Below are 114025 nucleotides of genomic sequence, written 5' to 3' on the forward strand. Positions count from 1 at the left end.
GTTGCGAAAGCCACTTTCGCAACCTTCAACGTTGCGAAAGTGGCTTTCGCAACCCCCCGGCCAAGCCCAGCACCCAGCAGCACCCCGGTACCGAGTGGGTCTGGTCTCGTGAGTGGTAAGGACGGTTAGAACCGTCCTTACCACTCACGAGGCGCCGGGTCAGTCCGTGACGGCCAGGACGTCGATCTCCACCAGCAGCCCGGCGGGCAGGCCGACGTACACGGTCGTGCGGGCGGGGTGCGGCGCCTCGCCGATCAGCTTGTTGTAGACCTCGTTGAACGCGCCGAAGTGGTCGACGTCGGTCAGGTACACGCGCACCATCATCGCGTCGGCCAGGCTCGAACCGGCGGCCTCGAGCACCGCTTCGATGTTCTTGAAGGTCTGCTCGGTCTGCTCACCGACGGTCTCGCCGACGATGGCGCCGGTGGCCGGGTCGAAGGCGACCTGGCCGGCCACCTGCAGGATGTTGCCCTTGCGGACCGCCTGCGAGAACGCGGCCACCGGCTTCGGCGCGTTCTCCGTGCTGATCGCGGTCTTGCTCATTCCAACTTCCCCTTTCGGTTCCCCGTCCATCCACTGTGGACGGAAGCTTCTTCGGCGGCGGCGAGTAGCTCCGGCACGAGCGCCATCAGGCCGTCGTAGTCCAGCAGTACCTTCGGCACCGACACCGACGCGGCGGCGAGCACCACGCCGCCCGGGCCGCGAACGGGCGCGGCGACGCAGTGGATGAAGTCCTCGTGCTCGGCGTTGTCCACCGCGTAGCCGCGGTCGGCGACGAGCGCGAGTTCCTTCTGGTAGGCCTCGGGCGTGGTGATCGTGTTCGGCGTCCGGACGAAGAAGTCGATCCGCGAGACCACGTCCGTCTGCTTCTCCGGCGTCATCGCCGCGACGAGCACCTTGCCGACGGCGGTGCAGTGCAGGGGCGCGCGTTTCCCGATGCGGGAGTACATCCGCACCGAGTGCCTGCCCTCGAACTTGTCGATGTAGACGACCTCTCCGTCCTCATAGGACGCGAGGTGCACGGTGTGCCCGGTGCGCGCGTTGAGCCCGGCGAGCGCGGATTGCGCGGTGCGGCGGACGTCGCGGTCCTCCAGCGCCTGTTGCGCGAGGTCGAAGAGCGCGCTGCCCAGCCGGTAGTACCGCTGTCCCTCCCTGCGCACGAAGTGGTGCGCCTCCAGGGTGCGCAGCAGCCGCAGCACGGTCGACTTGTGCACGCCGATCTCCTCGGCGAGCTGGTCCAGCGTCTTCGGCTCGCGGGCGAGCCCGCTCAGCAGTGTGAGCGCCCTGTCCAGGCTCTGGCTCATCCGCCCACCATTCCCTTGTCCGTCAGCTTGGCTGCCGCCCATGCTGCCTCATCCGCCCCGAGGAGCGTTTCGACGACGGACGCGGGCAGCGGCTGCCCCACGTCGTCGTGGGTCAGCAGCGTGGCCGCGGCCTGCAGATGGCCGCGCCGCAGCCGGGTCGCGGGGTCGTCACCGCGCAGGGTCGCGGCGAGGAATCCGGCCGCGAACGCGTCACCCGCGCCGACCGGCTCCACGACGTCGACCTGGAGCGCGGGGGAAAACAGCGGTGCTTCGTCACCTTCGATCAACGTGACCCCGCGTGCCCCGTGCTTGACGACCAGCGTCTTCGGTCCGGGCACGGCGGCGCGCAGCCGCGCCGGGTCGCCGGTCCCCCACACCCGCTCGGCCTCGTCCTCACCCGCGAGCACGATGTCGGCGCGGGCGGCCAGCCCGGCCAGGACCGACGGGTCGCGCCCGGCCCACAGCGCGGGCCGGAAGTTCACGTCGAACGACACGAGCGTGTCGCCACGCGGCCGCTCCATCAGCGCCCGCACCAGGTCGAGACACCCGTCCGACAGCGCGGGAGTGATCCCCGAAAGGTGGATGACGCGCACCCCGTCGAGTTCGAGTTTCCCCAGGAGCCCGGCGTCCATTCCGGACGCGGCGGAGCCCTTGCGGTAGTAGCGCACGGGGCTCCCGTCCGCTCCGCTCTCCTTGATGTAGAGCCCGGTCGGGCGCGTCGGGTCGACCACGACCGCGCTGACGTCCACCCCCGCCGCGCCGATCTCACGCGCCAGCGCGCGGCCGAACGGATCGTCGCCGACGGCGCTCACCCAGGCACTGGTGAAACCCAGCGCGGGGAGATGGCAGGCGACGTTCGATTCGGCCCCGCCGATGCTTCGCACCCACTTGCGTACCTCGTCGGGCGGCCCGGATTCGGCCGGCACGAACAAGGCCATCGACTCCCCGATGCACAAAACGTGGGGCGCGCTTGTCACCTTCGCGTCTCCTAGTCGTCACGCCGTTGACCTCCAGCGGACCGGATGCTACACCTATCCCACGCAATATGCGCAACGTCCGTTGCAACATACGCAACCGAGGTGAACCTCATGTTCGAAGCCGGCACCATCGATTCCGCCGCGGTCGCGGCCGTCCGGGAGGAGCACGTCGACTGGCGCTTCCGCTCGGTCGCGCCCTCGCTGTCCGGCCTCACGATCGGCGAGGCCGCCGCCCGCGGCGCGAAGCTGTTCGACGACGGCTTCCTCGGGCCGTTCGTCGTTCTCGACGAAGAGGCCGTCGAACACAACCTCCGCACGATGGCGGCCTGGTGCGCCGAACGCGGGGTCGCGCTGGCCCCGCACGGCAAGACGACGATGGCGCCGCAGCTGTTCGAGCGGCAGCTGCGGCACGGCTCGTGGGGCATCACCTGCGCGAACGCCGGCCACCTGCGGATCTACCGCGCGTTCGGCGTTTCCCGGATCCTGCTGGCGAACCAGCTGCTCGACCCGTCGGGCTTGAAGTGGCTCGCCGCCGAGCTGGACGCCGACGACGACTTCGAGTTCGTCTGCTGGGTCGACTCGGTCCGCGGTGTCGAGCTGATGACCGAAGCCCTGCGTGGCGCCCGCCGCAAGGTGGACGTCCTGGTCGAACTCGGCGCCGAGGGCGGCCGCACCGGTGTCCGCGACACGGAGACCGCGCTCGCCGTCGCCGAGGCCGCGCATGCGAGCCCGGCCCTGCGGCTGCGCGGATCCGGCGGTTACGAAGGCGCGCTTTCCCACCACACCGACGAGAAGTCGCTCCAGTTGATCAGTTCCTATGTGGACGGTCTGCGGGAACTCGTCTTCGCCTTCCACGCCAAGGGCCTGCTCGACGACGCCAGCCAGATCATCGTCACCGGCGGCGGCAGCGCGTACTTCGACCGCGTCGCCGACGAGCTCACCAAGGACTGGGGCGGCCTGGACGTCCTGCCGATCCTGCGCAGCGGCGCCTACGTGACCCACGACGACGGCTTCTACCGGGTGATCTCGCCGCTGGGCGAACACCCGCGCATCGGTGGCGTCGCCTCGTTCCGTTCGGCGCTGCGCGCCTGGGCCCAGGTGACGTCGAAGCCGACGGACGAACTCGCGCTGCTCACCATCGGCAAACGGGACGCTTCGTTCGACGAGGGCATGCCCGAGCCGCGCCTGATCCGCAAGGGCGACGGACCGCCGTCCGCGCTCGAAGGTCATTCCATCCAGAAGATGAACGACCAGCACGCCTTTCTCACGCTGCCCGCGTCGTCGCCGGTCGAGGTCGGCGACTGGGTCGCCCTCGGCCTGTCGCATCCGTGCACCGTTTTCGACAAATGGCCCCTGATCCCGGTCGTCGGCCCCGACGGCGAGACCGTGCTCGATTTCGTCCGCACCCATTTCTGATCCGTCCTCCACCGCCGCAGAGGAAGAATCACCATGGACATCGTCGTCCGTTCCGCACTGGTCGCCGACGGCACCGGGGATCCGCTCACCAGGCACGACGTGGGCATCTCCGACGGCCGGATCGCCAGTGTCGCCGAACCCGGCTCGCTCGCGGGCCGCCGCACCATCGACGCCGAAGGACTCGTGCTCGCGCCCGGGTTCATCGACATGCATTCGCATTCCGACCTCCAGTTGCTCGCCAATCCGGATCACCTCGCGAAGCTCTCCCAGGGCGTCACGACCGAGGTGCTCGGGCAGGACGGGCTCTCCTACGCGCCGGTGAACGACGAGGTCCTCGCGGCACTGCGCCAGCAGCTCGCCGGGTGGAACGACGATCCGGCGGGCTTCGACTGGAACTGGCGTTCCGTCGGCGAGTACCTCGACCGGCTCGACGCGGGGGTCGCGGTCAACGCGGCCTACCTCGTGCCGCAGGGCACCGTCCGCATGCTCACCGTCGGGTGGGAGGACCGGCCCGCGACCGAAGCCGAGATGAACGCGATGAAGGAGCTCATCGCGACCGGGCTGGCCGAGGGCGCGATGGGTATGTCGTCAGGGCTCACCTACACGCCGGGCATGTACGCGACCACCGAAGAACTCGTCGAGCTGTGCCAGGTGGTCGGCGAGCGCGGTGGCTTCTACAGCCCGCACCATCGCAGCTACGGCAAGGGCGCGCTGGAGGCGTTCGGCGAGATGGTCGACGTCTCCCGCCGCTCGGGCTGCCCGCTGCATCTCGCGCACGCCACGATGAACTTCTCGGTGAACAAGGGCAAGGCGCCGGATCTGCTGGAGCTGCTCGACCGGGCGCTCGACGACGGCTGCGACATCACGCTGGACACCTACCCGTACCTCCCTGGCGCCACTTACCTTTCCGCGCTGCTGCCGAGCTGGGCGACCGAAGGCGGGCTGGACGCCACGCTCGCCCGGTTGTCCGATGTGGACACCCGCGAGCGGATCCGCGCCGAGATCGAGGAGACCGGCTCCGACGGCGCCCACGGGGTGCCGATCGACTGGGAGGCCATCGAGATCAACGGAGTCCGCCGGGACGAGAACGCCCACCTCGTCGGGCATTCCGTCGCCGCTTCGGCGCAGCGAGCCGCGAAGCCGGCCGCGGAGCTGTACTTCGACGTCCTGCTCTCGGAAAAACTCGGCACGTCCTGCCTGATGCACGTCGGGCACGAGGAGAACGTCCAGGCGATCATGCGGCACCGCACGCACACCGGCGGCAGCGACGGGCTGCTCGTCGGCGCGCGGCCACATCCCCGCGCCTGGGGCACCTTCCCGCGCTACCTCGCACGCTACGTCCGCGAACTCGGTGTCCTCGGCCTCGCCGAATGCGTCGCCCACCTCACCGGCCGCGCGGCGCACCGCCTGCGGCTCACCGACCGGGGTCTCGTCCGCGCCGGATACGCGGCCGACCTCGTTCTGTTCGACCCGGAAACCGTCGCCGACACCGCAACGTTCGACGAACCGCGGCAGCAGGCCGCCGGTATCCCCTATGTCTTCGTCAACGGTGTCGCCGCCATCGACGATGGTCAACCGACCGGCGCCCTCGCCGGCCATTCACTGCGGAACCCCGGGAGTGCCCGATGATCGACTGGCTCCAACACACGACGGGAGGGCTCCTGACCCTCGCCGCCGTCTCGATCGCGGTGTTGTTGTTCCTCATCATCAAAGTCAAACTCGAGCCCTTCATCGCGCTGATCGTGGTCGGCCTGCTGACCGCGCTGGCCGCGGGCCTGCCGGTGGTCCAGATCGTCGGCTCCGCGCAGAAGGCGTCGGATTCCCTGCTGGAGAAGGGTTTCGGCGGGATCCTCGGCCATATCGCCGCGATCATCGGGCTCGGCACCATCCTCGGGTCCATTTTGGAGCGTTCGGGCGGGGCGAAGGTGCTCACCGGCGCGCTGCTGCGGGCCATCGGTGAGAAGCGGGCCCCGCTGGCGATGGGTCTCGCGGGCTTCGTCTTCGGCATCCCGGTCTTCTTCGACATCGGCATCTTCGTGCTGGCGCCGCTGGTCTACGTCGCCGCCAAACAGGGCGGACGTTCGCTCGTGCTGTACGCATTGCCGTTGCTCGCCGGGCTTTCGATCACGCACGCTTTCCTCCCGCCGCACCCCGGCCCGGTGGCCGCGGCCGGGCTGCTGCACGTGGAACTCGGCTGGATCATCCTGATGGGCCTGGTGTGCGGCATCCCCGCGTTCCTCGTCGGCGGCGTGCTGTATTCGACGTGGATCGGCAAGCGCGTCGACGTTGAGGTCCCCGCGGAATTCCTGGTCGCCGAGGAGGAAGGCGAAAAGGAGACGAACCCGCCGTCGCTGGGGCTCGTACTGGCGATCATCGCCGTTCCGCTCGTGCTGATCCTCGCCGGGACGTTCGGCAGCATCTGGCTTCCCAAGGCCTCCGCGGCCGCCGGTGTCGCCGCGTTCATCGGTACGCCGGCCGTCGCGCTGACGGTCTCGGTGCTGCTCGCGTCCTGGCTGCTGGGACTGCGCCGCGGCTTGACGGGCAAGGATCTGAGCGAGCTTTCGGCGAAGTCGCTGCGCCCGGTCGCGATGATCCTCCTGGTGGTCGGCGCGGGCGCGTTCTTCGGCGCCGTGCTGTCCGCCACCGGGATCGGCAAGGCCGTCGCGGGATCGCTCGACAACGCCGGTCTCCCGGTCATTCTCGCCGCTTACGTCATCAGTTGCGGGATGCGCATCGCACAGGGTTCGGCGACGGTCGCGATCGTGACCACGAGCGGCATCGTCGCACCGACGGTCGCGACACTGGGCTATTCGCAGATGCAGCTCGCCCTGCTGGTCGTCGCGATTTCTGCGGGCTCGATCATCGCCTCCCACGTCAACGACGGCGGTTTCTGGATCATCTCGCGGTACTTCAACATGACCGTGCCGGAGACCCTCAAAACCTGGACCGTGTTGGAAACCGTCCTTTCCGTTTCCGGTTTCGGCGTGGCAGCATTGCTCATGGCAGTGGTTTAAACCACCCGACGACTGGGAGAGATCACGATGACCGGACTGGATCGACGCACCTTCCTCGGCGCCGTCGGAGCGGCTGGACTCACCACCGTTCTCGGTTCCCACCTCGCGAACGCCTCCGAACAATCCTGCGGACCGAAGGGAACCGGGGCCATTTACGTCAGCAGCTACACCAGTTCCGGGCACGGACTCGATGTCGCTCACCGGGACGCGACCACCGGCGCGGTGGTCGTCGACCGGACGATCCCGGGAGTCAGCAACGCTTCCTGGTTCGACCTCAGCGCCGACCGCAAAACGCTCTACGTGACCAATGAGGACGAGAACGGCCAGATCTCCTCGTTCAGCCTCGCCGACCCGGCGAAACCCAAGCTGCTCAACAAGAAGTCGGCCAAGGGACAGCACCCGACCCATCTGAGCGTCCACTCGAGCCAGAAGTACGTGCTGGCCGCGAACTACAGCAGCGGCAGCGTCGTCGTCCTCCCGATCCTCGCGGGCGGGAAGCTCGGCGACGTCGTCGATCTGGCCCAGCACAAGGGTGCCGAGCGTCAGGCGCACGCGCACCAGGTCGTCAACGATCCGACCGGCAAGTGGGTCCTCGCGGTCGACCTCGGCGCGGATTCGGTCTACGTCTACAAACTCGACACCTCGACCGGGAAGCTCAGGCTGAACCAGCAGCTGAAGCTCCCGTCGGGTGCCGGGCCGCGGCACCTGGCGTTCCACCCGAACGGCAAGTACGCGTACATCCTCGGCGAGCTGCGTGCCGAGGTGACCGTCGCGGCGTGGAATCCGGCGACCGGGAAACTCACCGCCGGACAGGTCGTCCCGGCCGTTCCCGCTGGCACCCCCGGCGAGCAGTACCCGGGCGAGATCACCACGTCCAAGGACGGGAAGTTCGTCTACGCCTCCGTCCGCGGCTCCGACACGATCGCGTCGTTCGGCGTCAGCGAGGACGGAAAGTCCTTGAAGCTGCTGAACAACGCGCCCGTCGGCGGGGTGTACCCGCGTCACTTCACGCTCGACCCGACCGAACGCTGGTTCTACGTCTCGAGCGACAAGTCCGGCACGCTCAGCTGGCTGCCGCGCGATCCCGGTACCGGTCTTCCGGGGGCCGTCGCCGGAAAACTGGCGCTCCCCCAGGTCAATTCCGTCTTTTTCGCCTAAGGAGAAAACCCATGAGAACTCGCGTCCTCATCGCGGGCCTCGCGGCCGTCGGCCTCGTGGCCGGCTGCGCGCCGGCCCAGAACACCCCAGCCGCGAGCGGCGGTGACGAGAAGACCGGAACGATCCGGGTCTGGCTCTTCGACGAGGCCAACCGCGCGCCCAAGGAGGCGGCGGTCAAGGAGGCGATCACCGAGTTCAAGGCGGCGCACTCGGGTGTCGAGGTCGACGTCCAGTGGATTCCGGTGGAGGGCCGCGCGGACAAGTTCTCCGGCGCCTTCAACGATCCGGCGAGCGCGCCGGACGTCGCCGAGTTCGGCAACACCGACGTCTCCAGCTACGCCGCCACCGGCGCGCTGGCCGACCTGACCGGCGATCTCTCGTCGTGGAAGGAAGGGGCCGACATCCTGCCCGCGGTACTGGAGACCGCGAAGTCCGGTGGCAAGACCTACGGGCTTCCCTGGTTCACCGGGGTCCGCGCGTTGTACTACCGGACGGACATCTTCGCCGAACTCGGCCTCAAGCCGCCGACGACGCTGGCGGAGCTGACCGAGACCGCGAAGACGATCCGCGCCAAGAAGCCGGAGTTGTACGGCATCTCCGTCGGCGGCAAGTACACCTACGCGATGCTGCCGTTCCTGTGGGCGCACGGCGGCGAGATCGCCAAGCAGGACGGCGGCAAGTGGAAGTCCACTGTGGACTCCGAGCAGGCCAAGGCGGGCGTCGCGGCGTACGCGAACCTGATGAAGGCGGACATCTGCCCGCCCGAGCAGTGCGCCAACCTCACCGGCACGCAGAGCATCACGGCGTTCGCCGGCGGCAAGGCCGGGATGTCCATCGGTGGTGACTTCAACCGCAAGGCCGTCGAGGCGGGCCAGGTGAAGGGCAAGTACGCGATCATCCCGATCCCGGGTACCGAGGCGGGCAAGATCGCCCCGGCGTTCGCGGGCGGCAACCTGCTGGGCGTGTTCAACGCGACCAAGCGCAAGAGCCTCGCGGTCGAATTCACCCAGCTCCTCGGTGGCGCGAAGTACCAGGAGAAGATGTACGTCGCCATGGGCAACCTGCCGACCCTCGGCAGCGTCCAGCAGAAGGTCGCCGCGAGCGACCCGTCGGTCAAGCCGTTCGTCGACACGCTCACCGCGGGCACGAAGTTCGTCCCCGCCACCGCGGCGTGGTCGAAGATCGACGCGCAGAACGTCCTGCCCACCGCGATCCAGCAGATCGCGACCGGCGGCAAGGACCCCGCGGCCGCGCTGACCGCCGCGGCCGCCGAGATGAACAAGGCGTTCGGCTAACCCGGACCCCGCCCCACCACCACCCTCAACGGACAGACTGCGTCTGACTGAGAGAATTATGACTCAGGAAATCCCCCGCACCACGGCTCCGGCCGTCCCGGCACGGCGGTCGCCCCGCCGTCGCCGGGACGGGCGCGCGGCCCTGCTCTACCTGGCGCCCGGCGGCATCCTGCTGCTGGCGATGCTGGTGTACCCGATCTACCAGCTCGTCCTGATCTCGTTCTACGACTACGGCCAGCCGCAGGCGGTCGGCAACGCCCCGTTGGTGTTCCTCGGCTTCGGCAACTACGTCGAGCTGCTGGAGAACCTGCAGTTCTGGGAGGTGCTGGCCAAGACCCTCGGCTTCACCGCGGTCTGCGTCGTCGGCAGCCTGGCGCTCGGGACGGGGCTCGCCGTGCTGGCGACCCGGGTCCGCGCGTGGGCGCGGGTCCCGCTGTTCCTGGCGGCGCTGGCCGCGTGGGCGACGCCGGCGATGGCGGGCTCGTACGTCTGGCTGTTCCTGTTCGACGCGGACTTCGGCCTGGTCAACGAGGTGCTCTCGGGCATCGGCTTCACCGGGATGGCGAACCACTCCTGGACCTTCGACACCTACAGCACGTTCGGGCTGGTGGCGGCCGAGGTCATCTGGTGCTCGTTCCCGTTCGTCATGGTGACGATGTACGCGGGGCTCAAGGGCGTACCGGAGGAGGTCGTCGAGGCCGCGTATCTCGACGGCGCGTCGACCTGGCGCACCACGTGGTCGATCACGCTGCCGATGGTGCGGCCGCTGCTGACCATCGCCACCATTCAGTCGATCATCTGGGATTTCAAGATCTTCACCCAGATCTACGTGATGACCAACGGCGGCGGCGTGGCCGGGCGCAACCTCGTGCTCAACGTCTTCGCCTATCAACAGGCCTTCGCCGGACAGGAATACGGTCTCGGCGCGGCGCTCGGAGTCGTGATGACCTTGCTGCTGCTGTCCATCACCGGGCTGTACGTCCGGTCGCAACGCCGGAGCGCGGGATGGGTGTGACGACGGCGCCGAAGAACCGCCGGGTGAAGCGCCCTGGCAGGCTGATCGCCGAGATCATCTGCGTGCTGATCGCGGGCATGGTCGCCTTCCCGGTGTATTGGATGGTGCTGTCGGCCTTCAAACCCACCGGGCAGATCCAGGCGGAGAACCCCCGCCCGTGGACGCTCACGCCGACGCTCGAACACTTCGAACGGGTGCTGAGCGGCGAAGGTTTCGCGATGTTCTTCCTGAACAGCGTGATCGTGGCCGTCGTGGTGGTGGCGTTGTCGCTGCTGCTCTCGTTCCTTTCGGCGGTCGCGCTGACGCGGTTCAACTTCAAGGGCCGGACCGTGCTGCTGGTAATGGTGCTGGTCGCGCAGATGGTGCCGGTCGAGGCGCTGACCATTCCGCTGTTCTTCCTGATGCGCTCGGTCGGCGACGTCGCGCCGGCGTTCGGCACCAACCACCTCGGCTCGCTGATCCTGGTGCACCTGGCGTTCAGCCTGCCGTTCGCGATCTGGATGCTTCGCGGATTCGTCGCCGCGGTGCCGCAGGAGCTGGAAGAGGCGTCGAAGATCGACGGGGCGAGCCGCATGCGGTTCACCTGGCAGATCCTCTTCCCACTGGTGGCGCCCGGTCTGGTGGCGATCAGCGTGCTGGCGTTCATCCACGCCTGGAACGACTTCCTGTTCGCGAAGACGTTCATCATCTCCAACACCGAGAACCAGACGCTCCCGCTGGCGATCCTGGTGTTCTTCAAACCGGAGGACACCGACTGGGGCGCGGTGATGGCGGGTTCGACGCTGATGACCATCCCGGTGCTGGTGTTCTTCATTCTCGTGCAACGACGACTCGTGTCCGTCATGGGCGGCGCGGTGAAGGGCTGACATGCCTGGCTTCGAAACCTTGCTCCCCCGTCCCGTCTCGGTGGAACCGTTGCCGGGACATTGCCCAGTACCATCCGAAGTGGACGTGCGCCGCGACGATCTCCTGCCCGCCGAGGGTTACCGGCTGGAGATCGATCCGTCCGGCGTGACACTGCACGCGGCCGACGCGGCAGGCGAGTTCTACGGCCGTCAGACGCTCCGGCAGCTGATCTGGCCGGACGCGTTCCGGGCCGCACCGATCCACAGTGGACAGCAGACCATTCCGTGCGGCGTGATCACCGACCACCCCCGGTTCGGCTGGCGCGGCTGTTTACTGGACGTGGCAAGGCACTTCCGGACCAAGGCCGAGGTGTTGCGGTTCATCGACCTGATCGCCGCACACAAGCTCAACGTGCTCAACCTGCACTTGACCGACGATCAGGGCTGGCGGATCGAGATCCCCGAGTTCCCCAGGCTGACCGAGGTCGGTGCCTGGCGGAAGTCGTCCATGGTCGGGCGGCACGACGGTCCGGAGCGCGACGGGCGGCCGCACGGCGGCTTCTACACGGCCGACGACCTCCGCGAGATCGTCGCGTACGCCGCCGCGCGTTCGGTGACGGTGGTCCCGGAGGTCGACATCCCCGGCCACGCGCGGGCTGCGATCACCGCGTACCCCGAGCTCGGCCCGGAGACCGACGAGCCGTGGGAGGTGTGGACGAGCTGGGGTATCAGCACGTCCTTGCTGAACACCGAGAAGTCCACAGTGGACTTCTTCAAACGCGTCTTCGACCACGTGCTGGAGATCTTCCCGTCCGAGGTCATCGCGCTCGGCGGTGACGAAGTCCCCGGTGCGACCGAGGAGCACGGCCGGTTCGTCCGTGAGATCGCGCAGCACCTGGTCGATCGGGGGCGTCGTCCGCTCGGCTGGGACGAAGTGCTCGAAGCGGGCGACCTGCCGCCGATGGTCATCGGCTCGTGGCAGAGCGAAGCGGCCGGCGCCCGCGCGGCGGCCGCCGGGCACGACGTCGTCATGTGCCCCGAGGAGCACGTGTACCTGGACCACCGGCAGTCCGACCACCCGGACGAACCGATCCCCGTCGGGTACCTGAGCACCCTGGAGGACTTTTACGGCTACGAGCCGGTGCCCGCCGATTTCCCCGAGGGGAAGTCGATCCTCGGCGCGCAGGCGCAGGTGTGGTCGGAGCATCTCGACACCGTGCGTCGCGTGGATTACGTCGCCTTCCCGCGTCTGTGCGCCTTCGCGGAGGTGGCGTGGAGCGATCCGGGCGGGCGGGATTACGCGGAGTTCCTGCCACGATTGCGGGACCATCACCTGCCGCGGCTGGACGCGCTGGGCGTCGAGTATCGGCCGCTCGACGGGCCGCATCCCTGGCAGACGCGGCCGGGCGTCCCGGGGCGGCCTCGGCAACGGTGAACGGTCCGTGACGGCCCCCTTCCTTGCGCTCGGCGCCGGGAAGGGGGCCATCATGGGGTGATGAGTGATCAGTGGGTCGACGCCTCCCAGCTGCCTGAAGAACTCGTAGCGCTCATCGACACCCTCCGCCCCGGCGAGAACGTGCTCATCACCCGGAACGGCGAGACCATCGCGACGATTTCCGGCGCTGTCCGCGAAGAACCGGCGCGTTCGGCGGACTCCGACGACATCACGGTGGTGGCCACCGCCATGAAACTCTCCGCGTCGGCGCGGGACTTGTTGTCCGAGCGGCTCGGCCCCGGCTACCTAGTGCTGGACCTGCGTTCGGCTCCCCCGAGCGTCGACGTCCTGCTGGTCCCGCCGGGCAGCCCGCAGTTGATCGGCAATTTCCGGGCGCTGTACCCGAAGGCCCGGATCGTGATCACGGAGATCGAGGACGCCGAGCTCGGCGTCAAGTACGAGGGCCCGGTTCGCCGTCTCCTCGACGCCGGCGCCGAGGCCTATCTCCCGTCGAGCACGATCCCACGGCTGGCGGAGCAGCTGGACCGGACCATGACACAGCTGAACCAGCTCACCGGTGACTCGTCGGTCCCCCTGACCATCGAAGCGGGCCTCGCACGCGAGTGATCAGCGAGAGCCGAAGTCGCCGACGTTCAACCAGCCGACGTGCTCGTCCCAGCTGTCCCAAAAGATCAGCTTCTCGGCGGCCCGGTAGTGATGCCGGTATCCCATCAGCTCGCCGCAATCGAAGCTCTCCTCGACGAGATCGGGCGTGCCGAACACGTCGAGAAACTCGTCACGGGAACGCAGGTACCCGAAGTGGGCGAGAAGGCCGCGCTCGCCGCCGTACATCGCGAAACCGACGACCGTCCCGCCGACGATCCGGTGGCTGAACTTGCCGGAAAAGTGAACGATTCCCTCGGTTTCGAGGACGCTCTCGACCACTTCTTCACGCGAGAGGGGCTCACCGTTCGCGCCGAAGTACTCCGTTTCCCGGCCGCTTCCGGCGATCACGCGGTGGACGATCGGCGAGAGCGTGACCTCGATGACGCTGTCGCGGGCGACGGTATCGACGGCTTTCGATCCGCAGCGGGCACCCGCGAGGCTCAGGCCGCGCGAGCCGGCATCCCGCCGGGTGAGCACGTCCAGATCGTCGAGTATCTCGATCACCCGATGAAGCGTAGTACCGGTGGCCAGGCGACCTCGACGAACCGCGGCCGGTAGATCCGCGCGTCCTCGAAGTTGTCGCCGTGGTCCAGACTGTTCACGTTGTACGACACCGTGAGCTTCCCGGGACGGCTCAACTGCGGATGCGCTGTCGCGTCGTAGACGATCCGCCGGTCGTTGGCTTCGGGGGCCCGGTGGAGAACGACGGGATCGCCGAACGGGCCGGTCGGCGAGTTCGCGGTGTAGGCGAGCATCACGGGGCTGAAGCCGGGACCGGTGTCCATGGTGATCAGCACGTACTCGCCCCCGACGCGGGTCACCGAAAACGCCGTCCCGACCCCGGGCAGCATCCGGGCCGAGTCCTCCTCGCGGGACGACCAACCGGCGCCGGTCCAGAACTGCCAAGGTCCGCGAAGGCCCCTGGCGGGCACCCTGGCGAGGCTCAGATGGCCTTGTCCGGCGCCGTAGATGTAGGTGTACCCGCCGTCTTCGAGCAGTTCCGATCCCCATGCGACCTTGTCGCTCACCGGGATCACCAGTAGCTCGGACGGCGTCAGCGCGGGCAGCCGGAAGGTGGCCAGCGACGTGCCGGTGTTCCGGAAGTCGAGACCGCCGGGCCCTGTCGTCTCGTACCGGTTGTAGAGCACTCGCAGGACGTCGCCCTGGACGACCCCGTCACCGACCCAGTAGTGCTCGCCGGAACCCGCGAGCCCGATCAGCGCCTCCGGCTCGTCCGGGGTGCCGCCGTGCAGCGTCTCGCCCAGCGTGCCGTCGGGCCGCTGGACGACCAGGGTGTTGCGGGCGATCGGGCTGTCCCGGGGGCGGCTGTGGTCGGGATTCACCGTGCCGAGGAACGTGTCCGAGAACAGCCACGCGGTGCGGCCGTCGGGCAGCGGGACCGACACCGTGCGATCCCCGCCGGTCCAGTGGCCGCCCTGATCGCCGTAGTCGTTCCAGAGCTCGTTCAGCCCGGCGACGGGCGCCTCCGGCGGCGGCGCGGACGCGATCCCGCTGCTCGCCACCACGGCGCTGAACAACAGCGCGGCCGGTACGAGAATCCTCGACGCCCGGCGCATCGGATCATGCTAAAGGCGACGGGGACTTTGTACGACCCTTGTGCGCCAGGTGATTACCGTCCACGGGATCGCCAGGGCCGCGGCCGGGCCGGCACCGAATGGGGCAAGTCTCGTGAGTGTTTAGGACGGTTAGAACCGTCCTAAACACTCACGAGACCAGATCCGCTCGGTACCGGGGTTCTGCTGGGTGCTGGGCATGGCCGGCGGGTTACGAAAGCCACTTTCGCAACGTTGAAGGTTGCGAAAGTGGCTTTCGCAACGTCGACCGCGGCCGGGCCCTGCACCGTCCCGGTGAGCATGTCGCGAAAGCCACTTTCGAGACCTCTGCTGTCCCGAAAGTGGCTTCCGCGACACCGGCTCCAGACCCACAGACCCTGACGAACCGGGCCCGGCATCAGGGCGACCGGAGCCAGCAGATACCTGAGACACCCTCGGCCAGAACCGTCCTTACCACTCACGAGAGACCAAAAGCGTCAGTTGTAGATGCGCTGCATGGCGCCCGCCGCGAGGAGCCCGTTGGCCCACAGCGAGTTCACCCGCGAGATCTCCTGGGCGTTCGGCTTCGCGTTGGTGCAGGACGGGCCGGGGCCGCCGCCGGACATCAGTTCGGAGCACGGACCCTGGTAGTTGTCCGGCAGGCCGAGCGCGTGGCCGGTCTCGTGCGCGGCGATCCGAGTCTGGTCGTACTCCCGCGCCTGCGTGTAGTCGATGAAGATGGTGCCGCGGCCGTGGCCGTCGGTCTCGGCGTACGAACCCGAAGGGTCGTTGCCTTCGGTGTAGCGCAGGGTGGCGCCCGACGAGCTCTCCTGCAGCTTCACGTTGGACACCGAGTTGTTCCAATTGGCCACGCCCGCCTGGATGGCGGCGCGGAAGCTCGGCGCGCCCGAGGCGTCGTAGTAGACCGTGGTCGCCGCCACGGTCTGCTGAGCAGGCTGGACCGCCGCCGTGGCCTGGCCCGCGGTGACCGGGACGGCCAGCAGCGCCAAGCTCACCGACGCGGAGACGAAGAACTTCCTTGCCATGAACCCACTCCTTGTGAGGACGACGGAATGGTTCGTGAATTTAGAAGTCCCGGCCGAGGTCTGGCACCAACTTTCGTCGCTTCCGCCAGCTGGTGATTTACCAACACTTTCGCCCTATTGACATGCACACGTTCGCATACGACCATGTCGCGCTCAAGGCCGTAGCACCAGCTTTCCCGACGTCGCCCGCGCCTCGAGTTCCGCGAGCGCCTTCGGCCCGTCCGCGAGGTCGTACACCGTCGGCGTCCCTGGCACGCAGACCCCGGCCGCGATCAGGGCACGCAGTTCGTCCATCAGCTCCGCGAAGATCTCGGGCGCGTGCTCGATCAGGACGCCGAGATGCAGTCCGATCACGTGGATCTGCTGCCGGAAGTTCAAGTCCCGGTTGGTGATCGAGACCTCTCCCCCGGCGACGCCGTAGACCACGACCCGTCCGGTGACCCGCTTGGCCGCGGCGAGACCGGCGGCGAAAGCCGCCCCGCCCACCGATTCGAGCACGAGGTCCACTTCCCCCGCCCCCTCGCCGTAACCGATCACGCGGTCAGCGCCCAGCGCCCGCACCGAGTCGTGCTTGCCGGGCGAGGCGGCGCCGATGACGGTCGCCCCGTAGTGCTTGGCCAACCGGACCGCGGCCTGGCCGACCCCGCCTGCCGCCGCGTGCACCAGCACGGTCTCACCGGCGGCGAGCCTGCCCAGCGGTTTGAGCGCGGCGAGCGCCGTGACCCAGTTCAGGATCAGCCCGATCGCCCGCTCGTCCGGCCAGCCCTCGGGCACCGGGACCGCGCCGGAGGCGGACAGCACCATGTACTCGGCGAAAGCCCCGCCGCCGGTCCCGACGACGTGGTCGCCGACCGCGGGCGCGGTCACCCCTTCCCCCAGGGCCACGACCTCGCCTGCCGCCTCGAACCCGGCGACGTACGGAGCTTCCGGGCCGCCTTCGTACGTGCCCCGCGTCTGCATGACGTCGGCGAAGTTGACCCCCGCCGCGGTGACCTTCACCAGAATTTCGCCTGGTCCCGCCACCGGAACGGGTGCGTCGGCGACCAAGTGGAGATCTTCAGGACCGTTCGCGGAGTCCTGTCGCAGCGCGCGCATCGAAGTCATGTCCGCACGCTAAAACCCTCACGTTTGCGTGAGGGTCAAGTCCCGGAGGTACGCGTCGAGGGCGTCGCGGTTGCGGGTCATGAGCGCGATCCGGCGATCGAGCACCTCCCGCTGCCGCGCGACCTCGCCGATCATGTACTCGCACGGCACCTTCGGCCGGACCTGGTCCGGCCCGTCGAGGTACGGCAGGACTTCGCGGATCAGCCGCACCGGCAGCCCGGCGTCCAGCATCCCGCGGATCTGCAGGACCGCCTCGACCGAGCCTTCGCAGAAGTCGCGGTACCCATTGCCTTCGCGGCCCGGGCTGATCAAGCCCTCTTCCTCGTAATAGCGCAGCGCGCGGACGCTGACCCCGGTCCTCCGCGCGAGTTCGCCGATCTTCACGATCCCAAGGTAGCCCGCGGGCCGCGGTATAGGTCGTTATACGGTTTTCGGTTTGTACCAGACCTCGGGGCGGCCGACCTGGCCGTAGCGGGGCTCGCGCTGAGCGAGGCCGTTGTCGGCGAGGTATTCGAGGTAGCGGCGTGCGGTGACGCGGGAGGCGCCGATCGCGGTCGCGGCCGCCCCGGCGGACAGGCCGTCGGCGGCCGAGGCGAGGACCTCGGTGATCGCCTCCAGGGTCTGCGCGCTCATCCCCTTGGGCAGGACCTGCCGCTCGGTGGTGCGCAGGGTGCCGAGCGCGCGGTCGATCTCGGCCTGGCCGGTGACTTCGCCCGAAGCGCCGTGGAACTCGGCGTAGCGCTCGAGTTTCTCCCGCAGGGAGGCGAAAGTGAACGGTTTCAGCAGGTACTGCACCACGCCGACCGACACGGCGGCCTTCACGAGCGCCAGATCCCGCGCCGAGGTCACCGCGATGACGTCGATCGGGAGCCCGGCCGCGCGCAGCGACCGGCACACGGCGAGGCCGTGCGTGTCCGGGAGATAGAAGTCCAGCAGTACCAGGTCGACCGGTTCGCGTTCACAGAATCGCAGGGCGTCGCCGCCGGAATGGACGACGCCGGCCACGGTGAAGCCGGGCATCCGCTCGACGTACACCCGATGCGCGTCGGCGGCCACCGGTTCGTCCTCGACGACCAGCACCTTGATCATCGCGCGGACTCCTTCGGCGGCAAACACACGGTGAACACCGCGCCCTCGGCGCGGCCGACGTCGATCGTCCCACTGTGCCGCCGCACCGCCTGACCCACCAGTGCCAGGCCGAGTCCGTGCCCATCCTCGGGCTTGGTGGACCAGCCGCGCCGGAACACCTCTTCGACGTCCTCGACGCCAGGTCCGGTGTCGGCGACCCGCAGCAGCAACCCGTCGGCGTCCGCGCGGACGGTGACCTCGACGCCGGGCCGCCCGCCGTCGCCGGCGTTCCCCGCCGCCGCGTCGATGCCGTTGTCGATCAGGTTGCCGAGGATGGTGACCAGGTCCCGCGGCGGGACGCCGGTGTCCGCGTCCTCCATGACGGTGTCCGGCGTGATCGTGAACTCGACGCCGCGTTCGCTCGCCTCCGCCGCCTTGCCGAGCAGCAGCGCCGCGAGCACCGGTTCGGCGACCGCGCCGACCACGCGGTCGGTGAGTTCCTGCGCCAGCGCGAGTTCTTCGGTCGCGAACTCGACGGCCTGTTCGGGGCGACCGATCTCGACCAGCGAAACGACGGTGTGGAGCCGGTTCGCCGCCTCGTGCGCCTGCGACCGCAGCGCTTCGGCCAGGCCGCGCACGGTGGTCAGTTCCCCGGTCAGCGCCTGGAGTTCCGTGTGGTCGCGCAGGATCACCACGGTGCCCATCGCCTTCCCGCCCGAGCGCACCGGCGACGTGCTGACGACGAGCACCCTGGCTTCCGTGAGATGGAGCTCGTCGGTGCGCTCCTCCCCCGAGGTGAACGCTTCGACGAGATCCTCTGGGATGTCCAATGCGGACAGTTCGCGGCCCACCGGATCATCGGTGACCTCCAGCAGCGCACGGGCTCCGTCGTTGCACAGCACCACCCGGCCGTCACCGCCGACGAGCAGCAGCCCCTCGCGCACGGAATGCAGGACGGCCTCGTGGTACTCGAACAGGTTGCTCAGTTCTTCGGGCGCGATCCCCCTGGTCTGCCGCCGGAGCCGGGCGCTGACGAGATAGCTGCCGATCCCGCCGACCACCAGCACCGCGACCGCGACCCCGATCAGCGGCCACAGGCGTTCCCTCAGTTCGGCGTCGATCGCTTCCACGGTGATACCGACAGACACCAGCGCGACGACCTGTCCGGCGGCACCGTGCACCGGGACCACGACTCGTTCGGACGGCCCGAGTGAGCCCGCGTAGGTCTCGAGCACCCTGCCACCGCGTTGCGCTTCGCCGATGTTGCCGATGAACGGCTGCCCGATCAGATCCGGATTCGGATGCGTGTAGCGGATCCCGTTCCTGTCCATGATGGTCACGAAATCCACTTCCGTGTCCGCGCGGACACGCTGCGCGAACGGCTGCAGCGTGTCCGTGGGCTCCGATGTGGACAGTGCGGCCAGCACCCCTGGCGCGTCCGCCACCGCCTCGGCCACCGCGATCACCTTGTCCTCCGCCCGGTCTTCGGTGGCCCGGACGGAATCGAGGTAGGCGAAGGTCACCCCCGCCGCGACGAGGACGACGAGCACCACGAGCTGGAGAACCAGCAGCTGGCGGGCGAGACTGCCGCGCCTGGTCCGGATCCGCGTCGTCGAGGGCACCCGCTCATACCAGCACACCGGTCCCGGGGCCGCTCGGCGCGCCCGGCCGGAATTCCCCGGAAACCACTCGCGCGAACTCAATGAACACAACCGTGACCCAGCTCACCTGGCCGGGTGATAGTGACCGGCAATCCACGGACACCCCCCTGAGCTGGAGGCAAAGGTGCCTACAACGCCGGAAGCGGCGCCGCGACGTCGCGACAAGATGCACTACCTGTACCTGGCCGTGATCGCGGCGGTGGTCCTCGGCGTCATCGTCGGGTTCGCCGCGCCGGGTCTGGCCAAGGAACTCAAGCCGCTCGGCACGGGTTTCGTCAATCTGATCAAGATGATGATCTCCCCCATCATCTTCTGCACCATCGTCCTCGGCATCGGATCGGTGGCGAAGGCCGCGAAGGTCGGCAAGGTCGGGCTGCTGTCGCTCGGCTATTTCCTGATGATGTCGACGTTCGCGCTCGCGATCGGGCTCGTCGTCGGCAACCTCCTGCACCCGGGCGAGGGCCTGCATCTCGACCCCGCCGCCGCCGCGAAGGCGCACAAACAGGCCGAGGGTGGTGAAGGCACCATCGACTTCCTGATGGGCATCATCCCCACCAGTTTCGGTTCCGCGTTCACCGAAGGCCAGGTGCTGCAGACGCTGCTGGTCGCGCTGCTCGCCGGATTCGCCGTGCAGAAGCTGGGCACCAAGGGCGAACCGATCCGCCGCGGTATCGAGCACATCCAGCGGCTGGTGTTCCGGATCCTCGCCATGATCATGTGGGCCGCTCCGGTCGGCGCGTTCGGCGCGATCGCCGCGGTGGTCGGGGAAACCGGCTGGGGCGCGCTGCGCAGCCTCGCCGTCATCATGATCGGCTTCTACCTGACGTGTGTGGTGTTCGTGTTCGGCGTGCTCGGCGCGGTCCTGTGGATCGGCGCGCGGGTCAACATCTTCACCCTGCTGCGCTACCTGGGTCGCGAGTTCCTGCTGATCCTGTCGACCTCGTCGTCCGAATCGGCGCTGCCCCGCCTGATCGCGAAGATGGAGCACCTCGGGGTGTCCAAACCGGTCGTCGGTATCACCGTGCCCACCGGCTACTCGTTCAACCTCGACGGCACGGCCATCTACCTGACGATGGCGACGCTGTTCATCGCCAGCGCGCAGGACCAGCCGCTGGGCGTCGGCGAACAGATCTCCTTGCTGCTGTTCATGATCATCGCGTCGAAGGGCGCGGCGGGCGTGAGCGGCGCCGGGATCGCCACTCTCGCCGGCGGCCTCCAGTCGCACCGGCCGGAACTGGTCGACGGCGTCGGCTTCATCCTCGGCATCGACCGGTTCATGTCCGAGGCCCGCGCGCTGACCAACTTCGCGGGCAACGCCGTCGCGACCGTCCTGGTCGGCACGTGGACCAAGGAATTCGACCGTGACCAGGCCAACCGGGTCTTCAGCGGCCAGGCACCGTTCGACGAAGCCACCCTGATCGACGATCACGCCTCGGATCCCCCCGAGGACCGTGACGGCGATCGGGAGAAGGCCGTGGTCAACGCGTAGCCACGGTGAGAACGAACCGCGGTGCGAGGGTCCCCCGTCCTCGCACCGCGGTTCTCCGCTTTCTGGGAAACTCACCGGCATGCCGGACGCCATCGACCGTTACGTGGTCTCGCGGTACTCCAAGCTGCTGCACGGCAACTTCGCCGGGATGATGAGCGACCCCGAACGCGAGGCTTTCCTGCGCGACCTGGTCGAGGACGCGCGGAGCGTCACCGACGACGAACTCGGCGACCTGCTCGCGGCGGACTGGCGGCCGCGTATCACGGCGGCCTGGCTGATCGGCGTCGACCGTCGTACCGCCTGGCGCGGACGTATCCGCGAACTGCTGCTGGAGAGCGGCCTGGTCTTCGCCGGGCAGGGCTACTGTTTCGCGCTCGCCCGGTTCGGCACGATCGCCGACGCCGAGATCCTCGTGTCCTATCTGGACCATTACCTCGCGCGGCCGGATCTGCGCTACGACCAGGAATGGGCGCTCGCGGCGCTACACCACATCGACGCCGACCTCACGACCGCGTACACGTCACGCTATCTGCGGCCGGACGGCCTCTGGGGAAGCTGGTCCGCGAACAACGGCACGGACCTGCCGTTCCAGAAGATGTACTTCGACCTCCTGTGCTCGCACGTCCAGCGTGCCGTGCACACGGCGGACGTCAGGCGCTGACCTTCTCGTCGTAAACGACGCGGGACGCGGCGATCGAGTCGCGATGGCGCTCGGCCCAGCTCAGCAGGCCGCTGAGTGACGCATAGAGTTCTTTCGCCATCGGCGTGGCCTCGTACTCCACCTTCGGCGGCACCGTCGGGTACACGGTGCGCACGAGCAGGCCGTCGCGTTCGAGGTTCCGCAGCGTCAGCGTGAGCATCCGCCTGCTGATCCCCTCCACCGAGCGTTCCAGTTCGGTGAACCGCACCGGCCCGCGCGTGGCCTCCAGCAGGATGCCGATCGCCCACTTGCCACTGATCCGGTTGATCACCTCGAGCACGGTGCACACCTCGAGTTTTTCCGGATCGACCACCCTGGCCTGCGCGGTCACATCGGTGTTCCCCTGGGACATGAAAGTGCCTCCTTCCGGCGAGGAACAGAGTCACACAAGATGGGCGCTGTTACAAGTGATGCACCAAAGCATCACCTGGGGAAACCTCGAAGGATCACCATGCGCGCTCTCATCCTTGCCGTCCTTTGCGCCGTCTCCCTGATGGTCGTCCTCGACGGCTCGATCGTCGCCGTCGCGCTGCCCGCGATCCAGAACGACCTCGGCTTCACGCCGTCCACCCTGGCCTGGGTGGTCAACGCCTACCTGATCGCGTTCGCCGGGCTGCTCCTGTTGTCCGGCAGGCTGGGCGACCTGATCGGCCGGAAACGGGTCTTCCTGGCCGGGCTCGGCCTGTTCACCCTCGCCTCGCTGCTCTGCGGAATCGCCCAGGACCAGACGCAGCTCATCGGGTTCCGCTTCCTGCAGGGTGCCGGTGGCGCGCTGGCATCGGCCGTCGTACTCGGCATGATCACCACGCTCTACCCGGAACCGCGGGCACGGGCGAAAGCCATCGGTGTCTACAGCTTCACCCAGGCCGCCGGATCGTCGATCGGGCTCATCGCGGGCGGGACGCTCACCCAGCTGCTCGACTGGCACTGGACGTTCTTCGTCAACCTGCCGATCGGCGCGGTCGCGCTGCTGCTGGCCGTCCGGCTGCTCGCCGACGATCGGGGCCCCGGCCTGCGCGGCGGCACCGACGTCACCGGCGCCGGACTGGTCACCGGCGGGCTGATGCTGCTGATCTACACGATCGTCAAGGCCGAGGAATACACCTGGGCCGACGCCCGCACGCTCGGGCTGCTCTCGGTGTCGCTACTTCTTGTCGCCGGATTCGTGCTCCGGCAAGCGAAGGCTCGCCGACCGCTGCTGCCGCTGCGGATCTTCCGCCTCCGCGCGGTGTCCGGGGCGAACACGGTGATGGTCCTGATGGTCGCCGGACTGTTCGGCTTCCAGTTCATCACCGCGCTCTACCTGCAGCGAGTGCTCGAACTCGACGCGTTGAGCACCGGGTTCGCCTTCCTGCCCGCCCCGCTGTCGATCGCGGTGACGTCCCTGGTCTTCGCCGAACGGCTGAACCACCGCTTCGGGGCACGAACCGTACTCGTCACCGGGCTTTCCCTGGTCACGCTGGCGCTCGGCTTCCTCGCCACCGTCGAGGCGGACGGCGACTACGCGACGGACGTCCTGCCCGCGCTCGTCCTGATGGGCATCGGGTTCGGCGCGGCGATGCCGGCGCTGATGGGACAGGCGATGTCCGGCGTCGCCCCCGCCGACACCGGGGTCGCTTCGGGGCTGATCAACACCACGCAGCAGATCGGCGCGGCCATCGGGACCGCCGTGCTCGCGACCGCCGCCGCGTCCCGCACTGGCTCGCTCCTGGCCGAGGGCACCGCGATGCCCGAAGCCCTCACCAGCGGCTACCGGACGGCGTACGCGTTGAGCGCCGGACTGCTCGCGCTCGCCGTCTTCTCCGCGACGGTGTTCCTTCGCACCCGGAAGGTTCAAGAAGCGATCGTCGCGTAGGCCCATTCGGAGACCTCGCCGCCGAGCCGCACCTCGGCGGCGCCTCCGGGTTTCCAGACCCCGCTGCCGCCGAACGCGGCCATCCCGCCGGTCTTGCCGGAATACTGGGAGAGCACGACCCACATCCCATGCCCGGCCGCGACGCCGACCTGGTCGAGCAGCCGCTGTTCCTGGCCCTCGCTGAAGAGCGCGCTGAGGACGTAGACCTCGGCACCCGCCTCGGCAAGCTCCCGCGCATGGTCCGGATTCGCCGCGTCGAGGCAGATCGCGAGGCCGAGACGCCTGCCACCGACCTCGACGATCACCTGCCGCGTGCCCGGTTCGAAGAGCTCTTCCTCGCTGTTGTGCAGATTCCGTTTCGCATAGGTGGCAACGGTTTCCCCGTCGGCACCCAGGACAAGCGAGCCGATGTACCGATGGCCGTCCTCCACCAGCGGCAGCCCGATGACGGCGTGGACGGCGCTCGCCCGGCAAGCTTCCCGGAGCGGTTCGAGGCGGGGATCGTCCGGGGACAGCCAGCGTCCCGGATCGGCGGCGAGTGCCTCGAACTCCAAGCCGGTCAAGGAAAGTTCGGGGAAGACGCAGAGATCGGCCTCCGCGATCCGGAGGAGCCTCGCGTGTTCGGCGATGTTCGCGGAAAGATCAGCGGGGACGGTGAACGGCTGCACGGTGGCGACACGCATCACGGGAGCCTAACCCGCGGACGCCCGCAGATACCCCCGTAGTCCGTCGTGCCCCCGCCTCATCATGAGCGCGTGGTTGATCCGGAACACCGGCCGCGCGATGCGATCGAGCTTGCGTAGCAACGGTTTCCGCGCCTCGACCTCCTGCGTGATCTCCAGCCTGGTGCCACTCCCCACCGCCATCAGCGCGCCGGCCAGCGTCCCTTCGAGATCGCCGCTGAGCAGGACCCGCACCCGGCCCTCGCGCTCGTCCTGCCGGTCCCGGTGCATCCGTACGGTCAGCGCGTACGGCAGCCTGGACCGGCAGACGAGTTCGGCGGTGTCTTCGTCCACCTGACTGACCGATCGGACGTCGCGCCACCACAGCGGATACGCGGCCAGGTCGACGACGGCGTCGAAAACCGCCTTGGGCGTGGCCGGGAGCACCCACGTGTCGCGGAAGCGGTACCAACCGCCTCCGCGATCCGTGAGCGAATCCGTCATACCCGCGCCGACACCAGATTCCGGCCGTCCATGGTCACGACGTCGACCGAAGCCACATCGTCGGGGGCGACCAGTGCCGAACCGTCGACCCCGGTGCCCGCGCGCTGCCCCTTCTCCGAAACGAGCCAGCTGCCCGCGTTGACCCGCTCTCCGCTCTTGGTCACCACGACGAGCGTGCACTTCTCGCCTTCGCGGAGCCCGGTCGCCTTCGCGTGCAGCCGCACCCAGCCCGCTGCCGGGGCCACCCGGACCGCCAGTTGCACGCCCGTGTCCCGGTTCGTCGCCGCGAGGTCGCGGGTGCCGGGAACCGGGGTCGCCGACGCCGGCACAGGCAAGGCCACCGTCGACGGTTCAGGCGACGTCTGCCGTCCGACCAGCACGCCCGCGCCCAGCGCCACGACGACCAGTACGGCCGCACCGGCCACGGCGAGGAGCCGCCGCGGCTTGCGCTCCTGAGTGCCTTCTTCTTCGCGAACCTGACGCAGCGTGCGCTGCAACAGCAGATCTCCGCCGTCAGGAGGTCCTTCGAGGAACGCCTCCGGCGGTACCTCGTCGAGGTGATACCGCAGTTCCGACAGCTCGCGCACCTCACGACGGCACGTGGGGCAGTTCGCCAGATGTGTCTCGAACGTGGCCGCTTCCGCCGCGGTGAGCCCGCCGAGGACGTAGGCGGCGAGCTGGCCCTGGTCGTGTCCCACCGCACTCATCGCGCTACCTCCCTTCCAGGTCCCGCCATCACGGCTCTGAGCGCCCGTAACGCGTAATAAGATCTCGACTTAACGGTACCCGGGGCCACGCCGAGGGACTGTGCCGCTTCGGCCACCGTCCGGCCCCGGTAGTAGATCTCCACCAGCACCTCACGATGTTCCGGGGAAAGGCCGTCCATCGCCCCGAGCACGGCCATCGAGTCCACGACGCTCTGCGCGTGATCCCGCTCCACCGCCGGGGTGGGCACGCCTTCCTCCGGCTCCGCCACTTCCGGTGGCCGCGCCGCCCTGGCCCGCGCGCGGTCGGTGACGATGTTGCGGGCCACCGTGAGCAGCCAGCCCCGCACAGATCCCTTCGCGTCGTTCTCCAGGTCTTCGGCGTGCTTCCAGGCCCGGACCAGGGTTTCCTGCACGACGTCCTCCGCGGCCGCGCGGTCCCCGGTCAGCCTCGTCGCGTACGCCAGCAGGCTTCGCCCGTGTTCGGCGTACAAGTGCCGGACCAAGTCCTCGCCTTTGGCCTTTTTGGGCCGCCAGCCTCCGATCGCCACTCGCGTCCTCCCGACGGTCTTCTGGGTCGGCGAGGACAGTACTGCAACCCGCAGGGGCAGAGTGGATCGTTCGGCGCGCGCCGCGATCGAGCTGTGCATCGGCACCGGCCTCTCCTCGGTTCTCCATGGCCGCCTCCTCTTGCCTTCCACACGGACGGCACCGGAACGCGGTTCAACCGAGGTCTTGTCGATCACCGGACGCGCTCGTATGCTGACGCCTCCGGATTCCGCCGCCGCCTGATTCCCGGGAGGGTCTGGGCGTGCCAAGGAAACTCGTGGCCGTTCTGCTGCTGGTGTTCGCTTTCGTGTCGGGATGCGGCGAGGAGCCGCGATTCACCGCGACACTGGCCGATCCGGTGAACGTCGACCTGAGCTGGCCCGACGACGACCCGGCCGCCGCGGGGCGCGTCGTCGAGTACACGACCGATCCGCACGGTGAATACACGATCCTGCGGTTCGTGCCACCGCGGCAGACGACCTTCCGGCATCCGGACCTGATGCCGGAAACACGGTTCTACTACCGGATCCGGCCGTTCTACGGCGCCGTTTCGGACGCCGTGACGGTCTCCGGCCCCGCGACTCCCGCCGCTTCCGGACCCGTCGTGCCGCTGCGGTCGGGTGACCGCTCGGCCGCCCCGGCGTCGTTCCGGGCCGAGCCCGCGCCGGAGGAGATGGTGCGGTTCAGCTGGGCGGATCGGTCCAGCGACGAAGACGGTTTCCTCGTGGAGATCAAGAAACCCGGCGCCGCCGGGTTCGTGCCGATCGAGGTCTCCGATCCGGGGACGACGTCGGCCGGGCTCGCCACGATGCCGGGCGAAGAAGGCGCCTCGTACCGGCTGCGCGCCTTCTACTACGGGCCGGCTTCGCCGGTGCTGGACCTCGTGAGTGGTAAGGACGGTTAGAACCGTCCTTACCACTCACGAGACCTCACGCGAGAACGGTCTTCAAGAACTGCCCGGTGTAGCTGTCCTCCACCGAGGCGACGTGCTCCGGCGTGCCCTCCGCGATCACGGTGCCACCGCCGGAACCCCCCTCGGGGCCCATGTCGATGATCCAGTCCGAGGTCTTGATGACGTCGAGGTTGTGCTCGATGACGATCACCGTGTTGCCCTTGTCCACCAGCCCGTTGATCACGCCGATCAGTTTGCTGATGTCCTCGAAGTGCAGACCGGTGGTCGGCTCGTCGAGGATGTAGACCGTCTTGCCGGTGGACCGCTTCTGCAGTTCGCTGGCGAGCTTGACGCGCTGCGCCTCACCGCCCGACAGCGTCGGCGCGGGCTGCCCGAGCCGGACGTAGCCGAGGCCGACGTCGACGAGGGTCGCCAGGTGCCGGTGGATCGCCTTGATCGGCTCGAAGAACTCGGCCGCCTCCTCGATCGGCATGTTCAGCACGTCGGAGACGGTCTTGCCCTTGTAGTGCACCTCGAGGGTCTCGCGGTTGTACCGGTCGCCCTTGCAGACCTCGCACGGGACGTAGACGTCCGGCAGGAAGTTCATCTCGATCTTGATCGTGCCGTCACCGGCGCAGGCCTCGCACCGGCCGCCCTTGACGTTGAACGAGAACCGGCCCTGCTGGTAGCCCCGTACCTTCGCCTCGGTGGTCGCGGCGAACAGCTTGCGCACGTGGTCCCACACGCCGGTGTACGTCGCCGGATTGGACCGCGGGGTGCGGCCGATCGGCGACTGGTCCACGCGGACCAGCTTGTCCACGCCGGCCAGTCCGTTCACGCGGGTGTGGCGGCCAGGTACCTGACGAGCGCCATTGAGCTTGTTCGCCAGCACGGTCGCGAGGATGTCGTTGACCAGCGTGGACTTCCCGGAACCCGACACACCGGTCACCGACACGAGGCACCCGAGCGGGAACGAAACGTCGAGACCGCGCAGGTTGTGCTCGCGCGCGCCGACGACGGTCAGCTGCCGCTTCTTGTCGATCGGGCGGCGGATCGCCGGAACCTCGATCTTGGTGCGGCCCGACAGGTACGCGCCGGTGATCGATTCCTTGTTCCGCAGGATCTTCTTGTACGGTCCACTGTGGACGATGTGGCCACCGTGCTCACCGGCGCCGGGGCCGATGTCGACCACCCAGTCGCTGGAGCGGATGGTGTCCTCGTCGTGCTCGACGACGATCAGCGTGTTGCCGAGATCCCGCAGGCGGACCAGCGTCTCGATCAGGCGGTGGTTGTCGCGCTGGTGCAGCCCGATCGACGGCTCGTCCAGCACGTACAGCACGCCGACCAGGCCGGAGCCGATCTGTGTGGCGAGCCGGATGCGCTGCGCCTCGCCACCGGACAGGGTCCCGGAAGCGCGGTCGAGCGAGAGGTAGTTGAGGCCGACGTCGAGCAGGAAGCGCAGCCGCGCCTGGATCTCCTTGAGCACCGCGCCGGCGATCACCTGCTCGCGCTTGCCGAGCTCCAGTTCGTCGAGGAACTGCGACGCCTCCGCGATCGAAAGGGCGCAGACCTCGGCGATCGACCGGTCGCCCTGCGTCTTGTGCTCCAGGGTGACGGCGAGGATCTCCGGCTTGAGCCGCGTGCCCTGACAGGCCGGGCACGGCACCTCGCGCATGTAGCCCTCGTACCGCTCACGCATGTACTCGGACTCGGTCTGCTCCTGGCGCCGCTCGAGGAACGGGATGACGCCCTCGAAGCTCGCGTAGTACGACCGCTGGCGGCCGTAGCGGTTCTTGTAGCGGACGTGGACCTGCTCGTCGACACCGTGCAGAACGGCCTTCTGCACCTTCGCCGGCAGCTTGCGCCACGGCGTGTCCATCCGGAAGCCGATGGTCTCCGAAAGCGACTCGAGCAGGCGGATGAAGTAGTCCGCGCTCTGACCGCCCGCCCACGGCGCGATGGCACCCTTGCCGAGGGACATCTCGTCGTCCGGGACCACGAGCTCCGGGTCGACCTCCTTGCGGACGCCGATACCGGTGCAGTCCGGGCAGGCGCCGTACGGGGCGTTGAACGAGAACGACCGCGGCTCGAGGTCTTCGATCGCGAGCGGGTGGCCGTTCGGACAGGCCAGGTTCTCGGAGAAACCGCGCACGCGATGCGGGTCGTTCTCCGGCAGGTCGACGAATTCCAGCTCGATCAGGCCGTCGGCCAGCCGGAGCGCCGTCTCGACGGAGTCGGTGAGCCGCTGCCGCGAGCTGGTCTTCACCGAGAGCCTGTCGATGATGACGGCGATCTGGTGCTTTTCCTGCTTCTTCAGCTTCGGCGGGTCGGTGAGCGGGTGGACCGTCCCGTCGACCACGACCCGGGCGTAGCCCTGCTGCTGCAGGTTCTCGAAAAGGTCGAGGTACTCGCCCTTGCGGCCGCGCACGACCGGCGCGAGCACCTGGAAGCGGGTGCCCTCCTCCATCGCGAGGACCTGGTCGACGATCTGCTGCGGGGTCTGCTTGCTGATCGCCTCGCCGCACTGCGGGCAGTGCGCCTTGCCGGCGCGGGCGTAGAGCAGGCGCAGGTAGTCGTAGACCTCGGTGATGGTGCCGACGGTCGAACGCGGGTTGCGCGAGGTGGACTTCTGGTCGATCGACACCGCGGGCGAAAGGCCCTCGATGAAGTCGACGTCCGGCTTGTCCATCTGGCCGAGGAACTGGCGCGCGTACGCCGACAGCGACTCGACGTAGCGACGCTGCCCTTCGGCGAAGATGGTGTCGAAGGCGAGGCTCGACTTCCCGGACCCGGACAGACCGGTGAACACGATCAGGCTGTCGCGGGGCAGGTCGAGATCCACACCGCGGAGGTTGTGCTCGCGGGCGCCGCGAACAACGAGGCGATCAGCCACGCCAGGGTCCCTTCAGGTTTCATTCTCAGCTGCGGTCGCCGGCCCGGTCGATAGCTGCACGGGCGGCCGCTTCCATGCTACGAGGCACCACCGACAGAAACCGGTTCCGAGTCTTTGACCTGCGGTTTTCCTGGCTTTTCGCGTCGATCCCGGCGAGCTGTGAGCCACCGGTGGACCGGTCGTTCAACGCCAGCGGTGATCGCCCAGCCCCCGAACACGGCGGCGGCCAGCACGAGGGGGAGCCGCAGCCAGCCGGGGACACCGGCGTTCAGCAGGGCACGGGCCAGGATGTAACCGAGTTCCTGGTGCACCAGATAAAGACCATACGAGATGCCCGCGAGCCAGGTGACAGCCGGGGCGGCCCTGGAGAGGCCGGGCAACCGCCAGTCCGGTCCGCGGGCAGCCAGGCACACCAGCAGCAGCATGATCGCGAACCCGATGGCCGACGGCCAGCGCTCGGGATCGTTCGGCAGGGCCTGGTGGAACGGGAAGACCTGCAGGTCCTGCGCGGCGCAGGCGGCGAGCACGAACAGCGCGAGATGCCAGTGCGCCAGCCGTCGTTTCGACCACAGCCAGATCGCGATGCCGATGGCGAAGACGTGCACGCGATGCAGACCGAGGCCGTAGTAGAAGGTCTCCACGAGCTTCGGCGTGGAAAGCGGGTCGAACACGACGAACCGGAGGAAAAGCGGCACCAGGATCAGCGCCCAGAGCAGACCGACGGTGAGCCGGTGGGTGCGCCACCGGCGCGGCCACAGCAGGGCGGCGGCGGTGAAGGCGGCGATCTGGACCGGCAGCGTCCAGTAGGCGCCGTCGAGATAGTAGAAGAGCTCGTACCGCCAGCCCCATTCCTGGACCATGCCCAGGTTGGCGAGCAGATCGGCGCCGGTGGGGACGTACCAGGGCGACGGATCGGACGGCGGGCCCTGCGGAACGCCGAACAGGAACCCGGAGAGGCCGGGCGGGAACGGCAGGCCGCTGAACCGGATCGTCGCGTACCGGGCGACGACGTAGGTGACGGTCACCGCCACCAGGTACGCGGGCACCAGCCGTGCCACTCGGTTCCACAGCCACCGCCCGGGCCGTCCCTTGCGCAGGCTCGCGCAAACGAAGAAGGCGGAGATCACCAGAAGGATGGCCGCGCCGAACTGAGCGGTTACCCGAAAGGGGTACCCCACCAGTTCGGGATGCAGAAGCGCCCCCTGATGGGTGACATGCCCGAGCATGACCGCGAAGACGGCCACAACGCGAAGGACGTCCCAGCTGATCTTGCGCGAGGCGCGTGGCGAGGCGTCGGGCACGAGCGTCCTGTGGTTCGGCTGGCGGGGCGACGCGAGCCTACGTCCTGCACCTGTGCGCCGCCTGTGCGGGTGGAACCGATTGCAGGCGAACGACTACCGTGTGCGGCGTGAACATCGTCGAGACCTACACCGGGCATGTCGACCCCGGCGGCGACGCCGCCCGCCGCACCCTGGACGCGATCACCATCACGAAGCTGTCGGTCGGCCCGATGGACAACAACGCGTATCTGCTCGTCTGCCGCGCCGAGAACGAAGCGCTGCTGATCGACGCCGCGAACGACCCGGAGCGGATCTCCGACCTCATCGGCCACGGTCCCGACCGGCCCGCACTGAAGACCGTCGTGACCACCCACCAGCACCAGGACCACTGGCAGGCGCTCGGCGCCGTCGCCGGCGCGAACGGCGCGAACACCGCCGCCCACCCGCTGGACGCCGAACCGCTGCCGATCCCGCCGGACTTCCTCGTCGAACACGGCGACACGGTGAAGGTCGGGCAGATCACCCTCGAGGTGATCCACCTGCGCGGCCACACCCCCGGCTCCATCGCGCTGCTGTACCGCGACCCGAACGGGCACCCGCACCTGTTCACCGGCGACTCGCTGTTCCCCGGCGGCGTCGGAAAGACCGGCTCCCCGGAGGACTTCAAGTCGCTGCTGGACGATGTGTCTTCCCGCATCTTTGACGAACTGCCGGATGAGACGTGGTTCTACCCGGGGCATGGGGACGACTCGACGCTTGGTGAGCAGCGGCCGCAGCTGGCGGAGTGGCGCGAACGCGGCTGGTGAGCTGACGACGTTCTCGAACGGGGCTGTCTACCTGGTAGGCCGCCCCGTTTCGTATTGCACCGGGAACGGACGGGCCTGACGGCGCCGGTCGAGTTCGGAATGCTCGCTGAAGGCGCTCCCGTCGATCTGGGCATCGAACAGCAGGGACCAGCCCCACGAATCCAGGACCGGGCGACACACCCACACGGCCCACGGACAAAAACTCCGGTCCGCCCAGCGTCCCCAAGCCGCCGGACTTTCCGGACCCACCATCGAAGCGGTAGCCGTGGCCAAGAAACGACGACGACGCTTCCCGCATAGCTGCCTTGTCTGAGGCCAGATGGGACACACGGTCTTCTGCGGGGAGGCTGGAAGTCGTCCGCCGAAACAGCCGACCGGGTAGCGCCTATCCGTCCACCCGGTTCCATTGCCGCCAAGCCCGCCGGAAAAGGACGACGAGGTCTAGAATCGGTTCATGCGCACAGCCCGAGAAATGAGCAGGCTGACGGCGGTGTTCCTCGCAGGAGGCGCCGAAGCCCGCTTCTACGCGGGGGACCTCCGGCGCGAAGCTGCCCTCAGTCATCGGCGGCTGTCCGAGATGCTGGACGTGATGCGCGACCTCGGCTGGATTGCCCATGAGTTCGACAAGAACACAGCAGACGGGCGGCCGTACTACATGCTCACCGACATCGGTCGTCGCGAATTGAACCGGCCGTAACCTCACCCAGCCGCGGCGGGATCGTGGATCCAGCAAAGCTCCCCCGTCGCCGCCTCCTCCCCCAGCGTCTTGACCTCGCACGCCAGCCGAGACAGAACGGCGTCCTTCGACCCCGGCCAAGCCACGAAGTCGCGATCCGCACCCACCAGATCGCCGGGGACCGCGCCCCGGTCCATCAACGCGCCCACCACCGAGAGCAACACTGCGGTTCTCTCCGCGAAGGTCGCGCCTTCGCCTGCCATCTCTCCCGCCACGGCGACCACGACCGAGAGCCCGACCCGGCCCTCTCGCACGTAGTCGAGCAGCGGCTCCAAGCCCACGTCTCCGGCCATGTTCACTCCCCATCAGCGAAAAGCGATGCCGTACTGCTCCCGCGGGCGGCAAGGCCCCGCGAACGTGTGCTCGACGACGCCGCGCCGGATCTCGAGCAGACGCCGATCTCCGGCGGGCGGCCGGATCACGCGCTCGCACTCGTTCTGCTCCGCGTACCACCAGCAGGCTTCGGGAACGCGGTCGTCGAACGTGATGCTGACGTTCAGCCCTCCGAGCACCTTGCCCTCACCGTCGACGGCACCGGGCGCGATCCCGTGATGGTCGACGTCGACATTGATCCACTGTCTCTCGTCATCCAGATCCTCGTCGCATACGAGAGAGACGAACTCGTGCCGTTCTCCTTTGCGCAACGGCTTCGGGAAGCGCAGCACCGAGGTCTCGGCGTGGCAGCCGATGATCGCTTTGACGGGGACCGAGTCCCGGTAGCCGTCGACGCCGTGTTCGCAGGCGATGACGGTTCGCACGGCCAGACGGCGATGGACCTGCCCTCGCCGCATTTCCACGTCCAGCAACAGGCGCTCCAGGAACACGGGCTGCGCCCCCACTCGTGACGACAAGAAACTCCTCCTGACCGTGAAAGATCAGAACCGGCGAAGGCTTTCACCGGTCGTCGCGCCCAAGGTGTACTAGTACACCACAAATGAGCGTAACGTTCGACCACCCCGGTCCGAACCACAGCGCGATGCCGTACTACGGATACGACCCCGGCACCGCGGTCGCCATCGGCGGCCATCTGCTCGCGCCTGGAATCCCCCGCCACGGCGGATACGGCGAGTTCAGCGGGCCGGGTTGGCGTCCCCCGCCGGTCCGCGTGGTCCGTCCAGGTGACAGGGCCGCGCGACCGATCCGCCGGGCGGTCTGGTCGTTCTGGAGCGTCCCGTACCGGCGCCGGTACGGACGACATTGGCCGAGCGACTTCTTCCACGCGTTGTCGTGGGTCCTGTCGTTCCGGCTCGCGTCCCGTCTCTTCCCCACGACGGCGTTGGTGACCGACGAAGGTGGGCACGAACTGCTCGTCGGACGGCTACGGCTGCCCTTCGACGACATTTCCCTGACACTGAACGGACTCGCCGGGCAGGACCCGTCGTGGTGGGCGCTCGGGAAGTTGCACGCGTACCGCGAGCAGCGCGAGCCGTTCCTGCACATCGACAACGACGTGTTCCTCTGGCCCGGATTCCCTGTGGAAGGGCTCGACGGCGAGGTCGTCGCACAGAATCCCGAGCACGCACCGGCTTCCGACGTGGGCTACTACCGCCCGTCGGCCGCCGCCACGGCGATCCGGGGCACGGGCGGCTTCCTGCCGAAGGAATTCAGCGACTACACCGGGGAAGCCGCGCTGTGCACGGGAATCGTCGGAGGCACGGCTGTTCCGCTTCTCCGCCGCTACGCCGATCTCGCCATCCGCATGGTGGAGTCGGCGGAGAACCGGACGGCCTGGCAACGCCTCGCACCACTCGAGGACTACAACCTCGTCGTCGAGCAGTACCTCCTTGGCGCTCTCTGCTGGGGCAGTGACACCACCGACGTCCAATGCGTCTTCGCCTCGCAGGACGACAGCTATCGCGAAGATGATCGGAGATTCACCCATCTCATCGCTTCCGCGAAAAGCGATCTCCGCTACCTGCACCGGCTCGCGGAGCGAGTGAGAAACCATTTCCCCGCCGACTTCGAGATCGTTCGACAAGAATTCGGCGATCGGTAACGATAGGGCGAAGAATACAACCTCCCTGGACCAGGGGCGTCTTTCGGAGAAACAACTCTCCGGCAGGAGGTCATCCCATGACCGTCACCCTTCGAGGCGCGCTCGCCGCCACCCTCCTGATGTTGACCGGCGCCATCGCCGCGGTCGTCCCGGCTTCCGCCGCGGCACCGCAGATCCCCACCATGACCGGGATCCGCACCGGCCAGAACACCGGCTTCGACCGGGTCGTGCTCGACCTGACCGCCGGCCCGGCTCCCGCCGTCCGGTACGACCTCGTCGACGAGTTGATCGCCGACGGTTCCGGCGAGATCGTCTGGCTGACCGGGGAATATTTCATCGCGGTCACCGCGTCCCCGGCCGCGGCACACGACGACGCCGGGAATCCGACCTATCCCGGCCCACAGAAATTCCGGACCCGGAATCTGCGCAACGTCATGGCGGTCGCGGTCACCGGCGACTACGAGGGCACGTTGTCCATCGGCCTCGGTGTCCGGTCGAGAACACCGGTCAGCGTGTTCACCCTGACCTCGCCGAACCGTGTCGTCATCGACGTCCGCCATTGATCACGAACGGGAATTCGTGAAGGCTTTTCGGCGACCCTCTCGTTTTCGGTGAGCAAAATCCTTTTCGGATTCCCGCGGTGAAAATCACGTTCTGCCCCAAGGGGCGAATTTTCGGAAAATCAGGTATCTGCCGCCCCGGTTCGCGTTCCTTCCTTCCGTCAGCATCACCGCCGCTGCGAAGGAGAACCTCATGCCGACCCCACGCAATCCCGACACCCCGTCCTTGGGCCCGGGTGGCGACAACCTCGAAGCAGGCCCGGGCAGTTCGGGCCTCGGAAGCTTTTCGAACAGCGAAATCGGCGAACTGGTCACCCAGGCCGCCGAAACCATGGCCGCGTCCGGCGAGGACGCCGAGCGCAATTACCAGCGGAGCCTCGACCGGCTTCGAGAGCGTGCGGACGACGTCGTCCCGGCGCTCGGAGCGCAGTACGACGCCTTGTCCGAGGAGCAGTACCTGGAGCGCTGGGGCCTGGTCCAGCTGCTCACCGATCTGAGGCACCCGGCTGCCGTTCCGCCGCTGGAAAACGTGCTGCGCCAGCCGATCCCGCCGGAGCGTTCCGACGACCCCGCACATGGGATCAGCACCGTCGGCGAAGAGGTGATCATCCGCACCACCGCCGTGGAAGCGTTGGCGCGCTTGGCATCCGCCGGGGACGACGCGGCCAGGGAACTGCTGCTGCGCCAGATCCGGCATGAGGTGTTCACGGTACGGCGCGCGGCGGTCCAGGCCATCGCCGAGACCGGGGACACCGAGCTCACCGCCCGAATGCGCGAGGAGCTCAGCGGCACCGAGGACGAGCGCCTGCTGAACATCCGGCGGGTCGACGTCCGCGGTGTCCCCCAGGCCGTCGGCGGCCGGCACGTGAAGGACTCACGGGCCGACGACGTGCCGCCGCCGGAGCCCCCGCGCTCCTGAACCGAACCCATTCCTTCTACAGACAGGTGATCTCCGATGGCCACTTGCAGCTACACCGTGCCCGACAAGAACGTGACCGGGGACAATTTCTACGGCGCCTCGATCTGCAATCAGACCTACATCGACTATTTCTGGAACACCTACGGTTTCGCGGGCAACAAGGACTACTGGGACGACGGCTTCGGCTGGGAAGACGCGTGCAACACCGACAAGCCGCTCGCCCGGACGTTCAACGCGTGCTACCTGCTGACCTATTCGGCACAGGACTACCAGAACGACGCCTATTCCGGGGCGATGCTGAACTGGGCGCGCCGGTACGTCCGCGACAACTGCGACGACCTCCGCGCGCTTTGCGGCGACGGCAGCGCCATCGCGCGGTCGTTCAGCGGGGCGTTCGTCGACGACCGGATCGAGGTGTACCTCGGTTTCTGGTACTCCAAGGACGTCCCCGGACGCGCCGAAACGCTGATCCACGAATCCCGGCACCAGGGCGGGAAGCCGCACAACGCGAACTTCCCGGCGGGTTCGGTGTTCGGCGCCGGCAAGAGCGGCGCCGACTCCACCTGGGGCTACGAAGGCGCCTGGATGTACGGCGCGCTCTATCTGTGGTGGTTCTACGCCCAGGGCGCCCGCACGACGTCGGCATTGCGTGAACGTGCCCGCCAGCGCGGGAACCTCGTGATCGACAACGCCTTCGCGACCCATCCGGGTTTCAACATCTGAAGCACGCCGGACAGTGCCTTCTCGTACTGCAGACGAGAGGGCACTGCCTTCTATCGCGCAATACCTCTGATGACTTGAGCCATGTCCCGCTCATCGGGGCTTGACCACCGACATTTCTGCCGCAATCATCGGATCTCTCGGGAGCCCACGCCTTGAATGAGAGCGGATGGTCATGAGAGTTCGAGCGCATCGCACCGCCTGGCTCACCGTAGTTCTCGCCCTGCTGGCGAGCCTGCTCACCACGACGGCCGCGAGCGCGGAGGTGCACCATCCCCGGCAGAAGTGGTTGCGCGAAGCCACCGCCGGCCTCTTCCTCCATTGGGGCATGTTCACCGCGCCACGCCACACCGACTGCGCGGCTTGGGAACGCGCCGTCACCGACGGCGGCTGGAGCGCGGACTACTGGGTGGACGAGGCCCGCAAGCTGGGCGCCTCCTACATCGTGCTCGCCACCTTCCACAGCAGGCTGGGCTACGCGCGTCCGTGGCCGTCGGCGATCCCGGGCAGCTGCTCCACACGCCGCGACCTCCTCGGCGAACTCGTCGAAGCGGGCAATGCCAAAGGCGTCCGGACGATCCTCTACATGACCGACGATCCCCAGTGGCACAAGGAGACCGGTGTCGAGTCGCTGGATTCCGCCGCGTACTCCGCTTACAAGGGCAAGCAGGTCGACCTGACGACGCGTCCCGGCTTCGGCGAGTACAGCTACGACCTCTTCCACGAGGTCATGGACCGCTACGCGGACCTCGCCGGGTTCTGGATCGACAACGACAACGACTACTGGGAGAAGAACCGGCTCTACGAACAGATCCGCGAGAAGCGGCCGTCCTGGTTGCTGAGCAACAACAACGAGGACACCCCGATCATGGACACCGTCAGCAACGAACAGAAGACCGGCATCACCCCGCCGTACGACTATCCGCAGGCCGCCTTCACCCCGATGCCGAGGCTCACCGAGGCCGACTACAAGCTGCCGACCAACGGCGCCTGGTGGTACGACGGCACCGATCAGGCCGTCGACTTCCGGCTGTCCACCGGGCGCTACATCACCAACGCGGGTTCGTCGATGAAGTCGCTGATGGCCGAAACCCCGATGGTGAACGGGAAGTTCCCGCCGCGACAGGAGGCGTACAACAACTTCATGGCGAGCTGGGTGCCGCCGATCAGGTCCTCCCTGCAGGGCAAGGAGGGTGGCGGGTACATGTACGGCGGGATGCAGCCCGGGTTCTGGAACGACGGCGCGCACGGTGTCATCACCGTCGAGCCCGGCGCGGCAACGCAGTACCTGCACGTGGTCACGCGGCCGCGCAACAACCTGCTCCGCTTGCGCGACAACGGATACAAGGTGGCCGGAGTGTCCGACGTGCGCACGGGGAAGCCGCTGCGCTTCAGCCAATCCGGCGGTTATCTGACCATTGTGGACATCAAGGACTGGGACGCCTACGACACGGTGTTCAAGGTGGAAACGGCCGGGCAAAGGTACTTCCACGACTCCCGCACGATCAAGGCGACGGCTTCGTCCTCACGCGCCGGACACCCCGCGTCCAACCTGGTCGACGGGAACTTCGAGAACTACTGGGACGCCGACGGCAGGCAACCGGTCTCGCTGACCTTGGACCTCGGCAGGCGACGGACCGCCACCTACCTCGCGGTGAACCAGCGCGAGATGTCGCCGACGCACGCGCGCGAGTCGTTCGGCAGGCCGGAGGACTCGGCGCGGATCAAGGACTATCGCGTCTACGTCAGCGACGACGGGCGGAACTGGGGTGAACCGGTCCGCACCGGCGCGATGCCGAGCGCCCGCGGTGTGCAGTTCATCGATTTCGGCGAGCGGCAGACCCGGTTCGTCAAGCTCGAGGTGTTGAACACCTGGTCCGGGCCGCAGGCGAAGCCCTTCTACAAGCAGCTGGCGATCGACGAGATCAAGGTGGCGTACGGCTACCCGGGTTCGGCGGCCGGCACGCGGGTTCCGCTGGAGGCGGAGTCGTTCCGCAACGACCACGACGGCCGCGCCCGGCTCGGCCATTGCTCGTCCTGTTCCGGATCGTTCCAGGTCACCGGACTCGGTGGCGGCCCGCGCAACTCGGTCACCTACCCGGACGTGACGGCCACCGAAGCCGGAAGCCACCGGCTTCAGCTCGACACCATGGGCGGTCCCGCGACGTCGGTCGCGGTGAGTGTCAACGGCGGCGCCCCCGTCGAGACCGCGATCGACGCCGGAACACCGGGAGTCGTGTCTTCGACGGCGCTCCCCGTCGAGCTGAAGGCCGGCGCCAACACCGTCAAGGTGTTCAGCAACGCGACCTCGGGGCCGGGCCTCGACCGGATCGGGATCGCTCCCCTGCCGCCGTCGTCCTACACGCCGAAAACGACGCTGACCGTCGAACCGGGTGGCGTCCAATGGCTCGCGCCGGGACGACAGTCCCTTCAGGTGACCGCGAAGCTGCGGCTCGACGCCGACGACGCGATCAAGCAGGTCAGCCTCGCACCCGTAGTCCCGGCGGGCTGGACCTTGCAGGGTGCTCCGGTCACGGCGGCATCGATGCGGGTCGGGAACGAACTCGAAGGATCCTGGACCCTGCTCTCCCCCGAAGGTGTCACCGCGGCCGACGTCCCGGTCACCGCGTCGTTCGACCTGCTCGGCCGGGTTCGATCGGTGAGCAAACCCGTGCGGGTGAGCCCGCGGCCCGCGGACCGGGTCTTCATGCGGGAGGCCGAAGCCTCGGCGAACGACGTCGGCGACGCGGGCGTCACGAACTGCGGAGTGTGCTCGGGCGGGCAGAAGGTCCGGAACATCGGCGGCGACCCGGACTCGTTCGTGCGGTTCGACGACGTCACCGTGCCCGAGACCAGGCGCTACACCCTCCACATCGACTTCACCGTCAACGGGCCGCGCTCGTACTTCGTCACGGTCAACGGCGGTTCGCCGATCGAGGTGAAGGTCGACGGCGCAGGCAACAACACCCAGCTCACGACGTCGTTGCCGATCGAACTGAAGGCGGGGGCGAACACGATCAAACTGCACAACGACCACGCGGCCGCCCCGGATCTCGATCGGCTGTCACTGGGGTGAGGTACCGGCTTGACCCTCTCCCCGGGAGAGGGTTCAGGCTGGTCCCATGACGACCTTGATGCCGATCGGCGTGTTCGCGCACGCCACCAGGCTGTCGGTCCGCGCGTTGCGGAACTACGACCGGATCGGACTGCTGGTCCCCGCCAGGATCGACCCCGGCACCGGATACCGCCGGTATTCGCTCGAACAGTTCGCTCGTGCGGGCCTGATCCGGCGGCTGCGGGAGCTGGAGGTGCCGCTGGCGGAGATCGCCGCCATCCTGGACGCGGGTGACCCGGACGAGGTGAGGGCCGCGATCAAACGACATCACGACCGGGTGGCGGCGCGGGCCGCGGAACTCGCGGCGATCACCGACGGGCTCGACTCCGTGCTCGCCGAACCGGCGCGGTGGCTGCATGTCTACGAGCGTGTGCGCGCACCGCAGCCGATCGCGCGCCTGTCGATCCGGACCCCGCTGAGCGGCCTGGCGGAGCGGATCGGTCCCGCGTACGCCCGGCTGTTCGCGGCGCTCGGCTCACAAGGGGTGGCACCGTCCGGACCGCCCGGGACCCGTTACCTCACGGACGATCCCGACGAGCTGACCGTCGAACTGTTCGTCCCCGTCGACGGGCCGGTGCGGGAAGACGGAGAGATCGGCCCCGGTGAGCTTCCCGGGGGCCGGCTCGTGGCGGCGATCCACGAAGGTGGCTACGAAGACGTCGAGACCGCATACCGATCGCTCGGCCGCTGGATCGCCGAACGTGACCGCAACCCGGCGGGCCCCGCTGAGGAGCTGTACCTGGTGGCGCCCGGCCCGGGGGTCGCGCCCGAGGCATACCGCACCGAAATCGCCTGGCCGGTGACCTCGTGATCATCGAGGGAATCGCGGCCGCGGGCGGGGAGCACTGCGAGACCAGCACGCTCGGCGTCCTCCTGCGGCACGCCGGGATCGAGCTGTCCGAGCCGATGCTGTTCGGGCTCGGCGAAGGCCTGGGCTTCGTCTACTGGGACGGGAAGAACCTGCCGTTCCCGTTCCTCGGCGGACGCAGCAAGCCCTTCGAGATCACGCGGAAGCTGACCGACCGGCTCGGACTGTCCTTGCGGGTCAAGGAAACGACGTCGGCACGCACAGCGTGGCGGAACGTGGCCGAGGAGATCGACGCCGGTGTGCCGGTTGGTCTGCAACTCGACTCGTACCACCTGGAGTACTTCACGTCGAAGGTCCATTTCGGAGGGCACATCGCCGCCTTGTACGGCCATGACGACGAGCGCGCTTTCCTTGTCGACACGGCCCAGCAGGGCGGAGCCGTGTCGACATCGCTGGAGAGCCTCGAACGCGCCCGCGGGGAGAAGGGCCCGATGACGGCGAAGAACCGATCTTTCACCCTCGGTGTCGACGCGCCTCTCGTTCCGCTCGCCGACGCCATCCGCACGGCGGTCCGGGCCAACGCGGCGGAGTTTCTCAACCCGCCCATCGTGAACCTCGGGTATCGCGGAATCGGCAAGGCCGCCGCCGAGGTGCGGAAATGGCTGGAGCGCAGCAGTGATCCGGCACGCGACCTTCCTCAGGCCGCCATGCTGATGGAGCGGGCTGGGACCGGCGGCGCGCTCTTCCGCCGGATCTACCGCGACTTCCTCGGAGAATGCGCAACCCTGGTCGAGGACACCGGTCTCCGCACCGCGTATGAGAAATACCGCGAGATCACTCCACTATGGACAGAGGTCGCGGAGTTGTTCACACAGGCGGGGGAATCCGGTGACGTCGGAAAGCTGAACGAAGCGTCCGCCATCCTGTCCGAGCTGGCCCGGCGCGAACAGGAGGCGATGACGGCGCTCGCGACCGTTCAGTGTGAGCGCTCGTAGGGCAGCTTCTCCCCCGCTTCCACCGCGAACGGCAGGTCGTTGCCCGCCGGCGGCAGCGGGCACGTCGCGAAGTCGGTGAACGCGCACGGCAGATTCGTCGCGCGGGTGAAATCGAGGACGACCGACCCGTCCTCGGCGGGAGGTGGCACCGCGAGCGACCGGTTCGCCGCGTAGGTGGTGACGCCGCTCGTGGCATCGGTGAACAGGATGAGCAAGCCGTCCTTCTTGCCGTTGAACGCGGTAAGTGTGTGCTCGACGCCGTCGTACTCGAAACGCACGATGCCCGGCGAGACGTAGACGTGGCTGAGCCCTTCGACGACCGCTCCGACCGTGGTCGGCCGCGGCTCGTCGAAGGGCTCGAAAGTCCCGGACAGCACCCAGGCCGCGTCGGGCTCGTACGCCGGGACACCGCGGAAAGCGTTCAGCACCGGGGCCTTCGGGTCGTGCGTCCGGATCAGGTACCCGCCGCGGCGCGCCACCTCGATCTCGGTTTCGCCGGCGACGACCCTGGTGGTCGCACCGCTGTTGACCAGCTCGAAGCGACGGACACCGGTGATCCGCTCGCCGTCATACGAGAGATCCGCGCCTTGAGGGTCGAGGTACGCCGCGTCGGCGTCCTGCCACCACAGGCCGGGCAGGCCTTCGTACGCACGGGGCTTGTCTTCGAGCCAGTCGAGGGATACGAGGGCGAGCCAGCCGAGCGGGTCGGCGAGATCGCGCTCGCGCTGGGTCTTCCAGACCTGCCAGTCGTGCGTGAACGTGTCCAGGCTTGTGCTCATCGCCGATCCCTTCCGTGACCTTGCTCTTCCCCAGGTCAACGGGCTGGCAGCGCCGATATTTCCCGTCCCGGCATGTGGGCTATGCCCGGAAATCCCCGGTGGTGCCCTCCTCCGCGGAGATCAACTCGGCGATGGGCGCGAAGAACGCCTTGATCCCCGGCAGGTTCGCCCCCTTCTCCCGCGACGCGGCGAAGTCCTCCGAGGAGCGCCACCACACGACGTCGAGCCAGGTCTCGTCGTCGACCCGGATCAGCTGGGCGTCGAGGAACCCTTCGCGGTCGGCCCGGAAGTCGGCGAGCATCGCGGGCCGGGCCTGGAGCAGTTCGTCCGCGCGGTCGGCCGGGACCTTGAAGCGGGTCAGTTCCACTGTCGTCATGGTGCCTGTCGTCATGGTGCCGATGCTAGGCGACGGCGTTCGCGCCGAGTCGGTCACCTGCTTCGCACGCATTCAGCCGACTAATTGCGGCACGCTTTCAATGCGCAGCTTCAGGCTGGACGCCGGGCGCATTTAGTCGGCTAAATGCGACGCGGTTTCCTTGCGTGATCTCCGGGCGAGTCGGAATCACCCTTCAGTGTTGTTCGCGCGTTTCACTGGTTGCTTAAAATTACGAACACGTGTTCGATGAATCTTGGTATTCTGGAGGCGTGTCCGAGACCTTTCTCCCCGAGTTGCCGCAGGAGTTGTGGCGCGCTGGCAAGGTGGAGCTTGCGCATGGTGTGCAGCAGTCTTTGCGGGTGATTCGGATGGCCACTGCCGGTTTGGGGCAGCTTTTGGCGGAGATCGAGAATCGGGGCCCCAAAGACTTGTACGGGTATGGCCGTACGGATAAGTGGTTCGCGGATATGGCGGGGTTGTCGGTGGGTGAGGCGCGTGCGGTGGTGAACCGGGCGCTCGCGTTGAATCCGACGCGGGCTTTGGATGGCACGGAGGTTCCGCCGGTTGCTCCCGCGACGGCTGCGGTCGCGGCGGAGGGGTTGGTCGGGGATGAGCGGATCGATCAGATCCTGGAGATCTTGAAGAACCTTCCTGCCGACACCACGGCTGAGGATCGGGCGGAGGCGGACAGGATCCTCGCCGAGCTTGCCCCCGATGCCGGACCGCGACGACTCGCGAAGGCCGAGGCGAAACTCCTGGGCTGGCTCGACCCCGACGGCAACGAACCGAAAGATCCCGAACCCAAGGAACCACGCCGCGAGATCACCCTGGAACGCCGCAAGGACGGCTTCTGGAAGCTGACCGGTCTGCTTGACGATGAGACCGGTGCCCGGACCGCCGCCGCACTGGAGGCACACGCTCAGCCGCGCCCGGTGGACGAGTTCGGGCAAGCGGATCTGCGGATGAAGTGCGAACGCCTGGGAGACGCCTGGGTCGATCTGCTCGATCTGGCGATCGCCTGCCCGGATCAACCGGGCACCAGCGGCTACCGCACGCTTGTTCATGTCACCATCGGGCTGGAGGAACTCAAATCCGGCCTCGGGACCGCGTGCCTGGACTTCGTCGGGACGATGACCGCGCGAGAAGCCCGGCTCGCCGCCTGCGACTGCCTGATGCTCCCGGTCGTGATGAGCGCCTCGGGTGAACCGCTGGATATGGGGCGCCTGAGACGGTTCGTCACCCCGGGCCAGAGACGTGCGTTGAACATCCGCGACGGAGGCTGCGCCTTCCCCGGCTGCCACCGGAAACCCAAGAACTGCCACGCCCATCACATCGAACACTGGGTCGACGGCGGACCGACAGATCTTCGGAATCTCGTGCTGCTATGCGGATTCCACCACCGGTTGATCCATCACGGTGACTGGGCAGTACGGATGGCCACCGACGGGCTACCCGAGTTCATCCCGCCCCAGTACAGGGATCCGCTCCGACAACCCCGCCGCAACACCCTGCACCACCGCTGAACCCCGAGGAGCCCGTCGGCCACACCGGCGACGGGCCCCTCGTCATGCCTGGAACTGTTCAGCACCGGCGGAAACCCGAAGATCGCTTGCGCCGTTCGGGCGTATTAGCGCACGAGTCCTCGATTATTCCGTAAAACCCGGAGCAAGATCGGCCGTTCCGGACTTGGGAGGGGACGGAGTGCATCATGGTTGATCAACCACGTGGCCCGGACGGCCGATGGATCAAATACAAGTACGGCGCGGGCGCGATGGCCACGGCAGGAGTGGTCGTCGCCGCCACCAACGGTATCGGCGGAGGCACCGCCGCCTCCCTGGATTCCGCCGCGAGCCAAGCCGTCAAAGGCAAAAGCTCCAGCAAGAAATCCGCGCAGAAGGGCCGCCATTCCGAAACATGGCAACGCTTGGACTGGCGCCAGCTGAAGAAGACCGCCAAACGTGAACTCATATGCGGACCGCATTCCTTCGGCGAGGTTCAGCGCTTCTTCCTGCGCCATCCTTGCGTGGATCTCGAGCGCATGATGGTCATCGTCGACGACGGCACGGGGAACACCATCACCGTGTCCGTCGCGTGGGTGAAGATGCCGCGGACGGGCGAGGCGAGCGACCTGAAACGGCTTGTCGACAAGGACGGCACCGGCAACGTCGTTCTCTTCGGCGAGGCACCGCCGGGAAGCCGCTTCACCGGCGAGAACTACGACTCCCGCCTGGCCAAGAAGCTGGTCGTCATCGCCGAATCCGCGCCGGCCTCCGGACGTCCGGGCAAAGCGACGCTTGAGACGGCGGTCGATGTCGCCGTCGAGTTCCCCGCGCCCTGACTCCGCACCGGCGATCCACAATGGAGGTGACGAGGCCGGACACCGGCCGAAGAGGACATCCCGGCATCGGCAAACCGGCGACGCGCGCCTTCACCGGCGCCACCGAAGCCGAACTCGCGAGCTTGCACGGCGTCGGCCACAAGCGCTCCGCCAGACGCTGGAAACACGAGGTCAGACATTCAAACCCACCGACTAAATTTTTTGTCTTGACAACTTCAGCCGTCGGACGGTTAGCTGGACGCAGCACGCCGATCGAAGGAGTACGAGTCATGGCCAAGTTCGCGAACGTCGACGACTACATCGCCGCCCTGCCCGAGAATCTGCGCGAAGTCGCCACCGCGGTGCGCCCGATCGTCAACGCCGCCCTGCCGGGCTCGATCGAGGCGATGTACCACGGTTCCCCGACCTGGAGCGCAGGCGAAGCCGTCGGAAAGAACCTCGTCTGCTTGCTGAAGGCCTACTCGTCGTACGTCACCTTCGCCTTGTGGAAGGGGCAGCTCGTCGACGACGAGTCCGGCAGGCTGGAGGCGAGCGCGCGGGAGATGGCGCACGTCAAGCTGCGCTCCGTCGAGGACGTCGACGCCGCCCTGTTCACCGGCTGGCTCAAACAGGCGCGAGACCTCGAAATCACCGCGGCGGCGCGATGACACAATCGGCGGCGTGCCTGTGATCACCGACGAGTCCCGTTGCCCCTGCGGCCTTGGCGAGCCCTATGGCGCTTGTTGCGGCCGCTTCCACCGGGGAGCCGCGACCGCGCCGACCGCCGAACTCCTCATGCGGTCGCGGTTCAGCGCGTTCGCCGTCGGCGACACCGAGTACCTCACGAAGACCTGGCATCCGAAGACCAGGCCCGCCGAGCTCGACCTCGATCCCGGGCAGCGTTGGACGTTCCTGGAGATCCTCGGCAAGACGGGCGGCGGACTGCTGGAAAAGGAGGGCACCGTGGAATTCCGGGCCCACTACCGGCAGGATCGCCGGGCGGACAGCATGCACGAGAACAGCCACTTCGTCCGCGTCGACGGACAGTGGAGCTACGTGGCGCCCGTCAGCTGACGAACCCGGCGCAAGGGTCTGTTCTCCGCGTGCGGTGGCGGCTACTATCTCCCCCAACATTGTTAGGGAACTTTCTTAACGATTTCGCCAAGGTCCGCCGCCGTGTGCCCGAGGAGGCGCGCTCGTGAGTTTTCGGCAGAAGAGAACCCGGATCCCCTTACTGGCCTTGACCGTCACCGCGCTGGCCGCCGCGGTCTGCGGGGTGACCACCGCCCCCGTCGCCACCGGCGCGGAGGTGGCCGTCGCGGGTAACGCCACCCCGATCCCCGGCTACGTGATCCAGTCTTCGGCACAGGTCAGCGACGACTCGGCGGTGTCGAAGCCGGGCTTCCCCACCACCGGCTGGTACCCGGTGTCGTCACGGTCGACGGTCTACGCCGGCTTGCTGCAGAACGGCAAGTACGCCGACCCGTTCTACTCGACGAACATGAAGAATGTCCCGACCGCGCAGTTCTCGGTGCCGTGGTGGTACCGGACAGACCTGAACGTCGAGGACACCTCGAAGCGCACCTACCTCGACTTCAGCGGCGTGCTCTCCAAGGCCGACGTCTGGGTCAACGGCACCAGGATCGCGACGAAGGACCAGGTCAACGGCGCCTACACCCGCCACGATCTGGACATCACCGCGCACGTGCGCCAGGGCGTCAACAGCGTCGCCTTCAAGGTCTACCCCAACGATCCCAACAACGACCTCTCGATGGGCTGGATCGACTGGGCGCAGACCCCGCCGGACCAGAACATGGGCATCGTGCGTGATGTCCTCGTCCGGCGCAGCGGCGACGTCGCCCTGCGCAGCGCCCACGTGGTCCAGAAGCTGAACTCCTCGCTGGACCACGCCGACCTGACGGTGAAGGCCGACGTCCGCAACGACTCGGCGAACGCGGTGCAGGCCACCGTCGCCGGCACGGTCGCGGGCAAGCCGGTCACCCAGACGGTCTCGCTGGCCGCCAAGGAACGCAAGACCGTGACGTTCCCGGTGGTCGGCCTCGACAAGCCGAACCTCTGGTGGCCCGCCGGGATGGGCGGCCAGCACCGGTACGAACTCGACCTGACCGCGAGTGTCGGCGGCACGCCGTCCGACACCTCGAAGTCGAAGTTCGGCGTCCGCGACGTCAAGGCGCCGCTGAACTCCAGCGGCGGGCGGCAGTACAGCGTCAACGGCAAACCGCTGCTGATCCGCGGCGGCGGCTACACGCCGGACCTGTTCCTGCGCTGGAACGAGACCGCGGCGGCCGACAAGCTCAAGTACGTGCTGAACCTCGGGCTCAACACGGTCCGGCTGGAAGGCCACATCGAGCCGGACGAGTTCTTCGACCTCGCCGACGACCTCGGCGTGCTGACCATGCCCGGCTGGGAATGCTGCGACAAATGGGAAGGCCACGTCAACGGCGAGGAGAAGGGCGAGCCGTGGGTCGAGTCGGACTACCCGATCGCCAAGGCGTCGATGTTCTCCGAGGCCGAGCGCCTGCGTGACCACCCGAGCGTCATCTCGTTCCACATCGGCAGCGACTTCGCGCCGGACCGGCGGATCGAGCAGGGCTACCTCGACGCGATGAAGGCCGCCGACTTCACCCTCCCGGTGATCCCGTCGGCGTCGAAGAGGCCGTCCCCGATCACCGGCGCGTCCGGGATGAAGATGAACGGTCCGTACGACTACGTCCCGCCCGTCTATTGGTACGACAAGTCGCAGAAGGACCGCGGTGGCGCCTGGAGCTTCAACTCCGAGACCAGCGCGGGCGTCGACATCCCGACGATGGACACGTTGAAGCGGATGATGTCGGCCAGTGAGCTGGAAACGATGTGGAAGGACCCGTCGGCACCCCAGTACCACCGTTCTTCGTCGACGACGTTCGCGAATCTGAAGCTGTTCGCCAACGCGCTCACCAAGCGCTACGGCGCGCCCGCCGACCTGACCGACTTCGTCCGGAAGGCGCAGCTCGTGCAGTACGAGAACGTCCGCGCGGAGTTCGAGTCGCACTCGCGCAACTACACCGACTCGACCAACCCGTCGACCGGGTTGATCTACTGGATGCTCAACAGCCCGTGGACCTCGCTGCACTGGCAGCTGTTCGACGCCTACATGGACCAGAACGGCGCCTACTACGGGGCGAAGAAGGCCAACGAGCCGCTGCACATCCAGTACTCGCACGACAACCGGTCGGTCGTGGTGATCAACCAGACGTCGAACGCGGTGAGCGGGCTGACGGCGACCACGAAGCTGTACAACCTCGACGGCACCGAGAAGTACAGCAACACCAAGACCGGGCTGTCGGTCGGCGCGCTGGGCGCCAAGGCCACCGCGGTCACCGTCCCGGCGGTGAGCGGGCTGTCGACGACCTACCTGGCGAAGCTGGTGCTCACCGACTCGTCGGGCAAGGAGGTCAGCCGGAACGTGTACTGGCTCTCCACCAAGGCCGACACGCTGAACTGGGGTGGCAGCGACTGGTACTACACACCCCAGTCGGGTTACGCCGACCTGACCGGGCTGAAGAACCTCGGGCAGTCCGCGGTCAGCGCGACGGCGAAATCGGTCGCCGGCGGCGACGGCACCACCACGACCACCGTGACGCTGAAGAACACCTCGGGCGGCAAGCTCCCGGCGTTCTACGTCGACTCGAAGGTCGTGGACGCCGCGGGCAAGCCGGTGCTGCCGGTGGAGTGGAACGACAACGCGGTGAGCCTCTGGCCGGGTGAGACGACCACGCTGACCGCGAAGTACCGCACGGCCGACCTCAAGGGCTCCAAGCCTTCGGTGCGGGTCTCGGGCTGGAACACCGGCACGCAGACCGTTCCCGCCGACGGTTCGGGCCCCGGTAACCCGGTCGATTACCAGGCGGAGGACGCCACGATCCACCAGGGCGCGGTGGAGTCGAACCACGCCGGGTTCACCGGCACCGGATTCGTCAACTACGACAACGTCGCGGGCAGCTCGGTCGAGTGGACGGTGAACGTGCCGTCCGCGGGTACCTACGACGTCGTCGTCCGGTACGCCAACGGGACGGCGACGAGCCGGCCTCTGGACTTCTCCGTCAACGGCTCGATCAGCGCGTCCGGTGTCGGCTTCGGCGGCACCGGGGCCTGGCCGAACTGGACGACCAGAACCGTCAAGGTCACGCTGGCGGCGGGAGTGAACAAGATCAAGGCGGTCGCCACCACGGCGAACGGCGGCCCCAACATCGACAAGATCACCCTTTAGAGCGGGAGTCGCCGAGGCCCCCTTCGCCACCCGGCGAGGGGGGCCTCTCCGTGCGGGCGTGGGTTACGCTTTCCGGGTGACCGGCAAACCCGACCCGCGCCTGCGGGACCTGGCGATGCTGCGCCGTGTCCGCGACCGGATCGACCGTGACTACGCGCAGCCCTTGGACGTCGAAGCGCTGGCGCGCGGCGTGCACGTCTCCGCCGGGCACCTCAGCCGCGAGTTCCGCGCCGCGTACGGCGAATCGCCGTACAGCTACCTGATGACCCGCCGGATCGAGCGGGCCATGATGCTGCTGCGGCGCGGGGACATGTCGGTCACCGAAGTGTGCTTCGACGTCGGTTTCTCGTCGCTGGGCACGTTCAGCACACGCTTCTCCGAACTGGTCGGCATCTCGCCGAGCGCGTACCGCAAACAGGCGGCGGAAGACGGCCGGGGCATGCCCGGCTGCGTCGTCAAACAGGTCATGCGACCGATCAGGAATCGAGAAGCGGCGCCGCCGCGCGCCGACCTACCTTGAGTCGTATGACCCTCACGATTCAGGCGTCCTACCTTCCCGCGGACGATCTCGAGGCTTCACTTTCCTTTTATCGCGACATCCTCGGCTTCGAAGTGCGTGACCGGGGCCCGCTCCGGGCCACGGTCGGCCCGCCGGGGCAGCCGGAGACGTCGCTCGTGCTCCACCCGCCCGCCGCCGATCCGGAGACCACCGACGAGGAACGCGCCACGATCGCCGAACTGATGGCCAAGGGCGTCCACGGGATCATCGTGCTGTCCACGCCGGATCTGGTCGGTACCTTCGACCGGATCCAGGCGGCGGGCGCGGACGTCGTCCAGGAACCGGTCCGGCAGTCCTACGGCGCCTTCGACTGCTCTTTCCGCGATCCGGCGGGCAACCTGGTGCGGTTCGAGGAGCGGTAGCCGGGCCTCGGTGCGCGCGTACTGACGCGCCCGGGTGATGATGAGCGGCGTGGAGATCGCGGTAGAGCTGGTGGCACTGGTGGTGGCCGTCCTCCTGGTCACCGCCGCGGCGCGGAAACTCGACTGGTCGGCGCCCCTGTGCCTGATCGCGGTCGGGATCGCCGCCTCGTACGTGCCAGGCGTCCCGGAGTACGAACTGGATCCGGAGGTCGTGCTCCTGGGGCTGCTGCCCCCGCTGCTGTACGCGACGGCGATCCGCACTTCGCTCATCGACTTCCGCCGCAACCGCGGCCCGATCCTGCTGCTGTCGGTGGGGCTCGTCATCTTCACCACGGCCGCGGTCGGGGTCGTGGCGTGGCTGGTGATCCCCGGTCTGCCGCTGGCCGCGGGGCTGGCGATCGGCGCGGTGGTCGCACCGCCGGACGCGGTCGCGGCCACCGCCGTCGCCCGTAAGGTCGGGATGCCGCGCAAGCTGACCAGGCTGCTGGAAGGCGAAAGCCTGTTCAACGACGCGGCCGCGCTGGTCGCGTTGCGGACGGCCATCGCCGCCATCGCGGGCTCGGTGAGCCTGCTGCAGGTCGGCGGGGATTTCCTGCTGGCCGCGGGCGGCGGGCTGGCGATCGGGTTCGCCGTCGGCGCGCTCGCCGCGCTGATCCGCACCCGCCTCGAAGACCCGGTCACCGACACCGCGCTTTCGCTGGTGGTCCCGTTCGTGGCCTATCTGGGCGCCGAGGCGATCCACGGTTCCGGGGTGATCGCCGTGGTCGTCGCGGGGCTGATCCTCGGGCACAAGGCGCCGAGCATGCTCTCGGGCCGCTCCCGGCTGGCCAGCAAGCTGAACTGGCAGACCATCCAGTTCCTGCTGGAGAACATCGTCTTCCTGCTGATCGGCCTGCAGGTCCGCCGGATCATGACCGAGGTCGGCGACAGCGGGCTGACCGCGCTCGAGCTGGTCCTGATCTGCGCCGCCACCCTGGCCGCGACCATCCTCACCCGGATCGTCTGGATGGCGGGCATCGGCCTGGCCCGGCGGGTGTTCCGCCGTCACGCCTGGCCGTGGCGGTACTCGGCCGTGATCGCCTGGGCGGGGATGCGCGGGGTCGTCACGCTCGCGGCGGCGTTCGTGCTGCCGGCGGACACCCCGCAACGCGCCGTGCTGGTGCTGGTCGCGTTCGTCGTGGTGGCGGGAACGCTGCTGCTGCACGGGACGACGCTGCCGGTGCTGGTCCGCCGCCTGAAGCTGCCGCCGCCCGACCCGGCCGAGGACGCCCTGCAGGAGGCGGCCGTGCTCCACGACATGACCAGGGCCGCGCTCGATGAGCTGGAGAAGATCCGGACCCCCGAGGACCCCGACGACATCGTGGAACGCCTGCGCAGCAGGCTCCAGCACCGCTCGGACTCGGCTTGGGAGGAACTCGGCAGGCAGAGCGCGCTGACCGAGACCCCGAGCGACGCGTACCGGCGCCTGCGGCTGCGACTGCTCGAAGTCGAACGGGAGAAGTTCCTGGAGGCGCGTGACTCCGGAATGGCCGATGATGACGTCCTGCGCCGGATCCTCGACCGCCTAGACATCGAGGAATCCATGCTGGACAGGGAGGAGGAGGCCGTGCCGGACTCCGATCGGGAACTGCGCACCCCCGCCGCGACGGCGGGATCCTGCAAACATCTGACCAAGGAGTGGCCCGCGGTCGAACCCAGCTCCCCGGACGTGTGCGCCGTATGCGTCGAAAACGGGATGACCTGGGTGCATCTGCGCGAATGCGTCAAATGCGGGAACGTCGCCTGCTGCGACTCCTCACCGGGCAAGCACGCGACCGAGCACTTCCACGACTCCCTGCACCCGGTGATGCGCAGCCACGAACCCGGCGAGACCTGGCGCTGGTGTTTCGTGGACAAACAGCTTGGTTAGCTCGGTAGGGTCCGAAGCATGAGCACCCCTGAGCAGGAAGTCGAATACCGCCAGCACCGGTTCTCACCGCCGCCCGGCGCGACCGAGATCTTCCTTGTCCGCCACGGCGAATCGGCCCCGGCGAGGGGCAGCGCACCGTTCGACCTCGTCGACGGCCAGGCTGATCCGGACCTCGCGCCGGAAGGCAGGGAGCACGCCGAGCGGGTGGGGCGCCGTCTGGCGGACGAGCGGATCTCCGCGCTGTACGTGACGACACTGCGCCGGACGCCGCAGACCGCGGCACCCCTCGCGGCGAAGCTGGGGCTCACGCCGGAGGTCGAGCCTGACCTGAGGGAGATCCACCTCGGCGACTGGGAGAACGGGCTTTTCCGGCGCTACACCTACGAAGGTCACCCGATCGTCGAACAGCTGTGGCGCGAACAGCGCTGGGACGTCATCCCGGGCGCGGAGACGATGGAGTCGTTCGGCGGGCGGATCAGGGCGGCCATCGGCAGGCTCGCGGCGGCCAACCCGGACCGGAGGATCGCCGTGTTCACCCACGGCGGTGTCATCGGCGAGGTCTTCGCGCAGGCGAGCGGCGCGAAGAACCGGTTCGCGTTCCTGGGCGCGGACAACGGGTCGATCTCGCATCTGGTGGTGTCGGGCGAAAACTGGATGGTGCGGCGGTTCAACGACACGTCGCATCTTCACCCGCCTTTCGGCTGATCCGGCCCGCCGCGACCAGGTGCACGACGACCAGGACCGCGACCGCCTCGGCGGCCAGCAGCCCGATCAGCACGAGCACCTGTGTCACCCCGGCCTGCACCGGCCCGGCGCCACCGAGGAGGACACCGACGTAGGCGCCGGGCAAGGTCACCAGGCCGACGGTCCGGGTCTGGTCGAGAGCGGGGATCAGCGCGTGCCCCGCCGAAGGACGGCAGATCTCCAGCGCGGCCGGGCGGGGTAGGAAGCCCAGCGCCAGCGCGGCTTCGTATTCGCCGTGCCGGGAAACGAGTTCGTCCAGCGCTCGTCTCGCCGCCTGGGAGGTCGCGGACATCGCGCCGCCGATGACGATTCCGGCGATCGGCACGATCGCGATGGGCCGCCACGGGACCACCCCGGTCGCGAGCACGAGCGTCAGCACCGGCACCACACCGGACGCGATGGCGAGCGCGACCCACGCCAGATCCTTCGCCACGCCGATCCGGCGCGCCGAGGTGACCGCCGCGATCGTGAACATCAGCAGCACGAAACCGCCGGTCAGCCAGCCTGATTTCAGGATCCCGACGATGACCAGCGACACGGCGGCGAGCTGCACGACGGCGCGCCCGGCCGCGAACAGCACCGCCTTGCCCTGCCCCAGCCGCCCGAACTGCACCACCGCCGCGCCGAAGATCGCCAGTACGGCCAGGACCACGGCGAGCACCGGGCCGAACGCGATCGCACCATCCGTCACGCGGATGATCCTGCCCTAGGACGTACAGGTCACCGGTGCGCCCGGGGCGGGAGCGGTTCGGTCGCTGACGACCTCGCCGTCGACGACGATCCGGCACCGCAGCGCACCACGGCCCGACCCCTGCGCGGACAGGCTGTAGAACTCGTCACGGCCTTCCGCGCTCCTGCGCTCGAAGGTGGTGCTCCATGGCGTCGTCACGTCGGTCTTCTGCATGAGTTCCGAACCCTGCGCGACGTAGGTGACGTTCTGGGCGCCCTCCGCGCCGGAAAGCTCATAGACGACGGAATGCAGCACGGTGCGCACGGCGGCCGCGGCTTGTTCGACCTGTTCGGCCTGCGGCGCGGGCGGGTTCTGCACCGGCTTGGAGGCCTTAGGCAGCACGTAACTGGTCAGGGTGACGGCGACGGCCATCACACCCAGCACGACCACGACGGTCCCCAGCGGCTTCAGCCTGCCGGGGGCACCCTGCCCCGGCGCCGATGCCGGAGGGGTCGCGGTGGGAACACCCATGGAGAGGTCTTCTCTCGTCCGAGCGCACTTCCGTCGAGTGCGTCGACTATTTCTCGCTCGAAGGTGACTCCGCGTTAGCCGTTATCGGGAAGAAACCCGATATTCACCCTTTTGGGTGTCCCAGTGAGTGGATAGGACCTGGTCATGAGGCGATCGGCGTAAGCAGAGTGAGCCGAACAGCTCACTTTGAGTGACACCGCCTAATCGACGAGACCCGCGTCGGCGAGCAGCCCGAGCAGCCGCTGTCCAGCCGGAGGGCAGAGGTGCGCGTCGGCCGACGACAGCCAGGCGGACTCCGCGATCTCACGGCCGGGCGCGGGCTCCCCGCGATGGTCGGCGGTGTAACAGGTCATGCGGACCCGGCGGCCGTCCGCGTAACCGTCGGCCTGCTCGTTCAGCACCGCGAAGAACCGAAAGCTGTGCGGCTCGAGCTCGATGCCGAGTTCCTCCCTGATCTCCCGGCACAGCCCGGCGACGTCGCCCTCGCCGGGTTCGCGCTTGCCTCCAGGCAGGTAGAACTTGGCCTTTCCCTCGGTCCGCACCGACAGCAGACGGCGGTCGCGGACGTGGATCCAGGCCAGTGAATCGATCTCTGCTTCGGGCACGGCCTGATTCTGTCGTAGGCCGGGGGCATCATGGCAACCGTGTATCGGGAGACGAGGGCACCCGGCGGGACGGCCGGCGTGGTGCGCTGCCTGTGGGAGGACACCGGCACGGTGGCGAAGCGGATCGTGCCCGACGGCTGCGTGGACCTGGTGGAGTGCGGCGGCGAGGTCTTCGTCGCCGGGCCGGACACCGCGGCCTGGACCTGGGAAACCAGCGAACGAGCACGGGGTGTCCGGTTCGCCCCCGGCAGAGCGGGCCACATCCTGGGCCTGGGCGCCGACGAGCTACGCGATCAGCGTGTCCCCCTCGGCGACCTGTGGGGCCGGGAAGGCGAGCTGCTGGCCGAACGCGTGCTCTCCGGCGCCGCTTCGCTGATCGACGTCGTCGAGCGGCGCGGAGCCGAACGGGCGGACCGGGAGGTCTCGGCGCTGATCGCCAGGCTCGACGGCGGCGTACCCCGGGTTTCGGCCGCGCTGGACAGATTCACCACCGGCGAACGGCAGTTGCGACGGCGGTTCACCCTCGCGGTCGGCTACGGCCCGGCCACGTACCTGCGGGTCTCCCGGTTCCAGCGCGCCATCGGCCTCGCGGGAACGGCACCGGATCTCGCCTCGCTGGCGTTTTCGGCGGGTTACGCCGATCAGGCTCACCTGAGCCGGGATTGCCGGGAGCTCTCCGGCCTGAAAGCGAGCGAGTTCTTCCGCGCCAGGAAGTGAGCGATGTCCACAGTGGACCGGTACAGGTCACGGTAATGCGGATAGAACTCGTCGTAGACGTCGGCGTCCGCGCCGGGGCGGACGATCCCGGCGACCGGGTTCCAGGCTTCGATATCCGGTTCCCTCCCCAGGGCGACCGAGCCGAGAACGGCGTCTCCGAACGCGGCGCCGATGGTTTCCGTGGGAATCTCCTGGTCGATCCGCGCCACGTCACTGACGATCCGCGTCCACACCCCGCCCTGTGTCCCGCCACCGACGGCGACGAACCGGCCGATGCCGCCACCGGCCTCACGCATGGCTTCGAGGTTGTGCCGCACGCCGTACGCCGTTCCTTCCAGTGCCGCGCGGTACAGATCCGCGCGATCGTGGGAAGTGGTGAGCCCGGCGATGATGCCCCTCGCGTCCGGGTCCGGCACCGGTGTCCGTTCTCCCGCGAAATACGGCAGCATCAGCAAACCGCGGCTACCCGCCGGGACCTCGGCCGCCGCCGCGGCCAGTTCCCCGAATTCGCCGCCGGCGAGCTCCCGCAGCCAGTCGGTGATCGCGCCGGAGGTCGCCATCCCCGCCGCGAGCGAATAAGTACCGGGAAAGGCGCCGCGGGTCGTCCACAACCCCTGTCCGGGGCGGGGATCGGAGAGCATCTGGACCAGGAACATCGTGGTGCCGTACATGAGCATGGTGTCCCCGGGCGCGGTGACCCCGACACTGGTCGCCTCGGCCCAGGCGTCCACTGTTCCGGCCGTCACCGGGATCCCTTGCGGCAGGCCGGTTTCCGCGGCCGCCTCGGCGGTGACCGAACCGGCCACCTCGGTCGGCCACGCGAGCCTGGGCAGCTCGACGCCGGGGGCGATCTCGGCGACCCGGTCGGTCGCCCAGCGAGCCTCGCGCAGGTCGTACATCGGATCGCATTGGCTCGCGGAATGATGGTCGAGGACGTACTCACCGGTCAGTCGCAGCACGAGGAACGAACTCGCCATCAGGAAGAGTTCCGCCCGCTCGAATACGTCCCGCTCGTTCTTGGCCAGCCAGCGCCATTTCGGCCCGACAGCCTGTGAGCCGAGCGCGCTCCCGCCGCGTTCCACAATGAATTCTTCGCCGAATTCGCGGTTCAATTCCCGGATTTCGTCAGATGCACGGGTGTCGACGCCGTAAAGGATCGCCGGGCGCAAGGGTTTCCCCAAGGCGTCGGCGGGCAACAGCACCGGGCCGATCCCGCTGACCGACACTCCGATGATGGGATGATCCCCGGCGCCCGCCGAGAGTTCCCTCGCCAGCGCCACGAAGTCTTGCCACCACACGGTTTCCGCGTCGTGCTCGAACCAGCCTGGACGCGGCCGGGAGGTTTCGTGCGGCCGGGACGAACGCGCCACCACGGCGCCCCGGGAATCGACGAGGACACCTTTGGAACTAGAAGTGCCGATGTCGATGCCGAGCACCAGGCCCGGTTCCCCCACGACCCCTCCGAACTCCTCCGCGCGAGTAGCGCGATCAGCGGATGGTAACGATTGTCGGCCAAGCTATTCTTCCCGTGCGAAGGTGTCAATACACCTGCAGAAGGGGAGGTCACGGTGGCCACCATCAACGACGTGGCGGCGAAGGCCGGGGTTTCGACGGCGACCGTGTCGAGAACGCTCAACGGGAAGTCCACTGTGGACCCGGTGCTCGCGGCACGGGTGCAGGCCGCCGCGGCCGAATTGGGATACCACCCGAACGGGCTCGCGAGGAATCTGCGCCGTCAGGAGACCGCGGTCCTCGCGCTCATCATCTCCGACGTGGAGAACCCCTTCTTCACCGCGATCGCCCGAGGCGTGGAGGACATCGCGCAGACGGCGGGCTATTCGGTGGTGCTGTGCAACGCCGACGACAACGAGGAGAAGGAGCGGCGCTACATAGACGTGGCGCTCCAGGAGCGGGTCGCCGGCGTGGTGCTCTCCCCCACCGGCCGGGCCACCAACGTCGACCGGCTGACCGAACGCGGCACCCCCGTGGTCGCCGTCGACCGGCCGCTGCTGAAGAACACCGGCGACCAGGTGCTGGTCGACACCCGGCTCGCCGCCCGCGACGCCACCCGGCACCTGCTCGACGGCGGATACCGGCGGGTCGCCTGCGTCAGCGGGCCGCCCGGGGTTCGCACGGCCGAAGACCGGCTGGCCGGTTACACCGACGCGGTCGGCGAGGAGAACGCGCTCACCCGGCGGGCCGAGTTCCGCGCCGAGGGCGGCAGGCTCGCCGCGCTCAGCCTCCTCGACGAGCCCGAGCCGCCGGACGCGCTCCTGGTCGGCAACAGCACGATGACGATCGGTGTCCTGGAGGCCTTGGCCGCGCGCGGCCTGCGCTCGGGACAGGACGTGGGGATCGTGTCGTTCGACGACGCGCCGTGGACGACGCTGATCGACCCGCCGCTGACGGTGGTCGCCCAGCCCGCGAACGAGGTGGGCAGGGTCGCCGCCGAGCTGCTGCTCGCCCGGATCGGCGACAGCACACGCAAGGCCACGACGACCACGCTTCAGGCGAATCTGATCGTGCGCCGGAGTTCACGGCGCGACTGACACCCGGGAGAACCCCTGCCGCACGACGTGCCTGGGCGACCGGTTCGCACCGGCCGCCCAGGAACGCCCCACCCCCTTGTTCCCCCAAGCCGGCCCCACACCAGCCGGGTTCTCCGAAGCGGTGGGAAGAAATCGTTTACCTTTCGGAAGGTAAGTTCCCGTTTACCACCTGTCAAGCCGAAGTCCTGGACAAGCTCGCCCGATCCGGGCAGACTGTGGCGACATTGCCTACTGCGCGTGTTTGATTCCGTGCACTCTGTGTTCATCTCTGGTGAATTCCCCCACGAAATCGAGATGAGACCGCACGAACCCGCACAGACGAGTTACTCTAGGCGCTATGTCCATAGCGCTCGAGAACGTTCTCGCCAAGGCGGGCCTGAAGGTCGACGCCAACGAGTTCCTGAACCTCGTCGAGGACGCGGCGCGGAGACTGACCCCACCGAACCCCGATCCGTCGCATTATTTCTCGGCGGACCAGCGGGCCGCGCTGACCGACGTCGGACTCGACCTCTCCCCCCGGAGCGAGGACGAGCCGGACTTCCGTGCCCGCACGGTCGCCGCGCACGCCGTACTAGCCGATTCCGCGCTGAGCGTGCTGGAAGCGGCGAAGGCACTGGGTGTCGACGACAGCCGGATCCGGCACCGTCTGAAGGAGGGCAGGCTCACCGGCTGGAAGGACCAGGGCTGGCGGCTGCCCGCCTGGCAGTTCGCCGGTTCCGGGGTACTGCCCGGCCTGGAGGTCGTGCTGCGAGCCGTCCCCGAGGACCAGCCCGCGCTCGTCGTCGCCGCTTTCATGAGTACCCCGCAGGCCGATCTGGTGATCAACGACCACCCGGCCACCCCGCGCCAATGGCTCCTGTCCGGCGGCGATCCCGAGCACGTCGCGAGACTGGTGGCCACGCTGGGTTCGCCGTTCTGAGATCCTTGCCCGACGACGCAATTTCAGTCGGGGGTAGGCCGTAGGCTGACCCCACCGAGCAAGATCACCCGACAAGGACGGACGACTCCCGAGGTATGGCCCGGCTTCCCCTGCCGCCCGCACGCTCTGTCCTGGTCAAGGAGCTGCACCGCACCAACGACGTGGTGACGGTGCACCCCGGCACCAGGCTGGTCAGGATCTTCACCGCGCACGGCAACCACCCCCAGCAGTGGAATTCGTTCCGCTACAGCGGCCCGCTCCCGCACGGCCGGTTCGACCCGCAGACCCCCGGTCGCGGCGGTCGCCCGGTCACCGACCCCGGGAACGGCGTCCTGTACTTCGGCCTCACCGTGCGCACCAGCATCGCGGAGGTCTTCCAGACCACGTCGACGGTCGACCGCAAGTCCCGCAGCCCGCGCCTGGTCGTCGTCCGGCCGACCCGCACGCTGCGGCTGCTCGACCTCGCCGGCCTGTGGCCGACCCGGGTCGGTGCCTCGCAGGAGATCTCCAGCGGCCCGAAGAAGATCACCCAGGCCTGGGCCCGTGCCATCCGCGCCGCCTTCGGTGACCTCGACGGCGTCTGGTACCGGTCCTCAATGGATTCCGGCGGCCCCGCGCTCGCGCTGTGGGACCCACCCGCCGGGAACTCGCTGCCGGTCGCGCCGGACGTGCTGCTCCCGCTGGACCATCCGGGGCTCGACGTCCCGTTGGGCCGGGTCTGCGAAGAGCTGAACTACACGCTTCTCAGCTGAGCTCCGGCCTCGTGAGTGGTCAGGACGGCTCTAGCCGAGGGTGTCGCTTCCGGCCGTTGGTGATGCTGGGCCCGGCCCATGAAGGCCTGAGGGGCATGGAGCCGGTGTCGCGAAAGCCACTTTCGGGACATCAGAGGTCTCGAAAGTGGCTTTCGCGACATGATCACCAGGACAGTGCCGGGCCCGGCCACGGCCGACGTTGCGAAAGCCACTTTCGCAACCATCAACGTTGCGAAAGTGGCTTTCGCAACCCCCGGCCGAGCCACTGCCCTCGTGAGTGGTGAGGACGGTTAGAACCGTCCTCACCACTCACGAGGTTCAGAGGTGACGGCCCCACCACTCCAGCACGGCGTCGAACCGCTGCACCCGGTGGCGCGGCAAGCCGGATCGCGTGAGTTCGTGCCCCTCGCCGGGGAACAGGAGGAATTCGGCCGCGACACCGTTCTGCCGCAATGCCACGTACATCCGCTGCGCCTGCTCCAGCGGGCACCGCCAGTCCTGTTCGGAATGCACGACCATGAACGGGATGTCGATCTTCCCCGCGTACGTCAGCGGGCTGCGCTTGCGCTGCTCTTCGATGTCGTCGCCGGCGTAGCCCCCGGCGAAGAACCAGCCGATGTCAGAACTGCCGACGAACGAGTCCCAGGCGTTGACCGCGCGCTCGCTCCACGCGGCGCGGAACCGGCCGCCGTGGTGCGCGGCGAGCCAGCTCGTCATGAACCCGCCGTACGAGCCGCCCATCACGCCGACCCGGTCACCGTCCAGGTTCGGCAGCTTGAGCGCTTCGTCCAGCAGTGCCAGCAGATCGTCCGCGTCCACGGTGCCGAGACCGTGGACGATGCTCCGGCCGTGGCTTTCGCCGTAGCCCGCGGAACCGCGCGGGTTGCCGAGAACGACGGCGTAACCCGCGGCGGCGAGCACCTGCGCCTCGTCGAAGACCTTCCATTCGTACGCCGCGAACGGTCCACCGTGGACCATCAGGACCACGGGATGCGGCCCGTCCCCTTCGGGCCGGACGACCCAGCCGTGGGCCGGATAGCCGTCCGGTGCGGTCGCGTTCAGCTCCTCCAGCGGCAGGATCCCGGTGTCCCGCAACGCCTTCGAGTAGTCGGTGAGCAGGCGCGGTTCCCCGCCGGCGAGCAGCACGACGTCACCGGAACTCTCGGGCGTCCCGATCACCGCGACGATCCGTTCGCCGTCGACGGCGAACGACTTCACCGCGGTGCGTTCACCAGCGAGCCGGCGCAGGGACTTCAGCTCGGCGAGCTCGGCGTCGAGGGGAACGGCACGCAGCTCCGCGGCACCGCGGTTGCTGGCCACGACGAGGACCTCGTCGCCGACGACGACCGGACGGCTGGCCGCGTGATCGCAGTCCACCGTTTCGACGTCGGTCAGCCGGCGCGGTGACGAGGGCTCGTCACCGGAGGGCCACGGCGCCTGCCAGAGCCCGGTGTTGCGGGCGACGTCTTCCATGCCAGGGAATTCGTTGCCGTAGAACAGGATCGAACCGTCCGGGGCGACAACCGGCCGGGCCGCGGTGCCCAGCGTCCGGACCAGCAGCCGGGGCTCGCCACCGTCCGCGGGCACGGCGTAGACATCCGAACGGATGGTGTCCTCGGCGGCCCATTCACGCGGGCCGCTGAACAGGACCTGCTCGCCGTCGACCGTCCACGAGGGATGGTCGACGTCGGCGCGGTCGTCGGTCAGCGGCGTGAGCTCGGCGGGCGATTCCTCGTCCAGCGCGACGACGGCGTCCACGACGAACAGACGCTGTGGACGGTCGTTGAGGAAGCCGACGTCGTCGACGCGGTAGAAGAGGTTCTTGATGTGCCGCGGCGCTTCTTCGCCCGGCTCCGGCGTTTCGCCGTCCGCGTTCTCGGTGCCGTAGCGGCCCGGCTCGGGCACGCGCGCGACGAAGGCGATCCGCCGGGAATCGGGCGCCCAGACCGGGGCACCCGCGCCCAGGGGCAGGTCGGTGATCCGCTTCGCGTCGCCGCCGTCCGCAGGCAGCACGTGCACCTGCGGTTTGGCCGCGCGCCCGGAGCCCTCGCCCGCCCGGAGGAACGCGACCCATCGGCCGTCCGGCGAGATGGCGGGGGCGGAGTCCTTGGCCCCATGGGTCCAGGCCGCTTCCCCGCCGCCACCCAGGTCGATCCTGCGCAGGGCTCCGCGGTAGCCGTTCGTCTTCAGATCAGGCCTGCTCACCGCGGTGAGCAGCAGGTCGCCGCGCAGCGCGAGGATGCCGGGGACCGTCAGGGCTTCGATGTCAACGGGACGCACGGCCCCGACGGTACCCGATCCTTAGCAGTTCTAACTACTGATCGAAGATTCCCGCTCAGCGGCTTCCAGCTTCTTCGCCTTCGCGAGGCTGGCGACCGTCGTCACGGTCAGGACCACGACGATGACGCCCAGGGAGACCCAGTTGTTGATGTCCAGCCAGTCCGGGACGACGTGGTACTCGTGCAGCGCGTGCAGGAACAGCTTGGCGCCGATGAAGGCGAGGATCACCGCGAGGCCGTAGGACAGATACACCAGCTTGGTGACCAGGCCACCGAGCAGGAAGTACAGCTGGCGCAGACCCATCAGCGCGAACGCGTTGGCGGTGAAGACCAGGAAGGCCTCCTGCGTGATACCGAAGATCGCGGGGATCGAGTCGACCGCGAACAGCAGGTCCGCGCTGCCGATCGCGACGATGACCAGGAACATCGGGGTGATCCAGCGCTTGCCGTCCTTCTTCACGAAGGACTTGTGCCCGTGCCACTCTTCGGTGACCGGGAAGAGCTTGCGCACCCAGCGGGTGAGCGCGTTCTCCTCGTATTCCTCTTCTTCGTCCTTGTTGCGGACCATGCTGACCGCGGTCCAGACGAGGACGGCGCCGAACAGGAAGAAGACCCAGACGAACTGCGCGATCAGCGCGGCGCCCACGGCGATGAACACGCTGCGCATGGCGAGCGCGAGCAGGATGCCGATCAGCAGTACCCGGTGCTGGTGGATCGCGGGCACCTTGAACGACGTCATGATGATCATGAAGATGAACAGGTTGTCGACGCTCAGCGAGTACTCGGTGATGTACCCGGTGAAGAACTGGACACCGAAGTCGTGTCCGGCGAGGACCCAGACACCGACGCCGAACGCGACGGCCACGGCGATGTAGAAGACGACCCACCGGGCGGCTTCGCCGGTGGTGACCTCATGCGGCTTGCGATCGACGATGACCAGGTCCAGCGCGATGAGCGCGAGCAGGCCACCGACCGTGGCGATCCACAGCCACAGGGGAACAGACATGTATCCAACCCTCCGGATAGTGCACAGCAGCAACTAACCGGAGGTCTCTTCCGCCGGTGCGAAACCGGCCGACGGTGCCGGGGGCCCGCGAAGACCACCGTGCTGACGACACCGCCGCGAAGGAATACTCCCCTCACAGCTGGTCCAGTTTGACCTGTCTGTACGCATGACGCCAGTTAAGGTTGCCCTTGTCACCAAGAAGATGGCGTAACTCCCGTCACACCCACCTCTTCTCCCCCTCCGGGTACCCGCTCCCGTGGCGGCCTAACGTCACGCTTGTGTGGTCCGTGTGTGCCGGGGAAGCGATTCTCAGCTTCGGTGAAATACGGTCATCCCGTGCCCCGAATCCCGCTCCCTCGCACGCGAAGCGCGAAACTCACCGCGCTCGCCGCGGTCGTGGTGGTCCTGGCCGCCGCGGCCGTCGTGTGGACGAACAGCGAACCCGCGCCGTCCGCGGTCGAAACCCAGGACGCGACCCTCGACCTGCCCGAAACCCCGGGCTCGTCCGAAGTCGTGAAGATCGACACGACCACGTACCTGCCTGAACAGACCCCGGCTCCGGCCGTCCTGCTCGCCCACGGTTTCGGCGGTGACAAGAACAGTGTCGCCGCCGAAGCCCGCGAACTGGCCGAGAAGGGTTTCGTCGTGCTGACCTGGTCCGCGCGCGGTTTCGGCCGCAGCACCGGGAAGATCGCGCTGAACGACCCCGACCGCGAGGTCGCCGACGCCAAGAAGCTGATCGACGGACTGGCCGCCCGTCCCGAAGTCCTCAGTGAGAACGGCGACCCGAAGGTGGCCGTGTCCGGCGCTTCGTACGGTGGCGCGCTTTCCCTGCTGCTCGCCGGGACCGACAAACGGGTCGACGCGATCGCGCCGGTGATCACCTACAACGATCTCGCGCAGGGCCTCTTCCCGAACGCCGCCGCCCCGGCCGCGCCGAACGCCACCACTCCGGCCGCCGGCGCGTTCACCGCGGACGGCGTCTTCAAGAAGTCGTGGGCGGGCATCTTCTTCTCCGCCGGTTCCGGCGCGGCGCAGAGCGGCTCCCCCGCCAACGACGCGCCCGAAGCGGGTGACGAGACGAGTGAATCCGGTGCGGCACAGGGTACGGGCGCGGCGGGTGCCGCGGCGCAGTCACTGCCGCTCGGCGGTCAGAACGGGCAGCGGCCACCGGCAGGCCCGGCCGACCCTTGTGGACGGTTCACCGCCGACGTCTGCCAGGCCTACACCGAGCTCGCCACCACGGGGAAGGCGAGCCAGAAGACCGTCGATCTGCTCCGCCGGGTCTCCCCCGCGTCGGTGACGGACAAGATCACCGTGCCGACCCTGCTGGTACAGGGCGAAAGCGACACGCTGTTCGGATTGGACCAGTCCGACGCGACGGCGCGCCAGATCACCGCGGCGGGCGGCAAGGTCCGCACGATCTGGTACACCGGCGGCCACGACGGCGGGAAGCCAGGGCAGAAACTGCGCGCGCAGATCGCCGACTTCCTCAAGTTCTCCCTCACCGGGCAGGGCACCGATCCCGGCACCGGGTTCAGTTACGACATCCAGGGCACGCTGCGGGCCAACGGCGCCCCGTCGGTCCGGACCGTCACCGCACCGGCGTATCCGGGAGCGACGGGGGACGCCACCGAGCGGCGACAGTTCACCCTGGCGGGGCCGGCCCAGCCGGTCGTGCGGCCCGCGGGCGGTAATCCCGCCGCGGTGAGCGGGATCCCCGGTTTGAACGGAGCGGTGGCGGGCTCGTCCCGCCTTTCCGGACTGTTCAGCCTGGACCCGCCGGGGCAGGCCGCGCAGTTCGCGACACCGCCGCTCGACACGCAGACGATCGCGGCCGGTTCGTCGACGGTTCGCCTCCAGGTCTCGGCCGATCCGTCGGCCGCGGCTCCTCAGAGGGAAGCCGTCCTGTTCGCGAAGCTCTACGACGTCAACTCGGAAGGTGTCCGCACGCTTCCGGCCAACGCCGTCGCCCCCTTCCGGGTTTCCGGTCTGCCCGCCGACGGCAGCCCGGTCGAGGTGACGGTGACCCTGCCGGGCATCGTGCGGCCGCTGGAGGCCGGGCACACGCTGCGGCTGGTCGTCGCCACGACGGACCAGGCGTTCGCGACGCCGGTCGAGCCCGCCGTGTTCCGCATCGGGCTCGCTGACGGCGGGCGGCTCGCAGTGCCGGTCGTCCCCGGCAACTCGGTCGGGGCGGGCGCGCCCGTCGCCCAGCTGCTCGGGATCGCCGGGACACTGCTCGCGGGTATCGCGATCACGGTGATCGCCGCGTTCCGCCGCCGCCGCGCACACGACGTCGACGAGAGCCTGGCGAAGACGCCGCTCGTGATCGAAGGTCTGCGCAAGGCGTACGCGGGCGGGTTCGTCGCGGTGAAGGATCTGTCGTTCCGCGTCGAACCCGGTCAGGTGCTCGGCCTGCTCGGGCCGAACGGCGCGGGCAAGACGACCACCCTGCGCATGCTGATGGGGCTCATCACGCCGACCGCGGGCACCATCCGCGTGTTCGGCCACCTGATCGCGCCGGGCGCGCCGGTGCTGTCCCGGATCGGGTCCTTTGTGGAGGGTTCGGGCTTCCTGCCGCATCTGTCCGGCAAGGAGAACCTGGAGCTGTACTGGGCGAGCACGGGCCGTCCGAGGGACAAGGCGCATTTCGCCGAGGCGCTGGAGATCGCCGGGCTCGGCGACGCGGTGAACCGGCGGGTCCGTACCTACAGCCAGGGCATGCGGCAACGCCTCGCGATCGCACAGGCGATGCTCGGCCTGCCGGAGCTCATGGTGCTCGACGAACCGACCAACGGGCTCGACCCGCCACAGATCCACCAGATGCGCGAGGTGCTCCAGCGCTACGCGGCGACCGGGCGCACCGTGGTGGTCTCGAGCCACCTCCTGGCCGAGGTCGAGCAGACCTGTACGCACGTGGTCGTGATGCACCGCGGCATGCTGGTCGCCTCGGGTGAGGTCGGCGAACTGGCCGCGTCCAGCGGCGAGGCGACGTTCCGCGTCGACAAGCCCGCCGAAGCGGCCGAAGCGCTGCGGAAGGTCGGGGGCGTTTCCGGCGTCGACGTCGACGGCGAACTGGTCCACGCGGATCTCGACGGTCTCGCGCGCGCCGAGGCGGTCGCCGCCCTGGTGCGGGCCGGGGTCGCGGTCGAGCAGGCCGGACCGCGGCGCCGTCTGGAAGACGCGTTCCTGCAGCTGGTCGGAGAGGACTCGAAGGGTGAGTAAGACCAATGGTTCCGGCCCGGCGACCCGGGCGGATCACGGCGTGCACACCGATCCGGCGGCCCTGCTGGAGCTGACCGAGGTCGCGTCGCACGAACCGACCGAGGTCGGCCCCGACGGGGCGGTGGCGGGTTACCGCGCCGACCGGACGCTGCGGCTCGGCGTCGAGCTGAAGCGGCAGCTCAAGCGGCGGCGGACCCAGCTGATGCTGGGGTTCGTCGCGCTGCTGCCGTTCATCCTGGTGATCGCGTTCGAGATCGGGCAGGCCAACCCGAACCGCCGCAGCGGCGGCTTCGTCGACCTCGCCACCGCGAGCGCGCCGAACTTCGTGGTGCTCGCGCTGTTCGTGTCCGGGACGTTCCTGCTCCCGATGATCGTGGCGTTGTTCTACGGCGACACGATCGCGAGCGAGGCGTCGTGGTCGAGCCTGAAGTACCTGCTCGCGATGCCGGTCCCCCGGCATCGGGTGCTGCGGCAGAAGGCGATCGTCTCCGGCATCCTCTCCGCGGTCGCGCTGATCCTCTTGCCGCTGGTCTCGCTGGTGGTCGGCGTCATCTGGTACGGCGCGGGCGACGCGATCAGCCCGACCGGGGACGCGGTGTCGTTCGGCGACAGTCTCATCGCCATGGGGCTCGCGACGGTCTACATCATCCTGCAGCTGGCGTGGGTGGCCGGTCTGGCGATGCTGCTCTCGGTCGCCACCGACGCCCCGCTGGGCGCCGTCGGCGGCGCGGTGATCGTCGCGATCGTTTCGCAGATCCTCGACCAGATCACCGCGCTGGAAGGGCTGCGCGACTACCTGCCGACGCATTTCGCGTTCTCGTGGATGGATCTGATCTCGACCGACATCGACTGGACGAACATGGCCAACGGCATGCTGTCCGCCGCGTTGTACGGCACGGTGTTCTTCCTTCTGGCCGGCCGCCGGTTCGCGACGAAGGACATCACCAGCTGAGAGCGTTTCCGTACCGGAAAATCACCGGGGTCCACCGGGAAGACGAAATCCTCTTCCCTGGTGGGCCCCGGTTTTCACTGGCCGTGGCGACCTTCACCCGTTAGCGCCGGTAATCGGTGTTTCATGCGCATGAGAACATCGATTTTCCGATCATCGACTCATTGGGTGAAAACCTCGCATTCATCTTCGGACACCTCCGGGAAATCCTTATCTTCAAGGGAAAGGTGCCGACGCGAGCGGAAAGCGGGGATGTCACCATGACCCAGTCAGTCGAGACACCGGTCCAAGAATTCTCTCTTGATTGGACCATGAGCGCCGGCAAGGGCGGCCGGGTCGGATTCGCCGTCTCGGGCCAGGTGACGCTTCTCGACAACAATCGGTTCTACAAGATCGACGGGGTCCTCTACATCTCCGAGGGCAGCACCTACTGCCGGGAAATCGGCAACCCGCATCTCTTCGTCCGGCGCAACGGCGTCGAGGAGAGCGGCAGGCAGTGGGGCTGGGAGACGATCTGCAACCGCAAGTCCTGCGCCAGGCTGTGCTCGATGGACGCCTACTTCGTGCGCACCGGCTACTGGGCGCCCGCCGACCGCGCCATCCAGCTCAGTATCGGCGCCGAGACCGGCTGGAACCGCAAGCGGTCCTTCAGCCCGACGGTCACCGTACGCCTGAGGGACTAGCGGCGGTTTTCTTTCGGCCGGAGGCTCGGGTTCGCTGGGTGAGCCGGACAGACCACGTCGCGGCCCGGCCGCGCGTTTAAGCGGTCCACTGTAGATCCTCGCGGGCTCGGGTACGGTCGGGCCATGGCCACCTCTTCGATCCGCGTGGACGACGAAGGCGGGATCGCCGTCGTCACCCTCCGGCACGGCAAAGCGAACGCCCTCGACACCGAGTTCTGCCAGGAATTGATCCTCCGGCTCGAAGACGTGCAGCTGGGCGGTTATCGCGGTGTCGTGCTGACCGGCACCGGCGGCATCTTCTCGGCCGGGGTCGACCTGCGGCGAGTACACGACGGCGGCGCGGACTACATCGAAGACTTCCTGCCCGCGCTGTCGGACGCGTTCCTCTCGGTCTTCGGCTTTCCCGGCCCGGTGATCGCGGCCGTCAACGGGCACGCGATCGCCGGCGGGGCGGTGCTCGCCGCCGCCTGCGACCGCCGCGTCCTCGCCGACGGCCCCGGCCGGATCGGGATCACCGAACTGCTCGTCGGCGTGCCGTTCCCGTTGGCGGCGCTGGAGATCCTGCGCTCCGGGTTCGGTGCCGACGTCCTCGCCGAACTCGCCTTCCTCGGCGAGACCCACCTGCCCGCGGACGCGCTCCGGCTCGGCCTGGTGAACGAGGTGACCGCGCCCGAGAACGTCGTCGGGCGGGCGGTGGAGGTGGCCAGGAAGCTCGCCGAGATCCCGGCGGCCGCGTACGCGCACACGAAGGCGCAGCTGCATCGGCCGTTCCACGAGCGGATCGCCGAACACCGCACCGGCGACGACGCCCACGTCCTCGACCTGTGGAGTTCGCCCGAAGCCACCGCGGCGATCAAGGCGTATGTCGACCGGGTGCTGCGCGGCTCGACCGGATAGGCGATTGCCCACCGGCGGTGACTCTGTGAGTATCCGACCGCTCAACAGGTCCCGATGGGGAGGGCATGGATGCGGAAGCTCACGGCCGCGTGGTCGGTTCTGGCGACCACCGTTCTCGCACTGGCCGGGCTGGCCCCGGCCGCGCAGGCGGCACCCGGCGACATCGAGGAGGCACTCGGGCGGATCCCCGGGCTGACCGTCGTCTCGGAGAATCCGGCACCGACCGGATACCGGTTCTTCAAACTCGCCTACACCCAGCCCGTCGACCACCGCAGGCCGGACCGCGGCACCTTCCAGCAGCGTTTCACGTTGCTGCACAAGGAATTCCGGTCGCCGACCGTGGTGTACACGAGCGGGTACAACGTCTCGCAATCGCCCAACCGCTCGGAGCCGACACAGCTCGTCGACGGCAACCAGCTGTCCATGGAGTACCGGTTCTTCACGCCCTCCCGGCCGGACCATCCGGACTGGGGAAAGCAGCTGACGATCTGGCAGGCCGCCGCCGACCAGCACCGCGCCGTCGAGGCGTTCAAGCGGATCTATCCGGGCAAGTGGCTCGCGACCGGCGGCAGCAAGGGTGGGATGACGGCGACCTACTTCCGTAGGTTTTTCCCGGACGACGTCGACGCGACGATCCCGTACGTCGCGCCCAACGACGTCATCAACTCGCACGACCGCTACAACCGGTTCCTGGCGAACGTCGGCGACGATCCGGCCTGCCGGTCGGCGCTGAAGGCGATCCAGCGTGACGTACTGACCCGGCGCTCGGAGTTCGCGGCGCTCGCCGCCGCCGACGCGGCGAAGAACGGCTACACGTTCAAGACCGTCGGCTCGGCGGACGTGTCGCTGGAGATCTCCGTGATCGACTCGTACTTCGCCTTCTGGCAGTACCAGAGGCAGTCGGATTGCGCGACGATCCCGAAGGCGGGCGCTCCGGCGGCGGAGGTCTACGCCTGGTTCGAACGCGTCGAGAGCCTCAACACCTACTCCGACCAGAACCTCGAGGTCTACGTCCCGTACTACTTCCAGGCTTCCTACCAGCTCGGCGCCCCCGAGTCCTACGAAGGCTATCTGCGGGATCTGCTGCGCTACCCGGGCTCCAACGTGTCGCGGACGTTCGTGCCGGATTCGGTCGACATCCCGCGGTTCGACCATCTGGCTATGCCGGACATCGACTTCTGGGTGAAGTCCCAGGGGAAGCGGCTGATGTTCGTCAACGGTGAGAACGACCCGTGGAGCGCGGAGCCGTTCAAGCTCGGCTTCGGCACGAAGGACTCCTACAGCTACACGGTGCCGGGCGGAAACCACGGCGCCCGGATCTCGCAGCTTCCCGCGGCCCAGGCCGCCGAAGCGACGAACACCGTACGGCGGTGGGCCGGTCTGCCACCGGTCTCGCCGGGCGTCAGCACGCGTTCGGCCCCCGCCGGGTTCCCGGACTTCGATGCCGACCTGACCATGCTGGAGCGCCGCCGCCTCTGACCGGCCGTCGTGAGTGGTGAGGACGGTTGAAACCAAGGGTGGCTCAGGTACGTCGGCCGGTGCGCGGGGGATTCGCGTGATTGGCTGGACGACACGCGTGCTTGAACGGACGACACGCGTGCTTGGCTGGACGACACGCGTGATCAGACGGACGACTCGTGGCCGCGGTCGTGTCGTCCGCCGGATCACGCTGGTCGAGTCTCGTGAGTGGTAAGGACGGTTAGAACCGTCCTTACCACTCACGAGGGCGGTGAGCGGCTACTTGATGCCGGCCGCGTCCATGCCCCGGAGCTCCTTCTTGAGGTCCGCGACCTCGTCCCGCAGCCGGGCGGCCAGCTCGAACTGCAGGTCACGCGCGGCCTGCATCATCTGGTCGGTCATCTGCTGGATGAGATCCGCCAGCTCGGCGCGCGGCATACCGGCGACGTCCTTGTCCGCGAGCATCCCGGAACTGCGCACCCGGTCGCCCTGCTCGGGCTTCTTGCCGCGCGAAGAGTTCCGGCCCGAACCGCCGACGGCGACGGATTCCGTGTCCTCGGCCTCGCTGTAGACACGGTCCAGGATGTCGGCGATCTTCTTCCGCAGGGGCTGCGGGTCGACACCGCGCTCCTTGTTGTAGGCGACCTGCTTGGCGCGGCGGCGATCGGTCTCGTCGATGGCGTGCTGCATCGAGTCGGTGATCTTGTCCGCGTACATGTGCACCTCGCCCGACACGTTACGGGCGGCGCGGCCGATCGTCTGGATCAGCGACGTGCCACTGCGGAGGAAGCCCTCCTTGTCCGCGTCGAGGATCGCGACCAGCGAGACCTCGGGCAGGTCGAGACCCTCACGGAGCAGGTTGATGCCGACCAGCACGTCGTAATCGCCCGCGCGCAGCTGCCGCAGCAGCTCGACTCGGCGCAGCGTGTCCACCTCGGAGTGCAGGTACCGCACCCGGATGCCCAGCTCCAGCAGATAGTCGGTGAGGTCCTCGGCCATCTTCTTGGTGAGCGTGGTGACCAGGACGCGCTCGTCCTTCTCGGCCCGCTCGCGGATCTCGTGCACCAGGTCGTCGATCTGGCCCTCGGTGGGCTTCACGACCACCTTCGGGTCGACCAGGCCGGTCGGCCGGATGACCTGCTCGACGAACTCGCCGCCCGCCTGCCCCATCTCGTACGGCCCCGGCGTCGCCGACAGGTACACCGTCTGGCCGATCCGGTCGGTGAACTCCTCCCAGGTCAGCGGCCGGTTGTCGACCGCGCTGGGCAGCCGGAACCCGAAGTCGACCAGGTTCCGCTTCCGCGACATGTCGCCTTCGAACATGCCGCCGATCTGCGGGACCGTCTGGTGCGACTCGTCGATGACCAGCAGGAAGTCTTCCGGGAAGTAGTCGATGAGGGTCGCGGGCGCGGAGCCGGCGCCGCGGCCATCGATATGCCGCGAGTAGTTCTCGATACCGGAGCAGAACCCGACCTGGCGCATCATCTCGATGTCGTAGGCGGTGCGCATCCGCAGCCGCTGGGCCTCGAGCAGTTTGCCCTGCTTCTCCAGCTCGGCCAACCGCTCTTCGAGTTCGACTTCGATGCCGCGGATGGCCTTCTCCATCCGCTCCGGACCCGCCACGTAGTGCGTGGCCGGGAAGATGCGGACCTCGTCGACCTCTTTGACGATGTCGCCGGTCAGCGGGTGCAGGTAGTACAGCTTTTCGATCTCGTCACCGAAGAACTCGACGCGAATGGCCAGCTCCTCGTACGCCGGGATGATCTCGACCGTGTCGCCGCGGGCGCGGAAGGTGCCGCGAGCGAAGGCGATGTCGTTACGGGTGTACTGCACGTCCACCAGCGCGCGGAGGAAGACGTCCCGGTCGAGTTGCTCGCCGACCTTCAGCTTCGTCGACCGGTCGAGGTACGACTGCGGCGTGCCGAGACCATAGATGCACGAGACACTCGCGACCACGATGACGTCGCGCCGGGACAGCAGGTTCATCGTCGCCGAGTGCCGCAGCCGCTCGACATCGTCGTTGATCGACGAGTCCTTCTCGATGTAGGTGTCCGTCTGGGCGATGTACGCCTCAGGCTGGTAGTAGTCGTAATAACTGACGAAGTATTCGACCGCGTTGTGCGGGAACAGCTCCCTCAGCTCGTTCGCCAGCTGCGCGGCGAGCGTCTTGTTCGGCGCCATCACCAGCGTCGGACGCTGGACGCGCTCGATCAGCCAGGCCGTCGTCGCCGACTTGCCGGTACCCGTGGCGCCGAGCAGCACGACGTCCTTCTCGCCCGCGTTGATCCGGCGTTCGAGTTCGTCGATGGCCGCCGGCTGGTCACCGGCGGGTTTGTAGTCGCTGACCACCTCGAATCGGCCGCCTGTCCGGGGGATGGCCGTGACGGGGCGGAAGTCCGACTGGGCGAGCACGGGGTGTTCGGTTGCGAAAGCCACGAGAACCAGAGTAGGCGCTGGGTCCGACAGTTTCTTCGATCCCCTGGTCAGCTCAACATGAGCAGTCACAGCAGTTGCAGCAGTCACAACCGTCACAGTTGTTGCACCAGGCCTCGTGCGGCTTCCCGCTCCACGCCCCGGGGAACGGGTCCCGGCAGCAGAACTGGCACGAACAGCACATGTAGGTCGCCACCGCGCAGCCGAAGAAGAACCCTCTCGGCCGAGCGGGCACCCGGAACTTCGGCGTCCAGCAGCAGCCGCCCTGGCCGTCGGCCGGCGGGCCGCCGTGCTTCCGCTTCTTCTTCGGCGGCTCCTGCGGTGGGCCTCCGCCACCGGGAGCGCCCTGCGGCGGGACAGGCCCCGGCGGCGGCGCCTGGTGTCCGCCCTGCGGGTAGGGCGGCTGGGGGTAGGGCTGCTGCCGATACGGCTGATGGGGATGCTGTTGCGGCCGGGGTCCGGGCCCGATCCAGCCCGGCGGCGGCTGCTGGGGGCCGTGCCCGTGACCGCTGAGGTTGTGCCCGAAGGAACGTCGCACCGCCTGCCGCAGTTCGTGCACGAGCAGCGCGTGAATCAGCTTCGGCTGCTCGAACCTCACTTCGCGAAGGGCGAGTTCGACACCGAGCACGGCGTCGTCGCACAAGCGTCGCGCCTCGGCGATGTCGGTGCCGGTGGCCGTCAGCGGGTTCCACGCCCCGGCGGCCTCGTCCTCGGCGAGGTCCTCGACGGCGTCGAGCAGGTGAGCCGCCCTGCCGAACAGGCGCCCCGCCTCGGCCAGCGGCGCGGCGTTCTCCGGACGGCCCGCGAGGACCGCGGTGTGCGCGAACGCGGCCGCCGTCGCCAGTTCGGCCGGTTCGGTGGCGAGAACGGCCGAATCACCCAGGCGGACGGCGTTTTCGATCTCGGCCTGCCGGTCGACGGCCTCGGTCAGGACCGCCGTGTCGAAACCGACCCGGATCCCCGTGCGGCTACCCTGATCCGCCCAGCGCGTCGCGACCCGCCTCGCGGCCAGTGCGACGGAACGCCGCGCGAAGGCACCGTCGCGGTCCTCGACGTGGTCGCCGATCTTGGCCGACGCCAGCACCAGGGAGACCGCCGCCGCGAGCTGGGCACCGCCGCCCTTCGCGACCGACGTCCCCTTCATCGCCCGGAGCGGGCAAGGGCCGGCGTCGCGACGTCCTTCCGCACGCGGCGACTGGGCTTCGACGAGCGCCGAGATGATCAAGCCGTCGTAGTTCGTCACCATTCGGGCGAGATGTCCGTGTTCGTCGCGCAGTGCCAGGCAAAGACCGCAGAGATGGGCGAGCCACTCCGCGTGCAGGCCCGCGGAAAGCCGGTGGCGGCACGGCCTGATGATCCCGAACATGCGTCGACTCCCACTCACCCCTATGGCGGAACCAGCGCACCTTATCCGGCCGAGCGGCGCTACTCCCCCGGAACCGCGAAACCGTGATCGTCCACCCGGTTGGGCGGTGTTCGCGGGCGTCGGCGCCTTCCAAGATGGGCGCATGACCGCGCTGCATCCGCCGAAGGTCGAGTACTTCGACCCGGCCGCGAAGACCAACACCGATCCCAAGGGCTTCGTGCGGGACGTCGACGAATACCGCGAAGAACCCTTCGGCCTCTACATGGCGCGGCCGACGCCGGGGCGGACGCAGTTCCACTACATCGAGTCATGGCTGCTGCCCGATCTCGGCCTGCGGATCACCGATTTCTGGTTCAACCCCGGCCACGAACGCGATCAGGACTTCTACCTCGACGTCGTCGACATCCGCCGAGAGAACGGCGTGTGGGTGGCCACCGATCTCTATCTCGATCTCGTTCTGCGGGACAAGAAGTCCGTCCAGGTGATCGACACCGACGAACTCCTCGCCGCGGTCACCGCCGGGCTGCTCTCCCCCGCCGACGGCGAACGCGCGCTCGGTATCAGTCACACGACCGTCGACGGGCTGGCCACCCACGGCCACGATCTGCGCGGCTGGCTGTCCACAAACGACATCGTGCTCGGCTGGCGGCGGCATTGAGCCACCGGCATCCATCGATCGACCCCCGTTCGGCGACGGCAGGCGGAAAATCACTCACTCCACTACCCGCGATTCACTGACAAGTTACGCCCGAATTAGGCCGTCCGGCTCATATCAGCAGCGCGAAAGTAGGTACCTACGAAAGTAGAACCCGATTAGGCTCGGCAGGTCCATGCACTGATTGGGGAGTCGCATGAGAAATGTCTATCGGAAGTACCTCAGATACACGATCACGGTCCTGGTCGCCCTGGTTGCCCTGCCACTGACCTTGGTCGCGCCGCAAGCGTCCGCCGACACATGGCCGTTCAACAGCAATTTCCGGCCGGACAAGGGCAACCATATCTACTGCTATTCGACAGCCTACCCGCCGACGAGTGCCGTGCGAACGCAGATCTACAATTCGATGGTTTACATGCACAATAACACCTCGGCGAAGCGCTCGTACCATTCGACCTGCGATCTGAGCGGGAGTGGGCAAACCGACATCGTCTGGCAGGAGCTGAGCCTGTCCAGCGGCGCCATCGGTGACGCGCGGTGCGTGGTGAAATGGTCGAGCGGGAGGTGCGATCGCTACCTCACCCGGATCAACGGTCCGCTCGTCCGCAGCCACTACTCCAGCTCGACCTACGAGAACCGGCAGTTCCGCAAGACGACCTGCCACGAACTCGGGCACACCCTCGGGCTCGACCACTACCCCTCGCCCTACACGTCGAGCTGCCAGCGATCCGGCTGGACCGGAACGATCGACAGCTCCTGGACCCGCACGTGGACAGCGCACCACCGCGGCCACATCAACGCCTGGTTCGGGTGAAGGAGACGATGACAATCATGCGGAACCTAAACCGCGCGGGGAAACTGCGGATCATGGGCTCGGCCCTGTTGGTCACGGCGTTGGCGACCGCCTGCGGCGGCGCCCCGTCGGAATCCGCCGCCCCTGCCGCTCCTGTGGCGGCTCAGCAGCAGGCTCAGCAGCAGTCGACCGTCGACGTCTCCCTGCTGCGGCAGGTGGACAACGACTTCGCGGCCGTCGAATCGCCTGAAAAACTGGTCGAGTCCGGCGGGCACGACGTCATCGCGGCAGGCAAGGTCGTGGAGATCCTGCAGGGCGCCGAGGTGCGGGCCGAACAGGGTGAACAGTACCCCGCGCTCACCGTTGTCATGAAGGTCGGCGTAACCGAGAAGTTCCGCGTCAGTTCGCCCGAGCAGATCAAGGACGGACACGTCTACGTGACGCTCTGGCAGGGCGCGCGGTTCAACGACGCGGCGGGCACTCCGGAGCACAGTGTGGCGGACTGGAACCGGGCGATCCCGTCCGGCACGCCCGTGATGCTCTTCCTCAGGGAGACCGACGAGGGTATCGCCCCCGGCATCGCGGGCGTCCCCGCCGGCACCAAGGCGATGGCCCCCGACGTGCAGGGCCTCATCCTGGAGGAGGGTGGCAAGCTACTCGGCGGCATAGAGGAACTCGAAGGCCAGTGGACGAGCGTCGGGTCGATGAAGAACCTCGGTGACCGCATCCGCAAGCAAACCAAGTAGCACCGAACCTCGTCGCGGGCGTCCCGGTCATCCGGGGCGCCCGCGACGCGTCCACCCGCCGCATCCATCGATCGGTTGATCTTGCCTCATCCGTTCGACGAGCCGACCGTGTCTGGTCGACGGATTCCTGGCAGGGCGGCGTTGCGGGACTCTCGATCAAGGGCATGACCGATCGAGAGGGGCGGATACCCATGATCATCGAGGCCGAGGGGCCACGGGAACGGTCCGGTGGACGAGCACGCGCGGAAGTCGCGCCGTTCGCCAGAACACCGGTACTGGCGATCGCCGGCGCGATGGGGGCGGTTCTCGCGGCGACGGCAGGTCGCTACGGCTACTTCGGCGACGAGTTGTACTTCCTGGCGGCCGGTCGGCATCTGGACTGGGGGTATGCCGACCAGCCTCCCCTGTTGCCGCTGCTGGCCCGGCTGATGGACACGTTCGGCGCCGATTCGCCGTTCGTGCTGCGGATCCCGGCGATGCTGGCGATGGTCGCCGGCGTCGTGCTGACGGCGCTCATCGCCAGGGAACTGGGCGGCGGCCGCAATGCGCAGACGATCGCGGCGGCGACCTTCGCGGTGTCCCTGCAGATGCTGGGCAGCGGACACTACCTGGCGACCAGCACGATCGACCCGTTCCTGTGGACACTGCTGATCTGGCTGCTCGTACGCTGGGTGCGGACCCGCGAGGACGGGCTTCTGCTCTGGAGCGGCGTGGTCACCGGATTCGCGCTGAACACGAAGTTCCTCATCGGGGGCTTCTGGCTGGTCGCGCTGATCGCCGCGGTGGTGTCCGGGCCCCGCGACCTCGTCCGCCGTCCGGCGCTGTGGCTCGGCGCGCTGATCGCCGGCGCGATGATCGCGCCCACGCTCGTGTGGCAGGCGGCGAACGGATGGCCGCAGCTGACCATGGGCGCGGCGATCTCCCAAGAGGTCTCGGCGGGCTGGGGCGGACGGGCCACGTTCGTCCCGACGCTGGTGATCAGCGCCGGAGTACCGGTGGGGATGATCCTGGTCGGCTATGGCCTGTGGCGGCTGCTGCGGTCCGGACGACTGCGGCCGTACCGCTTCCTCGGCTGGACCGCGCTCGGCGTCCTCGCTCTGTTCCTGCTCGCGAACGGGCGCTACTACTACGCGGCAGGGATGTTCGCCCCGCTGTTCGCGGCCGCGGCGGTGGAGATCGAAGCGGGCCGGGCGTCGAAGTACTGGCGTTGGGTCGCCACCTGGCCGGTGTACGTCGTGGCCGCGGTGCTCGCGATCCCGCAATCGCTTCCGATCCTCCCGAGGGCGGCGCTGGCGAGTGCGCCGGAGTGGGCCCGGCCGGTCTTCGCCGTCGAGGAGATCGGCTGGCGGGAGATCACGGAATCGGTCGCCCGGGCGTACCGGACCGTGCCCGATCCGTCCCGGACCGGCGTCATCGCGGCGAAGTACTGGCAGGCGAGCGCGATCGACCACTATGGACCGGAGCTCGGGCTCCCGTCGCCGTCTAGTCCGAATCGTGGCTACGCGACGCTGCCGAGGCCGCCGGAATCGGCACGGGACGTCCTGTTCGTCGGAAACGACCCTACGGGGCTTGTGCCGCACTTCACGCGGATCCAGGAGATCGGCGCGCTCGACAACCGGGCCGGGATCACGAACACGAGTCAGGGCATGAAGATCTGGCTGGCCACCGGCCGGAACGGGACTTGGGACACGGTATGGCCGAAGCTCACGGACTGGGGCTTCTGAGGCTTCACCGGCCCTCGCACGACCGACGCGCCAGGCCGGTGGCACGTAAGGTGCGAGAGGACCGGCACCCGAGGGATCTGCGAGGAATGGATGGAAGCCGCCCACGCGGCCGAAACACCGACCGTGTCCAGTGCGGCGTTCGCCCGGCTCCCGGTGGGGCTGCTCGCCGCCGCGGCCGCGACGGTCCTGCTGGCGACGGCGTGGCGCTACGGCTACTTCGGCGACGAACTGTACTTCCTTTCCGCGGGCAAACGGCTGGCCTGGGGGTACGCGGATCAGCCGCCGGTGCTCCCGTTCCTGGCGCTGGCGATGGACACGCTCGCGCCGGGCAACGTCTTCGTGTTCCGGCTGCCCGCCGTCCTCGCGACGGCCGCCGGTGTCGTGTTCACCGGGCTCATCGCCTACGAGATGGGCGGGGACCGCCGGGCGCAGACCCGCGCCGCCGCCGCGTACGCGATCTGCGGGCAGTTCCTCGGCAGCGGGCACTACCTGGCCACGTCGACGATCGATCCGGCGCTGTGGGCGCTCATCGCGTGGCTGCTCGTCCGGTGGATACGGACGCGTGACGACAACCTGCTGCTGTGGCTGGGCGTGGCGACCGCGGTCGCGCTGAACGTCAAGCTCCTCATCGCGACGTTCTGGGGTGCCGCCGGGATCGCGATCCTGCTCTTCGGTCCCCGGGATCTCTTGCGCAGGCCCAAACTCTGGGCCGGTGCGGCGATCGCCGCGGTGTCGATGGTGCCCACGCTCTGGTGGCAGGCCGCGAACGGCTGGCCGCAGCTGGAGATGGGCGACGTCATCGCCCACGAGACCACCGGCGGCTGGAGCGGACGCGCCGGGTTCCTGCCCGCCCTGCTGACCGGGGCCGGGCTCGGCATCGGTGTCGTCGGTGTCCTTTACGGACTCTGGGTTCTGTCGTTCTCGCCCAGGCTGCGCACCTACCGGTTCCTCGGCTGGACGACCGTCGGCGTGATCGCGCTGTTCATCCTGTCCAACGGCCGGTACTACTACGCCGCGGGCATGTTCGGGGTCCTGTGGGCGGGTGCGGCCGTCCACTTCGGACAGCTGAAGCCGTCACGGTGGTTCCGCTGGATCCCGACCTGGCCGGTGTTCCTGCTTTCCGCGCTGTACACCCTCCCCTACGCACTGCCCGTGTGGCCCGCCGCCTGGCTCGCGGAGGGCCGCGATGTACCGCGCCCGGCGTACGCGCTGGAGGAGATCGGCTGGCCGGATCTCGCCCGTTCGGTCGCCGACGCCTATCACCGGCTCCCGCCCGAACAGCGGGCGCGCACCACCCTCGTCACGGCCGGCTACTGGCAGGCCGGAGCGCTGGACCGGTACGGCGCCGGCTACGGGCTGCCCGCCGTGTACAGCCCGAGCCGCGGGTTCTGGTACTTCGGCCATCCGCCCGAGACCGCGGACAGCGTCCTGTTCGTCGGTCCGGATCCCGCGCGGCTGCTCCGGTCTTTCACCGACGCACGGATCGTCGCGCGCGTGGACAACGCGGCCGGTGTCCGCAACGTGAGCCGCGGGATGCCGATCTGGCTGGTCACCGGCCGCACCGAAGCCTGGGCGACGGCGTGGCCGGCGTTGAGGGAATTCCGAGTGTGACTTGAGGCTTACGGCGTCCAGCCGGTCGACTCCGCCCAGGCCTCGGCGCGGGTGAAGGCGGCGTCGACCCAGACCTGCTTCTCGTCGGTGTACTGCTCGACCGTTCCATCGCCGGCGTGCTTCGCGGCCATGGCGTTCTTGACCGCCGCGTAGGCGTCGCGCTCGTCCGGGTTCCGCCGCAGCCATTCCGGGAACAGCAGCGCGAGCCGCCAGGCCGGCGTCTCCTGGGAGCGGACGTGCAGGTTGACCGGGCGGCGGGGGTCGCCGCCGAAGTGGAACCGTTTGGGCCAGGTGCCCTCTTCACCGTGCGCGTCGTCGAACCACTCGCCGTCCGCCCGCGGGAAGCCCGCGTCGGAGAGCGCGTCGGCGAGCTCGTCGGCCTTGTCCAAAGTGGACACGGTCAGCTGGAGGTCGAGGATGTCCTTGGCCGGCAGCCCCGGTACGGACGTCGAACCGATGTGATCGACCCGCACGGCGTCGTCACCCACCACCACGCGGATCCGCGCGAGCGCCCGCTCGGCCTGCACGGGCCAGGTCTCGTCGTACGGCGCGATCTTCGGCGACATCGGCGCGCGTGGCTTGCGGAGCCGCACATTCGCCTCGAACGGGGTCAGCCTGTCCGCCCACAGCGCGTCGACCTCGGCGAGCACGATGTCGGGCGCACCGCTGTTGTCGAACCAGACGTCGGCCACCGCCCGGCGCTGATCGGTCGTGGCCTGCGCCTTGATCCTGGCTCGCGCGTCGTTCTCGGCCATTCCCCGCGCCTCGACCAGGCGGCGGACCCGGACCTCCTCCGGCGCGTCGACCATGACGACGAGGTGGTACATCGGCGCCAGCCCACCTTCGACCAGCAGCGGGATGTCGTGGACGATGATCGCGTCCGGCGCCGCGGCCGCCATCAGCTCGGCCGTCCTGGCGCCGGCCCTCGGATGGACGATCGAGTTCAGCCGCTTGCGGGACTCTTCGCCGGCGAACGCTTTGGCGGCGAGCGCGGCCCGGTCCAGGGCGCCGTCGGCGGCGAGGATGTCTTCCCCGAACGCCTCGACGAGTTCCGCGAGGCCCGGTGTCCCCGGTTCGACGACCTCCCTGGCGATCTTGTCGGAGTCGATGAGGACGGCGCCGTGCTCGGAAAGCCGGTTCGCCACCGTCGATTTTCCGGCGCCGATCCCGCCGGTCAGGCCCACACGCAGCATGTCGAGCAGCCTAGTGCCGCGAGCCGGGCCGACCGCGCAGGGTCACGGGATGCGCACATCCGGCACAGACGGAGACAAAAGGCAAGTTCATAGTGACGCGAGACTCAACCTTTATGGGTGACACGCCGGGCGGTTACCGCGCTTCGGGGGCTTGATTGCGTACCGTGCGCGGCGAAGGTAGCCCACACGGAGGAACGATGGCAGACGGTAAGCACGCCGGAAGGCACCGGCTCGGAACGCCGGGCCTGGTGCACTGTGTCCTCCATCGTCCCGTGGCCGACGCTCTCGCCGAATATCGGCGCACGTGGCTGAGCGCGCTCCTCGTTCCCGCCAAGCACAGCTTCGCCGGACTCCGCCGCAAGGCCCGCGCCGCGGCGCTCGAACGCATCTGGGTGCCGTCGGTCCCGTCCGTCCGGACCGCCACCTCCTGACCCGCTTCTCCCCTCTACCGCATTCAGTCCTCTGAATGCGGTAGTTGCGCGTGCAAGGAACGCATCCAGAGGACGAAATGCGGACAAGAAAGCGGCCCCGGTCCGAAGAGGACCGGGGCCGCTGTCTGTCAGCTAAAGGCTGAGCGCCTGGATCACGCGCCGCCCGACAGCTTCTCGCGGAGAGCCGCGAGCTGCTCGTCGCTGGCGAGCGTGCCACCGCTCTTGGCCTCGGCCGGAGCGGAGGTGTAGCTCTGCTCGCCCGAGTCGCTGGAGGTGACACCGGTCGCGGCGTCCGCGGCGGCCTCGGCGTCGGCCTCGGCAGCCTTCTGGACCTGCTTCATGTGAGCCTCGTAGCGGGTGTGAGCCTCGGCGTACTGACGCTCCCACTCCTCACGCTGCTTGTCGAAGCCTTCCTGCCACTCCTGGGTGTCCGGGTCGAAGCCTTCGGGGTAGATGTAGTTGCCCTCGGCGTCGTACTCGGCGGCCATGCCGTACTGAGTGGGGTCGAACTCGGTCTCCGGCGTGACGCCCTCGTTCGCCTGCTTCAGCGACAGCGAGATGCGACGACGCTCGAGGTCGATGTCGATGACCTTGACCATCACGTCGCCGTTGACCTGGACGACCTGCTCCGGGATCTCCACGTGGCGCTCGGCCAGCTCGGAGATGTGCACCAGGCCCTCGATGCCCTCCTCGACGCGCACGAACGCACCGAACGGGACGAGCTTGGTGACCTTGCCCGGCACGATCTGGCCGATCGCGTGGGTGCGGGCGAACTGACGCCACGGGTCTTCCTGGGTCGCCTTCAGCGACAGCGAGACGCGCTCGCGGTCCATGTCGACGTCCAGGACCTCGACCGTGACCTCCTGGCCGACCTCGACGACCTCGGACGGGTGGTCGATGTGCTTCCAGGACAGCTCGGAGACGTGCACCAGGCCGTCGACGCCACCCAGGTCCACGAAGGCACCGAAGTTGACGATGGACGACACGACGCCCTTGCGGACCTGGCCCTTGGCGAGCGCGTTGAGGAACTCGCTGCGCACCTCGGACTGGGTCTGCTCCAGGTAGGCGCGGCGGGACAGGACCACGTTGTTGCGGTTCTTGTCCAGCTCGATGATCTTCGCCTCGAGCTCGCGGCCGACGTACGGCTGCAGGTCGCGCACGCGGCGCATCTCGACCAGCGACGCGGGCAGGAAGCCGCGCAGGCCGATGTCCAGGATGAGGCCGCCCTTGACGACCTCGATGACGGTGCCCTTGACGGGCTCGTCCTTCTCCTTGAGCTCCTCGATCGTGCCCCAGGCGCGCTCGTACTGCGCACGCTTCTTGGACAGGATCAGACGGCCTTCCTTGTCCTCCTTCTGGAGGACCAGGGCTTCGACCTCATCGCCGACGGTGACAACCTCAGCCGGGTCGACATCGTGCTTGATGGAGAGCTCGCGCGAGGGGATGACACCCTCGGTCTTGTAGCCGATGTCGAGCAGGACCTCGTCACGGTCGACCTTGACGATGGTTCCTTCGACGATGTCGCCATCGTTGAAGTACTTGATCGTCTTGTCGATCGCAGCGAGGAAGTCTTCCTCCGACCCGATGTCGTTGATAGCGACTTGCTGGGGCCCGGCAGGGGCGGTCGGGGCGGTGGCGGTGTCGGTCGTCATTAGGCGGGTTGCTCCGGTGGATGGGAAGTAGTGGGTTTGCAGTTAGGGCACCATGGGCTTCCGACATGAGGCGACCGCATAAGCAAACGTCCACAGGGAACGACCGCGAGCATCACCGCATCCGGTACGCGACCCCCTGACCCGGACGCTGAGCGAACCGGGGGAAAGAGTAGCGCGAACCCACTGCGCTAACAGGTATCCTACGCGGCCCCCTGTACACGGCACAATCAGGGTCGCCCGCACGATCACGGCGGGCGGATAAACTGTCCCGCGAAGCCCTGACCTGGGGAAAGGATATCGGTTTGAGCCAGCAGTCCGCCACCGAGCCCGATCGGCACGCAGAGGCCGAGGAGCGGCTCGGCACCGCGGGGGTCGCCTATCGGGCGGTCTCGGCGCCGGAGGCCACCGCCGCGAACCTGGCGTGGTGGGACGCCGACGCCGACGACTACCAGGCGACCCACGGCGGCTTCCTCGGCGACGCGGACTTCGTCTGGTGCCCGGAGGGCGTCCGCGAGGCCGATGTCGCACTTCTGGGTGAAGTCGGCGGCAAGCGGATCCTCGAGGTCGGCTGCGGACAGGCGGCCTGCTCGCGCTGGCTCGCCGCGCAGGGCGCCGACGCGATCGCGACCGATCTGTCGGCGGGGATGCTCCGGCACGCGAGGGAGGGCAACGAGCGGACCGGCACTCCCGTCCCGCTCGTGCAGGCGACGGCGGAGTCGCTCCCGTTCGCCGACGCGAGCTTCGACGCGGCCTGCTCGGCCTTCGGCGCGGTGCCGTTCGTGGCGTCGGTGGACGCCGTGTTCGCCGAAGTGCGCCGGGTGCTCCGGCCGGGCGGCCGCTGGGTGTTCTCGGTGACCCATCCGATGCGCTGGATCTTCCCCGACGACCCCGGTCCGCAGGGCCTCACCGTCACCCAGCCGTATTTCGACCGCACGCCGTACGTCGAGGTCGACGAAGAGGGCGTCGCGACCTACGTCGAGTACCACCGCACCCTCGGCGACTACGTCCGCGCGCTCGCCGACGCCGGGTTCGCGCTGACCGACCTCATCGAGCCCGCCTGGCCGGAGGGTCACTCCCGCACGTGGGGACAGTGGAGCCCGTTGCGCGGCAAGCTCTTCCCCGGCACGGCGATCTTCTGCACCCAGCGGGGATGACCCCGGCGGCGGAGCGGCAGCGGGCGCGGTTCGCCGCACTCGACCCGATGCTCCCGCCGCCGCCTCCGCTCCCGGCCGGGGAACCCGTCGAGGCGGCCGGCGCCTTCGGGACGATCGCGCACGTACGGTTCCCGGCGGGTTCCTGGCAACGGCTCTGGAGCCCGGCCCATCTGCAGATCCTCTCCGCGATCCTCCCGCTCGACGCCGCCGGCGGGATGAGCGCGCTGCTCTCCGCCTGGCGCGAGCGGATCGCGCTCGGCGACGACGAACCCGATTCGTCGTGCACGGTCACCTGGCCCAGCCGTGACGTCGCGGTGTCGCGGGCCCTGCTCGACCACGGGCTCGCGCCGCAACTGGCGCTGGCCGTCCGCGCGCCCGCGGCGGGCGGGGAGTACTCCGTACCCGGCGTGACCATCCGCGCGTCGACACACGGCGACCTGGAGGAGATCGTCGGTCTGCGCCTCGAAGAACTCCACTACACCTCGCTCGTCGGCCATGGTGTCGTCCGGCCGGGGGCCGGGGCCCTGCTCGCGGAGGAGGTCCGGCGTGGTCTGCAGTTCGGCGGCCGTGTCTGGATCGCCGAAGAGGAAGGCGTCACGGTGGGGATGGTGACCACGGGAAAGCGCTCCCCGATCCCCGGTGACGCGCTCGCCGGGCGGCTGCCGCCGGGCGAATGGGGTTATGTCGGCACGCTGGCGGTGACCGCGGCCGCGCGGGGACGAGGGATCGGGCGCGCGCTGACCGCCGTCGCCCACGACGAGCTGTTCTCGCCGTCGCTGCGCGGTACCTTCGTCTCGTACAATCCGGCCAATCCGCTTTCCCCGGTGTTCTGGCACCGGCAGGGTTATCGTCCACTGTGGACGACGTGGGCCGCCTGCCCCGCCGCGGCCCTGCGGTAGCGGTCGACCCTGGGGACGGGATGGACATCGAGAAGACGCTGCTCGACGCGCACCGCGCCCGGTTCGCGGCGATCGACCGGCTCCTGCCCGAAGCCGCGCCGCCCCCGCTCGGCGGTGAGCGCGTGGACGCCGCCACGGCGGCGGGTGTCCGGGTCACCGGCGTGGTGCAACGTCAGCTGCACGGCCCGGACGACGTCACCCTGCTCTGGTCGGCCGCCGACGCGCGGCAGCTGTTCCCGTTCGTCGGCGACACCGGCACCGAGGGCATGGACGTGCTGCTGCGCGCGTGGCGGACGCGGATGGCCGCCGAAACACCCGGCGAGGACTCGGCCTGCGTGATCAACTGGCCGAGCCGGGACGCCGAGGCGATCCGCGCGTTCCTCGACCACGGGCTGGTGCCGATGTCCGCGCTCGCCGTGCGCACCGGGCGCCGTCGCGACGATCCGGCCGCCGACGGCGTGACCGTCCGCCGGGCCCGGCACGAAGACTTCGACACCCTGCTCGCACTGGCCGTGTCGACGCACGACTACATCGGCCAGGTCGCCACCCGGTACCGCCCGAACGCCGCCGAACTGCTCGCCCCGGCACTGGAACTCGCCCTCGCCAAGGATCGCCCGCTGCTGTGGCTGGCCGAACGGGACGCCCGCATCGCCGCGTTCGCGCACGGCGCCTGGATCACCTCGTCGCCGGGTTCGGCCGAGGCCGAACTCCTCCCCCACGGCCACTGGGGGTACGTCAACAACGTCGTCACCGTGCCCGCCCTGCGCGGGAGCGGCCTCGGCCGCACACTGATGGCGGCGGTGCACGAGGAGTTCGCCGCGGGCGGCGCGGACGGCACGTACCTCTACTACAACCCGACCAACCCGCTTTCTTCGGTGTTCTGGCACCGCCAGGGTTATCGTCCACTGTGGACGTCCTGGGAGGTCCATCCGGCTTCGGCCCTGCGTTAGCCCCGTCCGGTTTGCGGGGGTTTCGTCACTCTTGCGTGTGACGTGAGCCCCTCACGGTTGTGCACCTCCCAGGTCAGGGCTAACTTTTGAACTGACCAGTCAGTTCAAAGTTCCGTGTCACCGACCTGGGAGTTCTTCGTGCGGGTTCAAGCCGACAGGGTGTCCGTGACCGGACCCCACGGCACGTTGCTGTCGCCTACCTCGCTCACGGTTTCGGGCGGTGAGCTGGCGATCGTGCACGGCGAGCCAGGGGTCGGCGTCACCGCCTTCGGGCTGGCGCTGGCAGGCAGGCTGAAGCCCGCCACCGGGACGGTCACGGTCGAGGGCGGCGACCCGCGGAACGTCGTGGCGATCGTCGACGCCCCCGGCGTGAGCGAGCCGGACGGCGCGTTGTCGCTGCAGGTCGTCGTCGGGGAAGAACTCGAACTGGCGAAACGCCCGGCGAACAAGGCCGCCGTCGCGAAGTGGCTGGCCGAGCACGACGCCGCGGCTTTCGCCACCACCCGCTTCGAGAATATCGAACCGGTGACGCGCACGCGGCTGCTCACCGCGCTGGCCGCGGACCGCGAGGGGGTCGGCGTCCTCGTGCTCGACACCCCGGACCGGCACACCAGCGACGTCGACAGCTGGGCGAAGCTCGCCCGCGAGCACGCCGAGCGCGGCCTCGCCGTCATCGTGCTGACCGCCACCACCCCGGTTTCGGCCCTGCCGGAGAAACCCGCCCTCTGCGGCGCCCTCGACCAGCCCGACCCCGTGCGCTGCGCGCCCGTCGAGCCCGAACCCGCCGAAACCGCGGAGATCGAAAAGACTTCAGGAGACCAGGAATGAACCCCGTCCGGATCGCCGCCAACGAGCTGCGCCGGCTGAGCAGCGGCACCCTGCCGAAGCTCGCCATGGCCGCGCTCGTCCTGGTGCCGCTGCTCTACGCGTCCTTCTACCTCTACGCGAACTACGACCCGTACTCGCGCCTCGACAAGCTCCCCGCCGCCGTCTTCACCGCCGACACCGGCGCGAAGGACTCGGCCGGCGCGGAACGCAACGTCGGCCGCGAGGTCACCGACGAACTGGTCAAGTCGGGCACCTTCCAGTGGCACGAGGTGTCCCCGGAGGAGGCGGCGAAGGGCGTCCGCGACGACAAGTACTCGTTCGCGATCGGCATCCCGCGCGATTTCTCCACCGCTCTGCTGTCCTCGGGCAACTTCCAGCCCCAGCAGGCGACGATCACGCTGACCACCAACGACGCGAACAACTATCTGTCCGGGACCATCGCGAAACAGGTGGCCGAACAGGTCCGCAAGACGATCGCGGAGAAGGTCGGCAGCGAGGCCGCGGACAAGTTCCTGGTCGGTTTCTCCACGATCTACGGCAAGATCCAGGAAGCCTCGACCGGCGCTTCGCAGCTCGCCGACGGCGCGGGCAAGCTCAAGACCGGGCAGCAGCAACTGGCGGACGGCGCCTCCCAGCTCGCCTCCGGCAGCTCCCAGCTGGCGACCGGGCTCGGCACCCTGAAATCCAGTACCGCCGAGCTCCCCGCGCAGACACAGAAGCTCGCTGACGGCGCCGGTAAGGTCGCCGACGGGAACCAGAAGGTCGCCGACGCCGCCTCGCTCGCGGCGACGGCCTCCGGGGACATCCAAGCCAAACTCGACGGTCACCGCACCCAGCTCGCGCAGGACCTGCGCGACCTCGGCGCCCCCGAGGCGAAGGTGCAGGAGATCCTGAGCCGCCTCGACACCCTCCGGTCACCGGTCGACCAGGCGAACACGAAGATCCAGGGCGCCAACAGCCAGCTCGCCCAGCTCGCGTCCGGCGCTCGGCAAGTGTCCGACGGCGCGCACCAGCTGGCCTCGGCCACCCCGCAGCTCACCAGCGGCATCGCGCAGGCCGCCGACGCGTCGAACCAGATCCGTGACGGCGCCGCGAAGCTGAACGACGGCGAGAAGTCCGCGGTCACCGGCACGAACCAGCTCGCCGACGGCGCGGTGCAACTGCGAGACGGGCTCGCCGCCGGGCTCAAGGAGATCCCGAACCCGGACGACCCCACCCGCGCGGCGACCGCCAACACCATCGCCGACCCGGTGGCGGTCAACTCCTCCGGCGTCGCCTCGGCCGGGACCTACGGCGCCGGTCTCGCCCCGTTCTTCATCTCGCTCGCGACCTGGATCGGCGCGTTCGTGCTGTTCCTGTTGCTGCGCCCGCTCTCGACCCGCGCGCTGACCGCCGGCGCGTCGCCGTTCAAGGTCGCGCTCGGCGGCTGGCTGTCCTCGGCGCTGCTCGGGATCGCGCAGGTGATCGTGCTGTTCGGCGCGGTGACCTGGCTGGTCGGCATCGACGTCGCGCATCCGCTCGGCGCGATCGGGTTCGCCGTGCTGGTGTCGCTGACCTTCACGTCCGTGGTGCACGCGCTCAACGCGTTCTTCGGTGCCGTCGGGAAGTTCCTCGGCCTGGTACTGCTGGTGCTGCAGCTGGTCAGCGCGGGCGGCACGTTCCCGTGGCAGACCATCCCGGACGCGTTGTACCCGCTGCACATCGCGCTGCCGATGGGTTACGCGATCGACGGGTTCCGGCACCTGCTCTACAGTGGCGCCTCGATGGAGATCCTCGGTGACATCGGCGTCCTGGTCGCGTATCTCGTCGGCGGCATCCTGGTCTCGACGCTGGCCGCGCGGAAACGGCGCACCTGGACGGTTTCGGCGCTGAAACCCGAGCTCGCGTTGTGAGTCCCCGGGGTGAGGCGACGAAGCAGAAGCTGTTCGAGGCGACGCTGCGGCTCTCCGCCAGCCGCGGCCTCGTCGGCCTGACGGTGGACGACATCGCGGCCGAGGCGAAGGTCGCGAAGGGCACCGTCTACTACAACTTCGGCAGCAAGGACGGTCTCGTCGACGCGCTGCTGCGCTACGGCGTCGGCGTGCTCGCGGACCGGCTGCGCGCGGCCACCGGCGACGGCGACCCGATGGACGTCATCGAGTCGCAAGTGGACGGTGCGCTGGAGTTCATCGCCGAATACCCCGGTTTCTCGCAGATCCTGGTGAGCGAGATGTGGCGCACGCCCGGCACCTGGCACGAGACGCTCACGTTGCTGCGCGAGGAGATCATCTCGATCGTGCGCGAGCAGCTCCACCGGCTGGACGCCGCCGGGCGGCTGCCCGACGGCGTCCAGATCCCGACGGCGGCGGCCGGGTTGTTCGGCACGATGCTGGTGGTCGCCCTCGACTGGCAGGCGTTCCAGCCGAAGCGGACGCGGACCGACGTGCGGGAATCGGTGATGGTGCTGATCCGGGGCCTCGGGCGTTAGGCCGTAACTCGCGTGTTTGAAGCCGTAACTCGCGTGCTTGGACTCGTAACTCGCGTGATCGGAGCCGGAAGACACGGTGGGGACGTGTTACGGCTTCAAGCACGTGAGTTACGGATCTGATCACGCGAATTACGCCTTCGATCACGCGTGATCCGGGTTCAGGCTTCGGTCTCCTTTGCCCATTTCAGCTTGACCTCGAAGTTCCCCTCCAGGCCCGTTTTCGCGATGACCGCGCCCGCCTGCGCGGTCAGCTTGACGCCGAACTTGAGCTCGACCTCGTCCGGCCCCCTGGTCATCGACCGGAAGGTGTCCAGCGCCGCCACGGCCGCGTCCTTGACGTTCGCGAGCGCCGCTTCGAAGGATCCCTTGGCGTCCTCGACGAGGTCGTCACGCCGGGAGACCCGGGAGGTGCCGGGGACCGGGTCGATCTCGACGACCACCGAACCGCCGCCTTCGAGGGGGAACCGCGCCAGGTCGTTCACCGATGCTCCTTACTGTCCACAATGGATTTTCAACCATTCGCCGGGCTGGATGCTCCGCCGGACGTCGTCGAGTTGTTTCAGCAGGATTTCCAGGCGGTCCCGGTTGCTCAGGTATTCCAGGACGGCACGGTGGAACGCGCCGGTCATCGTCGCGGGCATCAGGTCCGAGGCGTCGAAGCACAGCGCGGACGCCGAGGTGATCGTGTCCGCGACCCTCCGGCTCACCTGATCCGGGTAGACGTCGAGGCCTGCCTTCCGGTTGGCGGAGAAGGCGTTCGCGCGGGGAATCGACGGCCAGATCCGCTGTGCCTTCTCCGAAGCGAGGAAGGCGATCAGCTTCCGCGCTCCAGGCGTGTCCTGGAACATCCCGGCGAGGTCGGCGGCGACCTCGGAGACGTCCTGCCCCGGAAAGGTGAGGAAGTCGAAATCGGTACCCGGCTTCGGGAACGTCCCGTCGGGGCGCTTGAAGTTCTGGTACCGGCTCATGATGAACGACGCCTGGTGTTCGAGCGCGCAGCCGGGCGGGTCGGTGAACATCGGCTTGCCCGCGTCGCCGAAGTCGGTCAGCAGGGCGGCCGCGGCACCGCCGCGGATCGCGGCCGGGTCGAGCACGGAACCCCAGTCCAGCCAGGCCTGCCTGACCTCCGGCGACGTCCATTCCAGCCCGCCCGACGCCCACTGCCGGTATTTCCCGGGGCCCGCCGAGTGCAGCAGGATGTCCTCGATCCAGTCGGTTCCCGGCCAGCCCGAGGTGGGCGGGGCGCCCATCCCGACGCACCAGGGCGTGCCCCCGGCGGCCGTCAGCCCGGCGGAGTACTCGCGGAGCCCGGCGAACGTCGTGGGCCGGATCCCGGTCATCCGCGCCGGGTCGTACCAGATCAGGCTCTTGAGATCGGCCTTCACGGCGACCGCGTACAACCTCTCGGTGCCGATCTGCTGCAGCGTGACCCATTGCGGGCTGAAGGACCGGGTCACGGCGGCGGAGAGATCTTCGTCGAGCGGCAGCAGGTCGCCCGACTTCTGGTACTTCGCCAGCACCCCGGCGTTGGGCAGGACGGCCACGTCCGGCGGCGTGCCGCGCTGGACGTCCGAAGCGAGCACCTGGTCGACGGCCCGGGTGCCCTCGTAGAGGTAGTCGATCCCGGTGTCGGCCTTGAAAGCGTCCAGCACCTGGCGGAACGCCCTCTCCTCCTCCCCGGTCCACGACGCGAGGACGACGACGGGCCCGTCTTCCGCCGACGCCGAACAGCCGCCCGCGACCAGCGACAGCGCCATCACCAAGGCCAGCAGGCGTTTCACGGGCGGTACCGGTATTCGTCGATCCTGGCGTGCAGGCCGAGCAGGACGAGCCCACCCGCGAGCAGGGTGCCCGCCGGGATCAGGAACTCCCGCCCGCCGGATTCGGCCGCGGCGGAGGCGTCCGCCGCCACCGCCCTCGCGCCCGCCGTGGCCACCCGCGTGTTGTCGGTCGCCGGTGTGCCTGCCTGCCTTGCCAGTTCCCGGAACCCGTCGACGGTCACCCCGCATCCCTGCTCCTCGTCGCAGTACCCGGCCAGCAGATCGGCGAGCCGTCGCTGGCCGTCTTCGTCGGCCGCCTGGATCTGCGCGGCCCGGGCGGCGGCGACGCCGTCGAGCCGTTCCCCGACCGAGTCCAGCCGGCCACGGCTGACCAGGGTGAACACCAGGGCGACGCCGATGGCGGCGATCAGCACGGTCGCCGCGAGCAGCGGGACGTTCGCCACGCGGCGGAACCGTTTCCTCAGATACAGCTGCGTGAGAACCAGAAGCACCAGGAGCGCGAGCACCGGCAGAAGCCACAGCGGGAGCATCGCGAGGCTCATCCCGGTGGACGTCAGCTGCCGGTTCAGTGCCTCGCGTTGCCTGCCCTGCAACAGTTCCAGCTCCTCCAGGACACCGCCCGGAGCGTGCAGCAACCGTGAGGCGTGCCAGAGATCGACCGCGCCCAGGACAGCGGCATCCGGCTGACGGAAGTGCACGTCGGCCTGCCCGATGGAGCCCGAGTAGGCCGCGACCTGGCTTTCGATCACCTGAAGCGCGTTACCGCCTTCTTCACCCGCCTGGTTGAACTCCGCGACCCTCGCGAGGCTTTGGCTCGCCAGCGCCAGCTGGTTCGAGTACTCCTGCCCCGGTCCGGCGAGTTTCGCCTCGCCGGAGGCGAAACTCGCGATCGCCGCGGCGTCGGCGGCCACCAGCGCGGCCCGCGCGGCGGTCACTTCGAGTACCGCGTGCGCGGTGCGGTCGCGGACGGTCTCCGCCGTGTTCTGGACGTTCTGGAACGCCCACAGCGACACCACCAGTACCGCGAGGGTGAGTGCCAGCAGGGCGGTCCGGAGCCGGACCAGCCGCACCCGGGTGGCCGTCACGAAACCGCCTCGCCGAACGATCTCGCGCAGCCGACGCAGAAGTTCGCCCCGGCGGGCGAAAGCGCGGGGCAGACGGGACAGGTGAGCGGCTCTCCTTCGGGCATCGGCCGATCTTCCTGCGGAAGCGCGATTTCCGAAACCCTCGACGGGATGACGACGTGCAACGCGTGGCTGCGCGTCGCGTCCGGCCGCAGGCGCACGACACCTTTCTCCGCGTCGACGATCTCCACTACCCCCGCAAGACGACTGAGCGTCTCTTCGTCGCCCGCGGCCGTGGCCAAGGCGGCCGCCCGGCCCCAGGCCCGCTCGGCCCCGGCCTGGTCGCCCGCCGCGTAGGCGTCGCCGCCGGAGGTCAGCGCCTCGCCGAGGTCGGCCTGGGCGGCGTATTTCGAGACCATCGGGTGAATCAGCGTCGGCGGGACCGGGTCGTGGGTCCACCTCCCCGCGATGGCCAGCGCGTCCTCCTCGACCGTGGCTCCCGGCACGGGGACGAGTTCGGTCCACGCCAGCTGACGGTCCTGCCCGTGGCTGGGTTCGAGATCCGGATCCAGATCCAGGATCAGCTGGTAATCCCGCGTCTCGTCGCCCGCGAACGAACCGAGCGACAGCTCCTGCTCGCGGACGGCGACCTCCCGGCACCGGTCGGTGAGGTCGTATTCGTCCGGGAACACCTGCTTGACCGAGCGCAGCCTGCTGAACGGCATGGTGCCGACGCGCAGGCGGACCTCGGGCAGCACCTTCGTCATCGCGCTCTCGACCAGCTGCCGGAAATCCTCGGCGAGCTTGTCGTCCTCGACGACCGAGTCGACGTTCCCGCGCAGCACCCGGCCGATCAGGGTGAGTTCGGCCGGCTCCCAGCCGTCGCCGATCCCCCTGGCGTCGCAGACGAACCGGCCCTCGCAACTGTTCAGCACGCTCATCAGGTCGGCTCTGGTCTGCGAATCGTTGCGGCCGTCGGTGAGCAGGATGGCGTGGCGGACGGCGTCGGGCACGAGTTCGAAGAGGTCCCGTGCCTTGGCGAGCCAGGCGCCCATCGCGGTGCCGCCGACGGCCGCGAGGTGCTCGACGGCGGCGCGTGCCTCCGCCCGGGTCGCCGCGGAGGCGGTCACCAGGCCGTCTTCGGCCGGGTAGATCATCTTCGCGCGGTCGGTGCCCTGGATGACGGCGAACCGCACGCCGTCGGGCAGGACGTCGATGGCCGCCGCTGCCGCCCGCCGGGCCTCGCCGATCTTGGTGCTGGGGAAGCGCATCGAACTGGAGCAGTCGATCATCAGGACTTCGGCGGCCGTCCTGGACCCGGCCGCCGCCCCGCCGCGGGAGACGACCCGGACGATCGCGGTCATCGCCCGGTCCCCCTCGGCCAGGAACTTGTTCTGGTGCACTTCGAGGCCCAGACTCGGCTCCCTCATCAGTCCCCCTTCACACCAAAGTCACCGGTCTCACGGAATTGGCGAGATCGATCAGCACGTCGTGCGCTTCCGGCGCCGGCGCGTGGTGGGCGAGCCGCCGGTACGACTTGTCCAGCACCGTGCGGGCACCCGTCTCGTCCGCGCGCAGGATCCCGCCTTCGGCGATCCCGTCCCGTCCGAGGAGCACGGCGGCCAGTCCCGTCTCGCGCACGGCCGTCACCAGCCTGTCGAGGGAGTCACCGTCGAGATCCAAAGCGGTCAGCCGGACCACGGCGTCGTCGAGTTCGGCCGACGCGGGAAGGTCACCCGTCCCCGGCATCGGCGCGGACAGCACCCGCACCCCGGCGATCCGCGCGGCCTCGTCGTAGCGCGAGAATTCCGGGACCTGGTCAAGGATTTCGACGGCGGCGGCGCGGTTGCCGCGCAGCAGCCGGACCCGCGCGAGCCCGAACGCCGCGCTGACCTGCGACCGGTCCCGGACCCACAGCGCGTCGTAGTACCGCTCGGCGGCGGCCGCGCCGTTGAGGTGCTCCTCGCAGAGTCCCAGCGCGAGTTTCGGCGGCTCCTCGCCGGGGATGTCGCGGTACACGGCGGTGAACTTCTCCTTGGCCGCGGCGAAATCGCCGGCGCCGAGCGCGAGCAGGCCCCGGTGCCACGCCACCCGCCAGTCGTGGGCGGCGCGCTCGCCGAGCAGCCGTTCGGCCTCCGCCACCGCCAGCGCGCCTTCGACGGTCGCCCCGAGTTCCAGATGCGCCCGGCATCGGCGGAACTCGACCTCGACCGAACCCGGCACCTTGTCGAGCTTCTTCAGCAGCCGCGCGGCATCGGGCGCCCGGACGGCACGAAGGAAGTTCGCCTGGGAGTCGTCCGGATCCTCGCGCGGCACCGGGAGACCGACGGCGATCTCCCCGGCGGCCGGGCGCGCGCCGAGCGAGACGGGGGTACCCCGCGTCCAGTGCTCCAGCGGCGGCGCCTGGCCGAGCCCCGCGTCGAGCAGGACCGCCCCTTCGGCGAACAACGTCGATCCGGCGGGCCGGGATTGCTTGTCCCGCAAGGAAAGGATTTCGCCGAGCACCCCGTCGAGCTGGACCAGCATCTCGCGCGCGGTCGCGAACCGTTGCTCGAACGGGGCGGTCGCGCGGTCGAGGACCCGGAGGAACGATTCGATGCCGAACCGCACACCCCGCGCGTCGGTGGTGACCGACCAGCCGTCGCTGGCCTGGAAGAGCTCCCGCAGCGTCACGCCGACGGTGTGGATGTCGGACCGGACGGTGAGCCCGTGTTTCACCCGTTCCGCCGGAGTCACCTGATAGTGCTCGGTGCCGACGATCGGGCTTTCGTCGTCGGTGATCTTGCGGATGGCGCCGAAATCGATGAGTTTGATCCGCTTCTCGCCGTGGATCACGTTGTCCGGCTTCATGTCGCAGTACAGCAGGCCCTCGCCGTGCAGGTAGTCGAGCGCGGTCAGGATCTCGCGCCCGTACGCCACGACGTGCTCGACGAGCAGCCGTCCTTCGCTGGAGTCCAGCCCGGCCCGGCCGCGATTCTTGACCTCCCGCAGGGAAAGCCCATCGACGAACTCCATGACGATGTAGCGGAGTCCCTCGTGTTCGACCACGTCGAGGATCCGGACGACGTTCGGATGGTCCAACGCGGTGAGCACCTGGCTTTCGGTCTCCGCGATCCGGACGGCGGCGGTGTTGTTCGTGTTGATCAGGCCCTTGAGCGCGACGTACCGGTCGCCGAGCCCGGAATCCGTCGCCAGGTAGACGAACCCGAGTCCACCGCGCGCGACACAGCCGAGCACGTGGTACCGGCCGTCGACGACGTCACCGGCCGCGAGCTTGGGCGCGAAGGAGAACGGCGTCCGGCAGACCGGGCAGAACCCTTCGGTGGGCGCGGGTCCGCCGCCGATCGAGCGGCCGACCGGGGTCGCCGTGCACCCGTGCTTGCCGCAGAACCGTTCCTCCTCCGGGACATGCGGCTCGGTGAGCAGGCGGCCCGCGACATCCGGGAGTTCGACGACCGGCAGCGGGACCCGGTCGTCCGCGCTCGCGTGGCCCGCGATCTGCTGGGACCGGGTGACCACCGTGCTGGTGATCCTGGTCGGCGCCTCGCCGGGGCCGGGGATCACCAGGGTCGGTTTTTCCCGCGCGGGCTCTTCCGGTGGCCCTGGCGGCAATCCGCAGAGCTTGCAGAAGCCGGTCTTGCCGAGCACACCCGGGCAGCCGTCCCATCCGCAAGCCGTCATCCGTCGATCCGTTTCCGTACGGTGTCCGCGTATCGCTCGACGGCCGACGTCGCGGCCGCGAGGTCGCACGGTCCTTCGAAGAGCATCCGCCAGGCGGGTGCGTAGGCGGCATCCAGTTCGACGTCTTCGACGAGGCCGCTGTTACGGGCCATCTCCCCGTACGCGTCGAGCCTGGCACGTAGTTCCGCGCGCCGCGCGAGGTTGTCGTCGAGGAGGCGACGGAGGTCGCGGGCGCGCTCGACGGTTTTGGCCACGGCCCGCTCGCAGACCGGAAGCTGCCGTTTCACCCAATCCGTGTCACCGTCCCGCTCCGCCGAACGCAGTTGCGTCAACGCGCCTCTCAGCCGTCGCGCCTTGGGATGGACGTGCGGAGCGTCGGAGAAACGGGGCGCGTCGCCCAGATTGTCCTTCTCCAGAGCGTCCAGTTCACCCAACCGGGTTTCCAGCAGGGCGAGACGGCCCTCGGTGTCGTCCTCGGCGGCGGGCAGGACGTCCGTGCTCGACCGGACCACGCTCACCCCGGGCGACGTCTCCTCGCGGAAGGCCAGCGCGAGCCGCAGCCCGAGTTCGTGCGCGCGCTGGGCGAGCGGCACGAGCACCTCACCGACGAGCGCGTCGGGCTCGGCCGCTTCGTCGATCCCGTAGACGACGACGGTGCGGGCGGCCCCATGGTGGCCGGCGGGCGAATCCGCGGCGACGTCGAGCCGATCGGAGATCCGGCGGCGGACCTCTTCGGCGGTCTTGCCGACCGCGTCGACGGCGAGCACGACACTGCCCAGCGGCGGGACCGTCGGCCCGGTCACGCTCCGGCCCACGCCGCGTTCGCGGTCGGCGAGGACCACGGCGCGCCGCAGGGAGGCGGCGACGGCGGAGTCGTCCGCGCCCATGATGATCACCCGGACGTCCGCCCTGCCGTGCCCGCCGAGCCACCCGGCGAATTCGCGGGCGAACCGCGGATCGATCGAGGGCGGTTCCGGGTACCGCACGAAACTGGGGTCGATCGCGGGGCTGCCTTCGGCCCAGCGGCGCAGGACCGGCAGGTACCCGAGCATGGTCTCGACCGGGATCATCCACGAGACCCGGGCGGCCTCGGTCGCGTACCGGGTCGCGACCATCCCGACGACATGGCCGGTCTTGTCGGCGATCACCGCGGAACCGCTGAAGCCGTGGGTGATCGGCTCGGCGTCCGGAGTGCGGTGCAACTGGACGCGCTCGAGCCCGTGCCCGCCGTCGCCGACGACGGTCGCCAACGACCACATGCCGTCCGAATCACGCGGGAAGCCGTACGCGCGGACTCGCTGGCCGTCTTCGAGAGCCGTCCGGTGGAGCGGGGTGCCGGAGATCCGTTCCTCGGGGTCGCGCAACCGGAGCAACGCGATGTCCCCGCCGTCGTCACCGATGGGCGCGGCCTGCGCGAGGATCGTGGCGATTCCGGGCTCCACACCGGGAAACGCCACGAAATCCACGGCGACGTCGTCGTGGCCTTCGATCACGTGAGCGCAGGTGAGGAGGTGTTCGCCGTCGAGCATGGTCCCGGCGCCCAGGATCCGCCCACGGTGATCGCGCAGCCGCACCCGCCAGCGTCTGCGCTCGGAAGTCACCCGAACGACCCTACCGATCGTGAGTGGTAATGACGGTTCTAACCGTCATTACCACTCACGAGGCCTAATGCGCGGCGTCGTTCCAGGACCGGCCGTATCCGACCGAGACCTCCAGCGGGACCGCCAGTTCGTAGGCGGAGCCCATTCCCTGGCGCACCAGCGTTTCCAGCTGCTCGCGCTCGCCATCGGCAACCTCGAGGACGAGCTCGTCGTGGACCTGCAGCAGCACGCGGCTCTTCAGCTTCGCCTCGGTCAGCGCCTTGTGCACGTTGAGCATGGCCACCTTGATGATGTCGGCCGCGCTGCCCTGGATGGGGGCGTTGAGCGCCATCCGCTCGGCCATCTCGCGGCGCTGCCGGTTGTCGCTGTTGAGGTCCGGCAGATAACGGCGGCGACCGAAGATCGTCTCGGTGTAACCGACCTTCGCCGCGTCGCCCACGACCGAATGGAGGTAATCGCGTACGCCGCCGAAGCGGGAGAAGTACGCCTCCATCTGTTCCTTGGCTTCTTCGGTCGAGATCCGCAGCTGCTGCGAAAGCCCGTACGCCGAAAGCCCGTACGCCAGGCCGTACGACATCGCCTTCACCCGGAAGCGCAATTCCGGCGTGATCTCCTCCGGCGGCAGCGAGAATGCGCGCGACGCCACGAAAGTGTGCAGATCCTCGCCGCTGTTGAAGGCCTGGATCAGCCCTTCGTCCTGCGAGAGGTGCGCCATGATCCGCATTTCGATCTGGCTGTAGTCCGCCGTCATCAGCTCGGCGTACCCGTCGCCGACGACGAAGGCGTCCCGGATGCGGCGGCCTTCCTCGGTGCGGATCGGGATGTTCTGCAGGTTCGGGTCGACCGAGGAGAGCCGTCCGGTGGCGGCGATCGTCTGCAGCAGCGTGGTGTGGATGCGGCCGTCGTCGGCGACCGACTTGATCAGGCCCTCGACCGTGGTGCGCAGCCTGGTCGCGTCCCGGTGCTCCAGCAGATGCTGCAGGAACGGGTGCTCGGTCTTCTCGAACAGGCTCTGCAGGGCCTCGGCGTCGGTGGTGTAACCGGTCTTCGTGCGTTTGGTCTTCGGCATGCCGAGCTCGTCGAACAGGATGACCTGCAGCTGCTTCGGCGAACCGAGGTTGACCTGCTTGCCGATGACCGCGTACGCCTCGTCCGCGGCCTGCGTCACCCGGCCGAGGTAGTGCGCCTCCAGGTTGGTCAGGTGCTCGATGTCGACCGCGATACCCGCCGCTTCGAGACCGGTGATCACCTGCAGGAGCGGCAGTTCGAGCTCGGCGAGCAGCTGCGCGCCGCCCAGCTCTTCGAGCTCCTTGGTCAGCGCGCCCGCGAGCTCGGCGACCGCGCGGGCCTTGACCAGCTCGGCCTGGATCTCCTTCTGCTCCATGTCCTCGGCGCCGCCGTCGAGCAGGGAAAGCTGCCCGTCCCCGGTGTCGGCCTCGGACCGCAGCTCACGGTGCAGATACCGCAGGGCCAGGTCGTCGAGCTCGAAGGTGCGCTGCCCCGGGCGGACCAGGTACGCCGCGAGCGCGGTGTCCATGACGAGCCCGGCGAACGTCCAGCCGCGCGCCCGGACGGCGTGCAGCGGGATCTTGAGCTCGTGGCCGATCTTCTGGATCTTCTCGTCGGCGAGCCAGGCCGTGAGCGCCTTGTCGTCCTCGGCGTCCATCGCGGTGACGTCGACATACGCGCCCTCGCCGTCCGCGGCCGCGAACGTGATGGCCTTCAGGTCGGAGCGGACCGACGACCCGGTCGTGCGGAACGCCAGGCCGACGGGCTGGTCCTGGCCGGTGTGCGCGGACAGCCATTCCGTGAGCGCGCCCGGCGCGAGCTTCGAACCACTGACCTCGAAACCCTCCTCGGCCTCGGGCTCGGCGCTCTGCAGGGTGGCGAACAGCCGGTCCCGCAGGACACGGAACTCCAGCTCGTCGAACAGCGCGTGGACGGCCTCGCGATCCCACGGGCGCAGCTCGAGCATGGTCGGGCCGAGCTCCAGCTCGACGTCACGGATCAGCTCGGTGAGCTGGCGGTTCAGCATGACCGCGCCGAGGTGCTCGCGCAGCGCGTCGCCGACCTTGCCCTTGACCTCGTCGACCCGGTCGATCAGCTCGTTGAAGGAGCCGAACTGCCTGATCCACTTCGCGGCCGTCTTCTCACCGACGCCCGGGATGCTGGGCAGGTTGTCCGAGGGGTCGCCACGCAGCGCGGCGAAGTCCGGGTACTGCGCCGGCGTGAGGCCGTACTTCTCCTCGACCGCCTCCGGGGTGAACCTGGTCATCTCCGACACGCCGCGCTTCGGGTACAGCACGGTGACCTGGTCGGTCACCAGCTGGAGCGCGTCACGGTCACCCGTACAGATGAGGACGTCGAAACCTTCCGCTGTCGCCTGTGTCGTGAGCGTGGCGATGATGTCGTCGGCTTCGTAGTTCTCCTTGGTCAGCGCCGGGATGCCGAGGACCTTCAGCACGTCCTCGACCAGCCCGACCTGGCCCTTGAACCCGTCCGGGGTGGTGCTGCGGTTGGCCTTGTACTCCGCGTACGTCTCCGAACGGAACGTCTTGCGGGAGAGGTCGAACGCCACCGCGAGGTGGGTCGGTGCCTCGTCGCGCAGCAGGTTGATGAGCATCGAGGTGAACCCGAACACCGCGTTCGTCGTCTGCCCGGTCTTCGTCTTGAAGTTCTCCGCGGGCAGCGCGAAGAACGCGCGATACGCCATCGAATGGCCGTCGATCAGCAGCAGTTTGGGCCGCTCGGCCTGTGCGGTGGCAGGTGTGGCGTTGGCAACGGTCGTGTTCTCACTCGGGCTCACGGGAGCGAGTCTAGGGTGAGGGTCTGACAGTCCTACCTGTCGTGTCGTTTAAGGAGCTCTGCGTGACCGAACAAGCCCTCGAATCCTTCGCCGGGATCGACCCGGCCTTCGCCGGACAGCAGCTCAACGACAAGCTCGGGCTCGAGATCAGCGAATTCGGTCCCGAACGCGTCGTGGGCAGCATCCCGGTGGAGGGCAACCTCCAGCCCTACGGTCTCCTCCACGGCGGCGCGAACGCCGTGGTCGCCGAGGCGCTCGGTTCGATGGTCTGCGCGCTCAACGCCGGCACCGACAAGGCGACGATGGGGCTCGAACTCTCGTGCACGCACCACCGGGCGGTCCGCTCCGGACGGGTGACCGGTGTCGCGACGCCGGTGCACGTCGGGCGCGGGACCGTGACCGCCGAGATCGTCCTGACCGACGACCAGGGGCGCCGGTCGTGCACGGCGCGGCTGACCTGCGTGGTGCGGGAGCGGCCGCCGGGCAGGTGACCTCTCGCCTGTTGGATGTCCGTGAAGGCCTCCTTGAGGGACCCAGAGTCCCTCAAGGAGGCCTTCACGTACTTTGAGGACGTGGATCTCGACACGGCCCAGGTGCGCGCGTTCGTCGCCACCGCCGACCACGGCCATTTCGGTCGCGCGGCAGAATCCCTGTTCCTCACCCAGCAGGCGCTGTCGAAGCGGGTCCGGAAGCTCGAGGACGCCCTGTCGCTCCAGCTCTTCCGGCGTACCAACAGGTCCGTCGAACTGACCGCCGACGGCGACCGGTTCCTCCCGCACGCGCGCGAGCTGCTCCGCGCGGCCGACGCCGCCGTCGCCGCGATGGGCCTGCAGGACCGCCCGCCCCGCCTCGACGTCATCGATCCGCGCCTGTCCCCCATGTACATGCTGCGCCGCATCGCCCAGCGCGACCCGGCGCTGGCGGTCGAGCGCATCGCCGGGCGCGGGCTGGCCAACGCCCTCGACCCCCTGGTCCGCGGCGAGATCGACCTCGCGTTCGGCCGCGTGGCGGACCTCGGGCGCGAGGTGCCCGCGGAACTCGAACACCGCCTTGTCCGACTGGAGCCACTGGTCGCTCTTCTCGCGCCGGAACACCCGCTCGCGAGCAACGATGTCCTGAAATTGTCCGATCTCCGGAGTGAAGGGATCTGGATTCCGCAATTGGGCGGTCCCGTCGAATGGCTTTCTTACTTGCAACGCCTATGCAAAGAATTCGGCGTGCCGATCGACGACTCCGGGGTCAGTTACGACCTCAGACACACTCTGGAACAGACCCGCTACGGGAAGCAGCGGGTCACGCTCGCCGGCGCCGACATGGACCTCGCCTCCGACATCGATCTGCGGGTCCTGCCGTTCGAGCCGTCGCCGCTGTTCCCATGGTCGGTGGTGTGGCGGCGCGGCGAAGGCCCGGCCCTGCGGCGCCTGCTGGCGCTCGCGGGCCGGACCAGCCACGAAGAAGCTTGGTGCGCCTACGATCCCGACCGATCCTGGCTGCCGGACGACGGCCTCAGACAGCTAGGTGCCGGGCGAACCAGCGCGTGAGCTCGGCGTCGACCAGCTTCGCGTGCGCCGTCTGCGGAGCGGGTTCGAGGCCGGGCGCGTCGGCGAATCCGTGCGCCATCCCCGGGATCGTGACGAGCTCGGATCGCCCCTCCCCCAACGCCTTGTGCAGGGCTTCGGCCGGTTCGGTGATCGAGACGTCGTCCTCCTCGCCGATGACGAGCAGCACCGGCGCGGTCAGTTCGTCCGCCCGCCGCACGTAGTCGTACTCGTTCGCGACCGCGCGGGACCGGTCCGACCAGTGGTAGGTGACGTCGTAGACCCGCTCGTTCGCCGCGATCACCGGCGCCAGCTGGGTCACCGGGTTCACCAGCGCGGCCGCCGCCACGTCGATCTCCGCGTGGGTCAGCATCTGCAACGCGACCGCGCCGCCCTGCGAACCGCCGGCCAGCCCGACCGGTCCGTCCTCAATGGACAGGCGGGAGCGCAGTTCCGCCACCGCGGCCGGGAACTCCGCCTCGACCTGCCTGGTGAGCGGTTCGACGACGTTGAGCACGTTGTCCTCGCTCGCGAGCCGGAAGAAGCCCTCGAAACCCCCCTCGGGAAACCGTTTCCCGGTCAGTGGCAACCCGAGGTGGACCCGCCACGCGTGCAGCTCCCGCATCGGCAGCGCGGCCGCCATGGCCGCTTCACTGAACGGCGCGCCCAGCAGATGCCAGGTCAGCACCAGCGGCGCCGGGCGTTTCCCGTCCGACGGCGGCACCGCCACGAACGGGACTCCCGCGGCGACGCCTTCGATCACTTCGGCACTCATCGTCATGGGGACAGTCAATCGCGAGGTCAGGGCCGGAATCCAACAGCCGTTCGGACCGCGACGACAACCATCGGTTGTCACGGCACAAGAGAAGAGGGGGCACCGTTGACGCCCTTTGGGGCAGCTTTGCTACTACGAACGGCCTCCCCCGAAGGAGCTGAAAAAGCGCAAGATACGCGGCCGAAACACGATCATTACCCACGAGCATGATCGACGTGGTAACGGTGAATCCCCAGCGTGACCAGCGCAGACCCGCCAACCGGCAACATTCGCCTTTTCGTGCAATTCGTTCTGGTTTCGACCGTCACGATGTGGACACAGAGTGATGGGCGTCTGGGCAGATCATGGCGTAGGGGGATATCTTCCTGCCCTAACCTAGCCCCTGTGTCGGGGGCAACGCCTACCGGCGGCTGGTTGGTCATGGGAGGTAGTCGGTGTCAGGAGTGCGTTTTGGACGGGTTTTCGCCGTCGCGGCCGCTGCGTCGCTGGCGCTGGCGGGCTGTGCAGGCGGCAGCAGCTCGTCCGGCAGCGGTGACAGCAGCACGCTGAAGATCGGGTTCATGGGTGACCTCACCGGTGAGAACTCCGGGCTGGTGATCCCGCCCCGCAACGGCGCCAAGCTCGCTATCGACGAGTACAACAAGACGAATCCGGCGACGAAGCTGGAACTCAAGGAGTACGACAGCCAGGGCAAGCCCGAGCAGGCGACGTCGCTGATCGCGACCGCGGTCGGCCAGGACAAGATCACCGCGCTGATCGGCCCCGCCTTCTCCGGTGAGTCGAAGGCCATCGGCGGGCAGCTGGAGCAGAACAAGATCCCGAGCATCTCGCCCTCGGCGACGAACCCGGGGCTGGCGGGGAACGGCTGGAAGTACTGGCACCGTGTCGTCGCGAACGACAACGACCAGGGTCCGGCCATCGCCGAATTCTTGATCACGGCGAAGTCGCCGAAGAAGGCTTATGTCCTCTCGGACGACCAGGAGTACAGCGTCGGCCTGGCGGACGCCTTCGAGAAGACCTTCAAGGAGAAGAACGTCCCGGTCGAGCGCGACAAGTTCGCCAAGGACGCGTCGGACTACTCCTCGACCGTGCAGAAGGTCAAGGCCGCGAACCCCGACGTCATCACCTTCGGTGGTTACTACGCGCAGGGCGGCCGTCTGCTCAAGCAGCTGCGTGACGGCGGCGTCCAGGCGCTGTTCGCCACCGGTGACGGTTCGCTCGACGCCCAGCTCGTCAGCGGCGCGGGTGCCGCGGCCGCCGAGAACGCCGTCATCGGCTGCCCCTGCAACATCAAGGACGCCGGTTCCGGCGACGAGTTCGTGACCAAGTACAAGGCCGCGTACAACCTCGACCCGGCGATCTACTCGACCGAGGGCTACGACGCCGCGACCGCCATCATCAACGCGGTCAAGGCGGGCAACACCACCGCGGAGAAGATCAACGAATTCCTGAAGACGGTCGACTTCCAGGGTGCTTCGAAGCAGATCAAGTTCAAGGAGAACGGCGAGCCGCAGACGAACGCCATCTACGTCTACCAGGTCACCAACGGCGTCATCAAGAACCTCGGCGCCTCGACCGAAGCCAAGCTCAACGGCTGACGGAGCAGGCAGGAACACCTAACGGAAGCGGGGGCGCTGTGCTGGCACAGCACCCCCGCTTCCCGTAAATGTGGCGAAAAATCCTCGCCCCGTCCCGTAAGGCATCCACGTCATGCTTCAAGATCTGCAAGCCCAGTTCCTCGGTAGCACCATCGGCGGACTGGTCGCCGGAAGCATCTATGCCCTCGTCGCCCTCGGCTACACAATGGTCTACGGCGTGCTCCGGCTCATCAACTTCGCGCATTCCGAAATCTTCATGATCGGGACGGTCACGTCCCTGTTCATCCTGATCAGTCTCGCCGGCGGCACCGCGCCGCTGGCGCTCGGCGCGTTCGGCATGATCGCCGTCCTGTTGCTGATCATCATCGCCTCCGCCGCCGTCTCCGGCGGGGCGGCCGTCCTGCTGGAACAGGTGGCCTACCGGCCGCTGCGCAAGAAGGGCGCCGGGCGGCTGGCCGCGCTCATCTCCGCGATCGGCGCCTCGCTGTTCCTGCAGGAACTGTTCGGCCTCGAAGTCATCGAGTGGCTCACCGGCAACTCCGGCCGCGTGCAACAGAACTCGCCGCGGTTCATCCCGCACGAGGAGCTGTTCCGCATCGGGAACGGGGTGGTGCGGACGGACCACGTGTTCGTCGTCGTCGGCGCCGTGATCATGATGGTGATACTCGACCAGCTGGTGAGCCGTACCCGCATCGGCCGCGGTATCCGTGCCACCGCACAGGATCCCGAAGCCGCGGTGCTGATGGGTGTCAGCATCGACCGGATCGTGCGCACCACCTTCGTGCTCGGTGGCGCCATGGCCGGCGTCGCCGCGGCACTGTACGTCATGGAATACGAGAACACCGACTACCGGGTCGGCTTCCTCCTCGGGATCAAGGCGTTCACCGCGGCGGTCCTCGGCGGTATCGGCAACCTCCGCGGAGCCTTGCTCGGTGGAATCGTGCTCGGTCTGGTGGAGAACTGGAGTTCCATCTTCCTCGGTTCACAATGGAAGGACGTCACCGCCTTCGTGGTGCTGGTGCTGGTCCTGATGTTCCGTCCCACCGGCATTCTCGGTGAATCGCTGCAGCGGGCACGCGCATGAAGGGCAATGAAGAAGTGGCTACAAGCAACGGAAAGCCCGCGCGCGCCGGGTTCCACCCCATCGACGGCATGCGGGATTGGTGGGTTCGTGCTCCGCACTGGCAGCGCTATGGCGTCTACCTCGCACTGATCATCGGCGCGCTGATCCTGCCCGCGCCGGCGATCGGTTCGTTCATGTCGCCGGACTCCGACTGGACGACCGTGCTGATCTTCCCGGTCGGGACCTACATCCTGCTGGCCATCGGCTTGAACATCGTGGTCGGCCACGCCGGTCTGCTCGACCTCGGCTTCGTCGCGTTCTTCGCGATCGGCGCGTACACCCTGGCGGTCATCGGCACCAACTACGGCTGGTCGTTCTGGGCAACGCTGGTGCTGGGCATCTTCCTGGCGGCCGTGTCGGGTGTCATCCTCGGCGCGCCCACCCTACGGTTGCGCGGTGACTATCTGGCCATCGTGACACTCGGCTTCGGGGAGATCGTCCGGATCACCGCGAACAACACCGACGCCATCGGTGGTGCCCGCGGTATCACCAACGTCCCGCACCCCGATCCGATGTTCGGTGTCGAGTTCCTGCTCGACCCCGCGCCGTACTACTACCTGATCCTCGTCGCCATCGTCATCGCCATCGTGTTCTCGGTGCGGCTGCACAAGAGCCGGGTCGGGCGAGCTTGGGCGGCCGTGCGCGAAGACGAGGACGCCGCCGAACTGATGGGCGTGCCGACGTTCCGGTTCAAACTGCTGGCCTTCGCCATCGGCGCCATGATCGGCGGGATGGCGGGCGTGGTCTACGCCAGCAAGGCGGTTTTCGTCGAGCCGAACAACTTCCCGTTCATCCTCTCCGCGACCATCCTCGCGGCCGTGGTGATGGGTGGTGCCGGCAACATCCCCGGGGTGGTCCTCGGTGCCTTCCTGGTCGCCTGGCTGCCGGAACGGTTCCGCTTCCTGTCGGAGTACCGCATTCTGATCTTCGGTGGCGTGCTGGTGCTGATGATGGCGTGGCGGCCGGAGGGTCTGTTGCCGTCGCGGCAACGTAAGGCCGAATTACATGAAGGAACAGGCGGGATGGGTGCCATGGGCGCCGAAGTCGCGGGTCCGGATTCCGACGCTTCGGCGGAGGTGAAGAAATGAGCGCCTTGCTCGAATTCGACGACGTGACGATGCGCTTCGGCGGCGTCACAGCGCTGAAGGGGGTCGACCTCACCATCAATCAGAGTGAGATCTTCGCCCTGATCGGCCCGAACGGCGCGGGCAAGACCACCGTGTTCAACGTGATCACCGGTGTCTACCAGCCGACCGAAGGTCAGGTCCGGTTCGCGGGGAACCGGATCAACGGCATGAAGCGGTTCAAGATCAACCAGGCCGGGATCGCGAGGACGTTCCAGAACATCCGGCTGTTCCACAACATGTCGGCGCTCGAAAACGTGATGGTCGGTGCCGACTCGCACCACAAGACCGGTGCGATTTCGGCGACGCTCGGCCTGCCCATGCACCGCAAGGAAGAGAAGCGGGGCCGTGAGCTGGCGAGGGAACTGCTGGACTTCGTCGGCATCGGGCGGGTCGAGAACAACACCGCGAAGAACCTCTCCTACGGCGACCAGCGCCGTCTGGAGATCGCGCGCGCGCTCGCGACCGACCCGAAGCTGCTGCTGCTCGACGAGCCGGCCGCCGGCATGAACCCGGCGGAGAAGAACTCGCTGCAGGAACTGATCCGCAAGATCCGCGACGACGGCCGCACCGTGCTGCTCATCGAGCACGACATGGGCTTGGTCATGCAGATCGCCGACCGGCTGGCCGTGCTCGACTTCGGCCAGAAGATCGCAGAAGGGCTCCCCCAAGAGGTGCAGAACAACCAGAAGGTGATCGAGGCTTACCTGGGGGTGGCGGAAGATGCTTCTTGAGGTTCAGGACATCAACGTCCACTACGGGAAGATCGCCGCGCTCAAGGGAATGAGCATCGAGGTCGGCGAGGGCGAGATCGTTTCGCTCATCGGGGCCAACGGCGCGGGCAAGACCACGACGCTGAAGACCATTTCGGGGTTGCGTCCGCTGACCAGTGGCCGGATCCTCTTCGACGGCAAGGACATCTCGAAGACCCCTGGGCACAAGCGAGTGCAGCTCGGGATCGGGCAGGCGCCGGAAGGCCGGGGGGTGTTCCCCGGCATGACCGTGCTGGAGAACCTCCTGATGGGTGCCTACACCCGGAAGGACGACCTCAAGGACGACCTCGACGAGGTGTTCGGACTGTTCCCCCGCCTGGCCGAGCGCAAGAGCCAGTTCGGCGGCACGATGTCCGGTGGCGAGCAGCAGATGATCGCCATCGGCCGCGCGCTGATGACCAAACCCAAGGTACTGCTGCTCGACGAGCCGTCCATGGGCCTGGCGCCGATGCTGATCGCGCAGATCTTCGACATCATCCGCGAGATCAACAAGCGCGGGACCACGGTCCTGCTGGTGGAGCAGAACGCGCAGCAGGCGCTGAAGCTCTCCGACCGCGCGTACGTGCTGGAGACCGGTCACGTGGTCAAGAGCGCCCGCGGTGCCGAACTGCTGGACGACCCGCAGGTGCGGGCCGCCTACCTCGGTGGCGACCTGGGCGTCTGACGCCTTTCGGGAAGGGCCCCGTCGCGTTTTCGCGGCGGGGCCCTTTCATGTCCAAGGCGTGGGTCCGGTGACCATGTCGCGAGCTCAAGCCAGCTTGATGTCCGTGCCGGTGAGGTTCTTCATGTCGGTCAGCGTGGGGCCGCCGAAAGCGCGCAGCACCACGGGTTTCGCCTGCTTGGGAAGGTCGAAGTAGAGGTCGAACTCGACCCGCACACCGCGCCCCAGCTCAAACTTGTCCGGCTGCCGCTTGATGGTCATCGCCTGGTTGTCGACCGCGATCACCGCACCGGAATCGGTGATCAGCTGCTGGCGCCGGGTGTCGAAGAGGATGCCGGACACGCCCTTCCCCGTCACCACCAGCCGGAGCCGGACGAACTGCCCCTTCGCATCGAACTCGGCGTGGCTGCCGGCGAGACTGGGCAATCCGGCGGCCAGCCCGATGAGGGAGAACTCGGTCTCCCCGTTGAGCGCGGGCGGCAGGTGCAGCGCGGTCTCGTCCGGCCGGACCTCCCGCGCGGGCAGGTCGTAGACGGGTTTGACGGGCGGCTGTTCCTGTTCGGCGGAGCAGGCGGTGAGCAGGACGAGGACCGCCGCGAGAGTCCGAACGATTCCGATACGCACCCCGTCGATTCTGCCTCGTCCGGGGCTACTGTGCGGCTGTGGAGTTACGACGTCTTCGATACCTGTGTGCCGTGGCGGAGGAGGGACACCTCACCCGCGCGGCGGAGCGCCTCGGCATCCGCGCGTCGTCGCTGAGCCAGCAGATCATCGCGCTGGAAAAGGAACTGGACACGACCCTGTTCGTCCGGACCCAGGCGGGGATGACGCCCACCGCCGCCGCGCTGGCACTGCTCCCTCACGCCCGCCGGATCCTGGAGGAGGCCGAGCTCGGCGCGCGGGCCGTCCGCGACTCCGTGGGCCGGCCGCTCCGCGTCGGCGTGACGCCGGGCGCGCCGCCGACCGTGCTCCCCGCCCTGTACGCGGAAGCGGTGGAGATCGAAGACCTGTCCGCCGCGCGACAGCTCGAACTCCTTCGCCGCGGCGCGCTCGACGCCGGTCTGCTGGCGCTGCCGGAAGACGTGACCGGTCTGCGGGTCGCCGTCGTGAGCGAGAGGCCGTTGGGCGCGCTCGTCTCCGACGCTCATCCGCTGGCCCGGCGTGGCGAAGTGGGCTGGGACGACCTCACCGGGCGGGACCTCCTTCTGTATGAGCGAAAGCTGGCTCCGGGTTACCACGACGCACTGCTCGCGGACTGCGCGGCGGCGGGCTGGCGGCCGCCTCACGTCCGCTCCGGGCCGCCTCGGCGGTCGCTGTTCGTCGCCGAATTGCGGCACGGCGGCGACGTCGTCGCCTTGCGTCCCCGGGAGGAACCGGGCGAAGGTCTGCGCTGGCTGCCGCTGCGGGAGGCGCCTGTCGTCCGGCACGCGCTCGTGTGGGATCCGGCGCACGAGTCCTCGGAGCGGATCGCGTCGCTGGTATGACAGCGCTCACAGCGGACTTCCGCGCCGCGTGCCCGATCTCCCCTCTTCGGTGATCCCGAACGGCCGTACGGATCCTCCTCGTGGACGGCACCCAGCGGTCCGCGATTACCTCATGGCGATCGAGAACGAAGGAGAATCGTCATGCGACAGTGGGGTTTCGTGTACTTGGCCGATGGCTGCGACCCGGCCCGCGACGTGTCCCGTGTGGACAGTGGGCGGTGCCTGACGGTGCTGGTCGGCGTCGGCCGCGTGGACCAGGTCGTCGCCGCGGCCCGGCGGTTGGTCGACGAAGGGGCACAGCTGATCGAGCTGTGCGGCGCGTTCGGTCCCGTGTGGACGGCGCGGGTGATCGAGGCGGTGGGCGGCGAGGTCCCGGTCGGAAGTGTCATGTACGGCGGCGAAGCCACGAAGCAGCTTCACGACCTCTTCGACCTCGGGGACTAGCAGTCTTCGACGTGCGCGGCGCCGACGCAGGCGGCGGGCTCGGCGTGGCCCGCCGCCTGGTACAGCAGGCTGTACAGCGTCTCGCGCTGATCCTTGTCGAGCGCGCCGAGCACCTCGTCTTCGACCGCGGCGAGGGCGAACTCGGCCTTGACGAGTTGCTTCAGGCCGACGTCGGTGAGTTCGACGATGTGGCGGCGCCGGTCCGCCGGCGAGCGTCTGCGTTCGACCAGGTTCGCGGACTCGAGGTCGTTCAACAGCCCGACGACGTTCGTGCTGTCCATCTCCAGCGTTTTCGCGAGGTCCTGCTGCGAACAGCCGCCGAGGTCGCGCAGCACGGTCAGCGCGACGAGATGCCTGGGCCGCAAGCCGAGCGGAGCCAGGACGGACTCGCTGCGCAGCCGGATCCGGCGGGTGACGTGGTCGAGCAGCGCGCCGCAGCGGTGCGAGGGCTGGTTCACGACCGGGAGTTCGGGCACACGCCGAGTGTACGTTCCCCATGATGACCGCCACAGCATCAATGGTTTGCGTTACACAAATGATCTGTGCAAGATAGTACGTATGACGAACCTGCTGCACATCGACTCGAGCATCACGGGCGAGCACTCGATCAGCCGCCGCCTCACCGCGCGTGCCGCCGCGGCCTGGCGCGCCGCCCATCCGGACGGCACCGTCACCTACCGTGACCTGGGCGCCGACCCGCTGCCGCATCTGGACTCGATCGCCAACGCGGCCAAGGCGACCCCGCCGGAGCGGCACACCCCGGAGCAGGCCGCGGCCTGGCGGCTCATCAAGGAGCTCGTCGACGAGGTGAAGGCGGCCGACACGATCCTGCTGGGCCTGCCGTTGTACAACTTCGGCCCGCCGAGCACGGTCAAGGCCTGGGTCGACCACCTGATCGCGCCCGGGCTGTCGCTCGACGCCGAGACCAGGGAAGGCCTGCTCGGCGGCCGGGACTTCATCGTCGTGACCGCGCGCGGCGGCGGCTACGGCGAAGGCACCCCTCGTGAGGGCTGGGACCACGCGCAGGCGTGGATCCCGCACGGTATCTCGTTGACCGGCCTCGAACCGCGCTTCGTCACCGCCGAGCTGACCATGGCGATGGTCAATCCGGCGATGGCGGATCTGATCCCGCTGGCCGAGGCCAGCCAGGCCGAGGCCGAACGCGCCATCGACGCTTTGTGGACACCGGTGCCAGCCTGACTCGCGAGTGGCAAGGACGGTTCCAACCGAGGGCGTCTTAGGTACCTACTGGCTCCCGGCCGCCATTGATCCCGGGGTCCGGTCCGTGACGGTCTGAGGGTCTGGAGCCGGTGTCGCGGCCACGGCCGACGTTGCGAAAGCCACTTTCGCAACCCGGCCAAGCCCAGCACCCAGCAGAACCCCCGGCACCGAGTGGGTCTGGTCTCGTGAGTGGTAAGGACGGTTCTAACCGTCCTTACCACTCACGAGGACTCAGCCGATGCCCGCGGCGAAGACGTGCATCGCGGTGTTCGACGGAAGCGTCACCGCGACGACCTCCTTCCCCGCGGTCAGCGGGACGGAGTTCGCGAACACCCGGTAAGGCGTGGTCGGATACGCCGGTCCCGTGCGGGTGTTCTTGCCCAGCACGGTCGCGACCGTGGTCGCGCCGTACTGGGCCGGATCGGCACAGCACCAGTTGGGGAACCCGAGTTCGGCCTGGCTCGTGCTGCCGTCGGCGTACCGGACGACGACAGTGCCCTTCGCCGTGCCCGTACCGGTTCCGGTCAGCACCAGCTTGGCGCCCGTCCCCCGGACCGCGATCGTCTGGCCGGACGCGAGGACGTTGTCCTTCTGCCCGGCACCGGTCACCGGCCAGGTCAGCTGGGCACCGAGCGCGGAGAAGCCCGCACCGGGCTCGAGGCCAGCTTCGGCGAGGCCTTCCGCCCGGAAACTGCTGCCACCACCGTCGATGTCCCCCACCGCGACGTGCGCCGCGTCGGTGACGCCGACGTTTCCGTAGGCCGCGGCCAGCGACGCATGCGGCACGGTGACCGTCACCGAGTCGGCGACCCGGTTCTCCCCGAGCCGCGCCTTGTACGACGCCGACGCGGTCAGCTGGTAGTCGTCCGGCTTGATACCCGCGTCCGGTGTCACCTTCACCGGGACCTGGACGGTCTTGCCGGGCATCACCAGGCGCGGACCGGCGGGCACCTCGACGCGGAACCCGTTGGCGGGCAAGGAGAACGAGACGTCCCGGACCGGCAGCGGCGTGCCGTTCGTGAAGCTGAGCGTGCCCGTCGCGGTCTGCCCGGGCCCGGCGACCGCCGGGACGGACAGGGTGACCGAGCCGTCGCGATCCTCCGGGAAGATCCCGCCGACCGCGCTCGTACCGAACAGCCGCACGTCCTGACGGTCACCGGCGCCGATCTTGCCGGTCTTGACCCGGACGACCCCGCCGGTGGCCGGATCGAACCACCAGCCCGACGCCGCCGCGTCCAGTTCGGCCTTGCTGCCGTACTGCCGAAGGGTCGAGTTCCCGGCCTGCACCGCCGCGGGCTTGCTTCCCGTGTGGACGGTCAGCTGGTAGTTCCGCGCGGCGGGCTTCCCGGCGTAGGAACCGGAACTCGCACCGATGCCGACCGTCACCGTGCCCAGGCCGGACGTCGGCGCGTCGACGGTGAACGTCTGCTTCGCCTGGTCGCCGTTCTTGTAGGCACGCGTGACGCCGTCGTCCTCGGTGAGCGTGAACGAACCCTTGCCCTGCGGGTACACGTCGAGATCGAGCACACCCTTGTCCCTGGTCTGCCAGGACTTCGTGCCCTCGGCCCACATCGGCACCACGGCGCCGGCGCGGACGAACAGCGGCAGCGTGTCGAGCGGCGCGTCGTAACCGTCCACAGTGGTCGGACCGGTGTAGGTCTTGCCACTCCAGTAGTCGACCCAGGTGCCCTTCGGCAGGTAGATGCCGTTACGGACGGTGGAGTTCTCGTACACCGGCGCGACCAGGAAGTCCTTGCCGGACAGGAACTCGTACTTCGCCTTCTCGCCCCAGACGTTCGGGTCGTCCGGGTATTCGAGCGCCAGCGGGCGGACCTGGCCGACGCCGGTCTTGTGCGCCTCCACCGAATGGCTGTAGGTGTAGGGCAGCAGCCGCTCCTTGAGCAGCAGGTACTTGCGGTTGATCGAGGTGTACGGCTCGCCGTATCGCCACGGCTGCTTGTCCGACGCGGCCCAGCCGTCCATCGTCATCGAGACCGGCAGGAACGCCTTCCACTGCAGATCACGGACGTAGGTCTGCGGGCTGCCGCCGAAGATGCCGTCGATGTCGCCGGTGTTGTACGCCATACCGGACGTCGTCGCGCCGGCGTAGGTCGGGATCTGCCACTTGATGTAGTCGTAGGACCCGGCCTGGTCGCCGCTCCACAGTACGCCGCAGCGCTGCGCACCCGCCCAGCTGACCGGTGTCCAGACGAAACCGCGCGCGTCGCTGTTGTCCTCGATGCCCTTGTAGGCGGTGTCGCAGGCGTCCAGCGCGAACTCGTACCCCGGGCCGACCCACGCGACGTCGAGTTTGCGGACCCGGACCCCGGCCTTGACCTCCTCGACCTGGTTCGGCACGCCGTTCTCGGTCCACAGCCCGAGCTGCATGTTGTTCTTGCGGAGGCCTTCGCCGGTCTGCTGGAGGTTTTCGTACCCGCAGCCGTAGCCGTCGTTGACGAGCATCCAGCCGTTGGGCATCCCGTGCTCGGTGTAGCCCTCCGCGACCTTCACCGCGTCCAGCGTGTGCCGCTCACCGCGGTTGGCGTTGTGCAGGTAGCAGTCGGCGTCACCGTGTTCGAGGCCGTAAAGCGGTGGCAGGAAAGGCTTCCCGACCAGATCGGTGTAACCGGTGATGACGTCCTTGAGCCCGTCGCCCACGACGTACGTCGCGTCGAAACGACGCTCGTCGTGGGTCGTGCGCACCGGCTCGGTGAAGGCGTAGGTGCCCTGCGCGAAAGTGTTGCGCAGTACGCCGTACCCGGCCGTGGAGGCGTAGAACGGCTGCGAGTTCGGGGCTCCGCCGTCGTTCCAGTTGTAGTCGGCGAAGATCCGGATCGTCTGGTCACGGTGACTGAAGCGGCCGTTCTGCTCGCCGCCGCCCACGAACTGCTCGGTCGCCGTCCGGGCGAGGGTCTGCGTGGTCTGCTTGCCGGTCCACGACAGCGGTGCGGACTCCTCCCAGAGCCGCTTGCGATCCGCGCCGTCGTACAACGCGAGCCGCAACGGGTGCTTGTACGCCCGCAGCGTCGCCTTGCCGGTGGAAACCGCCCAGTAGTCCCCCTTGTCCGTCCGCTTCGGCGTCACCGGGTCGCCGGTGCGCGGCAGCACGATCTTGCTGCCCGCCGGATCGGTGAACGTGCCGTCCGGCGC

General features: G+C 68.5%; 104 protein-coding genes (1 of these 104 only partly in view). 62 read left to right on the top strand and 42 right to left on the bottom strand.

The features are described 5' to 3' along the window. Positions 1-159: 159 nt before the first annotated feature. The 3 genes from ACZ3HL_RS32130 to ACZ3HL_RS32140 are packed head-to-tail and all read right to left on the bottom strand — an operon-like array spanning position 160 to position 2242. Entirely contained in the window at positions 160-543 is a 384-nt protein-coding gene (locus ACZ3HL_RS32130) for a RidA family protein (RefSeq protein WP_034321592.1), read from the bottom strand. Next, positions 540-1304, bottom strand: a complete 765-nt coding sequence (locus ACZ3HL_RS32135; protein ID WP_465535153.1) for an IclR family transcriptional regulator — start codon at positions 1302-1304, stop codon at positions 540-542. Before ACZ3HL_RS32135 ends, ACZ3HL_RS32130 begins: the two co-directional genes overlap by 4 nt. Beyond that, positions 1301-2242 carry a sugar kinase gene (locus tag ACZ3HL_RS32140; RefSeq protein WP_465535154.1) on the bottom strand — a complete coding sequence of 314 codons (942 nt, stop codon included), beginning with the start codon at positions 2240-2242 and terminating at the stop codon, positions 1301-1303. The genes ACZ3HL_RS32135 and ACZ3HL_RS32140 overlap by 4 nt, the downstream gene beginning before the upstream one ends. A gap of 150 nt (positions 2243-2392) precedes the next feature. Between ACZ3HL_RS32140 and ACZ3HL_RS32145 the strand changes: the two genes are divergently transcribed. Genes ACZ3HL_RS32145 through ACZ3HL_RS32185 form a run of 9 tightly spaced genes read left to right on the top strand, consistent with a single transcriptional unit; the run spans position 2393 to position 13086 of the window. Continuing rightward, positions 2393-3697, top strand: a complete 1305-nt coding sequence (locus ACZ3HL_RS32145) for an amino acid deaminase (protein ID WP_465535155.1) — start codon at positions 2393-2395, stop codon at positions 3695-3697. 33 nt (positions 3698-3730) lie between these two features. Then, entirely contained in the window at positions 3731-5326 is a 1596-nt protein-coding gene (locus ACZ3HL_RS32150) for an N-acyl-D-amino-acid deacylase family protein (RefSeq protein WP_465535156.1), read from the top strand. Then, positions 5323-6711 (top strand): GntP family permease, encoded by a 1389-nt coding sequence (locus ACZ3HL_RS32155; RefSeq protein WP_465535157.1) that lies wholly within the window; start codon positions 5323-5325, stop codon positions 6709-6711. Before ACZ3HL_RS32150 ends, ACZ3HL_RS32155 begins: the two co-directional genes overlap by 4 nt. Positions 6712-6738: 27 nt before the next feature. Next, on the top strand, positions 6739-7869 hold the full coding sequence (locus ACZ3HL_RS32160; protein WP_465535158.1) for a lactonase family protein: 1131 nt from the start codon (positions 6739-6741) through the stop codon (positions 7867-7869). An 11-nt stretch (positions 7870-7880) separates the two neighbouring features. After that, the gene (locus tag ACZ3HL_RS32165) at positions 7881-9164 is read left to right on the top strand and encodes an extracellular solute-binding protein (RefSeq protein WP_465413078.1); all 1284 of its coding nucleotides are present in this window, start codon (positions 7881-7883) and stop codon (positions 9162-9164) included. Positions 9165-9219: 55 nt separating this feature from the next. Further along, positions 9220-10179 carry a carbohydrate ABC transporter permease gene (locus ACZ3HL_RS32170; protein ID WP_465535259.1) on the top strand — a complete coding sequence of 320 codons (960 nt, stop codon included), beginning with the start codon at positions 9220-9222 and terminating at the stop codon, positions 10177-10179. Continuing rightward, positions 10170-11045 carry a carbohydrate ABC transporter permease gene (locus tag ACZ3HL_RS32175; protein WP_465413076.1) on the top strand — a complete coding sequence of 292 codons (876 nt, stop codon included), beginning with the start codon at positions 10170-10172 and terminating at the stop codon, positions 11043-11045. The genes ACZ3HL_RS32170 and ACZ3HL_RS32175 overlap by 10 nt, the downstream gene beginning before the upstream one ends. 1 nt (position 11046) lies before the next feature. After that, entirely contained in the window at positions 11047-12459 is a 1413-nt protein-coding gene (locus ACZ3HL_RS32180) for a beta-N-acetylhexosaminidase (protein WP_465535159.1), read from the top strand. 60 nt (positions 12460-12519) lie between these two features. Continuing rightward, positions 12520-13086, top strand: a complete 567-nt coding sequence (locus ACZ3HL_RS32185; RefSeq protein ID WP_465535160.1) for a hypothetical protein — start codon at positions 12520-12522, stop codon at positions 13084-13086. Here the strand turns inward: ACZ3HL_RS32185 and ACZ3HL_RS32190 are convergent, their stop codons facing one another. From ACZ3HL_RS32190 to ACZ3HL_RS32220, 7 genes are all read right to left on the bottom strand, one after another. Beyond that, entirely contained in the window at positions 13087-13629 is a 543-nt protein-coding gene (locus tag ACZ3HL_RS32190; protein WP_465413070.1) for a hypothetical protein, read from the bottom strand. After that, entirely contained in the window at positions 13626-14702 is a 1077-nt protein-coding gene (locus ACZ3HL_RS32195) for a DUF5005 domain-containing protein (protein ID WP_465535161.1), read from the bottom strand. The genes ACZ3HL_RS32190 and ACZ3HL_RS32195 overlap by 4 nt, the downstream gene beginning before the upstream one ends. A 473-nt stretch (positions 14703-15175) precedes the next feature. Next, positions 15176-15724: a snapalysin family zinc-dependent metalloprotease gene (locus ACZ3HL_RS32200; RefSeq protein ID WP_465413066.1), complete on the bottom strand. Its 549-nt coding sequence runs from the start codon at positions 15722-15724 to the stop codon at positions 15176-15178. Positions 15725-15877: 153 nt separating this feature from the next. Further along, entirely contained in the window at positions 15878-16828 is a 951-nt protein-coding gene (locus ACZ3HL_RS32205; RefSeq protein ID WP_465535162.1) for an alcohol dehydrogenase catalytic domain-containing protein, read from the bottom strand. 18 nt (positions 16829-16846) lie between these two features. Continuing rightward, complete coding sequence (locus ACZ3HL_RS32210; protein ID WP_465413062.1) at positions 16847-17212, bottom strand: MerR family transcriptional regulator; 366 nt, start codon at positions 17210-17212, stop codon at positions 16847-16849. Between the two features lie 36 nt (positions 17213-17248). Beyond that, the gene (locus ACZ3HL_RS32215; protein ID WP_465535163.1) at positions 17249-17917 is read right to left on the bottom strand and encodes a response regulator; all 669 of its coding nucleotides are present in this window, start codon (positions 17915-17917) and stop codon (positions 17249-17251) included. Continuing rightward, positions 17914-19518, bottom strand: a complete 1605-nt coding sequence (locus ACZ3HL_RS32220) for an ATP-binding protein (protein ID WP_465413058.1) — start codon at positions 19516-19518, stop codon at positions 17914-17916. Before ACZ3HL_RS32220 ends, ACZ3HL_RS32215 begins: the two co-directional genes overlap by 4 nt. A gap of 205 nt (positions 19519-19723) precedes the next feature. Here ACZ3HL_RS32220 and ACZ3HL_RS32225 point away from each other — a divergent pair, with 205 nt between their 5' ends. After that, on the top strand, positions 19724-21046 hold the full coding sequence (locus tag ACZ3HL_RS32225; RefSeq protein ID WP_465413170.1) for a cation:dicarboxylate symporter family transporter: 1323 nt from the start codon (positions 19724-19726) through the stop codon (positions 21044-21046). 79 nt (positions 21047-21125) lie between these two features. Continuing rightward, positions 21126-21707: a DUF6000 family protein gene (locus ACZ3HL_RS32230; protein WP_465535164.1), complete on the top strand. Its 582-nt coding sequence runs from the start codon at positions 21126-21128 to the stop codon at positions 21705-21707. On the opposite strand, the gene ACZ3HL_RS32235 is transcribed toward ACZ3HL_RS32230, so the two are convergent. Next, positions 21697-22098, bottom strand: coding sequence for a winged helix-turn-helix transcriptional regulator (locus ACZ3HL_RS32235; RefSeq protein ID WP_240593172.1), 402 nt, complete (start codon positions 22096-22098; stop codon positions 21697-21699). The two genes, ACZ3HL_RS32230 and ACZ3HL_RS32235, sit on opposite strands and share 11 nt — an antisense overlap. Before the next feature lie 99 nt (positions 22099-22197). Between ACZ3HL_RS32235 and ACZ3HL_RS32240 the strand changes: the two genes are divergently transcribed. Continuing rightward, complete coding sequence (locus ACZ3HL_RS32240; RefSeq protein ID WP_465535165.1) at positions 22198-23601, top strand: MFS transporter; 1404 nt, start codon at positions 22198-22200, stop codon at positions 23599-23601. Here ACZ3HL_RS32240 and ACZ3HL_RS32245 read toward each other — a convergent pair. From ACZ3HL_RS32245 to ACZ3HL_RS32260, 4 genes are read right to left on the bottom strand one after another with little or no spacing between them, the layout of a single operon-like run. Continuing rightward, on the bottom strand, positions 23580-24284 hold the full coding sequence (locus ACZ3HL_RS32245) for a carbon-nitrogen hydrolase family protein (RefSeq protein WP_465535166.1): 705 nt from the start codon (positions 24282-24284) through the stop codon (positions 23580-23582). The two genes, ACZ3HL_RS32240 and ACZ3HL_RS32245, sit on opposite strands and share 22 nt — an antisense overlap. A 9-nt stretch (positions 24285-24293) precedes the next feature. Continuing rightward, positions 24294-24767 carry an SRPBCC family protein gene (locus tag ACZ3HL_RS32250; RefSeq protein WP_465535167.1) on the bottom strand — a complete coding sequence of 158 codons (474 nt, stop codon included), beginning with the start codon at positions 24765-24767 and terminating at the stop codon, positions 24294-24296. After that, complete coding sequence (locus ACZ3HL_RS32255) at positions 24764-25474, bottom strand: anti-sigma factor family protein (RefSeq protein ID WP_465413051.1); 711 nt, start codon at positions 25472-25474, stop codon at positions 24764-24766. The genes ACZ3HL_RS32250 and ACZ3HL_RS32255 overlap by 4 nt, the downstream gene beginning before the upstream one ends. Beyond that, positions 25471-26022 (bottom strand): sigma-70 family RNA polymerase sigma factor, encoded by a 552-nt coding sequence (locus ACZ3HL_RS32260; protein ID WP_465535260.1) that lies wholly within the window; start codon positions 26020-26022, stop codon positions 25471-25473. Before ACZ3HL_RS32260 ends, ACZ3HL_RS32255 begins: the two co-directional genes overlap by 4 nt. 275 nt (positions 26023-26297) lie before the next feature. Here ACZ3HL_RS32260 and ACZ3HL_RS32265 point away from each other — a divergent pair, with 275 nt between their 5' ends. Beyond that, positions 26298-26924, top strand: coding sequence for a fibronectin type III domain-containing protein (locus tag ACZ3HL_RS32265; RefSeq protein WP_465535168.1), 627 nt, complete (start codon positions 26298-26300; stop codon positions 26922-26924). A 25-nt stretch (positions 26925-26949) separates the two neighbouring features. On the opposite strand, the gene uvrA is transcribed toward ACZ3HL_RS32265, so the two are convergent. Beyond that, positions 26950-29805, bottom strand: a complete 2856-nt coding sequence (gene uvrA / locus ACZ3HL_RS32270) for an excinuclease ABC subunit UvrA (RefSeq protein WP_465535169.1) — start codon at positions 29803-29805, stop codon at positions 26950-26952. Positions 29806-29882: 77 nt separating this feature from the next. After that, entirely contained in the window at positions 29883-31106 is a 1224-nt protein-coding gene (locus ACZ3HL_RS32275) for an acyltransferase family protein (protein WP_465413048.1), read from the bottom strand. A gap of 107 nt (positions 31107-31213) precedes the next feature. Here ACZ3HL_RS32275 and ACZ3HL_RS32280 point away from each other — a divergent pair, with 107 nt between their 5' ends. Together ACZ3HL_RS32280 and ACZ3HL_RS32285 are read left to right on the top strand one after the other, a co-directional pair. Then, positions 31214-31891, top strand: a complete 678-nt coding sequence (locus ACZ3HL_RS32280; protein WP_465535170.1) for an MBL fold metallo-hydrolase — start codon at positions 31214-31216, stop codon at positions 31889-31891. A 454-nt stretch (positions 31892-32345) separates the two neighbouring features. Next, entirely contained in the window at positions 32346-32588 is a 243-nt protein-coding gene (locus tag ACZ3HL_RS32285; protein WP_465535171.1) for a hypothetical protein, read from the top strand. Between the two features lie 2 nt (positions 32589-32590). Here the strand turns inward: ACZ3HL_RS32285 and ACZ3HL_RS32290 are convergent, their stop codons facing one another. Together ACZ3HL_RS32290 and ACZ3HL_RS32295 are read right to left on the bottom strand one after the other, a co-directional pair. Next, on the bottom strand, positions 32591-32920 hold the full coding sequence (locus ACZ3HL_RS32290; protein ID WP_465535172.1) for a hypothetical protein: 330 nt from the start codon (positions 32918-32920) through the stop codon (positions 32591-32593). A gap of 12 nt (positions 32921-32932) precedes the next feature. Then, complete coding sequence (locus ACZ3HL_RS32295) at positions 32933-33478, bottom strand: hypothetical protein (RefSeq protein ID WP_465535173.1); 546 nt, start codon at positions 33476-33478, stop codon at positions 32933-32935. Between the two features lie 83 nt (positions 33479-33561). On the opposite strand from ACZ3HL_RS32295, the gene ACZ3HL_RS32300 reads away from it, so the two are divergent. The 7 genes from ACZ3HL_RS32300 (at position 33562) to ACZ3HL_RS32330 (ending at position 41740) form a co-directional block, all read left to right on the top strand. Then, positions 33562-34623, top strand: a complete 1062-nt coding sequence (locus ACZ3HL_RS32300) for a DUF6734 family protein (protein WP_465535174.1) — start codon at positions 33562-33564, stop codon at positions 34621-34623. A gap of 77 nt (positions 34624-34700) precedes the next feature. Then, positions 34701-35186: an AMIN-like domain-containing (lipo)protein gene (locus ACZ3HL_RS32305; protein ID WP_465535175.1), complete on the top strand. Its 486-nt coding sequence runs from the start codon at positions 34701-34703 to the stop codon at positions 35184-35186. Between the two features lie 190 nt (positions 35187-35376). After that, positions 35377-36102, top strand: coding sequence for a HEAT repeat domain-containing protein (locus tag ACZ3HL_RS32310; RefSeq protein WP_465535176.1), 726 nt, complete (start codon positions 35377-35379; stop codon positions 36100-36102). A 36-nt stretch (positions 36103-36138) separates the two neighbouring features. Further along, a complete protein-coding gene (locus ACZ3HL_RS32315; protein ID WP_465413033.1) occupies positions 36139-36825 on the top strand; it encodes a hypothetical protein in 687 nt (228 codons plus the stop codon). 166 nt (positions 36826-36991) lie between these two features. Then, positions 36992-39898 carry a discoidin domain-containing protein gene (locus tag ACZ3HL_RS32320; protein WP_465535177.1) on the top strand — a complete coding sequence of 969 codons (2907 nt, stop codon included), beginning with the start codon at positions 36992-36994 and terminating at the stop codon, positions 39896-39898. Positions 39899-39944: 46 nt separating this feature from the next. After that, entirely contained in the window at positions 39945-40748 is an 804-nt protein-coding gene (locus ACZ3HL_RS32325; protein ID WP_465535178.1) for a MerR family transcriptional regulator, read from the top strand. Further along, positions 40745-41740, top strand: a complete 996-nt coding sequence (locus ACZ3HL_RS32330; RefSeq protein WP_465535179.1) for a BtrH N-terminal domain-containing protein — start codon at positions 40745-40747, stop codon at positions 41738-41740. Before ACZ3HL_RS32325 ends, ACZ3HL_RS32330 begins: the two co-directional genes overlap by 4 nt. Here ACZ3HL_RS32330 and ACZ3HL_RS32335 read toward each other — a convergent pair. Then, positions 41722-42519 carry a DUF1684 domain-containing protein gene (locus ACZ3HL_RS32335; RefSeq protein WP_465535180.1) on the bottom strand — a complete coding sequence of 266 codons (798 nt, stop codon included), beginning with the start codon at positions 42517-42519 and terminating at the stop codon, positions 41722-41724. The two genes, ACZ3HL_RS32330 and ACZ3HL_RS32335, sit on opposite strands and share 19 nt — an antisense overlap. 79 nt (positions 42520-42598) lie before the next feature. After that, positions 42599-42910, bottom strand: a complete 312-nt coding sequence (locus ACZ3HL_RS32340) for an antibiotic biosynthesis monooxygenase family protein (RefSeq protein WP_465535181.1) — start codon at positions 42908-42910, stop codon at positions 42599-42601. 254 nt (positions 42911-43164) lie between these two features. Between ACZ3HL_RS32340 and ACZ3HL_RS32345 the strand changes: the two genes are divergently transcribed. From ACZ3HL_RS32345 to ACZ3HL_RS32385, 9 genes are all read left to right on the top strand, one after another. Next, the gene (locus ACZ3HL_RS32345) at positions 43165-44418 is read left to right on the top strand and encodes an HNH endonuclease signature motif containing protein (protein WP_465535182.1); all 1254 of its coding nucleotides are present in this window, start codon (positions 43165-43167) and stop codon (positions 44416-44418) included. 248 nt (positions 44419-44666) lie between these two features. Continuing rightward, a complete protein-coding gene (locus ACZ3HL_RS32350) occupies positions 44667-45233 on the top strand; it encodes a hypothetical protein (protein WP_465535183.1) in 567 nt (188 codons plus the stop codon). A 269-nt stretch (positions 45234-45502) separates the two neighbouring features. Next, positions 45503-45880, top strand: coding sequence for a DUF1801 domain-containing protein (locus tag ACZ3HL_RS32355; RefSeq protein WP_465535184.1), 378 nt, complete (start codon positions 45503-45505; stop codon positions 45878-45880). A 19-nt stretch (positions 45881-45899) separates the two neighbouring features. After that, positions 45900-46286: a YchJ family protein gene (locus ACZ3HL_RS32360; protein ID WP_465535261.1), complete on the top strand. Its 387-nt coding sequence runs from the start codon at positions 45900-45902 to the stop codon at positions 46284-46286. 124 nt (positions 46287-46410) lie between these two features. Next, positions 46411-49482 (top strand): glycosyl hydrolase 2 galactose-binding domain-containing protein, encoded by a 3072-nt coding sequence (locus ACZ3HL_RS32365; RefSeq protein WP_465535185.1) that lies wholly within the window; start codon positions 46411-46413, stop codon positions 49480-49482. Positions 49483-49597: 115 nt separating this feature from the next. Beyond that, positions 49598-50002, top strand: a complete 405-nt coding sequence (locus tag ACZ3HL_RS32370; protein ID WP_198935874.1) for a helix-turn-helix transcriptional regulator — start codon at positions 49598-49600, stop codon at positions 50000-50002. 5 nt (positions 50003-50007) lie between these two features. Continuing rightward, positions 50008-50403, top strand: a complete 396-nt coding sequence (locus tag ACZ3HL_RS32375; RefSeq protein ID WP_465413021.1) for a VOC family protein — start codon at positions 50008-50010, stop codon at positions 50401-50403. A 40-nt stretch (positions 50404-50443) separates the two neighbouring features. Next, on the top strand, positions 50444-52312 hold the full coding sequence (locus ACZ3HL_RS32380) for a Na+/H+ antiporter (RefSeq protein WP_465535186.1): 1869 nt from the start codon (positions 50444-50446) through the stop codon (positions 52310-52312). An 18-nt stretch (positions 52313-52330) separates the two neighbouring features. Further along, positions 52331-53017: a histidine phosphatase family protein gene (locus ACZ3HL_RS32385; RefSeq protein WP_465535187.1), complete on the top strand. Its 687-nt coding sequence runs from the start codon at positions 52331-52333 to the stop codon at positions 53015-53017. Here the strand turns inward: ACZ3HL_RS32385 and ACZ3HL_RS32390 are convergent. The 3 genes from ACZ3HL_RS32390 to ACZ3HL_RS32400 form a co-directional block, all read right to left on the bottom strand. Then, positions 52980-53747 carry an ABC transporter permease gene (locus ACZ3HL_RS32390; RefSeq protein ID WP_465535188.1) on the bottom strand — a complete coding sequence of 256 codons (768 nt, stop codon included), beginning with the start codon at positions 53745-53747 and terminating at the stop codon, positions 52980-52982. The two genes, ACZ3HL_RS32385 and ACZ3HL_RS32390, sit on opposite strands and share 38 nt — an antisense overlap. A gap of 15 nt (positions 53748-53762) precedes the next feature. Further along, on the bottom strand, positions 53763-54257 hold the full coding sequence (locus tag ACZ3HL_RS32395) for an MmpS family transport accessory protein (protein ID WP_465413017.1): 495 nt from the start codon (positions 54255-54257) through the stop codon (positions 53763-53765). Positions 54258-54457: 200 nt separating this feature from the next. Further along, on the bottom strand, positions 54458-54862 hold the full coding sequence (locus ACZ3HL_RS32400) for an NUDIX hydrolase (RefSeq protein ID WP_465535189.1): 405 nt from the start codon (positions 54860-54862) through the stop codon (positions 54458-54460). A 30-nt stretch (positions 54863-54892) separates the two neighbouring features. Between ACZ3HL_RS32400 and ACZ3HL_RS32405 the strand changes: the two genes are divergently transcribed. After that, positions 54893-55579, top strand: a complete 687-nt coding sequence (locus ACZ3HL_RS32405; RefSeq protein ID WP_465535190.1) for a helix-turn-helix domain-containing protein — start codon at positions 54893-54895, stop codon at positions 55577-55579. Here the strand turns inward: ACZ3HL_RS32405 and ACZ3HL_RS32410 are convergent. Continuing rightward, entirely contained in the window at positions 55510-57033 is a 1524-nt protein-coding gene (locus ACZ3HL_RS32410; protein WP_465535191.1) for an FGGY-family carbohydrate kinase, read from the bottom strand. The two genes, ACZ3HL_RS32405 and ACZ3HL_RS32410, sit on opposite strands and share 70 nt — an antisense overlap. Positions 57034-57147: 114 nt before the next feature. On the opposite strand from ACZ3HL_RS32410, the gene ACZ3HL_RS32415 reads away from it, so the two are divergent. From ACZ3HL_RS32415 to ACZ3HL_RS32425, 3 genes are all read left to right on the top strand, one after another. Continuing rightward, positions 57148-58128, top strand: a complete 981-nt coding sequence (locus tag ACZ3HL_RS32415; RefSeq protein ID WP_465413013.1) for a LacI family DNA-binding transcriptional regulator — start codon at positions 57148-57150, stop codon at positions 58126-58128. A gap of 337 nt (positions 58129-58465) precedes the next feature. Continuing rightward, positions 58466-59047 carry a DNA-binding protein gene (locus tag ACZ3HL_RS32420; RefSeq protein ID WP_465413012.1) on the top strand — a complete coding sequence of 194 codons (582 nt, stop codon included), beginning with the start codon at positions 58466-58468 and terminating at the stop codon, positions 59045-59047. 95 nt (positions 59048-59142) lie between these two features. After that, positions 59143-59799 carry an RES family NAD+ phosphorylase gene (locus tag ACZ3HL_RS32425; protein ID WP_465535192.1) on the top strand — a complete coding sequence of 219 codons (657 nt, stop codon included), beginning with the start codon at positions 59143-59145 and terminating at the stop codon, positions 59797-59799. Between the two features lie 318 nt (positions 59800-60117). Here ACZ3HL_RS32425 and ACZ3HL_RS32430 read toward each other — a convergent pair whose 3' ends face one another. Together ACZ3HL_RS32430 and ACZ3HL_RS32435 are read right to left on the bottom strand one after the other, a co-directional pair. After that, a complete protein-coding gene (locus ACZ3HL_RS32430) occupies positions 60118-62079 on the bottom strand; it encodes a S9 family peptidase (RefSeq protein ID WP_465535193.1) in 1962 nt (653 codons plus the stop codon). A 30-nt stretch (positions 62080-62109) separates the two neighbouring features. Continuing rightward, positions 62110-63084 carry a TerC family protein gene (locus ACZ3HL_RS32435; protein WP_465535194.1) on the bottom strand — a complete coding sequence of 325 codons (975 nt, stop codon included), beginning with the start codon at positions 63082-63084 and terminating at the stop codon, positions 62110-62112. A gap of 318 nt (positions 63085-63402) precedes the next feature. Here ACZ3HL_RS32435 and ACZ3HL_RS32440 point away from each other — a divergent pair, with 318 nt between their 5' ends. The 5 genes from ACZ3HL_RS32440 to ACZ3HL_RS32460 all read left to right on the top strand — a co-directional run bounded on the left by ACZ3HL_RS32440 (position 63403) and on the right by ACZ3HL_RS32460 (position 70320). Continuing rightward, positions 63403-66312: an alpha/beta fold hydrolase gene (locus tag ACZ3HL_RS32440; protein ID WP_465535195.1), complete on the top strand. Its 2910-nt coding sequence runs from the start codon at positions 63403-63405 to the stop codon at positions 66310-66312. Then, positions 66305-67264, top strand: a complete 960-nt coding sequence (locus tag ACZ3HL_RS32445) for an ABC transporter permease (protein WP_340688298.1) — start codon at positions 66305-66307, stop codon at positions 67262-67264. Before ACZ3HL_RS32440 ends, ACZ3HL_RS32445 begins: the two co-directional genes overlap by 8 nt. A 257-nt stretch (positions 67265-67521) precedes the next feature. Then, the gene (locus ACZ3HL_RS32450; RefSeq protein WP_410651077.1) at positions 67522-67944 is read left to right on the top strand and encodes a hypothetical protein; all 423 of its coding nucleotides are present in this window, start codon (positions 67522-67524) and stop codon (positions 67942-67944) included. A gap of 123 nt (positions 67945-68067) precedes the next feature. Continuing rightward, positions 68068-68841 carry an enoyl-CoA hydratase/isomerase family protein gene (locus tag ACZ3HL_RS32455; RefSeq protein ID WP_465535196.1) on the top strand — a complete coding sequence of 258 codons (774 nt, stop codon included), beginning with the start codon at positions 68068-68070 and terminating at the stop codon, positions 68839-68841. Between the two features lie 69 nt (positions 68842-68910). Continuing rightward, positions 68911-70320 carry a S28 family serine protease gene (locus ACZ3HL_RS32460; protein WP_465535197.1) on the top strand — a complete coding sequence of 470 codons (1410 nt, stop codon included), beginning with the start codon at positions 68911-68913 and terminating at the stop codon, positions 70318-70320. Positions 70321-70578: 258 nt separating this feature from the next. Here the strand turns inward: ACZ3HL_RS32460 and uvrB are convergent, their stop codons facing one another. Together uvrB and ACZ3HL_RS32470 are read right to left on the bottom strand one after the other, a co-directional pair. Continuing rightward, positions 70579-72735, bottom strand: a complete 2157-nt coding sequence (gene uvrB / locus ACZ3HL_RS32465) for an excinuclease ABC subunit UvrB (RefSeq protein WP_465413005.1) — start codon at positions 72733-72735, stop codon at positions 70579-70581. A 52-nt stretch (positions 72736-72787) separates the two neighbouring features. After that, positions 72788-74098: a DUF5685 family protein gene (locus tag ACZ3HL_RS32470; protein ID WP_465535198.1), complete on the bottom strand. Its 1311-nt coding sequence runs from the start codon at positions 74096-74098 to the stop codon at positions 72788-72790. Between the two features lie 142 nt (positions 74099-74240). On the opposite strand from ACZ3HL_RS32470, the gene ACZ3HL_RS32475 reads away from it, so the two are divergent. The 5 genes from ACZ3HL_RS32475 to ACZ3HL_RS32495 all read left to right on the top strand — a co-directional run bounded on the left by ACZ3HL_RS32475 (position 74241) and on the right by ACZ3HL_RS32495 (position 79627). Further along, positions 74241-74756 (top strand): ribonuclease FAU-1 family protein, encoded by a 516-nt coding sequence (locus ACZ3HL_RS32475; RefSeq protein WP_465535199.1) that lies wholly within the window; start codon positions 74241-74243, stop codon positions 74754-74756. A gap of 193 nt (positions 74757-74949) precedes the next feature. Then, positions 74950-75567, top strand: a complete 618-nt coding sequence (locus ACZ3HL_RS32480) for a hypothetical protein (protein WP_465535200.1) — start codon at positions 74950-74952, stop codon at positions 75565-75567. Positions 75568-75584: 17 nt separating this feature from the next. Further along, the gene (locus ACZ3HL_RS32485; RefSeq protein WP_465535201.1) at positions 75585-76292 is read left to right on the top strand and encodes a hypothetical protein; all 708 of its coding nucleotides are present in this window, start codon (positions 75585-75587) and stop codon (positions 76290-76292) included. A 191-nt stretch (positions 76293-76483) separates the two neighbouring features. Beyond that, positions 76484-78016: an ArnT family glycosyltransferase gene (locus ACZ3HL_RS32490; protein WP_465535262.1), complete on the top strand. Its 1533-nt coding sequence runs from the start codon at positions 76484-76486 to the stop codon at positions 78014-78016. 90 nt (positions 78017-78106) lie between these two features. Continuing rightward, positions 78107-79627: an ArnT family glycosyltransferase gene (locus tag ACZ3HL_RS32495; RefSeq protein ID WP_465535202.1), complete on the top strand. Its 1521-nt coding sequence runs from the start codon at positions 78107-78109 to the stop codon at positions 79625-79627. Between the two features lie 8 nt (positions 79628-79635). On the opposite strand, the gene coaE is transcribed toward ACZ3HL_RS32495, so the two are convergent. Next, positions 79636-80820 carry a dephospho-CoA kinase gene (coaE, locus tag ACZ3HL_RS32500; protein ID WP_465535203.1) on the bottom strand — a complete coding sequence of 395 codons (1185 nt, stop codon included), beginning with the start codon at positions 80818-80820 and terminating at the stop codon, positions 79636-79638. 197 nt (positions 80821-81017) lie between these two features. On the opposite strand from coaE, the gene ACZ3HL_RS32505 reads away from it, so the two are divergent. Next, on the top strand, positions 81018-81251 hold the full coding sequence (locus ACZ3HL_RS32505; protein ID WP_034315945.1) for a hypothetical protein: 234 nt from the start codon (positions 81018-81020) through the stop codon (positions 81249-81251). Positions 81252-81403: 152 nt separating this feature from the next. Here the strand turns inward: ACZ3HL_RS32505 and rpsA are convergent, their stop codons facing one another. After that, positions 81404-82903 (bottom strand): 30S ribosomal protein S1, encoded by a 1500-nt coding sequence (gene rpsA / locus ACZ3HL_RS32510; RefSeq protein ID WP_192741575.1) that lies wholly within the window; start codon positions 82901-82903, stop codon positions 81404-81406. Positions 82904-83205: 302 nt separating this feature from the next. Here rpsA and ACZ3HL_RS32515 point away from each other — a divergent pair, with 302 nt between their 5' ends. The 6 genes from ACZ3HL_RS32515 (at position 83206) to ACZ3HL_RS32540 (ending at position 89201) form a co-directional block, all read left to right on the top strand. Further along, positions 83206-84057, top strand: a complete 852-nt coding sequence (locus ACZ3HL_RS32515; protein WP_465535204.1) for a class I SAM-dependent methyltransferase — start codon at positions 83206-83208, stop codon at positions 84055-84057. Next, positions 84054-84956 (top strand): GNAT family N-acetyltransferase, encoded by a 903-nt coding sequence (locus ACZ3HL_RS32520; protein WP_465535205.1) that lies wholly within the window; start codon positions 84054-84056, stop codon positions 84954-84956. The genes ACZ3HL_RS32515 and ACZ3HL_RS32520 overlap by 4 nt, the downstream gene beginning before the upstream one ends. A 20-nt stretch (positions 84957-84976) precedes the next feature. Further along, the gene (locus tag ACZ3HL_RS32525) at positions 84977-85906 is read left to right on the top strand and encodes a GNAT family N-acetyltransferase (protein ID WP_465535206.1); all 930 of its coding nucleotides are present in this window, start codon (positions 84977-84979) and stop codon (positions 85904-85906) included. Positions 85907-86044: 138 nt separating this feature from the next. After that, positions 86045-86734 carry an ATP-binding cassette domain-containing protein gene (locus tag ACZ3HL_RS32530; RefSeq protein WP_465535207.1) on the top strand — a complete coding sequence of 230 codons (690 nt, stop codon included), beginning with the start codon at positions 86045-86047 and terminating at the stop codon, positions 86732-86734. Further along, entirely contained in the window at positions 86731-88626 is a 1896-nt protein-coding gene (locus ACZ3HL_RS32535) for a YhgE/Pip family protein (protein ID WP_465535208.1), read from the top strand. Before ACZ3HL_RS32530 ends, ACZ3HL_RS32535 begins: the two co-directional genes overlap by 4 nt. Beyond that, on the top strand, positions 88623-89201 hold the full coding sequence (locus ACZ3HL_RS32540; protein ID WP_465535209.1) for a TetR/AcrR family transcriptional regulator: 579 nt from the start codon (positions 88623-88625) through the stop codon (positions 89199-89201). The genes ACZ3HL_RS32535 and ACZ3HL_RS32540 overlap by 4 nt, the downstream gene beginning before the upstream one ends. 158 nt (positions 89202-89359) lie before the next feature. On the opposite strand, the gene ACZ3HL_RS32545 is transcribed toward ACZ3HL_RS32540, so the two are convergent. The 7 genes from ACZ3HL_RS32545 to polA all read right to left on the bottom strand — a co-directional run bounded on the left by ACZ3HL_RS32545 (position 89360) and on the right by polA (position 100134). Then, on the bottom strand, positions 89360-89683 hold the full coding sequence (locus ACZ3HL_RS32545; RefSeq protein WP_465412992.1) for a CU044_2847 family protein: 324 nt from the start codon (positions 89681-89683) through the stop codon (positions 89360-89362). Positions 89684-89692: 9 nt separating this feature from the next. Then, positions 89693-90982: an ABC transporter substrate-binding protein gene (locus tag ACZ3HL_RS32550; RefSeq protein WP_465412991.1), complete on the bottom strand. Its 1290-nt coding sequence runs from the start codon at positions 90980-90982 to the stop codon at positions 89693-89695. Further along, positions 90979-92067 (bottom strand): hypothetical protein, encoded by a 1089-nt coding sequence (locus tag ACZ3HL_RS32555; RefSeq protein WP_465412990.1) that lies wholly within the window; start codon positions 92065-92067, stop codon positions 90979-90981. Before ACZ3HL_RS32555 ends, ACZ3HL_RS32550 begins: the two co-directional genes overlap by 4 nt. Continuing rightward, positions 92064-93476, bottom strand: coding sequence for a VWA domain-containing protein (locus tag ACZ3HL_RS32560; protein WP_465412989.1), 1413 nt, complete (start codon positions 93474-93476; stop codon positions 92064-92066). Before ACZ3HL_RS32560 ends, ACZ3HL_RS32555 begins: the two co-directional genes overlap by 4 nt. Before the next feature lie 10 nt (positions 93477-93486). Then, the gene (locus ACZ3HL_RS32565; RefSeq protein WP_465535210.1) at positions 93487-95727 is read right to left on the bottom strand and encodes a serine/threonine-protein kinase; all 2241 of its coding nucleotides are present in this window, start codon (positions 95725-95727) and stop codon (positions 93487-93489) included. Beyond that, a complete protein-coding gene (locus ACZ3HL_RS32570; protein ID WP_465535211.1) occupies positions 95724-97328 on the bottom strand; it encodes a S1 family peptidase in 1605 nt (534 codons plus the stop codon). Before ACZ3HL_RS32570 ends, ACZ3HL_RS32565 begins: the two co-directional genes overlap by 4 nt. A gap of 64 nt (positions 97329-97392) precedes the next feature. Then, positions 97393-100134, bottom strand: coding sequence for a DNA polymerase I (gene polA, locus ACZ3HL_RS32575; protein WP_465535212.1), 2742 nt, complete (start codon positions 100132-100134; stop codon positions 97393-97395). Between the two features lie 62 nt (positions 100135-100196). Between polA and ACZ3HL_RS32580 the strand changes: the two genes are divergently transcribed. After that, positions 100197-100625, top strand: a complete 429-nt coding sequence (locus ACZ3HL_RS32580) for a PaaI family thioesterase (protein ID WP_465412985.1) — start codon at positions 100197-100199, stop codon at positions 100623-100625. Positions 100626-100706: 81 nt separating this feature from the next. Continuing rightward, positions 100707-101675, top strand: a complete 969-nt coding sequence (locus tag ACZ3HL_RS32585) for a LysR family transcriptional regulator (protein ID WP_465535213.1) — start codon at positions 100707-100709, stop codon at positions 101673-101675. On the opposite strand, the gene ACZ3HL_RS32590 is transcribed toward ACZ3HL_RS32585, so the two are convergent. Next, positions 101641-102453, bottom strand: coding sequence for an alpha/beta hydrolase family protein (locus ACZ3HL_RS32590; protein ID WP_465535214.1), 813 nt, complete (start codon positions 102451-102453; stop codon positions 101641-101643). The two genes, ACZ3HL_RS32585 and ACZ3HL_RS32590, sit on opposite strands and share 35 nt — an antisense overlap. A 437-nt stretch (positions 102454-102890) precedes the next feature. On the opposite strand from ACZ3HL_RS32590, the gene ACZ3HL_RS32595 reads away from it, so the two are divergent. From ACZ3HL_RS32595 to ACZ3HL_RS32615, 5 genes are all read left to right on the top strand, one after another. Then, on the top strand, positions 102891-104045 hold the full coding sequence (locus ACZ3HL_RS32595) for a branched-chain amino acid ABC transporter substrate-binding protein (RefSeq protein WP_465412982.1): 1155 nt from the start codon (positions 102891-102893) through the stop codon (positions 104043-104045). Between the two features lie 112 nt (positions 104046-104157). Beyond that, positions 104158-105129 (top strand): branched-chain amino acid ABC transporter permease, encoded by a 972-nt coding sequence (locus tag ACZ3HL_RS32600; protein WP_465535215.1) that lies wholly within the window; start codon positions 104158-104160, stop codon positions 105127-105129. Further along, positions 105126-106256, top strand: coding sequence for a branched-chain amino acid ABC transporter permease (locus tag ACZ3HL_RS32605; RefSeq protein WP_465412980.1), 1131 nt, complete (start codon positions 105126-105128; stop codon positions 106254-106256). The genes ACZ3HL_RS32600 and ACZ3HL_RS32605 overlap by 4 nt, the downstream gene beginning before the upstream one ends. Next, the gene (locus ACZ3HL_RS32610; protein WP_465535216.1) at positions 106253-107026 is read left to right on the top strand and encodes an ABC transporter ATP-binding protein; all 774 of its coding nucleotides are present in this window, start codon (positions 106253-106255) and stop codon (positions 107024-107026) included. The genes ACZ3HL_RS32605 and ACZ3HL_RS32610 overlap by 4 nt, the downstream gene beginning before the upstream one ends. Further along, positions 107016-107729, top strand: coding sequence for an ABC transporter ATP-binding protein (locus ACZ3HL_RS32615; RefSeq protein ID WP_465535217.1), 714 nt, complete (start codon positions 107016-107018; stop codon positions 107727-107729). The genes ACZ3HL_RS32610 and ACZ3HL_RS32615 overlap by 11 nt, the downstream gene beginning before the upstream one ends. 84 nt (positions 107730-107813) lie before the next feature. Here ACZ3HL_RS32615 and ACZ3HL_RS32620 read toward each other — a convergent pair whose 3' ends face one another. Beyond that, positions 107814-108350: a hypothetical protein gene (locus ACZ3HL_RS32620; RefSeq protein ID WP_465535218.1), complete on the bottom strand. Its 537-nt coding sequence runs from the start codon at positions 108348-108350 to the stop codon at positions 107814-107816. Between the two features lie 71 nt (positions 108351-108421). Here ACZ3HL_RS32620 and ACZ3HL_RS32625 point away from each other — a divergent pair, with 71 nt between their 5' ends. Next, entirely contained in the window at positions 108422-109210 is a 789-nt protein-coding gene (locus tag ACZ3HL_RS32625) for a LysR family transcriptional regulator (protein WP_465535219.1), read from the top strand. A 141-nt stretch (positions 109211-109351) separates the two neighbouring features. After that, the gene (locus ACZ3HL_RS32630; RefSeq protein ID WP_465412974.1) at positions 109352-109654 is read left to right on the top strand and encodes a DUF6506 family protein; all 303 of its coding nucleotides are present in this window, start codon (positions 109352-109354) and stop codon (positions 109652-109654) included. Here the strand turns inward: ACZ3HL_RS32630 and ACZ3HL_RS32635 are convergent. Continuing rightward, the gene (locus tag ACZ3HL_RS32635) at positions 109651-110130 is read right to left on the bottom strand and encodes a MarR family winged helix-turn-helix transcriptional regulator (protein ID WP_465535220.1); all 480 of its coding nucleotides are present in this window, start codon (positions 110128-110130) and stop codon (positions 109651-109653) included. The two genes, ACZ3HL_RS32630 and ACZ3HL_RS32635, sit on opposite strands and share 4 nt — an antisense overlap. A gap of 82 nt (positions 110131-110212) precedes the next feature. Between ACZ3HL_RS32635 and ACZ3HL_RS32640 the strand changes: the two genes are divergently transcribed. Continuing rightward, a complete protein-coding gene (locus ACZ3HL_RS32640; RefSeq protein ID WP_465535221.1) occupies positions 110213-110854 on the top strand; it encodes an FMN-dependent NADH-azoreductase in 642 nt (213 codons plus the stop codon). Between the two features lie 252 nt (positions 110855-111106). On the opposite strand, the gene ACZ3HL_RS32645 is transcribed toward ACZ3HL_RS32640, so the two are convergent. Continuing rightward, a protein-coding gene (locus ACZ3HL_RS32645; RefSeq protein ID WP_465535222.1) for a TIM-barrel domain-containing protein crosses the window boundary here: on the bottom strand, positions 111107-114025 show its 3' portion. It continues 216 nt past the right edge of the window; 2919 of the gene's 3135 nt are visible here — the last part of the coding sequence; its start codon lies off the right edge, out of view — the gene reads right to left on this strand; the stop codon is at positions 111107-111109.

The organism is Amycolatopsis sp. NPDC000009, from assembly GCF_055563465.1.

What these genes read in the sequence shown, in the direction of transcription:
- ACZ3HL_RS32130 (WP_034321592.1), bottom strand. Translation starts at nt 543, where the DNA reads ATGAGCAAGACCGCGATCAGCACGGAGAACGCGCCGAAGCCGGTGGCC.
- ACZ3HL_RS32135 (WP_465535153.1), bottom strand. Translation starts at nt 1,304, where the DNA reads ATGAGCCAGAGCCTGGACAGGGCGCTCACACTGCTGAGCGGGCTCGCC.
- ACZ3HL_RS32140 (WP_465535154.1), bottom strand. Translation starts at nt 2,242, where the DNA reads ATGGCCTTGTTCGTGCCGGCCGAATCCGGGCCGCCCGACGAGGTACGC.
- ACZ3HL_RS32145 (WP_465535155.1), top strand. Translation starts at nt 2,393, where the DNA reads ATGTTCGAAGCCGGCACCATCGATTCCGCCGCGGTCGCGGCCGTCCGG.
- ACZ3HL_RS32150 (WP_465535156.1), top strand. Translation starts at nt 3,731, where the DNA reads ATGGACATCGTCGTCCGTTCCGCACTGGTCGCCGACGGCACCGGGGAT.
- ACZ3HL_RS32155 (WP_465535157.1), top strand. Translation starts at nt 5,323, where the DNA reads ATGATCGACTGGCTCCAACACACGACGGGAGGGCTCCTGACCCTCGCC.
- ACZ3HL_RS32160 (WP_465535158.1), top strand. Translation starts at nt 6,739, where the DNA reads ATGACCGGACTGGATCGACGCACCTTCCTCGGCGCCGTCGGAGCGGCT.
- ACZ3HL_RS32165 (WP_465413078.1), top strand. Translation starts at nt 7,881, where the DNA reads ATGAGAACTCGCGTCCTCATCGCGGGCCTCGCGGCCGTCGGCCTCGTG.
- ACZ3HL_RS32175 (WP_465413076.1), top strand. Translation starts at nt 10,170, where the DNA reads ATGGGTGTGACGACGGCGCCGAAGAACCGCCGGGTGAAGCGCCCTGGC.
- ACZ3HL_RS32180 (WP_465535159.1), top strand. Translation starts at nt 11,047, where the DNA reads ATGCCTGGCTTCGAAACCTTGCTCCCCCGTCCCGTCTCGGTGGAACCG.
- ACZ3HL_RS32185 (WP_465535160.1), top strand. Translation starts at nt 12,520, where the DNA reads ATGAGTGATCAGTGGGTCGACGCCTCCCAGCTGCCTGAAGAACTCGTA.
- ACZ3HL_RS32195 (WP_465535161.1), bottom strand. Translation starts at nt 14,702, where the DNA reads ATGCGCCGGGCGTCGAGGATTCTCGTACCGGCCGCGCTGTTGTTCAGC.
- ACZ3HL_RS32200 (WP_465413066.1), bottom strand. Translation starts at nt 15,724, where the DNA reads ATGGCAAGGAAGTTCTTCGTCTCCGCGTCGGTGAGCTTGGCGCTGCTG.
- ACZ3HL_RS32205 (WP_465535162.1), bottom strand. Translation starts at nt 16,828, where the DNA reads ATGACTTCGATGCGCGCGCTGCGACAGGACTCCGCGAACGGTCCTGAA.
- ACZ3HL_RS32215 (WP_465535163.1), bottom strand. Translation starts at nt 17,917, where the DNA reads ATGATCAAGGTGCTGGTCGTCGAGGACGAACCGGTGGCCGCCGACGCG.
- ACZ3HL_RS32225 (WP_465413170.1), top strand. Translation starts at nt 19,724, where the DNA reads ATGCACTACCTGTACCTGGCCGTGATCGCGGCGGTGGTCCTCGGCGTC.
- ACZ3HL_RS32230 (WP_465535164.1), top strand. Translation starts at nt 21,126, where the DNA reads ATGCCGGACGCCATCGACCGTTACGTGGTCTCGCGGTACTCCAAGCTG.
- ACZ3HL_RS32235 (WP_240593172.1), bottom strand. Translation starts at nt 22,098, where the DNA reads ATGTCCCAGGGGAACACCGATGTGACCGCGCAGGCCAGGGTGGTCGAT.
- ACZ3HL_RS32240 (WP_465535165.1), top strand. Translation starts at nt 22,198, where the DNA reads ATGCGCGCTCTCATCCTTGCCGTCCTTTGCGCCGTCTCCCTGATGGTC.
- ACZ3HL_RS32245 (WP_465535166.1), bottom strand. Translation starts at nt 24,284, where the DNA reads ATGCGTGTCGCCACCGTGCAGCCGTTCACCGTCCCCGCTGATCTTTCC.
- ACZ3HL_RS32250 (WP_465535167.1), bottom strand. Translation starts at nt 24,767, where the DNA reads ATGACGGATTCGCTCACGGATCGCGGAGGCGGTTGGTACCGCTTCCGC.
- ACZ3HL_RS32255 (WP_465413051.1), bottom strand. Translation starts at nt 25,474, where the DNA reads ATGAGTGCGGTGGGACACGACCAGGGCCAGCTCGCCGCCTACGTCCTC.
- ACZ3HL_RS32285 (WP_465535171.1), top strand. Translation starts at nt 32,346, where the DNA reads ATGCGCACAGCCCGAGAAATGAGCAGGCTGACGGCGGTGTTCCTCGCA.
- ACZ3HL_RS32290 (WP_465535172.1), bottom strand. Translation starts at nt 32,920, where the DNA reads ATGGCCGGAGACGTGGGCTTGGAGCCGCTGCTCGACTACGTGCGAGAG.
- ACZ3HL_RS32300 (WP_465535174.1), top strand. Translation starts at nt 33,562, where the DNA reads ATGAGCGTAACGTTCGACCACCCCGGTCCGAACCACAGCGCGATGCCG.
- ACZ3HL_RS32305 (WP_465535175.1), top strand. Translation starts at nt 34,701, where the DNA reads ATGACCGTCACCCTTCGAGGCGCGCTCGCCGCCACCCTCCTGATGTTG.
- ACZ3HL_RS32310 (WP_465535176.1), top strand. Translation starts at nt 35,377, where the DNA reads ATGCCGACCCCACGCAATCCCGACACCCCGTCCTTGGGCCCGGGTGGC.
- ACZ3HL_RS32315 (WP_465413033.1), top strand. Translation starts at nt 36,139, where the DNA reads ATGGCCACTTGCAGCTACACCGTGCCCGACAAGAACGTGACCGGGGAC.
- ACZ3HL_RS32320 (WP_465535177.1), top strand. Translation starts at nt 36,992, where the DNA reads ATGGTCATGAGAGTTCGAGCGCATCGCACCGCCTGGCTCACCGTAGTT.
- ACZ3HL_RS32325 (WP_465535178.1), top strand. Translation starts at nt 39,945, where the DNA reads ATGACGACCTTGATGCCGATCGGCGTGTTCGCGCACGCCACCAGGCTG.
- ACZ3HL_RS32335 (WP_465535180.1), bottom strand. Translation starts at nt 42,519, where the DNA reads ATGAGCACAAGCCTGGACACGTTCACGCACGACTGGCAGGTCTGGAAG.
- ACZ3HL_RS32340 (WP_465535181.1), bottom strand. Translation starts at nt 42,910, where the DNA reads ATGACGACAGGCACCATGACGACAGTGGAACTGACCCGCTTCAAGGTC.
- ACZ3HL_RS32350 (WP_465535183.1), top strand. Translation starts at nt 44,667, where the DNA reads ATGGCCACGGCAGGAGTGGTCGTCGCCGCCACCAACGGTATCGGCGGA.
- ACZ3HL_RS32355 (WP_465535184.1), top strand. Translation starts at nt 45,503, where the DNA reads ATGGCCAAGTTCGCGAACGTCGACGACTACATCGCCGCCCTGCCCGAG.
- ACZ3HL_RS32370 (WP_198935874.1), top strand. Translation starts at nt 49,598, where the DNA reads ATGCTGCGCCGTGTCCGCGACCGGATCGACCGTGACTACGCGCAGCCC.
- ACZ3HL_RS32375 (WP_465413021.1), top strand. Translation starts at nt 50,008, where the DNA reads ATGACCCTCACGATTCAGGCGTCCTACCTTCCCGCGGACGATCTCGAG.
- ACZ3HL_RS32380 (WP_465535186.1), top strand. Translation starts at nt 50,444, where the DNA reads ATGAGCGGCGTGGAGATCGCGGTAGAGCTGGTGGCACTGGTGGTGGCC.
- ACZ3HL_RS32385 (WP_465535187.1), top strand. Translation starts at nt 52,331, where the DNA reads ATGAGCACCCCTGAGCAGGAAGTCGAATACCGCCAGCACCGGTTCTCA.
- ACZ3HL_RS32395 (WP_465413017.1), bottom strand. Translation starts at nt 54,257, where the DNA reads ATGGGTGTTCCCACCGCGACCCCTCCGGCATCGGCGCCGGGGCAGGGT.
- ACZ3HL_RS32405 (WP_465535190.1), top strand. Translation starts at nt 54,893, where the DNA reads ATGGCAACCGTGTATCGGGAGACGAGGGCACCCGGCGGGACGGCCGGC.
- ACZ3HL_RS32420 (WP_465413012.1), top strand. Translation starts at nt 58,466, where the DNA reads ATGTCCATAGCGCTCGAGAACGTTCTCGCCAAGGCGGGCCTGAAGGTC.
- ACZ3HL_RS32425 (WP_465535192.1), top strand. Translation starts at nt 59,143, where the DNA reads ATGGCCCGGCTTCCCCTGCCGCCCGCACGCTCTGTCCTGGTCAAGGAG.
- ACZ3HL_RS32435 (WP_465535194.1), bottom strand. Translation starts at nt 63,084, where the DNA reads ATGTCTGTTCCCCTGTGGCTGTGGATCGCCACGGTCGGTGGCCTGCTC.
- ACZ3HL_RS32450 (WP_410651077.1), top strand. Translation starts at nt 67,522, where the DNA reads ATGACCCAGTCAGTCGAGACACCGGTCCAAGAATTCTCTCTTGATTGG.
- ACZ3HL_RS32455 (WP_465535196.1), top strand. Translation starts at nt 68,068, where the DNA reads ATGGCCACCTCTTCGATCCGCGTGGACGACGAAGGCGGGATCGCCGTC.
- ACZ3HL_RS32460 (WP_465535197.1), top strand. Translation starts at nt 68,911, where the DNA reads ATGCGGAAGCTCACGGCCGCGTGGTCGGTTCTGGCGACCACCGTTCTC.
- ACZ3HL_RS32470 (WP_465535198.1), bottom strand. Translation starts at nt 74,098, where the DNA reads ATGTTCGGGATCATCAGGCCGTGCCGCCACCGGCTTTCCGCGGGCCTG.
- ACZ3HL_RS32475 (WP_465535199.1), top strand. Translation starts at nt 74,241, where the DNA reads ATGACCGCGCTGCATCCGCCGAAGGTCGAGTACTTCGACCCGGCCGCG.
- ACZ3HL_RS32480 (WP_465535200.1), top strand. Translation starts at nt 74,950, where the DNA reads ATGAGAAATGTCTATCGGAAGTACCTCAGATACACGATCACGGTCCTG.
- ACZ3HL_RS32485 (WP_465535201.1), top strand. Translation starts at nt 75,585, where the DNA reads ATGCGGAACCTAAACCGCGCGGGGAAACTGCGGATCATGGGCTCGGCC.
- ACZ3HL_RS32490 (WP_465535262.1), top strand. Translation starts at nt 76,484, where the DNA reads ATGATCATCGAGGCCGAGGGGCCACGGGAACGGTCCGGTGGACGAGCA.
- ACZ3HL_RS32495 (WP_465535202.1), top strand. Translation starts at nt 78,107, where the DNA reads ATGGAAGCCGCCCACGCGGCCGAAACACCGACCGTGTCCAGTGCGGCG.
- coaE (WP_465535203.1), bottom strand. Translation starts at nt 80,820, where the DNA reads ATGCTGCGTGTGGGCCTGACCGGCGGGATCGGCGCCGGAAAATCGACG.
- ACZ3HL_RS32505 (WP_034315945.1), top strand. Translation starts at nt 81,018, where the DNA reads ATGGCAGACGGTAAGCACGCCGGAAGGCACCGGCTCGGAACGCCGGGC.
- rpsA (WP_192741575.1), bottom strand. Translation starts at nt 82,903, where the DNA reads ATGACGACCGACACCGCCACCGCCCCGACCGCCCCTGCCGGGCCCCAG.
- ACZ3HL_RS32520 (WP_465535205.1), top strand. Translation starts at nt 84,054, where the DNA reads ATGACCCCGGCGGCGGAGCGGCAGCGGGCGCGGTTCGCCGCACTCGAC.
- ACZ3HL_RS32525 (WP_465535206.1), top strand. Translation starts at nt 84,977, where the DNA reads ATGGACATCGAGAAGACGCTGCTCGACGCGCACCGCGCCCGGTTCGCG.
- ACZ3HL_RS32535 (WP_465535208.1), top strand. Translation starts at nt 86,731, where the DNA reads ATGAACCCCGTCCGGATCGCCGCCAACGAGCTGCGCCGGCTGAGCAGC.
- ACZ3HL_RS32560 (WP_465412989.1), bottom strand. Translation starts at nt 93,476, where the DNA reads ATGAGGGAGCCGAGTCTGGGCCTCGAAGTGCACCAGAACAAGTTCCTG.
- ACZ3HL_RS32565 (WP_465535210.1), bottom strand. Translation starts at nt 95,727, where the DNA reads ATGACGGCTTGCGGATGGGACGGCTGCCCGGGTGTGCTCGGCAAGACC.
- ACZ3HL_RS32590 (WP_465535214.1), bottom strand. Translation starts at nt 102,453, where the DNA reads ATGACGATGAGTGCCGAAGTGATCGAAGGCGTCGCCGCGGGAGTCCCG.
- ACZ3HL_RS32600 (WP_465535215.1), top strand. Translation starts at nt 104,158, where the DNA reads ATGCTTCAAGATCTGCAAGCCCAGTTCCTCGGTAGCACCATCGGCGGA.
- ACZ3HL_RS32605 (WP_465412980.1), top strand. Translation starts at nt 105,126, where the DNA reads ATGAAGGGCAATGAAGAAGTGGCTACAAGCAACGGAAAGCCCGCGCGC.
- ACZ3HL_RS32610 (WP_465535216.1), top strand. Translation starts at nt 106,253, where the DNA reads ATGAGCGCCTTGCTCGAATTCGACGACGTGACGATGCGCTTCGGCGGC.
- ACZ3HL_RS32615 (WP_465535217.1), top strand. Translation starts at nt 107,016, where the DNA reads ATGCTTCTTGAGGTTCAGGACATCAACGTCCACTACGGGAAGATCGCC.
- ACZ3HL_RS32630 (WP_465412974.1), top strand. Translation starts at nt 109,352, where the DNA reads ATGCGACAGTGGGGTTTCGTGTACTTGGCCGATGGCTGCGACCCGGCC.
- ACZ3HL_RS32640 (WP_465535221.1), top strand. Translation starts at nt 110,213, where the DNA reads ATGACGAACCTGCTGCACATCGACTCGAGCATCACGGGCGAGCACTCG.